86 protein-coding genes (1 of these 86 running past the window's edge) are annotated in these 83,932 nt (G+C 64.6%); 19 read left to right on the forward strand and 67 right to left on the reverse strand.

The window, feature by feature from the left end:
• On the reverse strand, positions 1-611 hold the 5' portion of the coding sequence (locus HYH08_RS21750) for a Bug family tripartite tricarboxylate transporter substrate binding protein (RefSeq protein WP_220011856.1). 361 nt of this gene lie to the left of the window's left edge; 611 of the gene's 972 nt are visible here — the first part of the coding sequence; the start codon lies at positions 609-611; its stop codon lies off the left edge, out of view.
• 455 nt (positions 612-1,066) lie between these two features.
• Here HYH08_RS21750 and HYH08_RS21755 point away from each other — a divergent pair, with 455 nt between their 5' ends.
• Together HYH08_RS21755 and HYH08_RS21760 are read left to right on the forward strand one after the other, a co-directional pair.
• Positions 1,067-1,285: a hypothetical protein gene (locus HYH08_RS21755; protein WP_220011945.1), complete on the forward strand. Its 219-nt coding sequence runs from the start codon at positions 1,067-1,069 to the stop codon at positions 1,283-1,285.
• Positions 1,282-1,458: a hypothetical protein gene (locus HYH08_RS21760; protein WP_220011857.1), complete on the forward strand. Its 177-nt coding sequence runs from the start codon at positions 1,282-1,284 to the stop codon at positions 1,456-1,458. Before HYH08_RS21755 ends, HYH08_RS21760 begins: the two co-directional genes overlap by 4 nt.
• 289 nt (positions 1,459-1,747) lie before the next feature.
• Here the strand turns inward: HYH08_RS21760 and HYH08_RS21765 are convergent, their stop codons facing one another.
• The 5 genes from HYH08_RS21765 to HYH08_RS21785 form a co-directional block, all read right to left on the reverse strand.
• Entirely contained in the window at positions 1,748-2,854 is a 1,107-nt protein-coding gene (locus HYH08_RS21765; protein WP_220011858.1) for a trypsin-like peptidase domain-containing protein, read from the reverse strand.
• 167 nt (positions 2,855-3,021) lie between these two features.
• Entirely contained in the window at positions 3,022-3,357 is a 336-nt protein-coding gene (locus tag HYH08_RS21770; protein WP_220011859.1) for a hypothetical protein, read from the reverse strand.
• A gap of 84 nt (positions 3,358-3,441) precedes the next feature.
• Positions 3,442-3,933, reverse strand: coding sequence for an Hsp20/alpha crystallin family protein (locus HYH08_RS21775; protein WP_220011860.1), 492 nt, complete (start codon positions 3,931-3,933; stop codon positions 3,442-3,444).
• 77 nt (positions 3,934-4,010) lie between these two features.
• The gene (locus HYH08_RS21780; protein ID WP_220011861.1) at positions 4,011-4,472 is read right to left on the reverse strand and encodes an Hsp20 family protein; all 462 of its coding nucleotides are present in this window, start codon (positions 4,470-4,472) and stop codon (positions 4,011-4,013) included.
• A gap of 228 nt (positions 4,473-4,700) precedes the next feature.
• Positions 4,701-6,002, reverse strand: coding sequence for an MFS transporter (locus HYH08_RS21785; protein WP_220011862.1), 1,302 nt, complete (start codon positions 6,000-6,002; stop codon positions 4,701-4,703).
• A gap of 388 nt (positions 6,003-6,390) precedes the next feature.
• Here HYH08_RS21785 and HYH08_RS21790 point away from each other — a divergent pair, with 388 nt between their 5' ends.
• The 3 genes from HYH08_RS21790 to HYH08_RS21800 are packed head-to-tail and all read left to right on the forward strand — an operon-like array spanning position 6,391 to position 10,162.
• Positions 6,391-7,605, forward strand: a complete 1,215-nt coding sequence (locus HYH08_RS21790) for an ABC transporter substrate-binding protein (RefSeq protein ID WP_220011863.1) — start codon at positions 6,391-6,393, stop codon at positions 7,603-7,605.
• Between the two features lie 8 nt (positions 7,606-7,613).
• Complete coding sequence (locus HYH08_RS21795; RefSeq protein WP_220011864.1) at positions 7,614-9,347, forward strand: FAD-dependent oxidoreductase; 1,734 nt, start codon at positions 7,614-7,616, stop codon at positions 9,345-9,347.
• A 20-nt stretch (positions 9,348-9,367) separates the two neighbouring features.
• Positions 9,368-10,162, forward strand: coding sequence for an IclR family transcriptional regulator (locus HYH08_RS21800; protein ID WP_220011865.1), 795 nt, complete (start codon positions 9,368-9,370; stop codon positions 10,160-10,162).
• A gap of 46 nt (positions 10,163-10,208) precedes the next feature.
• Here the strand turns inward: HYH08_RS21800 and HYH08_RS21805 are convergent, their stop codons facing one another.
• From HYH08_RS21805 to HYH08_RS21830, 6 genes are all read right to left on the reverse strand, one after another.
• Entirely contained in the window at positions 10,209-10,910 is a 702-nt protein-coding gene (locus tag HYH08_RS21805) for a GntR family transcriptional regulator (protein WP_220011866.1), read from the reverse strand.
• 96 nt (positions 10,911-11,006) lie between these two features.
• On the reverse strand, positions 11,007-11,750 hold the full coding sequence (locus HYH08_RS21810; protein WP_220011867.1) for an aspartate/glutamate racemase family protein: 744 nt from the start codon (positions 11,748-11,750) through the stop codon (positions 11,007-11,009).
• 9 nt (positions 11,751-11,759) lie between these two features.
• Positions 11,760-13,025: an NAD(P)/FAD-dependent oxidoreductase gene (locus HYH08_RS21815; protein WP_220011868.1), complete on the reverse strand. Its 1,266-nt coding sequence runs from the start codon at positions 13,023-13,025 to the stop codon at positions 11,760-11,762.
• A gap of 3 nt (positions 13,026-13,028) precedes the next feature.
• The gene (locus HYH08_RS21820) at positions 13,029-14,690 is read right to left on the reverse strand and encodes a thiamine pyrophosphate-binding protein (protein ID WP_220011869.1); all 1,662 of its coding nucleotides are present in this window, start codon (positions 14,688-14,690) and stop codon (positions 13,029-13,031) included.
• A 111-nt stretch (positions 14,691-14,801) separates the two neighbouring features.
• The gene (locus tag HYH08_RS21825; RefSeq protein WP_220011870.1) at positions 14,802-15,155 is read right to left on the reverse strand and encodes a RidA family protein; all 354 of its coding nucleotides are present in this window, start codon (positions 15,153-15,155) and stop codon (positions 14,802-14,804) included.
• 221 nt (positions 15,156-15,376) lie between these two features.
• Complete coding sequence (locus HYH08_RS21830) at positions 15,377-16,297, reverse strand: NAD(P)-dependent oxidoreductase (protein ID WP_220011871.1); 921 nt, start codon at positions 16,295-16,297, stop codon at positions 15,377-15,379.
• A gap of 216 nt (positions 16,298-16,513) precedes the next feature.
• On the opposite strand from HYH08_RS21830, the gene HYH08_RS21835 reads away from it, so the two are divergent.
• Entirely contained in the window at positions 16,514-17,350 is an 837-nt protein-coding gene (locus HYH08_RS21835; RefSeq protein WP_220011872.1) for a transporter substrate-binding domain-containing protein, read from the forward strand.
• A gap of 12 nt (positions 17,351-17,362) precedes the next feature.
• Here HYH08_RS21835 and HYH08_RS21840 read toward each other — a convergent pair whose 3' ends face one another.
• From HYH08_RS21840 to HYH08_RS21850, 3 genes are all read right to left on the reverse strand, one after another.
• Positions 17,363-18,109, reverse strand: coding sequence for a metallophosphoesterase family protein (locus tag HYH08_RS21840; RefSeq protein ID WP_220011873.1), 747 nt, complete (start codon positions 18,107-18,109; stop codon positions 17,363-17,365).
• Between the two features lie 150 nt (positions 18,110-18,259).
• Positions 18,260-19,753, reverse strand: a complete 1,494-nt coding sequence (locus HYH08_RS21845; RefSeq protein ID WP_220011874.1) for a carboxylesterase/lipase family protein — start codon at positions 19,751-19,753, stop codon at positions 18,260-18,262.
• 22 nt (positions 19,754-19,775) lie between these two features.
• The gene (locus tag HYH08_RS21850; protein ID WP_220011875.1) at positions 19,776-21,113 is read right to left on the reverse strand and encodes an MFS transporter; all 1,338 of its coding nucleotides are present in this window, start codon (positions 21,111-21,113) and stop codon (positions 19,776-19,778) included.
• Between the two features lie 205 nt (positions 21,114-21,318).
• Here HYH08_RS21850 and HYH08_RS21855 point away from each other — a divergent pair, with 205 nt between their 5' ends.
• Together HYH08_RS21855 and HYH08_RS21860 are read left to right on the forward strand one after the other, a co-directional pair.
• Positions 21,319-21,969, forward strand: a complete 651-nt coding sequence (locus tag HYH08_RS21855) for a TetR/AcrR family transcriptional regulator (RefSeq protein ID WP_220011876.1) — start codon at positions 21,319-21,321, stop codon at positions 21,967-21,969.
• 114 nt (positions 21,970-22,083) lie between these two features.
• A complete protein-coding gene (locus tag HYH08_RS21860) occupies positions 22,084-24,375 on the forward strand; it encodes a pentapeptide repeat-containing protein (RefSeq protein WP_220011877.1) in 2,292 nt (763 codons plus the stop codon).
• A gap of 67 nt (positions 24,376-24,442) precedes the next feature.
• Here the strand turns inward: HYH08_RS21860 and HYH08_RS21865 are convergent, their stop codons facing one another.
• From HYH08_RS21865 to HYH08_RS21890, 6 genes are all read right to left on the reverse strand, one after another.
• A complete protein-coding gene (locus HYH08_RS21865) occupies positions 24,443-25,228 on the reverse strand; it encodes an ABC transporter permease (protein ID WP_220011878.1) in 786 nt (261 codons plus the stop codon).
• Complete coding sequence (locus HYH08_RS21870) at positions 25,225-26,037, reverse strand: ABC transporter permease (RefSeq protein ID WP_220011946.1); 813 nt, start codon at positions 26,035-26,037, stop codon at positions 25,225-25,227. The genes HYH08_RS21865 and HYH08_RS21870 overlap by 4 nt, the downstream gene beginning before the upstream one ends.
• A gap of 64 nt (positions 26,038-26,101) precedes the next feature.
• The gene (locus HYH08_RS21875; RefSeq protein ID WP_220011879.1) at positions 26,102-27,139 is read right to left on the reverse strand and encodes an ABC transporter substrate-binding protein; all 1,038 of its coding nucleotides are present in this window, start codon (positions 27,137-27,139) and stop codon (positions 26,102-26,104) included.
• A 20-nt stretch (positions 27,140-27,159) separates the two neighbouring features.
• Positions 27,160-28,467: an NAD(P)/FAD-dependent oxidoreductase gene (locus HYH08_RS21880; protein WP_220011880.1), complete on the reverse strand. Its 1,308-nt coding sequence runs from the start codon at positions 28,465-28,467 to the stop codon at positions 27,160-27,162.
• A gap of 13 nt (positions 28,468-28,480) precedes the next feature.
• Complete coding sequence (locus tag HYH08_RS21885; protein ID WP_220011881.1) at positions 28,481-29,197, reverse strand: HAD family hydrolase; 717 nt, start codon at positions 29,195-29,197, stop codon at positions 28,481-28,483.
• 33 nt (positions 29,198-29,230) lie between these two features.
• Positions 29,231-30,310, reverse strand: a complete 1,080-nt coding sequence (locus HYH08_RS21890) for an ABC transporter ATP-binding protein (protein ID WP_220011882.1) — start codon at positions 30,308-30,310, stop codon at positions 29,231-29,233.
• Positions 30,311-30,515: 205 nt separating this feature from the next.
• Here HYH08_RS21890 and HYH08_RS21895 point away from each other — a divergent pair, with 205 nt between their 5' ends.
• A complete protein-coding gene (locus HYH08_RS21895) occupies positions 30,516-31,454 on the forward strand; it encodes a LysR family transcriptional regulator (protein ID WP_220011883.1) in 939 nt (312 codons plus the stop codon).
• 171 nt (positions 31,455-31,625) lie between these two features.
• Here HYH08_RS21895 and uxuA read toward each other — a convergent pair whose 3' ends face one another.
• The 6 genes from uxuA to HYH08_RS21925 all read right to left on the reverse strand — a co-directional run bounded on the left by uxuA (position 31,626) and on the right by HYH08_RS21925 (position 37,837).
• The gene (gene uxuA, locus HYH08_RS21900; RefSeq protein WP_220011884.1) at positions 31,626-32,816 is read right to left on the reverse strand and encodes a mannonate dehydratase; all 1,191 of its coding nucleotides are present in this window, start codon (positions 32,814-32,816) and stop codon (positions 31,626-31,628) included.
• Between the two features lie 11 nt (positions 32,817-32,827).
• Positions 32,828-33,877 (reverse strand): L-idonate 5-dehydrogenase, encoded by a 1,050-nt coding sequence (locus tag HYH08_RS21905; RefSeq protein ID WP_220011885.1) that lies wholly within the window; start codon positions 33,875-33,877, stop codon positions 32,828-32,830.
• Positions 33,874-35,280 (reverse strand): TRAP transporter large permease, encoded by a 1,407-nt coding sequence (locus tag HYH08_RS21910; RefSeq protein WP_220011886.1) that lies wholly within the window; start codon positions 35,278-35,280, stop codon positions 33,874-33,876. The genes HYH08_RS21905 and HYH08_RS21910 overlap by 4 nt, the downstream gene beginning before the upstream one ends.
• A 4-nt stretch (positions 35,281-35,284) precedes the next feature.
• A complete protein-coding gene (locus HYH08_RS21915) occupies positions 35,285-35,863 on the reverse strand; it encodes a TRAP transporter small permease (RefSeq protein ID WP_220011887.1) in 579 nt (192 codons plus the stop codon).
• Positions 35,864-35,978: 115 nt separating this feature from the next.
• The gene (locus HYH08_RS21920; protein WP_220011947.1) at positions 35,979-36,944 is read right to left on the reverse strand and encodes a sialic acid TRAP transporter substrate-binding protein SiaP; all 966 of its coding nucleotides are present in this window, start codon (positions 36,942-36,944) and stop codon (positions 35,979-35,981) included.
• Between the two features lie 83 nt (positions 36,945-37,027).
• The gene (locus HYH08_RS21925) at positions 37,028-37,837 is read right to left on the reverse strand and encodes a FadR/GntR family transcriptional regulator (protein ID WP_220011888.1); all 810 of its coding nucleotides are present in this window, start codon (positions 37,835-37,837) and stop codon (positions 37,028-37,030) included.
• Positions 37,838-37,978: 141 nt separating this feature from the next.
• Between HYH08_RS21925 and HYH08_RS21930 the strand changes: the two genes are divergently transcribed.
• The 4 genes from HYH08_RS21930 (at position 37,979) to HYH08_RS21945 (ending at position 42,307) form a co-directional block, all read left to right on the forward strand.
• Complete coding sequence (locus HYH08_RS21930; RefSeq protein WP_220011889.1) at positions 37,979-39,448, forward strand: mannitol dehydrogenase family protein; 1,470 nt, start codon at positions 37,979-37,981, stop codon at positions 39,446-39,448.
• A 98-nt stretch (positions 39,449-39,546) separates the two neighbouring features.
• Positions 39,547-39,954: a nuclear transport factor 2 family protein gene (locus tag HYH08_RS21935; protein ID WP_220011890.1), complete on the forward strand. Its 408-nt coding sequence runs from the start codon at positions 39,547-39,549 to the stop codon at positions 39,952-39,954.
• Positions 39,955-40,078: 124 nt separating this feature from the next.
• Positions 40,079-40,927 (forward strand): SDR family oxidoreductase, encoded by an 849-nt coding sequence (locus HYH08_RS21940; protein ID WP_220011891.1) that lies wholly within the window; start codon positions 40,079-40,081, stop codon positions 40,925-40,927.
• A 114-nt stretch (positions 40,928-41,041) separates the two neighbouring features.
• The gene (locus tag HYH08_RS21945) at positions 41,042-42,307 is read left to right on the forward strand and encodes a serine hydrolase domain-containing protein (RefSeq protein WP_220011892.1); all 1,266 of its coding nucleotides are present in this window, start codon (positions 41,042-41,044) and stop codon (positions 42,305-42,307) included.
• A gap of 54 nt (positions 42,308-42,361) precedes the next feature.
• On the opposite strand, the gene HYH08_RS21950 is transcribed toward HYH08_RS21945, so the two are convergent.
• Entirely contained in the window at positions 42,362-43,249 is an 888-nt protein-coding gene (locus tag HYH08_RS21950; protein ID WP_220011893.1) for a dienelactone hydrolase family protein, read from the reverse strand.
• 617 nt (positions 43,250-43,866) lie between these two features.
• Between HYH08_RS21950 and HYH08_RS21955 the strand changes: the two genes are divergently transcribed.
• A complete protein-coding gene (locus HYH08_RS21955; protein ID WP_220011894.1) occupies positions 43,867-44,445 on the forward strand; it encodes a MarR family winged helix-turn-helix transcriptional regulator in 579 nt (192 codons plus the stop codon).
• A 13-nt stretch (positions 44,446-44,458) separates the two neighbouring features.
• Here HYH08_RS21955 and HYH08_RS21960 read toward each other — a convergent pair whose 3' ends face one another.
• Positions 44,459-45,397 (reverse strand): hypothetical protein, encoded by a 939-nt coding sequence (locus tag HYH08_RS21960; RefSeq protein ID WP_220011895.1) that lies wholly within the window; start codon positions 45,395-45,397, stop codon positions 44,459-44,461.
• 818 nt (positions 45,398-46,215) lie between these two features.
• On the opposite strand from HYH08_RS21960, the gene HYH08_RS21965 reads away from it, so the two are divergent.
• On the forward strand, positions 46,216-46,986 hold the full coding sequence (locus HYH08_RS21965; protein WP_220011948.1) for a winged helix-turn-helix transcriptional regulator: 771 nt from the start codon (positions 46,216-46,218) through the stop codon (positions 46,984-46,986).
• 209 nt (positions 46,987-47,195) lie between these two features.
• On the opposite strand, the gene HYH08_RS21970 is transcribed toward HYH08_RS21965, so the two are convergent.
• The 38 genes from HYH08_RS21970 to motA form a co-directional block, all read right to left on the reverse strand.
• Positions 47,196-47,654, reverse strand: a complete 459-nt coding sequence (locus tag HYH08_RS21970) for a hypothetical protein (RefSeq protein ID WP_220011896.1) — start codon at positions 47,652-47,654, stop codon at positions 47,196-47,198.
• Entirely contained in the window at positions 47,651-48,163 is a 513-nt protein-coding gene (locus tag HYH08_RS21975) for a flagellar biosynthesis protein FlgN (protein ID WP_220011897.1), read from the reverse strand. The genes HYH08_RS21970 and HYH08_RS21975 overlap by 4 nt, the downstream gene beginning before the upstream one ends.
• 39 nt (positions 48,164-48,202) lie before the next feature.
• Positions 48,203-48,682: a rod-binding protein gene (locus tag HYH08_RS21980; protein ID WP_220011898.1), complete on the reverse strand. Its 480-nt coding sequence runs from the start codon at positions 48,680-48,682 to the stop codon at positions 48,203-48,205.
• Entirely contained in the window at positions 48,679-49,098 is a 420-nt protein-coding gene (locus HYH08_RS21985) for a hypothetical protein (RefSeq protein WP_220011899.1), read from the reverse strand. The genes HYH08_RS21980 and HYH08_RS21985 overlap by 4 nt, the downstream gene beginning before the upstream one ends.
• A gap of 6 nt (positions 49,099-49,104) precedes the next feature.
• Entirely contained in the window at positions 49,105-49,857 is a 753-nt protein-coding gene (fliR, locus tag HYH08_RS21990; protein ID WP_220011900.1) for a flagellar biosynthesis protein FliR, read from the reverse strand.
• Complete coding sequence (gene flhA, locus HYH08_RS21995) at positions 49,854-51,935, reverse strand: flagellar biosynthesis protein FlhA (protein ID WP_220011901.1); 2,082 nt, start codon at positions 51,933-51,935, stop codon at positions 49,854-49,856. The genes fliR and flhA overlap by 4 nt, the downstream gene beginning before the upstream one ends.
• 77 nt (positions 51,936-52,012) lie before the next feature.
• A complete protein-coding gene (fliQ, locus tag HYH08_RS22000) occupies positions 52,013-52,279 on the reverse strand; it encodes a flagellar biosynthesis protein FliQ (RefSeq protein WP_220011902.1) in 267 nt (88 codons plus the stop codon).
• A complete protein-coding gene (gene flgD / locus HYH08_RS22005) occupies positions 52,276-52,695 on the reverse strand; it encodes a flagellar hook assembly protein FlgD (RefSeq protein WP_220011903.1) in 420 nt (139 codons plus the stop codon). The genes fliQ and flgD overlap by 4 nt, the downstream gene beginning before the upstream one ends.
• A 14-nt stretch (positions 52,696-52,709) precedes the next feature.
• Positions 52,710-53,132, reverse strand: coding sequence for a flagellar biosynthesis repressor FlbT (flbT, locus tag HYH08_RS22010; protein WP_220011904.1), 423 nt, complete (start codon positions 53,130-53,132; stop codon positions 52,710-52,712).
• Complete coding sequence (gene flaF, locus HYH08_RS22015; RefSeq protein WP_220011905.1) at positions 53,132-53,476, reverse strand: flagellar biosynthesis regulator FlaF; 345 nt, start codon at positions 53,474-53,476, stop codon at positions 53,132-53,134. Before flaF ends, flbT begins: the two co-directional genes overlap by 1 nt.
• A gap of 63 nt (positions 53,477-53,539) precedes the next feature.
• Entirely contained in the window at positions 53,540-54,586 is a 1,047-nt protein-coding gene (locus tag HYH08_RS22020) for a flagellar hook-associated family protein (RefSeq protein ID WP_220011906.1), read from the reverse strand.
• A 3-nt stretch (positions 54,587-54,589) separates the two neighbouring features.
• Complete coding sequence (flgK, locus tag HYH08_RS22025) at positions 54,590-56,065, reverse strand: flagellar hook-associated protein FlgK (RefSeq protein ID WP_220011907.1); 1,476 nt, start codon at positions 56,063-56,065, stop codon at positions 54,590-54,592.
• Between the two features lie 34 nt (positions 56,066-56,099).
• Positions 56,100-57,332, reverse strand: coding sequence for a flagellar hook protein FlgE (locus HYH08_RS22030; RefSeq protein ID WP_220011908.1), 1,233 nt, complete (start codon positions 57,330-57,332; stop codon positions 56,100-56,102).
• A gap of 97 nt (positions 57,333-57,429) precedes the next feature.
• A complete protein-coding gene (locus tag HYH08_RS22035; protein ID WP_220011909.1) occupies positions 57,430-58,023 on the reverse strand; it encodes a transglycosylase SLT domain-containing protein in 594 nt (197 codons plus the stop codon).
• Complete coding sequence (gene fliK, locus HYH08_RS22040; protein WP_220011910.1) at positions 57,974-59,356, reverse strand: flagellar hook-length control protein FliK; 1,383 nt, start codon at positions 59,354-59,356, stop codon at positions 57,974-57,976. Before fliK ends, HYH08_RS22035 begins: the two co-directional genes overlap by 50 nt.
• Entirely contained in the window at positions 59,353-60,576 is a 1,224-nt protein-coding gene (locus tag HYH08_RS22045) for a chemotaxis protein (protein ID WP_220011911.1), read from the reverse strand. The genes fliK and HYH08_RS22045 overlap by 4 nt, the downstream gene beginning before the upstream one ends.
• Positions 60,573-61,889 carry a MotB family protein gene (locus HYH08_RS22050; RefSeq protein ID WP_220011912.1) on the reverse strand — a complete coding sequence of 439 codons (1,317 nt, stop codon included), beginning with the start codon at positions 61,887-61,889 and terminating at the stop codon, positions 60,573-60,575. The genes HYH08_RS22045 and HYH08_RS22050 overlap by 4 nt, the downstream gene beginning before the upstream one ends.
• 5 nt (positions 61,890-61,894) lie before the next feature.
• Positions 61,895-62,593, reverse strand: coding sequence for a hypothetical protein (locus tag HYH08_RS22055; protein ID WP_220011913.1), 699 nt, complete (start codon positions 62,591-62,593; stop codon positions 61,895-61,897).
• A complete protein-coding gene (gene fliF, locus HYH08_RS22060; protein ID WP_220011914.1) occupies positions 62,590-64,218 on the reverse strand; it encodes a flagellar basal-body MS-ring/collar protein FliF in 1,629 nt (542 codons plus the stop codon). The genes HYH08_RS22055 and fliF overlap by 4 nt, the downstream gene beginning before the upstream one ends.
• A 299-nt stretch (positions 64,219-64,517) precedes the next feature.
• On the reverse strand, positions 64,518-65,426 hold the full coding sequence (locus HYH08_RS22065; RefSeq protein ID WP_220011915.1) for a flagellin N-terminal helical domain-containing protein: 909 nt from the start codon (positions 65,424-65,426) through the stop codon (positions 64,518-64,520).
• A 271-nt stretch (positions 65,427-65,697) separates the two neighbouring features.
• On the reverse strand, positions 65,698-66,606 hold the full coding sequence (locus tag HYH08_RS22070) for a flagellin N-terminal helical domain-containing protein (protein WP_220011916.1): 909 nt from the start codon (positions 66,604-66,606) through the stop codon (positions 65,698-65,700).
• Between the two features lie 267 nt (positions 66,607-66,873).
• Complete coding sequence (locus tag HYH08_RS22075) at positions 66,874-67,779, reverse strand: flagellin N-terminal helical domain-containing protein (protein ID WP_220011917.1); 906 nt, start codon at positions 67,777-67,779, stop codon at positions 66,874-66,876.
• 285 nt (positions 67,780-68,064) lie between these two features.
• The gene (fliP, locus tag HYH08_RS22080) at positions 68,065-68,805 is read right to left on the reverse strand and encodes a flagellar type III secretion system pore protein FliP (RefSeq protein WP_220011918.1); all 741 of its coding nucleotides are present in this window, start codon (positions 68,803-68,805) and stop codon (positions 68,065-68,067) included.
• A complete protein-coding gene (locus HYH08_RS22085; protein ID WP_220011919.1) occupies positions 68,802-69,245 on the reverse strand; it encodes a flagellar basal body-associated FliL family protein in 444 nt (147 codons plus the stop codon). Before HYH08_RS22085 ends, fliP begins: the two co-directional genes overlap by 4 nt.
• A 42-nt stretch (positions 69,246-69,287) precedes the next feature.
• Positions 69,288-69,995 carry a flagellar basal body L-ring protein FlgH gene (gene flgH / locus HYH08_RS22090; protein WP_220011920.1) on the reverse strand — a complete coding sequence of 236 codons (708 nt, stop codon included), beginning with the start codon at positions 69,993-69,995 and terminating at the stop codon, positions 69,288-69,290.
• On the reverse strand, positions 69,995-70,780 hold the full coding sequence (locus HYH08_RS22095; protein ID WP_220011921.1) for a MotE family protein: 786 nt from the start codon (positions 70,778-70,780) through the stop codon (positions 69,995-69,997). The genes flgH and HYH08_RS22095 overlap by 1 nt, the downstream gene beginning before the upstream one ends.
• A gap of 67 nt (positions 70,781-70,847) precedes the next feature.
• On the reverse strand, positions 70,848-71,978 hold the full coding sequence (gene flgI / locus HYH08_RS22100) for a flagellar basal body P-ring protein FlgI (RefSeq protein ID WP_220011922.1): 1,131 nt from the start codon (positions 71,976-71,978) through the stop codon (positions 70,848-70,850).
• Positions 71,975-72,451, reverse strand: coding sequence for a flagellar basal body P-ring formation chaperone FlgA (gene flgA / locus HYH08_RS22105; RefSeq protein WP_220011923.1), 477 nt, complete (start codon positions 72,449-72,451; stop codon positions 71,975-71,977). The genes flgI and flgA overlap by 4 nt, the downstream gene beginning before the upstream one ends.
• Positions 72,452-72,464: 13 nt before the next feature.
• Entirely contained in the window at positions 72,465-73,253 is a 789-nt protein-coding gene (gene flgG, locus HYH08_RS22110; protein ID WP_220011924.1) for a flagellar basal-body rod protein FlgG, read from the reverse strand.
• An 18-nt stretch (positions 73,254-73,271) separates the two neighbouring features.
• Positions 73,272-73,601 (reverse strand): flagellar hook-basal body complex protein FliE, encoded by a 330-nt coding sequence (gene fliE / locus HYH08_RS22115; protein WP_220011925.1) that lies wholly within the window; start codon positions 73,599-73,601, stop codon positions 73,272-73,274.
• A 2-nt stretch (positions 73,602-73,603) separates the two neighbouring features.
• Positions 73,604-74,020, reverse strand: coding sequence for a flagellar basal body rod protein FlgC (gene flgC / locus HYH08_RS22120; protein ID WP_220011926.1), 417 nt, complete (start codon positions 74,018-74,020; stop codon positions 73,604-73,606).
• A gap of 11 nt (positions 74,021-74,031) precedes the next feature.
• On the reverse strand, positions 74,032-74,409 hold the full coding sequence (gene flgB / locus HYH08_RS22125) for a flagellar basal body rod protein FlgB (RefSeq protein WP_220011927.1): 378 nt from the start codon (positions 74,407-74,409) through the stop codon (positions 74,032-74,034).
• 85 nt (positions 74,410-74,494) lie between these two features.
• Complete coding sequence (gene flhB, locus HYH08_RS22130) at positions 74,495-75,580, reverse strand: flagellar biosynthesis protein FlhB (RefSeq protein WP_220011928.1); 1,086 nt, start codon at positions 75,578-75,580, stop codon at positions 74,495-74,497.
• Between the two features lie 13 nt (positions 75,581-75,593).
• Positions 75,594-76,634 (reverse strand): flagellar motor switch protein FliG, encoded by a 1,041-nt coding sequence (locus HYH08_RS22135; protein ID WP_220011929.1) that lies wholly within the window; start codon positions 76,632-76,634, stop codon positions 75,594-75,596.
• A 2-nt stretch (positions 76,635-76,636) separates the two neighbouring features.
• Positions 76,637-77,011: a flagellar motor switch protein FliN gene (gene fliN / locus HYH08_RS22140; protein ID WP_220011930.1), complete on the reverse strand. Its 375-nt coding sequence runs from the start codon at positions 77,009-77,011 to the stop codon at positions 76,637-76,639.
• 76 nt (positions 77,012-77,087) lie between these two features.
• The gene (locus tag HYH08_RS22145) at positions 77,088-77,402 is read right to left on the reverse strand and encodes a hypothetical protein (protein ID WP_220011931.1); all 315 of its coding nucleotides are present in this window, start codon (positions 77,400-77,402) and stop codon (positions 77,088-77,090) included.
• Positions 77,383-78,321: a flagellar motor switch protein FliM gene (locus HYH08_RS22150; protein ID WP_502788544.1), complete on the reverse strand. Its 939-nt coding sequence runs from the start codon at positions 78,319-78,321 to the stop codon at positions 77,383-77,385. Before HYH08_RS22150 ends, HYH08_RS22145 begins: the two co-directional genes overlap by 20 nt.
• A 2-nt stretch (positions 78,322-78,323) precedes the next feature.
• Entirely contained in the window at positions 78,324-79,220 is an 897-nt protein-coding gene (motA, locus tag HYH08_RS22155) for a flagellar motor stator protein MotA (protein ID WP_220011933.1), read from the reverse strand.
• Positions 79,221-79,362: 142 nt separating this feature from the next.
• Here motA and HYH08_RS22160 point away from each other — a divergent pair, with 142 nt between their 5' ends.
• From HYH08_RS22160 to HYH08_RS22175, 4 genes are all read left to right on the forward strand, one after another.
• A complete protein-coding gene (locus tag HYH08_RS22160) occupies positions 79,363-80,154 on the forward strand; it encodes a DUF1217 domain-containing protein (protein WP_220011934.1) in 792 nt (263 codons plus the stop codon).
• A gap of 3 nt (positions 80,155-80,157) precedes the next feature.
• Positions 80,158-80,886: a flagellar basal-body rod protein FlgF gene (flgF, locus tag HYH08_RS22165; RefSeq protein ID WP_220011935.1), complete on the forward strand. Its 729-nt coding sequence runs from the start codon at positions 80,158-80,160 to the stop codon at positions 80,884-80,886.
• A 36-nt stretch (positions 80,887-80,922) separates the two neighbouring features.
• The gene (fliI, locus tag HYH08_RS22170; protein ID WP_220011936.1) at positions 80,923-82,248 is read left to right on the forward strand and encodes a flagellar protein export ATPase FliI; all 1,326 of its coding nucleotides are present in this window, start codon (positions 80,923-80,925) and stop codon (positions 82,246-82,248) included.
• An 846-nt stretch (positions 82,249-83,094) separates the two neighbouring features.
• Entirely contained in the window at positions 83,095-83,742 is a 648-nt protein-coding gene (locus tag HYH08_RS22175) for a MarR family winged helix-turn-helix transcriptional regulator (protein WP_220011937.1), read from the forward strand.
• The last annotated feature ends 190 nt before the right edge of the window (positions 83,743-83,932 follow it).

An 83,932-nucleotide genomic window follows, 5' to 3' on the forward strand; every position in this document is an offset into this window, starting at 1 on the left:
AACATGAACGGGATTTGCCCGGCGAGCAGATCGTTCATCGCGGGCGCGGCGCCGCGATAGGGCACGTGGACGATGTCGATGCCGGCCATGCTCTTCAGCAGCTCGCCGGCCAGATGATTGGTCGAGCCGATGCCGGACGAGCCGAAATTCAACGTGCCCGGCTTGGCCTTGGCAAGCGCAATCAGCTCGCCGACGTTCTTCGCCTGTACCGTGGGATTGACGACCAGCACGATCGGCACTGAGGCAATCAAGGCGATCGGCGCAAAGGCCTTGGCAGGATCGAACGGCAGCTTCTTGTAGAGCGAGCCATTGATGGTCAGCGGCGGCGGCGCGGTCAGCAGCAGGGTGTAGCCGTCGGCCTCTGCGCTTGCCACGGCTTCCGCACCGAGATTGCCGCCGGCGCCGCCGCGGTTTTCGACGAGGAAAGTCTGGCCGTTCCGCTCGGTCAGCTTCTGCGCGACGATGCGGGCGATGATGTCGTTGGAGCCGCCGGCCGGGAACGGCACGATGATCTTGACCGGACGGGAAGGATAATCCTGCGCTAGAGCCACGCCGGAAAACAGAACGGCCGCACAGGCGGCCAGAAAGGTGCGTCGCATAACCCCGCGCATGGGCACTTCCTTGATGTTTGTCTTGTTGTTGTTCGATTCATCACACCGCCAGCAATGGCCTCAACTTCCCGATGCCGTCAAGCCGGGTGAGATTGCAGGATTTGCAATGGCCTGCACCATTACGGCCGGGTCTCGCATTGTCACGAGCATGCTTCGTTCTCAGTTAGTTTCCCGGGAACGCAGGCCGGCGAAATCGCGAAAAATTGCCGAAGCCCGGTTATTCCTTCGGCAATCCGCGTCCGCCGCCGCCAACATGAAACTTATATGAATTCCGGGCGGCATGAACGCCGCCGGCCAGCCGCTCGAGCTGTCGCAGCTCCTGCGATACGGGTGACGCTCGCCGGCGCCTCGCAGTCTCTTGACACGCAATTCCGGCTGCATATTTTTGCGGCGAGAAGACTCTTTCTCACCCTCAAAAATCAAAGGATCTAACGCGACCGTCTGGAGAGACGATGATGCTCGATGAGAACTTGGCCCGCATTCGTGCACACCGTAACAACATCCACCGCTATCGGCGCCTTCTGAAGACCAGGCTGTCCGAGCTCGAACGCCGGTTCATTGAGAGACGCCTTACAGAAGAAAGATCGGCGCTCGAGGGCCTGACCGCAGCGACCTTCCCGGTCGCTTTCGCTGCCACCCATGCTCCGATCGACGCGAGGGGAGCAATGCAATGATCAGCCAGCGAGAACTGCTCATTCGCGGCAGCGAAAAGGTGATCGGCCATTACGAACTGCTTCTGGCAAACGCAAAGACCGAGCAAGAGCGCGAACTCTATCTGCAGCGGATCGAACGCGAGCGACGGCTGATCCGCGACTTGCAAGGCGGGCAGGATCACCGCGCAGCCTGAGCCGCGAGTCATGCGGCACGCATCCTCTCAGGCAGCGCTATCGCATGCGGTTGCATGATGCAGCGGCATCGGCACTTGGCTCCCTCTCCCGCTTGCGGGAGAGGGTTGGGGAGAGGGTGTCTCCGCAATGGGAGAATCCCCCAGAAGAAAGAACCCTCACGCGCCGCGCGCGGGACGATGCTTCGCATCGCCCCGGGCGTCGGCCTCTCCCGCATCCGCCTTCGCCCGAAGGCGGGCTTCGGCGGACAAGAGCGGGAGAGGCGGTGCAAGCCCGCAAGCTGCGACCGGTTCAACGAAGGAGGCGATTGGGCGCTGCGAGAGCACTGCTGGATTCAGTTGCGGGCGCGACCCTCACGTTGACCGTGAGCGGAGCGCCGTTGCGCAGGACCGAGAGCCTCACATCCTGGCCGACGCGGGCAAGGCCAATCGTGTTGCGGAGCTGGGCAGCGGTGCGGATCGGGCGGTCGTCCGCTCCGGTGACCACATCCCCCTTGCGCAAGCCCGCCCTTTCCGCGGGCGAATCCGCGGCCACCTCGGCGATGACGGCGCCTTGGCTCACTCCCTTGTTGACGGATGGATGGGTGTCTTTCAGCGAGATGCCGATACGGCCGCGCTCGACGCGGCCATTGGCGATGATCTGCTCCATCACCTTGCGTGCCATGTTGACCGGAATGGCAAAGCCGATCCCGACATTGCCACCGGCAGGCGAGATGATCGCCGAGTTGATGCCGACGAGCTCGCCGCGCAAGCTGACCAGCGCGCCGCCGGAATTGCCCGGATTGATCGCGGCGTCGGTCTGGATGAAATCCTCATAGCCCTGCTTGCCAAGGCCGGTCCGGCCCAGCGCACTGACGAGTCCCGACGTCACGGTCTGGCCGAGGCCGAAGGGATTTCCGATCGCGAGCACGAAGTCGCCGACTTCGAGCGCGTCGCTGTCGCCGAAGGTGAGCGCCTTGAGCCCGGTCGGGGTCTGGATCTGGAGCACAGCGACATCGGTGGGCGGATCCCGCCCGACGACCTTCGCGGAAAACTGCCGGCCGTCCTTGGTCGTGATCTGTACGGCGGACGTCCCTTCGACCACGTGATTGTTGGTCAGGACGTAACCGCGCTCGGCATCGACAATGACCCCGGAGCCGGTCGCGCTGACCTCCTTTTCGATCTGCCGGGGGACATCGAAGAATTCGCGAAATAGCGGGTCGCGGTAGAGCGGATTGTCCTCCCGCACCCGCCCGTGGACGGAGATGTTGACCACGGCCGGCGTCACCTGCCGCACCAGCGGCGCCAGGGTCGGCAGCGAGCCGCCTGTCTTCAGGTCGGGAATTTGGCCGGCAGCAGGCTGCGACGCCGAGAGCGTCAGCACCAGCATCGCCAGCAAGAGCAAACGCACAGCACGCATCTTCAGTACCTGCCACCTTGCCTGAATGAGGATTGGAACGTGAAAACTCCGGCCTCAGAGCTCGTCACGCGACTTCGTCATGAGGCCCTGCAGAGCCAGAAACGGAACGGTCCAGACCGCGGAAGCCTGGCTGAGCAGCACGAGGCCCAGAACGGTTTGCGTGAGCATCATGCACTCCGCCCCTCCACGGCGGCCCATGGCCGCCGCAGCCGCATCGGGACGCCGCCGCCGCGCGGCGGGTCGTCATTGTCGTTGTCCCCGTCGAGCTTGCGCAGAGCGGCCAGGATGTCGGCGAGCCGGACCGTATGGCCCATGCCGGGAATCTCGCGCAGCGCAGGACAGGATTCGACCGTGTACATGTCGGATGCCCAGGACGACAGGATGATCCGCTTCTCCGGCGTGGAGAGTTCCTTCGCGTTCAGAACCTCGGCAGGCGAGTCGTAATGGGCGGCGGGATGAAACAGCAAATTGAGATTGCTGGAATTGGTATTCACGTTGGTCATCGTCGATACCTCCCTCATACTCCTTTCAAAGGGACGGGTTTGTTGACGTGGACGGCGGCGCCATGGCCGCCGTCCGGCTCGACGCTAACGCGTATTGATTGCGATGCGCTTGACGCCTTCGCGCGCCTTCTCGGACTTCGGCAGCGACACGGTCAGGACGCCGTTCCTGAACGACGCCTCGGCCTTGTCCTCCTCGACGCCCTCCAGCGGGATCTGCCGCTCGAATGCGCCGTAGTAGCGCTCGGTGAAGTACCGGCCTTCGCCGTTGCGCTCCGCCTTCTTCTCGCCGCGCACGGTCAAGACGCCGTTGGCGATCTCGACCTGGACGTCCTTCTCGGTCAGGCCTGGAAGCTCGGCCGAGACGGTCAGCGTCTTGTCGGTCTCGCTGAGCTCGACCTTGGGCCAGCCGAAACGACCTTCCATCAGCGGCGACACGCTGGTCCCACCGAAGCCGCGGAAGACGTCGTCGAACAGGCGATTCATCTCGCGGTGAAGCGTCAGGAACGGATCGAAATTCTCGCGCGCAGGCGCAAGCTCCTGGTTTCTGGACCAGGGAATCAGATCACGAATAGCCATGGATCTCTCCTTCATGCATCAGGGAGCGCGGCTCGCGCACCCGCGCGCCGCGTTCCTCCATTGGACCAATCGAGCGCTCAGGCTGCTTTCTTCTGCTCGATCTGCGATGCGGGAGGGGTGACGCCCGCGATCGGGATCCGACGCGGCTTCATGGCTTCCGGAACCTCGCGCACGAGATCGATGATCAGCAACCCGTCCTGGAACGAGGCCTGCTTCACCTGAACATAATCGGCGAGGTTGAACACGCGCCGGAACGGACGCGCGGCGATGCCCTGGTACAGATATTCGCGCGCGGCGGTCTCGGGCTTCTTGCCCTCGATGGTGAGGGCGTTCTGCTCGGCCGTCACGGTGATATCGCTGGCGCCGAAACCCGCCACGGCAAGGCTGATCCGGTAATGGTCTTCGCCGGAACGCTCGATGTTGTAGGGGGGATAGTTGTCCTCGGTCGCCTGGCGCAGCGTGCTGTCGACGAGGTCGGCCAGGTGATCGAAGCCGATGGTGGAGCGCCACAGCGGCGCGAAGTCGAAATTGGTCCTCATAACCAAGTCCTCCTGAGAGCAAGATGGATACGAAGGAGCGCAGGACAGCGGATCAGACGGGTCCGACGACCGGTCCGGCGCCCGCACCGGGCCCGATCTGGCACCCGGCACACCGCTCTCGCGGCGAAAAACGACTTAGAAGGACGGAAAGCGGTTTCAAGGGCGCCCAAGAAAAAAATTTAGCGGCGGGCCGCCGGCGGTTCCCGCAAGACCCCCGGGGCGGTGGTCTCAGGATTTCAGCGAATCCCGCGCCGTCTCAGGCGCCATCAGCGTCGCGATGATCGTGATGAGCGACAGCGCGATGATGTAGACCGACACCGGCCAGTACGAGCCGGCCCAGGCCAGCAGCGCGGTCGCGATCAACGGCGAGAAGCCGCCGCTGAGTGCGGCCGCGACGTTGGCCCCCAGCGAGGCGCCGCTGTAGCGCACCTGGGTGCGGAACAGTTCCGGCATGAACGCGGCCTTCGGCCCGAATAACAGCGCATGCGTCAGTGTCATCGTGACGACGAGCGCGAGGGTGATCAGCGCCGGCTCCCTGGTGTCGAGGAACCAGAACAGCGGAAAGGCCAGCGCCACCGTGAACACGCCGCCGGCGAGATACAGTGCCTTGCGGCCGAAGATGTCGGAGAGCCACCCAGCAAGCGGCAGCGTCGCGAACTCGACGATCGCGGCATAGACCACCGCATTCAGGATCACCTGGCGCGGCAGGCCGAGCTTGGTCGTGGCATAGAGCACGGTGAAGACGGTGAGGAGATAGGCAAGCCCGACCTCCGAGACCGTGATGCCGATCGCCAGCAGAAAGCTGCGCCAGTCGCGGCGAAGCACTTCCCAGACCGGCTGCGCCAGCACTTCCTTGCGCTCGACCACCTCCTTGAAATGCGGCGTCTCGGCGAGCCTCAAGCGCACGATGAAGCCGACCCCGACCAGCAGGATGCTGATCCAGAACGGCACGCGCCAGCCCCAGCTCAAAAAGTCCGCCTCGGGCAGCTGCGTCATCAGGCCGAAGATGCCGGTGGAAGCGGCAACGCCGACGGGAAAGCCGATCTGCACCAGGCTGCCGTAGAGGCCGCGACGGTTGCCGGCGTGCTCGATAACCATCACGACGGCGCCGCTCCATTCGCCGCCGAGCCCGATGCCCTGTACGAAGCGCAGGAGAATGAGCAGGATCGGCGCCCACATGCCGATCTGACTGTAGGTCGGCAGGCAGCCGATCAGGAATGTGCCGAGCCCCATCGCGATCATGGTCGCGACCAGCATCTTCTTGCGGCCGAGCCGGTCGCCGTAATGCCCGATGATGGCGCCGCCGATCGGCCGCGCCACGAATCCGACCGCGTAGGTCGAGAACGCCGCAAGCGTGCCGACAAAGGGATCGAAGCTCGGGAAGAACAGCTTGTTGAGCACGAGGGCGGCGGCCGTGCCGTAGATCAGGAAGTCGTACCACTCGATCGCCGTGCCGAGCGCGCTCGCCCACACCACATGCGCCGTCGTCGATCGCTCCGTGTCGCCGGAGACCCCCGTTGCTACAGTCATTGCCATCCGCCCCATGAATTCCGAGCGGCATCATGGCTAAGCGCGACCGCGGTTGCAACCGGTCAGAGCATCGACGCTCGCTTGTACGATACAAGTGTGAGCGCAAGACTCAATCCATCACCGTCACCCTGAGGCGCTCGCCTCTTCGGCGAGCCTCGAAGGGCGACGGCCCGGCAGCATCGCGGCCGTTCATCCTTCGAGGCTCCGCTTGCGCGGCATTCGCATCGCAAGCCTCGCACCTCAGGATGACGGTGCAGAGCCGATTGTCATTGCACCACCAGCTTTCGAACCCTCCCTGTTCGCTATTGACAAAATAATTCGTCATTATCTAATTTACCGTCAGAATAACCGGCCGCACCAAGCGGCCCATAAAACAGAGGAAACACCGATGAGAGGGCTTTCGGCCTGCGCCATGCTCGCGGCCATGATGTCGGCTGCCATGACCACGGTCTCAGTTGCGCAAGTCTCCGACGATGCGGTGCGGATCGGCGTGCTGACGGACCTGTCGAGCTGGGGCCGCGACAATTCCGGGCCGGGCTCGGTCGAGGCCGCCAAGATGGCGGTGGAGGAATTCGGCCCCACCGTGCTCGGCAAGCCGATCGAGATCATCAGCGCCGACCATCAGATGAAGACCGATGTCGGCGTGCAGATCGTGCGCGGCTGGTTCGACAACGGCAAGGTCGACGCCGTCGTCGACATCCCCAATTCCGGCATCGCGATCGCCGTCCACAATATGGTGCGCGAGCGTAACAAGATCGCCCTGCTCTCCGGCCCCGGCGCGAGCTCACTGACCGACGAGCTGTGTAGCCCGAACACCGTGCACTTCACCTACGACACCTATGCGCTGTCCAAGGTGACGGCCTCCGCCGTGATCAAGGAAGGCGGCAAATCCTGGTACTTCATCACCGCGGATTACGCGTTCGGGCAGCAACTCGAGAAGGACGCGACCCGATTCATCAAAGAGATGGGCGGCAAGGTGCTCGGCGGGATCAAGCATCCGACCAACACCGCGGATTTCTCCTCCTTCGCGCTTCAGGCGCAGAGCTCCAAGTCCGACGTCGTCGCCTTCGCCAATGCCGGCCAGGACACCGACAACGCCATCAAGCAGTCCGGCGAGTTCGGCCTCGTGCAGGGCGGCCAGAAGCTCGTGGGCTTGCTCATGTTCGACACCGACGTGCACGCGATCGGCCTCAAGGCCGCGCAAGGCACCTATATGACCACGGCGTCCTACTGGAACATGGACGAGGCGACGCGGGCCTGGTCGAAAAAATTCTACGAGCGGACCAAGGTGATGCCGACCATGATCCAGACCGGCGTCTACGGCTCGGTGCTGCATTATCTCAAGGCCATCAAAGCCGCCGGCACCGACGACCCCGCCAAGGTGATGGCCAAGATGCGCGAGCTGCCGATCGAGGACGTCTTCGTTCATGGCGGCAAGTTGCGCGAGGACGGCCGCGTCATCCGCGACATGTACCTCGCCAAGGTGAAGACGCCCGAGCAGTCCAAGGAGCCCTGGGATTATCTGGAGATCGTCAAGACCGTGAAGGGCGAGGACGCCTTCCGCCCGGTCTCCGAATCCAAATGTCCGCTGCTGAAGAAGTGAGGCGAGAGATGACCGGCAACGGGCATGGCGCAAGCGAAACCTACGAGTGCGATGTGCTCGTGGCCGGATCGGGCTGCTCCGGCATGTCGGCCGCGATCACCGCGCGTTATCGCGGGCTCGACGTCCTGATCGTCGAGAAGGAGCCGCGCTTCGGCGGCACCACCGCCCGCTCCGGCGGCTGGCTGTGGATTCCCGGCACATCGCTTGCCAAGGCTTATGGCATCGAGGAGGCACCGGAGCAGGCGCGCAATTATCTGCGCCACGAGGCCGGCAACAATTTTGACGCGGCACGTGTCGATGCGTTCCTCAGCGCCGGCCCGGAGGCCGTCGATTTCTTCACCAGCAAGACGGCATTGCAGTTCGACATGCCGCTGGTGTTTCCTGACTACGACGCCGAAGCGCCGGGCGGCGCGCAGGGCGGCCGCTCCATGGTGACGCGCCCGTTCGACGGCCGCGAGCTCGGCGACCAGATCAAGACGCTGGGCATGCCCCTGCCGGAGCTCACCGTGTTCGGCATGATGCTGGGAAGCGGCAAGGAGATCATCCACTTCATGCGCGTGACGAAGTCGCTGACATCGGCCGTCTATGTCGCAAAGCGGCTGTCGCGGCACTTGATGGACGTGCTGCGTTATGGCCGCGGCATGACGCTGACCAACGGCAACGCGCTCGCCGGACGTCTCGCGAAATCCGCGCAGGATCTGAAGATTCCGATGTGGCTGTCCTCACCGGTGCGCGAGCTGACGGTCGAGAACGGCGCGGTGACAGGCGCGATCGTTTCGCGGGAGGGACGCGATGTCCGGATCCGTGTGCGGCAAGGCGTCGTGCTGGCCTGCGGCGGCTTCCCGCACGATGTCGAGCGGCGCAAAAAGATGTTTCCGCATGCGCCGACCGGCGTTGAGCATTATTCGCCAGGCCCGACCGGCAACACCGGCGACGGCCTGCGCCTCGCGGAGAGCGCCGGAGGGCACGTCGAGGATCGCCTGCCGAATGCGGCAGCCTGGGTGCCGGTGTCGCTGACCACGCGCAAGGACGGCTCGACGGGCGTGATGCCGCACTTCATCGACCGCGCCAAGCCCGGCGTGATCGCGGTGATGCGCGACGGCAAGCGCTTTGCCAATGAAGGCAATTCCTATCACCATTTCGTCCAGGCGATGGTCAAGGCCGCCAAGCCCGGCGAGGAGATCGCCGCGTTTCTCGTCTGCGATCACCAGGCGCTGCGCAAATACGGCCTCGGCTGCGTGCCGCCGTTCCCGATGCCGCTCGGCCATCACCTTAAGACCGGCTACCTCATGCGCGGCGACACGCTGGAGGCGCTGGCGGCGACGGCCGGCATCGACGCGAAGGCCTTCGTGGAGACCGTCAAGCAGTTCAACGCGACCGCGCCGCAGGGCCAGGACCCTGCCTTCGGCAAGGGGTCACGCGCCTATAACCGCTACCAGGGCGACGCACTGCACGGCCCCAATCCTTGCGTCGCGCCGATCGAGCACGGCCCGTTCTACGCCATCAAGATGGTGATCGGCGATCTCGGCACCTATTCCGGCATCGTCACCGACGAGAATGCGCGGGCGCTCGATGCCGAGGGCCGGGTGATTCCCGGGCTCTATGCGGCCGGCAACGACATGGCGAGCATCATGGGCGGCAATTATCCCGGCGCCGGCATCACGCTTGGGCCGGCGCTGACCTTCGGCTACATTGCCGGCCGTCATCTCGCCGACAGCGCCTCAAGGCGCGACGCGGCGTAACTCAAGCGCATCGGGGGCGCATGAAGAGGGAAAGTCGCGGCATCCAGTCGATCGAGGTCGGCGGCGAATTGCTGCGCGCGCTCGCCCGCAGCGGCGAGCCGATGATGCTGCGCGATCTCGCGCGCGAGGCGGGCATGACGCCGGCCAAGGCGCATCCGTATCTCGCCAGTTTCTCCCGCATCGGCCTGATCGAGCAGGACGAGACCACCGGCCGCTACGAGATCGGCGCGCTCGCGCTTGAGCTCGGCCTGATCAGCCTGCGCCGTCTCTCGGGCACGCGGATCGCCGGACCGAAGATCGCCGCACTCGCCAGCCAGATCGGCCACGCCGTCTCGCTCGCGGTCTGGGGCACCCACGGCCCGACCGTGGTGCAGCTGGAGGAGCCCGGCCAGCCCGTGCACATCGTGATGCGCGCAGGCTCCGTGATGGCGCTGCTGGAGACCGCCACGGGCCGTGCCTTCGCCGCGTTCCTGCCGGAGAAAACGATCAACGCCGCGCTCGAAAGCGGCCTCGACCGTCACGGCGTCGGTTACAATCCGAAGCGCGCGGTGAAAGGCGCCAAGGTCGCGGAGATGCTCAACGAGGTGCGCAAGCACGGACTCGCCCGCGCGCTCGGCGATCCCCTGCCCGGCGTCAATGCGTTCTCGGCGCCGGTGTTCGACCATGCCGGCCATGTCGCCCTGGTCATCACCGCAATGGGCCCGGAAGGCACGTTCGACGCGCGCTGGGACAGCCCGATCGCCCACGCGCTGCGCGATTGCGCGGGGGGCATCTCGAAGCGGCTGGGCTACGGGATGACGGTCGCGGCGGAGTGAGGCTTCGCGGCCCGACACAAGCACCGCTGTCGAGGTGAAGAGAACCTCAATTCGTCGCAGCTCTTGCCACCGCCGGCATATAGATCTGCGCGTAGCCTTCCTTGATCGCGGAGGTGATGCGATCCAGGCGGCGGTCGATGTGCTTCTCCAGCACCGAGACGCACACCTCTTCGTTGCGCGCCTTCAGCCCCTCGATGACAGCGCGGTGCTCGGCCTGGGTATTGTTGCGGTTGATGCTGTCCATGTCGATCCAGCGGACGAAGCGGATGCGGGCGTTGACGTTGCGCAGGACGCGCAGCATCTCGGCATTGTTCGACATCGCCATCAGCCGCTCGTGGAAGGTCTCGTCCAGCTCGACCAGCTCGACCGAGGTGCGCTCGCCGGGATCGGGGCCGGTGGCTTCGAGGAACTTGAGCAGCGCATCGATGTCCTCGTCCTTCGCGCGCTTGATGGCGAGGCGGACGGAAGCAGCCTCGATCGACTTGCGCAGCTCATAGAGGTCGAAGATCTCGTGGGCGTCGAGCTCGCGGCAGAAGAAGCCCTTGCCCGGCGTGAAGCGCAGGAAGCCTTCGGTGTTGAGGCGGTTCAGCGCCTCGCGCAGCGGCGTGCGGCTGACGCCGAGGCGTTTTGCCAGCTCGCCCTCGTTGAGCCGCTCGCCCGGCTTGAATTCATAGCTCACGGCCATCGCCTTGAGCTGCTCATAAACGCGATCGACAATACTGTCGGAAGCCAGTTCCACGTTGCTCATATCAACCGCATTCATGCCCGAACGCCCAATATACCGGGGCTGCGGGGACGTTTGCAATGCAGACGAACGAGCCTGTGCAGAGCTTTGCAACCGGAATCAGGCGAAGGCGCGCGGGCGCAGTCCGGCATAAAACCAAGTGATCATGGAATAGATGTCGTAGACCGGCAAGCCCACCTCGGCCTGCAAGGCTGCCGCATAAGGCGGCATGTTGGTGCATTCGAGCACGATGGCGCCGACATCAGGGTTTTGGGCGACAAGCTGCTTGCCCGCCTCGACCACGTCACGCTCGGCCTGGGCCACATCCATGTCGTCCTTCTCGGCCTTGATCAGGACACGGAAAAATTCCTTGCCGTGTTCGGTGCCGACCAGCGGCGTATCGAGCGGCACGCCGGCGCCTTCCAGATGCGCCGGCGTCAGGGTCGAGCCCGACACCGTGACGAGGCCGACGCGCTTGCCGGGCGGCAAGGTCGCCTGCACCCACGGCACCTGCATCAGCGACGACGTCGCGACGGGAACGCCGACCGCTGCGGCGATCTCCTTCTGGAACAGCGAGAGGAAGCCGCAATTGGTGGTGATGGCTTCGGCACCCAGCCGCACCAGATCCTTCGCCGCATCGATGAAGTCGGGCAGCAGGCCGGCCGCGCCCTTCAGCACCACCTTCTCGGGCGAGGCCCCGCTCACCACGCGATAAAGCACGGGGAACGGCCAGGTCGTGCCATTGCCCATGTCGCCGGGAATGCGGGGAAAGCGCGCTTCCAGCATCAGGATGCCGAGCGGCGCGCCATAGATCGCCTTGCCGCCACGGGCGATGCGGGAGGATGAGCCGGCTGCATAAGTCATGGTGCGATCTCAGAGAAAGCGAGTGGGCGAAAACGGCGCGAGCGGAATTTCCGGCGGCTTGCCGCTCAGAAGCTGCGCGACGAGACGGCCGGTACGGGCCGATCCGACGAGGCCAACATGGCCGTGGCCGAAGGCGTAGACGATATCGCGCGAGGCGCGTGCGTGTCCGATGCAGGGCAGCCCGTCCGGCATGCTCGGCCGATGCCCGAACCAGGTTTTGATGCGCGAGGCCGGAATGTCCTTCGGCAGCTTTGGGAACATGCTGAACAGATGGTCGCGCAGAATCTCGGCACGCTTCCAGTTCGGCGCCGCCTCGAGGCCGGCGATCTCGACGGTGCCGGCAGCGCGCAGGCCCTTGTTGGTCCAATTCACCACCATCTTGGCGTCGGACGCCATGATCGAGCTGCGCGGACCTGATTCCGGATTCTCGATCATGACGTGATAGCCGCGCTCGGTTTCGAGCGGCAGGGGATCGCCGACCGATGCGGTGAGCCGCTTTGAATGCGCACCGGCCGCGACCACTGCGGCATCGCAGGGAATCTCGCCGGTCTCGGTAACAACCGCGACGAGCTTGTTACCGGAAAGCTTGAGCCCGGTCGCCTTGGCATGCACGAGTTTCGCACCGCTCGCGAGCGCGTGCCGGGCGAGCGCGGCCACGTAAGCGCCGGGATCGCGGCAGCGGCCGGCCTCTTCCACCACCACGCCAAAGGTGTAACGCGGATGCAGATCCGGCTCGCGCTGACGCATCTCGTCGGCATTGAGCTCCATCCACTGGACGCCGACCTTCTTGCGCAGGCGCCAGCCGAGATCGTTGTCGAAATTGCCGCGCTCCGGAAACGCGTGCATCACGCCGTTGCGCTCGACCAGCTCGGGGACACCCGCCTCTTCCGCGAGCTTCCGGTGCAGCAGCGGCGCGTCCTTCAGCAGATCGCGCAAAGCGAACGCCGTCTTCTCGACCCGCGCTGGCGTCCAGCCCGAGAGCAGATATTTGATCAGCCAGGGCAGCGCCTTCGGCAAGTAAGACCAGCGGATCGCGAGCGGGCCGAGCGGATCCATCAGATAACCCGGCACCTTCTTCCAGACGCCCGGCTCGGCCGGCGGGATCACCGAATGCGAGGAGAGCCAGCCGGCATTGCCGTAGCTCGCCGCCTGTTCGCCGCCGGGCTCGCCCGCGTCGATCAGCGTGACGCGATGCCCCTCGCGCAGCGCCTCGATGGCGCTGATCACGCCGACCGCGCCGGCTCCGATGATGGCGACGTGGCGGGCTTCTAGCATCGCTTACGCCTTCACCGCAGGCGTGAAGTCCTTGCCGACCGAGATCGCGCTGGGATCGATGATGCAATGGAGGATCGACGGCTTGCCGGATGCGAGCGCGCGCTCGAACGCCGGTGCGAACTCCTCGGTGCGCTCGACCCGCTCGCCATGGCCGCCGAACGCCTTGGCGTACATCGCAAAGTCTGGGTTCTTGAGCTGGGTGCCGACGACGCGGCCGGGATAGTCGCGCTCCTGATGCATGCGGATGGTGCCGTATTGCGAATTGTCGACCACGATGACGATCAGCGGCGCGTCGTACTGCACGGCCGTCGCGAACTCCTGCCCGTTCATCAGGAAGCAGCCGTCGCCCGCAAACGCGACGACGACACGATCCGGATATTGCCGCTTGGCCAGCACGCCTGCCGGCACGCCATAGCCCATCGAGCCCGAGGTCGGTGCGAGCTGCGAGGCAAAGCTGTGGAAGCGGTGATGGCGGTGGATCCAGCCGGCATAATTGCCGGCGCCGTTGCAGACGATCGCGTCCTTCGGCAGCCGGTCGCGCAGCCAGGTCATGACCTGGCCGTACTGGAACGTGCCCGGCAGCTCGCGCGCCTTCTCGGTCCAGGCGAGATAATCGGCATGCGCCTTGGCGGCCTCGCCCTTCCAGGCAACGGCGCCCGCTGGCTTCAGGGTCTCGACGGCGGCGGCGAACGCGGCGGGCGTCGCCTGGATCGCGAGCTCCGGCTGATAGACGCGGCCGAGCTCTTCCGAGCCCGGATGCACGTGGATCAGCTTCTGCTTCGGCGTCGGAATATCGAGCAGCGTGTAGGACGAGGACGGCATCTCCGACATGCGGCCGCCGATCAGCAGAATGACGTCGGCGTTGTCGATGCGCGCCTTCAGGCCCGGGCTCGGCCCGATGCCGAGATCGCCGGCATAGTGCGAATGATCGGCATCGATCAGCGAGGCCCGGCGGAACGAGGTCGCGACCGGCAGGTCGAAGCGCTCGGCAAACCGCGCGATGCTCTTGGTGGCCTCGTCGGTCCAGCGCGAGCCGCCGAGAATGACCAGCGGCGCCTTGGCGCTTGCGAGCATTGCACCGACGCGCTCGACGTCGGCGGGAGCCGGCCAGCTCACCGCGGGTTCGATGCGCATCGCATCGGCGACGGCGGCGGTCTCGGTCAGCATGTTCTCCGGCAGCGCGATCACGACGGGACCGGGGCGGCCCTGCATGGCGACACGGAAGGCGCGCGCGACCAGCTCGGGAATGCGGTCGGGCCGATCGATCTCGACCGCCCATTTCGCCATGCTGCCGAACACCGCCTTGTAGTCGAGCTCCTGGAACGCTTCGCGTTCGAGCATGCCGGTGTCGACCTGGCCGACGAACAGGATCATCGGCGTGGAGTCCTGCATCGCGATGTGCACGCCGTGGCTGGCATTGGTGGCGCCGGGGCCGCGGGTGACGAAGCAGACGCCCGGGCGGCCCGTCAACTTGCCATAGGCTTCGGCCATCATCGCCGCGCCGCCTTCGGCGCGGCAGATCACGACGTCGATCGGGCTGTCATGCAGCGCATCGAGCGCCGCCAGATAGCTCTCGCCCGGCACGCAGGTGACGCGGTCGACACCTTGAGCGACCAGCTGGTCGATCAGGATCTGGCCCCCGGTGCGGCTGTTGCGAATGGTCATGACGGCTCCCTAACGGCTTTGGCGAATGCGTTTTGTTCCGGGGTTGCGTAGGACAGGCGGACATGAGGTGCAAGGCCGATGCCGACAGTCCAGCCGGCATCGGCGCGCATGTCAGCGCCGCGCGGCGATTGCGATCACCTCGATGCGGTAGGCGGGATCGGCGAGCTCGACCTTGCGGCAGGCACGGGTCGGCGCGTTGCCCGGCACCACCCAGGCATCATAGACCGCGTTCATGGCGTCGAAATCCTCCATGGTCTTGAGCCAGACCTGGACGCTGAGCAGGCGCGACTTGTCGGTGCCGGCGCGCGCCAGCATGTCGTCCACCTTCGCCAGCGCCTCCTTGGTCTGCTGGGTGATGTCGGCGGTCTTGGTGTCCGCCACTTGCCCTGCGAGAAAGACGAGATCGCCGAACACGGAGGCGCGGCTGCGGCGGGCGTTCTGGTCGATGCGGGTGATGTCAGACATGGGATGGTCCTTCAAGGCTAGGTCGGCGTTTCCGTTTACCTCTCCCGTAGGGAGAGGTCGGATCGCATCGCAGGATGCGATCCGGGTGAGGGGTTACAGTCTCACTGATCGCTGCGGCCCCTCACCCGAATTACTCAGGCGCGCAATTGCGCGCCATAGCAATTCGACCTCTCCCCGCTGGGGAGAGGTGAAGCTCGCCCGGAGCTGGCGCATCAGCCTCATCATGACTTACCGCTGGCGATGATACGGCGGCAGTGATCGAGCGCGGCGCCGATGAGGTTGTCGCTCGCCTCGGGCGTGCGGAACGCCGAATGCGCCGACAACGTCACGTTCGGCAGCTTTGTCAGTGCGTGGCCAGCGGGCAGCGGCTCGACGGTGAAGACGTCGAGGCCGGCATGCGCGATGTGGCCCGAGCGCAGCGCCTCCAGCATCGCGTCTTCGTCCACGATGGCGCCGCGCGCGGTGTTGATCAGGATGCTGCCCCTGCGCATCTGCGCGATCCGCTCGCGCGACAGAAAGCCCTTGGTCTCGTCGTTGAGCAAGAGATGCAGCGAGACGACGTGGCTCTCCGCGAGCAGCTTCTCCAGCGACACGAACTCGACGCCGGGATGGGTCTTCGGCGTCCTGTTCCAGGCGATCACCTTCATGCCGCAGCCGGCCGCCATGCGGGCGGCTTCCGCCGCGATGCCGCCGAAGCCGATCAGGCCGAGCGTCTTGCCGGTGAGCTGCATCGCGTCGCGGCGCAGCCAGTTGCCCTCGCGCATGCCGCGGTCCATCTCGCCGAAATTGCGCGCGGAGGCCCACATCAGCGCGATCGCGCATTCGGCGACGGCGGTGTCGCCATAACCCTTGATGGTGTGAACGGCGATGCCCCGCTCAGCGAGCTCCTCCGGATTCATGTAGCTGCGCGCGCCGGTGCCGAGGAAGACGACATGCTTGAGCGCCTTGCACTTCTCGGCGGTCGCCGTCGGCACCGCGGTGTGGTCGACGATCATGATCTCGGCGTCACCGAGCAGGCCGGGCAGATCGTCGGGCTTGATGGACGGATTGCGGTTGATGCTGACGGGCAGCTGCGTAGCGCCCAGAAGCTTCTCGGTGACCGCGGCCAGCGTGTCATTGGCATCGACGAAAACAGCACGCACAGACTTCATCTCCTCTCGATCCCGGATCGCAGACCGGGCCGTGATCCGGCTGGGGATCACACAATTTAGTTCGCTTGGCCAAAGGACTAGGCTCCGGCCTGCCTGCTCGCTCAAATCGCTGGCAGAGCTGCAATACCATATTGCATTACACTCTGAATACAGAAATAGTCCGCAAGCCGGAGCTGATGATCCCCATTCCGCAAGGAGCAACTGTTCATGAACCGCAGGGACGCACTCACCACCGTGGCACTGGCGGGCGCCGCAATGGCCGCGACCACATCGGTCAGGGCCGACACCGCCCCGACCTCCACGCTCGATCGGATCAAGAAGAGCGGTGTGCTGCGGATCGCGGTCATCGCCGGCCAGGACCCCTATTTCCACAAGGACCTCGCGACCAACCAATGGTCGGGCGCCTGCATCGACATGGCGAACGACATCGCGGCCAAGTTAGGGGCCAAGGTCGAACCGCTGGAATCGACCTGGGGCAACCAGATCCTGGATCTGCAGGCCGACAAGATCGACCTCGCCTTCGCCGTGAACCCGACGCCGGAGCGTTCGCTCGTCATCGACTTCTCGACCCCGATCCTGGTGCACTCCTTCACCGTCATCACCAAGAAGGGCTTTGCCAAGCCCCAGACCTGGTCCGAGCTCAACAAGCCCGAGGTCAAGATCGCCGTCGACATCGGCTCGACCCACGAGACCATCGCGCGCCGCTATTGTCCGAAGGCGAACATCCTCGGCTTCAAGACGCGCGACGAGGCGATCCTCGCGGTGTCGACCGGCCGCGCCGACTGCAACGTCTCGCTGGCCGTGCTGTCGATCTTCACGCTGAAGAAGAATCCGACGCTCGGCGAACTCGCAATCCCGCGGCCGATCCTGACACTGCCGACCAATCTCGGCATCCGCGCCGAAACCGACCGCCGCTACAAGGACTTCCTCAGCGCCTGGGCCGACTACAACCGTTCGCTGGGCCAGACCCGCGAATGGCTGCTGAAGGCCTATGAAACGGTCGGCCTCAGCGCCGACGACATTCCCGGCGAAGTGCAGTTCTAGACCGGGCGCGGTCTATCCGCACTCCCGTTCGACCCAACCCGTTGCGATCGCGCTGGCCCAGGTGAGCATGCCCTTGCTGCGCGCCAGCGCCGCCATCGCGGCGGTGTCGTAGGGCACATAACGGATCGTTGCGGACCAGCCTCCGCCTGCATGCTCCAGAATGGCGTAGCACGCCTGGGGCGTGCCGACCTCGACCACGTAAGGGACGGGCGCCTTGCCGTCGTAGCCAGGCAATCCGACGCTCCCGGGATTGACCACGAGGCGTCCGTCTCGGAGGCGCACCACTCGCGGAATGTGGGTGTGCCCACACAGGATGATCTGGGCATCGATGCCCGCGGCGCCGGCCTCAATGGCCTCGATCGCGCTCGGGCGAACGCTGCCATCGGCCGTGACCCGGTCGAGCCAGAAAGCAGCGTCGTCCGTCGGCGAGGCGTGACACAGGAACACCTGCTCCCGGTAGATCAGCGTGGATGGCATGCTGGCCATCCATTCGAAATGCTTGCGCTCGAGCTGCTGGAAATCGCTGCGCGCCGAGGCGCCTGCGCGCCAGAGCTCGACGAGAATGCGATCCTGATCGCCCCGCACCGACGGAAAGCCGCGCTCGATCAACAGGTCCGCGGTTCTTGCCGCTTCGAGCGGTCCGCTGACGTGATCACCGAGGTTCACGATCTCGTCGACACCGAGCGAGGCAATGTCCGCAAGCACGGCTTCGAGCGCCGGACGATTCCCGTGAACATCCGCGATGGCAGCAAATCTCATGTGGCCCTCCCCGTTCGAGATGGCCGACGATTCACGCGATGCGGGATGATGCAGGGATAGCGGTTCTCTTTAGCTGCATTTTTAGAAGCGCCCGCAAGCTGAGGATCAAATCGGCGCTGCAAGAATGCTTATAGGAGCAGGCTCCGGCGATCAAGCGATCGCCGCGTCCTGCGGCGCATTGGACTGAACCAGCAGCTCCGCCCAAACCCTGGAACGCACGCCTTCATTGAAGGGCACGATATGGAACGGCTGGCCGAAGATCGCGAGCGGCTCGTTGTCCGGCTCGAACCGCGGCCAGGCTTCCACGACGTCAGGCGCGCCTGACGTGACGAAGCGCAGCAAGCTTGTCTGAAACCGCGTGGCGACTTCGATGTCGGCGGGCGTCATCGGCCCGCCCTTGCGCTTCAGGATCGGACGATCGACGAAATCCGGCAGATGCGCCCAGAGGCAGGCATTGTCGGCGCCGTGGGTCGGCCCTTGCGACAGGAACGGCTCCAGCGCCGGACGATGATCGAACCGGCTCAGCCACACCGCGCCGCCGGCCGCCGCATGAAGCCGCGCGAGATCGGCCGTCGGACGGTGCCAGAACGCATCCGACAGCAGCGCCTCGTATGCGTCTTCGTCGGCGCGCGCCGTGTTGCGGTAGGACGCCAGCAGACGATCCCAGCCGGCATCGCCGAACCTTGCGCGCACCTGCCGCTCCGTGGTGCGGATCATCGCGGCCGGCGGCGTGCTCTTCAAGAACATCACCATCTCGTCGCGGCAGGAGCCGAGCCAGAGCGGAATGTCGCGCAAGGTTCCGTCGGCGAAGACATCACGCGGCTCGCGCGGGACGACGGTGCCGTCGAGCACCGGGCCGAACACGGTGCCTGATACCGTCTCATCCGCGAGCCTGCGACCGACGCGCTCGACGGCCGCAAACAGCTTTGGCAATGGCATAGACGCGATCGCGCCGGGATCGCGCGCGAGCCCGAGCTCGTCGAGCACGCGGCGCGCGACCTCGTCGGCGTGGCCGGCGCTCATGATGTTGCGCCCCGGCGCACTGAGCGCGAGGGCGCGGATGAACTTGTCTTTGGCCTGCGGGAGGGTTGCGAGTGCGATCACCATCGACGCGCCGGCCGACTGGCCCGAGAGCGTCACCTGGTCCGGATCGCCGCCGAAATTGGCGATGTTGCCGTGCACCCAGTCGAGCGCGGCAAGCGTATCCTGGAGCGCAAGGTTATTGGCTTCGCCCAAGCCGTGGCGATGCAGTTGCAGAAAGCCGAGCGGCCCGAGACGGTAGTTGATGGTGACGATGACGGCCGGGCCGTGCGCGGCGAGGAATGCGCCGTCATAGTCGGCGCCGCCGCCGGTGACGAAAGCGCCGCCATGGATGAAGAACAACACCGGCAGCGGGCGATCGGCCCCGACCGGCGACCAGATGTTGAGACTGAGGCACGCCTCCTCCGGCTGATCGAGATGCCCAGGCTGCGGCGCATAAGCGCCGTACTCCATGCAGCGGCGCGGTTCGGCCCACGCCGCCGGCGGCGTCGCTTTGGCAAAGCGCCGCGCGGTCGCGAACGGCACGCCCTTGAAGGCACGGACGTGGCCTTGCTCGGCCCCGATGACGGGCCCGAGCGTGGTGGGAACAGCGTTGGTCAGCATGCGATTACGTCCCGTCCTTCAATCATGCGCGCCGCTTGCCGAGATCGGCGATGTCGACCTTGTGGGTTTCGCGCGCGGTCATGGCTGCCAGGGCCGAGGCGACACAGCAACACGCGACGAAGATCGCAACCGGGATCCAGCCGTTCGGTCCTGCACCGACGAGGCTCGCGCTCACCAGCGGCGTGAAGCCGGCGGCGAGGAAGCCGAGCTGGGTGCCGATCGCGGTGCCCGAATAGCGCACGCGTGCTTCGAACATCTCGGCATAGAACGACGGCCAGATCGCGTTCGGCGCAGAGTAGATGATGTAGAGGCCGATCGCGGCCGCGAAGATCGCGGGCGTACTGCCCGATGTCACCAGCATGAAGTATGGGAACAGCAGGACCGCGCAGCCGAGCACGCCGCCGATGAACACCGGCTTGCGGCCGATCCTGTCGGCGAGCAAGGCCCAGAGCGGCTGCACGAACAGCGCGGTGATATTGCCGAGCACGCCGGCCCAGAGCATGGTCGGACGCGCGACGCCGAACTTGCTGGTGGCATAGCCGAGCGCGAACACCGCGGTCAGGGTGCTGACGGTCGCGATCAGGGCGCAGACGATGACGCGCAGCACGTCCGGCCAGTAGTCGCGCAGCAGCGCGACGACGGGGAAACGCGCGACCTGCGCCTTGTCCTTGATGTCCTCGAAAACGGGCGTTTCCGGCATGGTCCGCCGCACCAGATAGGCGACCAGCAGCACCAGCGCCGACAGCAGGAACGGAATGCGCCAGCCCCAGCTCAGCAGCTGATCTTCCGGCATGCTAGCCACCGGAATGAACACCAGCGTCGCCAGGATCGCGCCCGCCTGGGTGCCGCTCAGCGTCCAGCTGGTGAAGAAGGCGCGGTTGGAATTGGCGGAATGCTCCAGCGTCAGCGAGTTGGCCCCGCTCTGCTCGCCGGCGGCCGACAGGCCCTGCAACAGGCGCAGCAGCGTCAGGATGATGGGGGCGGCATTGCCGATCGTCCCCGCGTCCGGCAGCAGGCCGATCGCGAGCGTCGAGACGCCCATGATCACCAGCGTGAACAGCAGCACCGTCTTGCGGCCGATGCGGTCGCCGAAATGGCCGAGGATGACGGCGCCGACGGGCCGGGCGATATAGCCGATGCCGAAGCTCAGCAGCGCAAGCAGCGTTCCGGTCGCGGGATCGACATTGGCGAAGAACACTTTTGGAAAGATCAGCGCCGCAGCGGTGCCGTAGATGAAGAAGTCGTAGTATTCGAGCATGCTGCCGACGAAGCTGACGAGTGCGGCGCGCTTCGGCAGCTTGTTTGCCGTGGCTTCCGCGGCCGATGGCGCATGCAGCGGTGCGGTTGACGTCAAGGTCATTGAATTCTCCTCCCTGTGTGTCCCGTGCGGTTCGCGTCAGGCGGTCGCCTCGCGCCTTTTCTGGTTGTTGTTGCCGCAACCTTCGTTTGCGTGCATAATGTACGAACTAGTACGTTTATGCAATACGCTTTGGATCGAGGCCCTCGGGGGTGGAATTTGCCTTCACCTTCAAGGCGATCCATGGAAACTGGCGGGAGAAACAGCGATGCTCGAGCGCATGCCGCCCCCATCGAAGCGCACCAACGACCCCGAGCGCACCAAGCGCGACATCCTCGAAGTGGCGATGGCCGAATTCGCCTCGGAGGGCTATTCCGGCGCCCGCGTCGACGCGATCGCGGCACGCACGCGCACGTCGAAGCGCATGATCTATTACTATTTCGGCGGCAAGGAGCAGCTCTACCTCGCCGTGCTGGAGGAAGCCTATCGCAGCATCCGCGCGCTGGAGGACCAGCTCGACATCGCAAGCTGCGACGCGCGCGAGGGCCTGCGTCGGCTGATCGAGGCGACCTTCGACCATGACGAGCGCAACCCGAACTTCATCCGCCTCGTCTCGATCGAGAACATCCACCACGGCAAGCATCTCAAACAGAACCAGCAACTGCGCCAGCTCAACGCCAGCGTGATCGCAACCCTCGACGGCATCCTGAAGCGCGGCCGCAGCGAAGGCGTGTTCCGCGACGACGTCGACGCCATCGATCTGCACCTCGCCATCTCCTCCTACTGCTTCTTCCGCGTCGCCAACCGGCATACGTTCGGCGCGCTGTTCGATCGGGACTTGAGCGAGCCGAAGGTCCTGGCGAGGAGCAGGACGCAGATCGTGGAGATGATCTTGGCGTGGTTGGGGGGAAAGGCTTAGGGAGCGACGGAACCGACGGAGGTGCGGCAATACTGCAATGCACGCACCGATTGATTCATCGCGGCGACAGGGATAAGGTCGCGCATATTTTATCGCTTGTCCGGTGGCGTCGATATGGGCCCCGATACGCTATTCAGCTCACTCGATCCCTATCACGCGACGATGGCCGTACCGGCCGCGTCCGATGAGGCCAGGATTGCCAAGCTCAGGGAGAAATCCGAGAACCTCGATGCCATCAAAAAGGCCGTCGAGGATGCCGCGGCCGTCGGAACCCCGCTCTGGGTGTCCTATCTGTTCCTGCTGCTCTACATCGCGATCGCATCCGCGGCGGTCACCCACACCGATCTGCTGCTCGAACGTCCCGTCGATCTGCCCTTCCTGAACATCAAGCTTCCGCTCAAGGCCTTCTTCATCCTTGCTCCACTGCTGTTCCTGATCAGCCATACCTACACGATGGCGCACTTCGCGCTGTTGTCGGACAAGGCAAAGCACTTCCATTTGCAACTGAGGAAGGAAGTCCCCGATCCCAGCGGACATGGCTTGCGAGAAGGGCTGCGTCGCCAGCTGCCGATCAACATCTTCGTGCAGTTTCTTGCAGGCCCGGAGGAGATCCGGGAGGGACCGTTCAGTGTCGTCCTGTGGGCAACGGCATGGACGACGCTTGTCGCCGCGCCAGTCTGCCTGCTGCTGTTGCTCCAACTCCAGTTCCTTCCCTATCACGACAGTGTCGTGACCTGGTGGCACCGGTTTGCCGTGCTGTTCGATCTCGCCATCATCCAGTGGCTCTGGATGCACATTCTTTCCGGGCGCAGCCAGGAAGACGGGCAAGGTTTGTCGCCCTCTCAAGGACATCCGACAAGTCTGGTAAGCAAAATCAGGGACTTCCTCCGCTGGCGAAACTTCAAGACGTCTTTCCTGTCGTTTTCGAGCATGATCGCATGGCCTATCATAGTTGCTATCGCTCTTTTCTCTTGCTGGATTGCGACTTTTCCGAGCGAATGGGAGCGCTTTCCCTACTACCGCCTTGCATCACTTCGGTGGCAGTCAGCGAATGAAGCGGTATTTGGAACGCCCGACGTAACGCACGAGGGAAAGATCGAATGGCCCGGTTCGCTGGACGCTATCGCGCCAGAGATCAGGCCAGCGAGATGGCCCTTCAACACACTCCATCTCAGACAGCTCGACTTATTCGAGGCACTCAAGATCGACGATCCGGCCAAGGTCCAATCGAAAAAATACCTAGTTGACCTTCGGAAGCGTCGTCTTGAGCAAGCGGACCTAGCCGGAGCAAAACTTCCGAGAGTCAATCTCGACGGCGCTTCTATGCACGGCGCCAATCTATCGGCTGTAGACATGGCTGGCTCGTCCTTTGAGCAGGCGGTTCTCGACGATGCTTCGCTGCGCGGTGGAAATTTCCCCGGCGCATCCTTTGTCGGCGCGAGCCTGCGAGGCGCAAACATGGATTATGGTCGATTCCCTGCCACTTCATTTGCTAGAGCCAAGCTGCAGGGCGTCTCAGCATATCAAAGCAAACTCGTGGGATCTCGACTCACCTATGCTCATCTTGAGGGTGCCAGATTCGTCAGAGCGAGCTTGACCACCGCAAATCTAGCGAGCGCGCACCTTCATGCTGCAAATTTTGACGAAGCCCAACTTTACGCAGCAAGTCTCGCTAGAGCCCATCTGGACGGCACTTCATTCCGCGGCTCAAACCTTGCAGGCGCTCGCTTAATCTTGACCGATGGGAAGTCGCCAGACTTTACAGGTGCGCGGCTGTGGAGAAGCAATTGGGATGCCTCCAAAATCCAATTACCGGAATTCAAGGAATCGACTTTCCAGTCACGCCTTTGGAAGACGGAGGGCACCTGGGCGGACGAATCCTACACGGCGGCACTTGCCTCCGTTAAGCTCGGTCTAACCGACCTGCAGCAACGAGAGGACGCGATAAAGTCAATCGCCCTTCTTGTTTGCGAGCACCCGGTCGCAGACGACTACGCGTTCCCCTATCAGCTGTGCCAGGACGACCCGCGTGTTGCAGAACATCTGGCGCGTTGGCAATCGTGGATGGAAGAGGTGCAGGCAAAGGACACCGCGAGCTACCGAGGTGCCCTCGTCACGGTCATATCGGACCTGGTTTGCCCTCGAAGCACGAAGGGCGCTGTTTATATTGTGAGAGGTATGATTAACCAGGGTTGGCCGGCTCGAAATACAGTACCACCCGCACCAAAAGACGAGGATGACCCGCCCAATCGCGTCGAACGTAGACCCTTGAGTCGCCTCTCGGCCCTTGAGGACGGCACGAAGGGATTTGTCGAGCGCATCACACAATCGGACTGCGCAGTCTCGCATTCCCTGACTGCCGATGACATGACGGCGCTTAACGAAGCAATCAACGGCGTCAGATAGTCGGTGTGCCAGGGATACGCCATCATCGTGGCTTCGCTCCTATCAGATTACGGCGCGCTAACCCACCTCACCCACTCTTTTTATGCCGCGCGCTCGCTGCGAGCACCAGTATGAACGAGGCCGCCGTCATCAGCGTCGAGATCGCGGCGATGGTCGGGTCGATCTCGTCGCGCAACGCGGTGAACATCCGTTTGGTCAGCGGCTGATACTGCCCGCCGGAGATGAACAGCGCGACGATGGTCTCGTCCATCGCCGAGATGAAGGCGAAGATGCCGCCCGCAATCACGCTCGACTTGATCTGCGGCAGTGTCACCGCGAAGAAGCTGCGCAGGCGATTCATGCCGAGGCTGCGCGCCACCATCTCCTGCGCGGGGTCGAAGCTCTGCAAGCCCGCGAGCACCGAGATGACGACATAGGGTAAGCCCAGCATCACGTTCGCCAGCACGAGGCCGGGCATGGTCGCGACCAGGCCGACTTTAGCGTACACGAAGAAGATGCCGACCGCGGTGATGATGATCGGCACCACCAGCGGCAGCAGCAGCGCCATATGAATCACCCGCATGATGCGCAGCTTCGACTGGCTGATGGCATAGGCGGCGGCGACGCCGAACGGGGTCGCGATGACGACGGTGAGGAACGCGACTGTCAGCGTCACTCGTGTCGCCTGCATCCAGGCCGGATTCGAAAAATACTGCTGATACCAGCGCGTGGAGAACGACGGCGGCGGGAAGGTCAGGAAGCGCGCGCTGGAGAACGAGATCGGCGCGATGATCAGGACGGGGAGGATCAGATAGACCAGCACCAGCGCGCTGATGACGTAAAGGGCGAGCCGTGCGGGCGAGAGGCGCGTCATTTCTGCCCCAACACGCGATCGAGCGAGATGAAACGGCTGACGGCGACAAAGATCGCGAGCACACTGGCGAGCAGCACCACCGCGACCGCACTCGCCGCACCGAACTGGTTGTAGAGCTCGACGTTGCGGCTCACCAGCATCGACACCATCACGGTACGTCCGCCGCCGAGCAGCTCCGGCGTGATGTAGAAGCCGAGGCAGAGCACGAACACCATGGTGCAGCCGGCGAGCACGCCCGGCAGCGACAGCGGCAGGAACACGCGGAAGAACGTCAGCGACGGGCTCGCCCCGAGGCTGGCGCCGGCCTGCATCAGATCGCCCGGGATCTTCTGCATGCTGGCATAGAGCGGCAGCACCATGAAGGGCAGCAGGATGTGCACGGTCGCAACCACGGTCCCAAATGTGTTGTGCACCAGCGCGAGCGGCTCGGAGATCACATCGAGATAGCGCAAAAACTGGTTGATCACGCCGGTGCGCTGAAGCAGCGCCAGCCAGGCATAGGCACGCACCAGCACGCTGGTCCAAAACGGCAGCACGACCAGCGACAGGATCAGGATGCTCCAGCCCTTCGGCAACGCGTTGGCGAGATAAGCCACGGGATAGCCGAGCAGCAGCGCGATGACCGTGACCGCGAGGCTGATCTCGAAGGTCAGCGCAAAGCTGCGCCAGTAGATGTCCTCGGTGAAGACGCGGCGGTAATTCTCCAGCGTGAAGCCGTCGTGGTAGATCGACTGCCAGGCGAGCCAGCCGACCGGCAGCACGATCAGGGCAAGGATCACCAGCAGCGCCGGCGACACCAGCGCCAGCATCAGCGCATGCTCGCGGCGCTGATGCTTTTGCGATGGATCCGGCACAGTTATCGTCAACGCCGCCTCACTTCTGCATGAACGACGCCCAGCGCTTCTCGGCGGCCTCTCCGGCCGGCGACGACCACCAGGCGTAGGACATCAGCGCCTGCTTCGAGGCATTCGCCGGCTCGCTCGGCAATTGCGCGGCACGCTCGGGCTTGATCACGCCCGTCTCGAACGCCTTGGGGTTGCCCGGGCCGTAATCGATGTGCAGCGGCAGATTGGCCTGGTGCACGGGATCGACCGCCTCGTTGAGGAATTTCACGGCGGTGTCGAGATTCGGCGCGCCCTTGAGGATGCACAGCGAGGTGCTCTGCAGGATGCCCTGGTTGTAGGTAAAGGCGACCTTGGCGCCTTCCTTGGCCACCGCGCTGACGCGGCCGTTCCACGCCATCTCCATGTCGACCTCGCCGTCATTGAGCAGCTGCGCCGACTGCGCGCCCGAGGTCCACCACACCGTGATATGCGGCTTGATCTCTTCCAGCTTCCTGAAGGCGCGGTCGACGTCGAGCGGGTAGAGCTTGTCCGGCGCGACGCCGTCGGCCATCAGCGCCGCCTCGAGGGTTGCGAACGGATGGTTGCGCAGCGCGCGGCGGCCGGGGAATTTCTTGACGTCCCAGAAATCGGCCCAGCTGTTCGGCGCGTCCTTCGGGAACGTCTTCTGGCTGTAGGACAGCACGCTGGAATAGAACTCGTAGGACACCGAATAAGGGCTGCGATAAACCTCCGGCATCGCTGCGCCGTTCGGGATCTTCGAGAAGTCGAGCTTCTCGATCAGCCCCTGCTCGCCGCCGCGCAGGCAGTTGCCGGTCGGGGTATCCACGACGTCCCAGATCGGCTTGCCGCTGCCGACCTGGGTCTTGATCGCGGGCCAGGCGTCGGGAATGGAATCCTGGTTGATGGTGATGCCGAGCTTTTTCGCGGAGGGATCGAGGATCGCCACCGTCTGCGCCTGCTGATAGGCGCCGCCCTGCGAGACGAAGGTGATCTGCTCGGCGGCGCCGGCCGCGGTAGCACTGAGCGCGACAGCGCCCAACAAAGCGTAACCCAATTTCGTCGTCATCCTCGCCTCCTCCAAATAGCTCACTGACCGATCGCATCGAGAAACTGGTACCAGCCGGCGACCATGCGCACGGCGGGCTCGCGCAGCGGATAGAACGGGATCGCCTTCATGCGGCTGACATCGAGCAGCCCGACATCGGGGCTCTCGCCGCGGACGAAGGCGGCGAGATAGCGGCCCATCAGGCTCGACATCGCAACGCCCGCGCCGTTGTAGCCCATCGACACCAGCGTGCGGTCGTCGATCCGCCCGATATGCGGCACCGAGTCCAGCGTCATGGCGACGAGGCCCGACCATTTGTAGGCGATCGGGACATCCGCCAGATCCGGAAAGATGCCGACCATCGCCTTGCGCAGCGCGTCGAACGCTGCTTGGGAGTCCTGCTTGCCGAAGGCGCCGCGGCCGCCGAAGATCACGCGGTTATCGACCATGCGGAACCAGCGCATCATCCGCTTGGTCTCGGTATAGGTTCGGCCCGTCGGCATCAGCCTGCCGGCGAGATTGCGCGGCAGCTGCCCGGTCGCGACGATGGCGCTGCGGAACGGGATCAGCGTGCGCTGCATCCGCGCGGTGGCATCCGTGAGATCGGAATAGCTGTTGGTGGCGATGATCGCCTGTTTCGCCCGCACCGCGCCGCGCGGCGTCTCGGCGACGATGCCGTCGCCCTCGCGCCGCAGCCTGATTACCGGCGATTCCTGGAGGATCGGCACGCCGCGGCGCGCCACGCCGTCGGCGAGACCGCGCAAGTAGTTCAACGGATGGATGCCGCCCGAGCCGGGATTGAGCACGCCGCCGACGAAGATGTCGGAGCCGGTCTCCTCGCGCACTTGCCCCTTGTCGAGGATGCGGACTTCGGCCGAGCCCATCTCGCGCGTCATCCAGTTGGCTTCGTCGATCGCGGCCTTCAGCGTCGTCTCGTTATGGGCGGCCTTGACCTGGCCGACGCGCGTCAGCGCCGCGCTGGCGATGCCGAATTCGGAGACGAGCTCCTCGACGATATCCGTGGACTCGTGCGCGATCTCGTACATGCGCCGCGCCATCGCGCGGCCGTGCACAGCGTCGATCTCGCGGAACGACAGCCGAAACTTCGCGGTGATCACCCCGCCATTGCGCCCGCTCGCGCCCCAGCCGGGACGGTTGGCCTCGAGCACGATGGGCGCGAGGCCGCTTCTGGCGATGTGGTGCGCGGCGGAGAGGCCCGTATAGCCCGCGCCGATGATCACCACATCCGCCTGTTGCTCGCCCGACAGCACGGGGAAGTCGCGCGCCGGCTCCGCCGTGGCTTCCCACAGCGAATGGGCCGATGGCAGCGCGCGCCAGTCCCGTGTCATGCCCGCGCTCACCTTACGCTGCGGGTCCGACGGCCGCGTCGGCAAGCGCCTTCAGGGTCGGATAATGGAAGTCCGGTTTTGTCAGTGTCTCGACCGCCGGCGTGCCGCCGAAACCGGCGATGCCCTGGCGGCGCTCGATCCAGCACACTTTATACCCGAGCTTCCGCGCGATTCCGATGTCGTGATACTGGCTCTGCGCGACGTGCAATATATCCGACTGCTTGTAGCCGAACGCGGACTGGCGGCCCTTGTTGTAGGCGAAGAATTCCGGATTCGGTTTTGCCACGCCCGTGTCGTCGGCGCAGACGGTGTCGTCGAAGGGATTGCCGAGCGCATGCGCGTAGCACGAGAGCGCGACGCGGTCCGCGTTGGTCATCGCGACCAGGCGAAATTTTGTGCGCAGCCGCTTCAGCGCCTCAACGGAGTCCGGGAACGGGCCCCAGCGCAGCACGGCGAGCTGGAACACGTCGCACGAGGCGTCATCCGCCGGCAGTCCGAGCTCCTGCGCAAGATAGCGATAAACGTCAAACATCACCTCGCTGGAGCGTTCATAATGCTTGTCGCGGCCGCGCTTGTAGGATTCGAAGATCTTGTCGTCGCTGAGCTCGGCCGGCGTCTTGCCCGAGATCTTGCGCACCGCGGAGAGCACGCCGGTCTCGAAATCGATCAAGGTGCCGACGACGTCGAAAGTCAAAACCTTGAAATTGCTGAAGGCGGCTTGGGTCGACATGTGGTTTCTTCTCTCGGTTGACGGGGCTTGAGTTCAATCCACCCTGGGCACGACGATGGTGTCCTCGGGGTGAAGGGCGACGGTGAGGCTGCCGCCGAGCGGCGGAATGCGGTGATAGGCCTGGTGGTAAGCCGGCTGGCGCAGGCTGAGCCCGATGCCCCCTTGCAGCGACAGGAAAATGCGCAGGCTCTCGCCCTGATAGACGATGTCGGTGACCGTCCCGCTCAGCCGGTTGCAGGCGGCATCCTGCGCGCCGTCGTCGATCAGCAGTTTCTCGCTGTGCACGGCGAGCATCAGGGCATCGCCGCCGGGAATGGTGCGGGCGCTGCGCAGCAGGACATTGCCGAGCGCGACGCTGGACGCATCGACGCGGCGGACCGGCAGCATCGTCGCCTCGCCGATGAAGCTCGCCACGAAGGAATCGGCGGGATGATCGTACAGGCGCACCGGCTCGTCGATCTGGAGCAGGCGGCCGTCCTTCATCACCGCGACACGGTCGCTCATGGTCAGCGCCTCGCGCTGGTCGTGGGTGACGTAGATGATGGTCGCACCGATGCGCTTGTGCAGCGCGCGCAGCTCGATCTGCATGGATTCGCGCAGCTGCTTGTCGAGCGCGGAGAGCGGCTCGTCCATCAGGATCAGGCGCGGCTCGTAGATCATGGCGCGCGCCAGCGCGACGCGCTGACGCTGGCCGCCGGAGAGCTGCGCGATGCCGCGCTCTTCATAGCCGGCGAGCCCGACCATGCTGAGCGCCGCGCGCACCTTCTCCGGCCAGCTCGCTTTCGGCAGACGACGGGCGCGCAGGGGAAAGGCGACGTTCTCGCCAACGCTCATATGCGGGAACAGCGCGTAGTTCTGGAACACGACGCCGATGTCGCGCTTGTGCGGAGGCATGTAGGTGACGTCACGGCCGCCGAACAGAATTGTCCCGGAGGTCGGCAGGATGAAGCCGCCCAGAATGCCGAGCAGCGTGGTCTTGCCGGAGCCGGAGGGGCCGAGCAGCGAGACGAACTCGCCGGCACCGACATCGAGCGACACGTCGTCGAGAGCGCGAACGGCACCATACGCCTTGCTCGCAGACCTGATCTCGACGCTCTCCGCTCGTTTGTCCAACGATCGACCTCGCCCTATGCCGGCGTGCCTCACTGCGCGCCATAAGCCTGCTTTATAGACAGGGCTTTGAAGCATTCAGAGGCGCAGCGTGCGCTGCACCCATTCTTCGCCAAAGCGCCCTGTGTTTAGGCTGTCATGGCAATGACACCAGACTTGGCAAAATCCGGCAATTGCCAAATTCTCACCGCGCTCATAACATGACGTTATGCCCGAGCTACGCCGCATGCTGCCCTCCAGCAACGCCCTGTTTGTCTTCGACGCAGCGGCGCGCAACGGCAGCTTCACCGCAGCGGCCGCCGAGCTGAACGTGACGCAGCCCGCTGTGAGCCGCATGCTCGGTCAGTTCGAGGAGCATCTCGGCGTCCGCCTGTTCGATCGCAAGGCCGGCCGCGCGGTGCTCACCGAGGAGGGCGAACTGCTCTATCGCCGCGTGCTCGAAGGCTTTCGCAGCATCGAGAGCGGGCTCGTCGAGATCGAGCGGCGGCGCAAGGGCACCGAGACCGTGACGCTGTCGGTCTCCTCCGCCTTCACCACGCATTGGCTGATGCCGCGCATCGACAAGCTGCAGAAGCAGTTCCCGCAGGTCGATCTGCGTTTCCAGCTGATCTCAGGCGCGCTGCGCGGGCCGGTCGAGAATGTCGACCTCGGCATGCGCTTTCGCGATCGCGACGAGCCGTCGTCCGGCGGCACGCTGGTGATGAAGGAAGTGATGCTGCCGATGTGCAGCCCCACCTATCTCGGCGAGACCGATCCAAGCGAAGGCAACACCATCATCCGCCTCGCCGAGACGCCCGGCGACTGGGCCGCAGATTATGCGTCACTGCTTACGGGACGCCGCGGCGCGGCCAAGGGCCTCAGCTTCACCGACTATGCCGTCGTGGTGCAGGCCGCACTGCTCGGCCAGGGCATCGCGCTCGGCTGGCTGACGGTCGCCTCGCACTGGCTGCTGACTGGCGCACTGGTGCCGGCCTCCGACAGGCTCACCACCACGCGCCGCATCTGCGAATTCCTGCCGCCGCGCAACCGGGCGATGCGCCCGATCGCCACCGAGATCCGCGACTGGATCATCGCGCAGATGCACAGCGAGATCGCGGCGATCGACAGGCTCTATCCGAAGCTCGGCGCGATGGACGCGTGTTATTGATCTTCTTCCCCCTCTCCCCGTTCTTACGGGGAGAGGGTCGGGGTGAGGGGCTGCTTCCGCAATCACGGTGAGAGATGGACCCGCGGAGAGTCCCCCTCACCCGGAATTTGCTTCGCAAATTCCGGCCTCTCCCCGCACGCGGGGAGAGGCGAAGAACCCGCAGCACCGCTCTCACCGGTGCTCGATCGCCCGGATCGCGCCGCGCAGCTCGGCGAGGCCGCGGAGGCGGCCGATGGCGGTGTAGCCGGGGTTGGTGCGCTTGGTCGCCGCGAGATCGTCCAGCATGCGGTGGCCGTGATCGGGGCGGAACACGATTTGCTTGTCGGGCGCGCGCCGGGCATTCTCCTTCAGCAGCGCCTTGAGCACCGCGACCATGTCGACGTCGCCGTCGAGATGATCGGACTCGTAGAACGACAGCCCATCCGCCTCACGCTTGGTCGCGCGCAGATGGGCAAACGCAATGCGCGGCCCGAAACGTTCGGCCATTTCCGGCAGATTGTTCTCCGCGCGGACGCCGAGCGAGCCCGTGCACAGGCAGATGCCGTTCGCCTTCGACGGCACCGCGTCGAACAGCGCCTGGTAGTCGTCGGCGCTGGAGGCAATGCGCGGCAGGCCGAACAGCGGCCGCGGCGGATCGTCCGGATGCAAGGTCAGCGACACCCCGAGCTGCTCGGCGACCGGCGTCACGCGCGCCAGGAACTCGGCGAGATGCTGCCGCAAAATCTTTGGCGTGATGTCGCGATAGGCCTCCAGCCGGTCCCGGAATTGCGGGATCGTCATCGGTTCGGTGGTCGAGCCCGGCAGCGCGCTGGCGATCACCATGACGAGATAGTCGATATCGGCCTGGCTCATCGTCTCGAACAGCGCTTTCGCGCGGGCCTGCTGCTCGGGCGAATAGTCCTGCATGGCGGCCGGCCGCTTCAAAATATGCAGCTCGAATGCGGCAAAGCGGTCCTGGTCGAAGCGCATGGCGCGCGCACCGTTCGGCAGCTCCCATTCCAGGTCGGTCCGGCACCAGTCCACGACAGGCATGAAGTTGTAGCAGATGATCTTGATGCCGGCGCTGGCAACCGCCTCCAGGCTCGCGATCCACGCCTCGATCGACCTGGTCGCCTGAGCCCCGAGACGCTTGACGTCGTCGGGGATCGGAATCGATTCGACCACCGACCAGGTCAGCGGCGAGCGGCCGGGCTGGCCGTTCTCGATGAAGTTCTTGCGCTGCTCGACCGCCTTGCGCGTCCAGGCCTCGCCGATCGGCACCTGATGCAGCGCCGAGACGATATCGCTTGCGCCTGCCTGCCTGACATCGTCGAGCGAGACCGGATCATCCGGCCCGTACCAGCGCCATCCCTCCAGCATCATGCGCGTTCTCCTCAATTCGCGGTCAGCACGACCTTGACGCTCTGCGAGCGGTCGAGCGCCAGCCGCAGGGCGTCGGGCGCGGTCGACAGCGGCCGCTCGGCGGTGACCAGCGACAGCACGTCGACGCTGCCGTTGCCGATCAGCTCCACCGCGTTCATGAACTCGAAGCCGAAGCGGAACGAGCCGCGCAAGTCGATCTCTTTCGCCATCACGGCATTCGACGGCGTCGGGATCTGGCCGCCCGGCAGATTGCCGATCTGCACCACCACGCCGCCGCGCCTGACGATGCCGATCGCGCTGGCGAGCCCCGCCGCCGTGCCGGACACCTCGAATGCGACGTCATAAGGACGCGACGCGGCCTGCGCCTTCAGCCCTTCCTCACCGGCCGAGACGTTCTCGACATGGGAGGCGCCGAGCTTCGTCGCAAAAGCCAGCGGCGCCGGCGCGATGTCGGCCACCGTGATGTCGGCCATGCCGGCGCGGTGCGCGGCAAGCATGGTCAGAAGGCCGATCGGGCCGGCGCCAAAGATGATGCCGCGCTTGCCCTCGATCTTGCCGGCGCGCGCGACCGCGTGCAGGCAGACCGCGAGCGGCTCGGCCAGCGCCGCCGCCTGATAGGACACGTGGTCCGGGATCTTCACGCATTGCGCGGGGATCGCGTCGAAATAATTGGCAAAGCCGCCCTGCATGTGCGGCGTCTTCGAGGCCGAGCCCATGAAGTAGATGTTCTCGCAGAGGTTCGGCCGGCCCTCGCGGCAGGCGACGCAATGGCCGCACCAGCGCGAGGGATTGACCGCGACGCGGTCGCCGACCTTCAGATTGGCCGCGGAGCCTGCGATCTCCACCACCTCGCCCGAGATCTCATGTCCCAGCACCAGCGGCGACTTCACCACGAAATCGCCGGTCCGGGCGTGGCGGAAGTAATGCATGTCAGAGCCGCAGATGCCGCCGGCGCCGAAGCGGATGCGCACCATTCCCTCAGCGAGCTTGTCGAGCGGATGCTCGATCATGCGCAGATCTTCGGGGCCGAACAGGGTTGCGGCGAGAGCTGAAGAGGTCATTTGGAAAGTCCCATGTATTTGGGGAGCCAGAGGGTGAGATCGGGAATGTAGGTGATCGCGATCAGCGCGAGCAGCAGCGGCACCAGCCAGGGCAGGATCGCAACCGTCGTGCGCTCGACCGAGAGCTTTGCCACGCGCGCGAGCACGAACAGCACCATGCCGAGCGGCGGATGCAACAGACCGATCATCAAATTCAGCGTCATGATCAGGCCGAAATGAATAGGATCGATGCCGAGCTTGAGCACGATCGGCAGCAGGATCGGCACCAGGATGGTGATCGCCGCCGTGGTGTCGATGAAGCAGCCGACGAACAGGATCAGCACGTTGGCGAGCGCCAGAAACACCCATTTGTTGTGGGTGATGCTGAGCATCCAGTCCGAGAGCAGTTGGGCAGCCTGCGACACCGTCAGCAGCCAGGCAAAGATCGAAGCCGCGGTGACGATGAACAGCACCGAGGCCGTGGTCTCGATGGTGTCGAAGGTCGCCTTCGCCACCGTCTTTAGCGTCATGGTGCGATAACGGACGAGGCCGAGGAACAGCGACCAGATCACGGCCGCGACCGCGGCTTCCGTCGGCGTGAACCAGCCGAGCGTCATGCCGCCGATCAGGATCACAGGCGCCATCAGCGCCATCACCGCCGAGAAGTCGAAATACCAGTCGATCGCCAGCAGCGCACCAAGCCCGATCACGACGGCCAGGTTGGTCGATAGGCCCGCCATCACCATCAGCCAGATCGCCATCGGGAACGCCAGCACGATGGCGATCTCCAGGCCAGCCGAGCCGAGCTGCGGCCAGGAGAACGGCGTGTCGCTGCCCCATTTGTTCCGGTGCGCAAAATAGGTGACGGTCGCCATCATCAGCAGCGTCATGACGATGCCGGGAATGACGCCGCCGAGGAACAGCGCGCCGATCGAGACATTGGCCATCATGCCGTAGATCACGAAGGGCAGCGACGGCGGAATGATCGGCCCGAGCGTCGCCGAGGCCGCGGTGACGCCGACCGAGAATTCGGTGGAGTAGCCGTGGTCCTTCATCGCCTTGATCTCGATGGTGCCAAGACCGGCGGCATCCGCGATCGCGGTGCCGGACATGCCAGAGAAGATCACCGAGCCGATGATGTTGACGTGGCCGAGGCCGCCGCGCATCCACCCGACCAGCGCCACCGCGAATTTGTAGATGCGCCCGGTGACGCCGGCGATGTTCATGAGATTGCCGGCCAGGATGAAGAAGGGCACGGCAAGCAAAGGAAAGCTCTCCACGCCGGCGATCATGCGCTGCGCCAGCGTAACGTCGGGCGTCACGCCGCTGACCAGGATGTAGAGCAGCGACGACGCGGCCATGGCGATTGCCACGGGAACGCCGAGCAGCATCAGGACGAGAAAGCCTCCGAGCAGCAGTAGCATGAGATTATCCTTCAAAACCGTCGTAGGCGCCGGGACGTTCGAGGATCGAATAACCCTGCCGCAAATGTTGGATCGCCACCTGCACCGAACGGCCGAACATCAGCACGAAGCCGGCCAGCACGGCGTAGTAGACGTAGTCCTTGGGAAGATTGATCGTGGTCATCGATTCATCGCCGATGATCTGGATGTAGACCCAGACCAGCTTGATGGCGTAGCCGAAGAAGGCGATCCGGATCAGGTCGATGATCGTCGAGAGCCCGCGCGCCACGGGACGCGGCAGATAGCGATAGATCAGGTCGACCTGGATGTGCCGCGACAGCCGCACGCACATGGAGGAGCCGATGAAGACCACGCCGATCAGGCAATAGGTCGCGATCTCCTCGGTCCAGGCGTAACTGTCGTTGAGCACGTAGCGGGTGAAGAACTGGAGGAAGACGGCAAGCGCCATCACCCAGAAAATCGCCAGCGCGACCCAGTCCTCGAAAGCGTAGACGCCAAGATCGACCTTGGGCGCCGCCTCCTCCTCGAAAGTGTGGGCGATCTCGTCCGCGGTGATCTGCCGGTGGATTTCGGCGGTGGACATGGGGTACTCCCTCAAAAACTCGCTCGCGTCGTTCCGGGGCTCGCGAAGCGAGATCCCGGAACCTTGAGATCCCGGGCTCGGCTCTTCGAGCCGCCCCGGGATGACGATTACGTCGTCACTTGACCGCCTGTATCCGCTCCCAGTCGGCCTTGCGATAGCCGAAGGTCTCGAACGGAACGTTCTTCAGCACGATGTCGCGGAACTCGTTCTTGTCGACTTCGGTCACGGTCAGGCCCTTCTCCTTGAAGAAGGCGACCAGCTTGGCCTCGTTCTGCTTGATCTCCGCGGTCGCCTTTGCAGCGGCTTCCTGCGCGACCTCGGTGAAGATCTTCTTGTCCTCGTCGGAGAGCTTCTTCCAGAGCGCACCGGCCACCACCGTATTGAGGTGGTCGACGATGTGGCCCGTCAGCACGATGTGCTTCTGCACCTCGTAGAACTTCTTGGCCTCGATCGTGGTCAGCGGATTCTCCTGCGCCTCGACGGTGCCGTTCTGGAGCGCGAGATAGACCTCGGCAAACGCGATCGGCGCGGTGTTGGCGCCGCAGGCGCGCGGCATCGCGAGGTAGGCGGGCACATCAGGCACGCGCATCTTCAGACCCTTGAGGTCCGCGCAGCTCTTGATCGGCTTGTTCGACGAGGTCTGGCGCACGCCGTAATAGGTGACAGCGACGATGTGGTGGCCGCTCTTGTCCTCATAGCCCTTGGCGAGCTCCCTGAAGATGTCGCTCTTGGTGTAGGCCAGCAGATGATCGGCATCGCGGAAGGTGTAGGGATAATAGGTCACCCCGATCGGCGGAAAGCTCTTGGCCGCGAAGCTCGAGCCGGAGATGATGATGTCGACCGAGCCAAGCGAAAGGCCCTGATTGATGTCGGCTTCCTTTCCGAGCTGCGAGGCCGGATAGACGTCGACCGTATAGCGCCCGTTGGTGCGCTTGCCGATCTCCTGCGCGGCCCACACCGAGGCGGTATGGAACGGCTCCGACGTCTCGTAGACATGGGCCCATTTCAGCTTGGTCTGCGCCAGGCCGGCCTGGGTGGTCGCAAACATCGCTGCGGCCGAGACCGCGAGCACTGTCGTCATCTTCTTCAACACTGATTTGTCCTCCACTGACTAAGGTCTGTTTCTTGTTTCCCCGCCCCGTAACCGGGACGGACCGCCCAATTTCATTTCCTCCGCGTGCCACCGCTTTTGGCCTGTTTCTTCGAAGGTCGTCTTGATGTCGCGGGCTGAACCCCGGACGGCGCCGCCCGCTTCCCCTCAGCCGGCGCGGCTGCTGACGTCTCCGCACCAAAATTCTGCGCAAAGCGTTCCTGCGAGTGCGCGAGGTGGTCGCGCATGGCATCGTGGGCCGCCAGCGGCCGGCGCGCCGCAATCGCGTCGCGCACGGCCCGGTGCTCATCGAGCGCGGTTCGCCACGTGCCGGGGTTCTCGAAATAATGCGCCAGCTGCGCGAAATAGGGATTGAGGCGCTGGTCGAACAGTTCGCCGACAACCCGCACCAGCACGGCGTTGCCGAGGCATCCTGCGATGGCGATATGGAAGGCGCGGTCATGAACCATCGAGGCTTCGCCGGGATGGTCGACATTCTCCATCGCGACGAGGGCGGCATCGATGCGGTCGATGTCATCCTTGGTCGCCACGCGCGCGGCTTGCTCTGCGATGGCGCTTTCGAGGAATTCGCGGGCGCGCAGCAGCTCGAACGGGCCTTCGATGACCGCTGACGGCACCGGCGCGGCGTCGGCGGGCTCGGTCACATAGATGCCGGAGCCGACGCGGATGCGGACGCGCCCCTCGACTTCGAGCGCGATCAGGGCTTCGCGCACGGTCGGGCGCGAGATCTTGAGCTGCTCGGCGAGTTCGCGCTCAGTCGGCAAGCGGCTGCCGACCGCGTACTCGCCGCTGTCGATCAGGCTTCGCAATTGATCGGCGACCTGGCGATAAAGCCGTCTCGCCTCCACAGCTTCCAGCGGCACGCTGGTCCTCCCGAAAGGGTCGCGCGGGGTGGTCCCGACCCGCGGCCCGCCAATTTGGATAATTGGCCTTACCAATTGACCGGAGCATTGACCCGATACGGTCGCCATGTCAAGCAACGGCCAAGCAAAGGGGAGACGTCCATGCGTATTGGCCAGGCCAATCTCGACCGGCTGGCACCTCGAATCCGCCGCCCGGCCTATGACCGTTCGCGCGTCACGCCCGGCATCGTCCATCTCGGACTCGGGGCCTTTCATCGCGCCCACCAAGCCGTCGTCGTCGACGATTGCCTCGCGGCCGGCGCCACATCGTGGGGCATCATCGGCGCGAGCCTGCGCAGCCCCGATACGCGCGACGCCCTCGCCCCGCAGGATCATCTCTACACCGTCGCCGTGCGCGCCGCTGAGGGCACCGAGCACCGCGTGATCGGCGCGCTGCTCGACAGCGTCGTCGCGCGCGAGAAGCCGGCCGCGCTGGTCGAGCGGATGGCCGATCCCGCCATCCGCATCGTCTCGCTGACGGTGACGGAAAAAGGCTATTGCCACACGGCGCAGACCGGCGATCTCGACGAGCGGCATGGCGATGTCGTGCACGACCTCAACAATGTCGATGCGCCGCGCTCGGCGCCCGGCTTCATCGTGGCTGCGCTGGCGCGCCGCCGCGCGCAGGGCCTTGCACCTTTCACCGTGCTCTGCTGCGACAATCTCGCCGCCAACGGCCATACCGTGCAGCGGATCGTGACGCAGTTCGCCGCGCTGCGCTCCAAGGATCTCGGCAAGTGGATCGCGGATAACGTCGCCTTCCCCTCGACCATGGTCGACCGCATCGTGCCGGAAACGACGGATGCGGATCGGGATGCGGTCGAGAATGCGCTCGGCCTGCGCGACGCCTGGCCGGTGATGACCGAACCGTTCACGCAATGGGTGGTGGAGGATCGCTTTGTCGCAGGCCGGCCCGATCTTGCCGCCGCCGGCGTCGAGCTCGTCACCGACGTCAAGCCGTTCGAGCTGATGAAGCTGCGCCTGCTCAACGCCAGCCATTCGGCGCTGGCCTATCTCGGCTATCTCGCCGGCTACGAGACCATCGCGGACACCATGCAGAATCCGCATTTTGCGCGTCTCGCCGCGCAGGTGATGGAAGAGGCCGCGGTCACGCTGACGATGCCTGTTGGCACCGACCTCGCCGCCTATCAGGCCTCGCTGCTGAAGCGCTTTGCCAATCCGGCGCTGCATCACCGCACCTGGCAGATCGCGATGGACGGCTCGCAGAAGCTGCCGCAACGCCTGCTCGGTGCGATGCAGGATCGCCTCGCCAAGGGCCTGCCGATCGCGACGCATGCGCTCGCGGTGGCCGGCTGGATGCGCTACGTCACCGCGCAGGACGAGCAGGGCCGCATCATCGACGTGCGCGATCCGCTCGCGGCCGAGTTCGCCGCGCTGGCGCGCGAGGCGGGTCCCGTGGCTGAAAAGCTCGCGCCTGCCTTGCTGGGCGTCGCAAAAGTGTTCGGGCCGCTGGGCACCGAGCCGCGCCTGCGCGAGGCCGTGACCGCCGCGCTCGGCCGTCTTTATCAGGATGGCGCGCGGCGGGCGGTGGAGACACTTGTCTCGGCGTGATCACAAAGCAGGCAATGCTGCACTGCGGTCGGAATCGACGGCAAATTCGAACGGAAGTCGCGCTTGATTTTTGCTGGCTATTGCCGCACCCGAGAGGCATGGCAAAGGACAGCAAGATCATTGCCGCCAACGCGGCCTTCTACGACGCCTTCTCTACCGGCGATTTCGACGGCATGGAGCGGATGTGGGCGGACGACGACGCCATTTCCTGCATCCATCCCGGCTGGCCGGCAATCATCGGCCGCGCCACGGTGATCGGAAGCTGGCGCGACATCCTTCAGAACCCGGAGCGTCCGCAGATCACCTGCGCCGAACCGCAGGCCATCGTCGATGGCGACAGCGCCCGCGTGCTCTGCATCGAAATCGTCGACGGCACCGCGCTTGCCGCCGCCAACCATTTCCGCCGCGTCGGCGACGGCTGGCGCCTGGTGCATCACCAGTCGAGCCCGATCGCGCAGATTGTCGAGCAGGCCGAGGACGATAGGGCCAGCCACCGGGTGCACTGACGGCGATGGTCACGCCGGCGTGACCTACTGTGCATGGGGTTGTTTTAAAGCTTTTTGTTTTGGCGCCTTCGAGTTCCGACAAATCCTCCGCTGGCGCGAACGGGAAACCCTGCACGGGAAACGCATGCGGCTCTTCATCCTCGGCCTCGGCTACAGCGCCCGGCACTTCGTCCGCCGGTTCGGCGACAGCTTCTCCCACATCGCCGCCACCGTCCGCGATCCCGGACAGCGCGACGACCTCGCCGGCATCGAGGTGCATGCCTTTGCCGGCGGCAGCCCGACGCGCGAAACGGTCGAACGGATCCGTGACGCCGATGTCCTACTCATCTCGATCCCGCCCGGCAACGGTGGCGATCCCGCGCTCAATGCGTTCGCCGACGTGCTGGCAGCGGGCCACCGCAAGGTCGTCTACCTCTCCACCATCGGCGTGTACGGCGATCACGCAGGCGCCTGGGTCGATGAGAGCACGCCGCCGCAAGCCATGTTCGATCGCACGCGGATGCGGCTGGCGGCGGAACAGGCCTGGACGGACGGGACGCGCGGCGATGCCGCGATCCTCAGGCTTGCCGGCATCTACGGTCCGGGCCGCAATGCGCTGGTGACGCTGCGTGCGGGCACGGCGCGGCGCATCATCAAGCCCGGACAGGTGTTCAACCGCATCCATGCCGACGACATCGCCAGCGCGATCATGGCCGCGGTTCGTCGCGAGGCGAGCGGCATCTTCAACGTCTGCGACGACGAGCCCACGCCGCCGCAGGACGTGATCGCCTATGCCGCGCAGCTGATGGGCGTAGCACCGCCGCCCGAAGAAGCATTCGAGACCGCCGAGATGTCGCCGATGGCGCGGAGCTTCTACGCCAGCAGCGCCCGCGTCTCCAACGCGAAGCTGAAGCGGCAGCTCGGCGTCACGCTGGCCTATCCGACCTACCGCCACGCGCTGGATGCATTGTGGCGCGCGGGCGAAGGGCGATAGGATTCCCGCGCCTTCCAGACATGCCCGGCGCGCGCTTGACTTCGCATCAGCGCGGTCGTGATCTAGGCAGCAGCGAGCCACTCGCAGAACGAGCTCGCTCCTTGGGAGGATGCCATGAAGACGATCGCCATGATCGCGGCGGCGGCAGCCGTCATCACGTTCGGTGCAGCACGCGCCGCACCGCTGCCCGAAGTCAACCCTGACGACGCGGGTTTCTCGAAGCAGGGCCTTGCGCGGCTCGACAGCTTCTTCGCCCGCGAGATTGCGGCCAAGCGCGTCCCGGGCGCCGTGGTCGCCATCGCACGTGACGGCAAGCTCGTGCACTACAAGGCCTATGGCATGCTCGATCCGGACAAGGGCACCCCGATGCCGGTCGATGCCATCTTCGCGCTGGCCTCGATGACCAAGCCGATGGCAGCCGTGGCCGGCCTGACGCTGATGGAGAAAGGCCAGCTGCCGCTGCAGGCAAAACTGTCCGACTACTATCCCGGCTTCGCCGACATGAAGGTCGGCGTGACCGGAGCCGACGGCTCGCTCAAACTCGAGCCGCAGGCCTTGCCGATCTTCATCCACGATCTCTACCGCCATACGTCCGGATTGATGTATGGCGGCCGACCGGACTCATCGAGCCCGGTGGCGCGGCTCTATCCTGACGGGGTTGCGCCGGCGATCGAAGGCGACACCCAGGCTTTCATCGACCGCATGACGAAACTGCCGCTGGCGCATCAGCCCTCGACCGAGTTCGAGTACGGATTTTCGATCGACGTGCTCGGCGCCGTCGTCGAGAAGGTCAGCGAGCAGAAGCTCGGCGATTATCTCGCCGCCAATGTCTGGCAGCCGCTCGGCATGAAGGACGCGACCTTCCACCCAACCGATGCGCAACGCCCTCGCCTCGCCCGGCCGTTCGCCAACGATCCGCTGACGGGGAAGCCGCAGGCCATCAAGCTCTTGGACACGGCGACCCAGTTCGATTGCGGCGGCGCCTGCTCGTTCGCGACGGTGGGCGACTACATTCGCTTCGGGCAGATGCTGCTCAACGGCGGCGAGCTCGACGGCCAGCGCATCCTGTCGCCAAAGACCGTGCACCACATGACGACCAATCACCTGGGCCCCGAGATCAAGAACAACGTGGCCAATATCGAGCCGCATCGTGCCGGCTTCGGCTTTGGCCTCGCGGTCGCGGTCCGCACCAGCGAGGGACTGTCGTCGGTGCCCGGCAATCCCGGCGAGTTCACCTGGAACGGCGCCTTCGGGACGCAGTTCTTCTGCGATCCCAGCGAGCGCCTCGTCGTGGTGGTGGGAACGGCCGCGCCGGGCGAACTGCGCAAATACTATCGCGAGCAGGTGCAGGACATCGTCTACGGCGCGATGACCAAGTGAGGCCGCATTGAAAAAGAAAGGGCGACCGATCGGCCGCCCTTTCAAGACGAGGCGTCAGCTCAACACGCCATATTTCCTGAACCAGGCCTCCGCCTGCTTCCAGGCATCCTCCGCCGCGTCCTTGCGGTAGCTGCCGCGGTAATCGGCATGGAAGCCGTGCGGCGCCTCCGGATAGATCTTGAATTCGGCCGTCTTCTTGTTCTCCGCGAGTGCCGCCTTCATCTGCTCGACCTGGGTGACGGGAATGCCGGTATCGGCGCCGCCATAGAGGCCGAGCACCGGCGCCTTCATCTCAGGGGCGAGCTGCATCGGGCTCTTCGGCCACAGCGGATTGGCGGGGTCGACCACCGTGCCGTAGAACGCGACACCCGCCTTGAGCGCGCCGCTATGGGCGGCATATTCCCACACCGTGCGGCCGCCACGGCAGAAGCCGATGATGCCGAGCTTGGCGGTGTCGCCGCCCTGCGCGCCCGCCCAGGCCACCACCGCGTCGAGGTCCGAGAGCAGCTCGGCATCCGGTTTGGAATTGACGATCGGCAGCAGGTCCTTGATGTCGGTGATCTTGGTGAGGTCAGTGCCCTTGCGGAAATAATAGTCGGGCGCGATGGCGAAGGCGCCGAGCTTGGCGAGACGCCGCGTCACATCCTTGATGTATTCGTGCAGGCCGAAGATCTCCATCGCCACGATGATGACAGGCGCCTTGGTATTGCCGGCGGGGCGAGCGAAATAGGCGGGCATCTCCTCCGCGCCGACCTTGATCCTGGCCTCGCCGGCCTGGAGGCCGCTGGTGTCGGTTGTAATGGCCTCGGCACGGACCGGACCTGCCGCGAGCGTGTAGCCGGCGGCGACCGCCGCGGTGGCGCTCATGAATCCGCGGCGCGAGACCGGGGCGACCTTGGTCAGCCCGACGACATCGGATGTCATGGTGGTTTCGAAGCTCATCGGTAGGTCCCTTCCTGCTGCCTGCCATGGTCTCCCGGGGGCGACGCATTCGCCAATAGTTGCCCGGGAAAGGCAAATCACCAGCCTGCGAGCATGTTGCTCGCCGGCCTCATCCCTTCGTCGGCAAAAACCGATCGGGGCGCGCCGGCCGGGCAGATCCGATCGTGTGCGGGATTTAACCGCGTAGCTGCGCTGCGACGCAACATCCATTAACTGAAAATTGCGGTTCTCCCCCCGCACCTCACCCGGTCGCGAGTTGCAGAGATGCCGCCTCTTCGCAGAATTGAAACGCGTCGGCGCAACAAATGGGCTGCACAGTGACTGCCACGACACATCATGTTGCACGGATGCTGCGCGCTGTCGGGATCCTGCAAGCGAAGCGCGGACATTTGACTGAAATTTTCAGAAGAGTTGAGCGGCTCGATTTACTCGAACTTTCTTTGTGACGCTCTAGTTGCACGGCCGGAAGTTCCCTCCGGGAAACCAGGAAGCAGCTTCTCACACGCGGTCCACCGTCCGGCCACGGATGAAGGATCGCGCGAGAGCTTCATTGTCGTCCACCAGATTGCGCTGCCCAAGGCTCAATTGAATAAAGCTTTATACGACCTGGAACCGAAATGAATTTGGCTCGCGAATCGATTGAACTGTTGGAGCAGGTCGCGCGGATCCTGTGGTTCGAAGGCACCAAGCACGGCTTGCGCGACCGCGAATGGATGGCGCTGCGTTTTCTCTCGCGCGCCAACCGGTTTTCCCGCACGCCCTCGGCGCTCGCGAGTTATGTCGGCACGACGCGCGGCACCGCCTCGTTCATCATCGGCGAGCTCGAGCGGCTCGGCTATATCGAGCGGAAGCGTTCGGCCAAGGACAAGCGATCGGTGATGCTCAGCGTCACGCAGCAGGGCAAGAAGTTCCTGGCGCGCGACCCCGTCAACGTTCTGGTCGAAGCGATCGCCGTCCTCGATGACGAGGCTAAAATCCGCTTCCGCGACGCGCTCCGGCACGTGCTCGACCAATCGGACGCCGCCGAGCAACGGCACCATACCGACGTCTGCAAGCGCTGCATCTTCCTTCGCGAAGATCGCACCATCGCGGACGGCAAGACCGCGGTCGAGTTCAGCTGCCGCCTGTTCCGCGCCCCGATCGCGGAGCCGGAGATCGAACTGCTATGCACCAGCTTCGAGCATCACCGCCAATAGACGACTTCGCCGATCAGGGCGTCGCCTTGCGCGACGAATAGATGACACCGCCGCTGGACTCCACCACCAGCCGCCCGTTCTCGTTCCTGATCTCCTCAATGCGGCCGAGACCAGGCACCTGCTGTCCCAGCACCACCTCGATGACGCCGTTCGGGCTCTGCAGGATCGCGATCCCCTCATAAGCCTGGCGGACCGACCAGCCCTTGACCGGTTTTCGCGGCGCCGACGGAGGCACCGACCCGGTGATCTCGGGGGAAGCGAGCTGTGCCATCATCGGCGGAGCCGGGGATGGCTGCGATTGCACCGCTGCCGGCGCCGGCGTCTGGGCCTGCGCCAGGGCGAGCTTGTCGAGCTTCGCGGTCGAGGACGAGCTGGCCCGTTCGATACGGTCGAGATTCTCTCCGAACCTGCCGAACCGGTCGTTGGTCGCCTTGCTCGATTGATCGACCGCGGTGCGCAAGCCGTCGAGATTTTCGGACACGCCCGCGACCTGCTTGCGCAACTGCGCCACGGTCTCGCGCAGATTCCTGATCTCCATATTGGCCGCAACACTGCTCTGGCCGGGCTGCGTGGTGGTGAGATAGGCGATCACGCCGGTGCAGGCGCACACCACCAGAATCGCGGCGACCGCCAGCGTCGCGAGCGGCGCGACCCATGTCGGACGGGGCGGCGGCGGCTTGGCCACGATCACGGCCGGCTTGATCACGGTCGGCGCAGGCTTGGGTATCGCCATCTTGTCGAGACGCGCCTTGGCGCGGATGCGCTTCAATCCCTCGAGTGCTTCCTTTGCGAGCGTCTCGTCGTTCGACGCAGGCGACATACGCTTTGCGTTGGCTGCGGGCTTCGCCGCTTGCGTCGTGTTGTCCTTGGTCGTGCGTTGCTCCGGAGCCGGCTTCGCCGCCGCGGAAACATCGGCGGTCGCACCGGGACGAGCTTGTCCATCGGACAACATGTGAAATGCTCCGTTCGCTTCGATCTCTTGAGTGACGAATTTATTTGTCGAAGCTTGCCTGAAACGTGCGCATCAAAAACGTTTCAGCGCGCGCGAAGCGACGTCGCATGAGCGAAACGCGCCACGCACGTGGCAAGAGTGCGACTCGAAAGACACACCCTCGCCAAGATTTCGCCAGGCTGGAGTCTTCTTGCCGTACATGAGTCGAATTGCCGCATGTGGACATCCGGTGGACAAAGTCAATTCGGGGTTGAAAACCCCCGCCTGCGCGTGACTCGCAACACCACCCAAAACAGCTGCAATTATACAGGGATGCGGAACTATAGAACCGTCACGGTGCAAAACTAATTCGAAAACCAAATCAACTGATGCGAACAAATATACAAAGAAACAACTCGAAACAAACAAACAGCATCAAACACACGTAGCAATCGCTTTGTTTCGCACGCTTGATCGGAAATCGGCAATTGTTACGGTCCTACTCAAGTGATTCTCGCCAGTTGGCGAGGAGATCGGCAAGGTTCAGTAGCGTTCGGGCGCGACAAGCAACTTGACGCAACTGTTCTAGGTAGCCGTCTCAACCGCCCCGCGAGGTGATCCGTAAGACACCCGCCGGGCCTCACGCAGTAAGCGTTCAGTATCGAGTCGAAGTAACAGGCCCGCGCAGGTGGGCACTGAATGCGTAGGGCTGCCCGCGAATATCGAAACCATAACAACGGTTCGCGGGATGGGAAATATCGTCAAACAGCATGGTCGCCGAGCCGGGCATCACACCAACCATCCGGCCGCGACAAGTGCGAAACAGGGGCGAAAGACTGATGTATATTATCGTTGATGATCGCGAGAGCGTCACGAACAGCTACGTTGGAGGGCTCGTTCGCGAAGGTGTCTCGTCGATCGGATTCTCCTCCGGAGAATTCTGGGACTGGCTGCAGTCTGCGAGTGAATCGGACCTGGCGGCGGTCGACGCTTTCCTCCTCGGGGATTGCGACGCTCGCGGAACCCTGCCACGCGCGATGCGCAAGCGCTCTGCGGCGCCGATCATCGCCATGAGCGGCCAGAAGATGCTCAAGAACACGCTGGAGCTGTTCGAATCGGGCGTCGATGACGTCGTCCACGTGCCTGTCCATTTGCGTGAGATCCTTGCCCGGACGGCCGCGATCGCGCGTCGCCGGGTGGGCGAACTGCCGAGGCCCTGCGAGACCAGGATCCAGGTCTTCTTCAACGGGCGTGACCCCGAGATCGCGGGCCACGCCCTCACCCTGCCCCGCCGCGAGCTGCGCATTCTCGAATATATGGTCAGCAACCACGGCAAGTGGGTCACCAAGACGCAGATCTTCAACGCGGTCTACGGCATCTTCGAGTCCACCTTCGACGAGAGCGTGATCGAAAGCCACGTCAGCAAGCTGCGCAAGAAACTTCGCGACCGCCTCGGCTTCGATGCGATCGTGGCGAGGCGTTACGTCGGATACCGCCTCAACATCCCTGCAGGCGAGACCCTCGACGTGCCGATGCAGGATCTCGACGAGGTCGGCATCCTCCTCAACAATGCGCACGTCGCACCGGCCGCCTATCCGGCCGGAAACTGACGGCAAAAGCCCTCACAAACGGACAACGGCCTCTGCGAAGCACCTTCGCGGAGGCCGTTGCACATCAGGGGGCGGGATCGCGGCACGCAGCTTGCAGCGGCGCCAAGGGGCAGCAGCGCGAAGGCGCGACGCAACGCGCATCGCACCTCAAGTCTTCGTGCGGGCATGAGCGGTCCGGAAGGCCGGGGGCTCGCCTGTCCGGCGGAGCTTTACGGCTTCGACTGGAATTCTTCCTTCGAGACGTAATTGAAGTCCTCGACCAGGACGTCCTGGACGACGTCGGCCTGCATCCGCTCGTTAACACGCTGCTTGATGGCCGTGGTGAGGATGGAGAGGTCGTAACGGGCGAGCTTCCTGAAATCGAGCCGGTCGTCTGCATAGATCCTGCGGAAGGCCTCGTCGACCACGAACGGCTCCGGCGGCACGTTGAGCTGGTGCATCACCTTGGCTTCTACGGTGTAGACGAAGCGCGCGACGATGTAGCCCTGCACGCTGCCGTTCTCGACCATGGGCACGCTCAGCGCCCGCGTCTTCTGGTATTGCAGCCCGTCGAGATACGCGTCCTTGGCCGGCAGCAGGCTGCCGTTTTCCTTCCAATAGGCCACGGCATAGCTCGTGCCTGCCGTGAGGATGCAGACCCAGAGCCCGGCCAGAACGAGTCTGATCATTTTCCGTCCTGCGCTGTGCGACCGGTATAGGTGCCGTCCGACTCGGCGTCCTTGATCGCCTTGACGATGATGGAGGCGACCTCGCGCACCGCATCGTAGTGCATCTCGAGGAGCGAACGATTGCGCTCGAGCTTCTCACGCAAGCGCTGGATCTCCTCGGTGACCTCGGCCTCGGCGCCAAGATGCATCCGCGCCCGCATCAGGCGGACGAATTCGAGCATGCTCCGGCTCTTGCGGGCGCTGAAATCGTCGAAATCGATCTTCTTGCCCGTCGCGAGCGCCGCCGTCTCCTCCTCGACGATGCCCGCGAGCCGGCGGATTGACGCCAGCAGGCCGCGCACCTCGTCGGACCGCTCCGCCTCCGTGCCGTTGATCACCGCCTCGCTGCCGACATTCGGCACCAGAACGGGCAACAGCGCATCGCTCGATGCAGCTTCCGTCGTCATCGCCTCGGTGTCCACGACCGGCTGCTCCATCACCAGGGCCACCGCGCCTTCTTGTGCCTGCATAGGAAATTCACCCCTCAACTTCTGTCACCCATTCCCTGATCATGATCCGACCTTCGCCGTCACGGCCGGTTCCGTCGGATGCGCGGCGAGCTGCTTGGCAATGCCAATGCCCTTGCCCTTCGCCAGCTGGTTACCAAGCTGCTCGGCCAGCATCGACTTCCACACGCCGCCGGCAGTCCCCTTGCCGAACACCTCCTCGGACTCCTTCGGCAGCATCGTCTCGACGAAGGTCTGGAGGATGAAGGCTTCGAACTTGCGATAGACCTCGTCCGGGCCGGGCTTCTTGATCACCTGCACCGGCGGCCCGTTCACAGCCGTCGACTGCGTCTCGGCAAGCTGGGCCGGGGATTGATCGGCGGCCGCCGCTCTGGCCTTGCTCGCTTCGGCGTCCATCGTGGTGGCGAAATCGGTGTCCGACGATTTCAGCGCATCGAGCTTCGCGGTCGCGGCGCGCTGCGCGACGGGGTCGGCCGCCTCGAGGACGTCGAGAACGAGGTCGGAGGTCGCTGTCACGATCATGTCTTGTTCCGGCTGGCTGGCCGTGGCGTCCACTCGCGCACGGCAGGGCTTATTCCCGTCATCTCTTCGAGCGCGCGCTTTTCCGCATCGCGAAGCTTGTCCGCAAGCGCCGCATTGGCGACTACCTGGAGCTGCTTGACGCGGCGCGTCTCGGTGCGAACCTGGTCGAGCTGCCGCGAAGCCTGCTCCTTCACCGCGCGCACCCCGACGCTCGTCCTGTTGAGACGCCGCGCGATCGAGTCGCTCGACGACCCCGCCGGCGGCTTGCCCCCGTTGAGGGCTCCGACCAGCCATTCCTGCTCGTCCTGCAAGCTTTGCTCCTGCTGCCGCAGGTGGACGAGCTGCCATTCGGCCAGCCGAAGCTGGAGCTTCACCAGCGAGACCATCCGACCGAGCTTGTCCGCGCGCGACTTCATGGCAGGTCATTCCGCCAGCGACGAGGCGACGCCGAGCGTGAACTGCGTCAGGAGCTCGTCGCTGATGAGGTAGAGCAGCAGGAAGCCCCCGAACAGCACGAAGGGCACCGAGACGAAGTAGACCGGAATCGATGGCGTCAGCTTGTTGATCAGGCCGACCGCGAGGTTGACGATGATGGAATAGACGATGAAGGGGCTCGCGATCCGCACCGTCAGCACGAACGCTTCCGAGAGGTGGCCGACGAGCTGGTCCAGCGGCATGCTGCCGCTGAGCCTGCTGCCGGGCTGCCAGACGTCGTAGGAATTCATCAACCCGCGCAGCACTTGCCAGTGCTGGTCGGTCATGAAGAACAGCGTGGTGACCGACGCCATGATCAGCGGCACCAGGGCCGGCGCAGGATCGGTGTCGGCAACCGGCGTGCCGGGGATGCTGCTCAGTCCGATCGCACTCGCCATCACGGTCGCCATGGTCTGGAGTGCCAGGAAGAACACGCGCCCGCCGAGGCCGATGACGCTGCCAACCACGATCTCGGAGCCGATCAGCAAGGCCAGCGCCAGCGGCGCCACGTTCTCGGTCAGGGGTTTCAGGACCGCAATCAGGATCGGCGTCAGCGCAAACGTCGTGACGAGCGCGATGAACAGGCGGATCTGCACCGGGACGTTGAGGCTGGAATAGCCGGGCACGAACATCAGGCAGGCGCCAATGCGGCAGAACACGATGAACGTGACCAGCACGCTGTCGGCGAGGCCGCTGATCACGAGATGGCTCCGAGCGCCCTGATCTCGGCGCTGCGCGCGACCTCGACATGGGACAGGATCGGCAATGTCGGGAACACCCGCTCCAGGATCATCCGGACATAGGGACGGGCTTCGGGGGTCACCGCCAGCACCACGCTGGTGCCGTTGTCGGTGAACTTGCGGATCGCGGTGCTGGCTTCCGTCGCGAACTGCTCGATCAGGCGCGGATCGGCGTCGAACTCGACGACGTCGCCCTTGGCGTCGCGCTTCAGGCTCTGGTGGAACGCGAGGTCCCAGCGATTGCCGAGGCGGACCACGTTGAGCACGCCGTTGTCGGAGAGGTCGCCGCAGATCTGCTGGGCAAGACGCGTGCGCACGTGCTCGGCGACCTGCTCGGAGCGCCGCACATGGGGCGCGATCTCGGCGACCGCCTCGAGGATCAGATGGAGGTTGCGGATCGAGACGCGCTCGGCGAGCAGGATCTTCAGGATCGCCAGCAGGCCCGAATAGGAGATCTGCGACGGGCAGAGATCCTCGACCAGGCGCTTGTACTCGGGATCGAGGCGGTCGAGCAGACCGCGCATGTCCTTGTAGGACAGCAGCTGGGCCAGGTTGGCCCGGATCACTTCGCTCAGATGCGTGAGCAGAACCGACAGATTGTCGACCGGCTTGCAACCCTGCCGTTTGACCTCGTCGGTGAAGGCTTCCGTCACCCACAGCGCCTTCATGCCGAAGGCGGGCTCGATCACCTCTTCGCCGGGCACATCGGGCTTGCCGTCCTTGTCGACCAGCACCAGCACCTCGCCGAGCCGGAGCTCGCCATGGGCGACACGCGTGTCGTGAATCCGGATCTGGTATCCCTTCGGATCGATCGACAGATTGTCGGTCAGCTTGATCTCGGGAATGACGAAGCCGTACTGCTTGGCGAACTTCTTGCGGATCTTGGCCACGCGGTGGGCGAGTTCGGTGCGCGAGCCCAGCATATGGACCGACAGGTGGCTGCCGAGCGAGAGCTCGATCTCGGCGGTCCTCAGCGATTCCTTGACGGAGTCCTTGGCCTCGGCCTGGGCGCGCTCGTCGGCCTTGCGGGCCTCTTCCTTCTGCTTCAGGGCCGCCTGCCGCTTCGGCAGCGAGTAGCCGACAAAGGCCATGACGCCGCCGAGCAGCACGAAGGGCGCCATCGGCAACCCCGGCATCAAGGCAAGCACGAACATCATCAGCGCGGCGGCCGACACGGCGCGCGGATAGCCGCCGAGCTGGCGCAGAACGGCCTGCTCCGCCGACCCCCTGGTGCCGCCCTTCGAGACCAGCAGGCCCGCCGACAGCGAGACGATGAGGGCCGGCATCTGCGACACCAGACCGTCGCCGACCGAGAGCTTGGTGTAGACGTCGGCGGCGCGCGACAGCGTCAGGCCGTGATGGGTGACACCGATGACGATGCCGCCGAAAATGTTGATCGCGGTAATGATCAGGCCGGCAATGGCGTCGCCGCGGACGAATTTGGAGGCACCGTCCATGGCGCCGAAGAAGGCGCTTTCCTCCTCGAGCTCGCGACGGCGGCGCTGGGCTTCCTTGTCGTCGATCAGGCCCGCCGACAGATCGGCGTCGATCGCCATCTGCTTGCCGGGGATGGCATCCAGGGTGAAGCGCGCACCGACTTCGGCGATACGCGTCGCACCCTTGGTGATCACGACGAAATTCACCGTGACCAGGATCGCGAAGATGATCAGACCGATGACGAAGTCGCCGCCCATCACGAACTTCGAGAAGCCGGCGACGACGTGGCCGGCGGCCTGCTCGCCCTCCCCGCCACGCGACAGGATCAGGCGGGTGGTGGCGATGTTGAGCGCCAGGCGCAGGATGGTCGCGATCAGCAGTACGGTCGGGAAGGCCGAGAAATCCAGCGGCCGCTGGATCCACAGCGCGACCATCAGGATCAGCGCCGACAACGCGATCGAGAAGGCAAGGCCGAGGTCGATCAGGATCGGCGGGATCGGCAGGAACAGGATCGTGAGCATGGCCACGATACCGCCTGCGAAGAAGGCGTCCGCCCCGAGACGGCGGGGGCTGGGCAGGCTAGCAGCTAACGTATCGGCCATGGGTCACCGGCAGGGGGTCCGCCCGGTAATCTGCCCCGCAAAGCTTACGCGAGGGTGGTGGCCGCCGGAGCCGCGGCTCAGAAGCCGCGCTCGATATGCGAATAGACCATCTCGGTGAAGGTGGAGAGATGGGCACCGATAAAGGAACCGGAGATGGCCACGACCACGAGAATGACGATGATCTTCGGGACGAAGGTCAGCGTCATTTCCTGGATCTGCGTCAGCGCCTGCATCAGTGCGATGAGCGTGCCGACCAGCATCGCCGAACCGACCGCGGGCCCGCAGGCAACGATGATGGTCCAGATCGCCGCCTGGACGATGTCGAGGGCGTCCCGCTCGTTCATGACTGGCTGATCGTGAGGCCGGGTCCGACGGCGACCTTGGTGCCGTCCGCGAGGGTCGCGATCGAACCGTCGCTGTTGATGGCGATCGATGTCACCTTGCCGCTGAAGGTCGCGCCGGTCGAGTCGGTGAAGCTGACCGTCTTTCCGATCAACGCATCGGCCTGCGACAGCGACTGCGAGGACAGCAGCGAATCCAGCTTGTTGTTGGTCTGCATCGCCTGCTCGACCGACGACAGCTGCGCGAACTGGCTCATATATTGCGAGGTGTCCATCGGGTTGGTCGGATCCTGGTTCTTCATCTCGGCGATGAGGAGCTGAAGAAACGTGTTGTAGTCGACACCGGTGCTCGACGTGGAGTTCGACGTATTGGTCGAATTGGACTTGCTCGTGCTGTCGGTCGCGCTGGAAACGTTCATGTGCCTCTCCGCTGTCACGCAGCTTCGGATGGGGTATTGGTCTCGACGTCGGTCTTGGCGCCGGCCAGGATGGCCTCCTCGACCGGAAACAGCGCCCGGATCCGCTTGAGCGCCTCGAAGTAACGCGTCGTACCGACCAGCTCGTTGACCGCGGCGAGCCCCTCGAGCATCTCGCGGTTCTCGCATACTGCGACCAGGGCCGCGTGATGCTGCGCGTACAGCGTCGAGGCATCGCGGACATCGGTCGGGTTCATCAGCATGAGCTGGACGATGAAATAGAGCTGCCGCAACGCCGTGGTGGCATCGGAGGCCTGCATGACCTGCCCTTCGAGCAGGAACATCACGTCGTTGACGAGTTCGACGGAGACCTTGCGATCGACGCGCAGCACCGCGCCGTTGATGTAGATCCGTTCGCCCGCCCGCAAGGAGATCTTCATTACAGGGCGTCTCGGATCATGCGATTGATTTCGATCAGCTGCACCACGTCGTTCGACTTCTCCTCGCGAAGGCGATCGGCCTCCTTGACCACCCATAGGCCGATCGAGATGATGTCGGCGCGCAGCTTCTCGGGAAGCCCGTTTTCCGGATGCGCGAGATCCTCGATGAAGATGGTCCACAACCGCCGGACGTAGAGCAGGCTCTGAACCTGGTCCTCGAAGCTATAGCGTCCACTCTGGAGCCGCTCGAGCCGGTCGATGCCGAGGCTGAGCGCCTGGCGCTCGCGGCCCCGCGCCTCGTAGCCGCTGTCTTCAACGACGGTTTCGTAGGCTTCAAAAGTCATCCGGACAACTCTGCGCAGGAAATCGAAAACAGGACAAGGTTACGAGGCCGGGCGGGCCGCGGCTTAGAGATAGTTGATCAGGCTGATCTTCTGGAGCTGCGAGGTCAGCGCGAGCGCCGTCTGGATCTGGGTCTGCAGCGTATTGACGCGCACCGACGCTTCGGCCGGGTCGACCTTCTCCAGACCGACGATCTGGTTGTTGAGGATATCCTGCTGCGTCTTGAGCTTGTCGGTGGCGGAGGTGATCCGCTGCTGAACCGTGCCGAGATCCCCGCCGAGTGTCGCAAGATCCGTGATGGCGTTGCCGACGAGGCCAATGGCCTTGTCGACGACGACCTGGAAGGTCGACTGGTCGAGGTTGGCATTCCCCAGATCAGCCATCATCGTATAGGCCTCGGCGAGCTTGCGGAAGGCGGGCCCGTTGGCGCTGGCGGACGTATCGGCGATCTCGGTCGTCGAGATACGGCTCTGCATCACCTGGTCGGTGGCCGACGACCAATTGGTGTTCCAGGCCGGGCTCGCGAACTCGGCATCGAAAGTGGTGTCGAGGAACGTCTTCATCTGGGCCGGCGTAATGTTCTTCACGTTGGGCGAGGACTGCGAGAAGCCGAAAGTCGCGAGGAAATCGGCATCGACCTGGTTCTTGCTGGCCGAACCTGGGGCATAGGCCGTGACCGGCGCATTCTGCGTGTTGATGCCGGCGAACAGGTACGAGCCGTTATAGGAGACGTTCAGCGCGCCGATCAGATCCTGGAGGTTGGAGGTCGCTGGCGGCAGGATGATCCGGCCGCCGCCGTCGGTGCTGCGGGCGGCAATCAGGTCCTTGAGGAAGTCCGTTGCGGTCGTGCCGAGCTGGGTGATCCGGCTCTGCGTGATGTCCAGACGTCCCGCGACGAGCCCGTTGGTATCGACGAGCTGATCGGCGAAGCTGAGGTCCGCCCGCAGGGTGAGGTCGCTTCCCGTGGTGGCACCGAGCTCGAGGCCGACGTCGGCGAAGCGGCCGGTGGTCGCCTCCGTCGAGGCCTTGCTCAGCAAGGCCTGGTTGTTCGTGATCGAGGACCTCAACGACGAAGACAACATCAAGGTCGAGATGTAGTTCGCGCTCATCATGGCTTAATTCCCCACGGCAGCCAGCAGGCTCTGCAGCATTTGGTCGACGGTCGAGATGATCTTCGACGAGGCCGAATAAGTGCGCTCGACCTGGAGCATCAGGGACATCTCGTCGTCCATGTTGACGCCGCTGACGTTCGACAGCGCCGCCGTGCTGCGGTCGAGCAGCGTTTTCTGGTAGGTGACGTTGGAGTCCGCGGTCTTGCGCTGGTTTTCGATCCAGCTCGACGACGACGACGCGTAGTCGATCAGGCTGCCGCTCGGCTTGCCTTGTGTGGCTGGATCGAACGGCTGCGCCGCGTCCATACCGCCGATGAGCTGTTGCAGCCGCGCGGAGTAGCCGCCGTTGCCGGCGGTGTTGTATTGGTATGCTGCGTTGCCGCTGATCGCACCGTCGCGCAACAGATTGGGGTTGCCGCCCTGCGCCGGATCGACCGACGCCGCGACGCTAATCAGCCCGGCAAGGCCGACCGAGACGGTGGCGCTCGCGGGCATCGCCGGCGCGCCCGGATAGGTGAAGAGACCGGGAACGTCGGGCAGCGCCGCGGCGGTCTGATCGCTTTCCCTGAAGGTGTTGATCAGGCCGCGCGCGATTTCGTCGAGTTGGCTCTGATAGGTGACGGTGTCCTGGTCGCGCAGCTGGGCAAGGCCAGCAAGCTTGCCGGACTTCAGCGGCATCACCGAATTGGCGCCGGTCACCGGTATGCCGTCGACATAGACCGCATTGCCGGTGGTGCCGGCCGAATAGATGTTGATGGGCGCGAAGCTCACCGTACGCGCCGTCTTGTCGAACAGGACGGCGCCACTGTCGGTGTAGAGCGCCGCGTCGCCGTTGGGACGGAGCGACATCGAGACGCCGAGCTCCTGCGACAGCTGCGAGACGATGTTATCGCGCTGGTCGAGGTAGTCGGTGACGTCGTCGCCGGAGACCGTGCCCTTCACGATCTCGGTGTTCACGGTCTGGAACTGGGAGAGCAGCTGATTGATGTTCTGAACCGACACCTTCATGTCGGCATCGGCGTTCTCACGGACCGACTGCACGGTCTGGGTCGCCTGGTTGAGCGCGGTCGCCATGTCCTTGGCGGATGTGACCGCCGCCTGTGCCAGCGTGGTATTGTCCGGCGCGTTGGCATATTGCTGCAGCGCCTTCTTCAGCGCATTGAGCTGCGCCGTCGGCGACTGGTCGAGCTCCGTATCGTCCACCGTGGCGGATGCGATCTGCTGGAGACCGTCATAGATCGCGCTCTGCTTGGCCGACGACGAGGTCGCGACCAGGACGTTGTTGTAGAGACCCGAGCTGGCGGCGCGCTGGATCGCCGCGACATAGACGCCGGCCCCCGGCAGGTTGTCCAGCACGGCGATCTTGCGCGAATAGCCGGTTGCGCTGGCACCGGCGATGTTGCGCGAGATCGTCGATGACTGGATGCCCGACGCCATGAGCGAGGCGCGAGCGGAGTCGAGAGCAGCGGTAAGGGACATGATCTACTCTTGCCCGGGATGAGCGCCGAAGGATTCAGCGTTTCAAGTTGACGACGACGTCGAGCAAGTCGGCGCCGGTCTGGAACGATTTCGAGTTTGCGGTGAAGCCGCGCTGCGCCTCGATCATTCCGGTGAGCTCGTCCGCGAGATCGACGTTGGACTCTTCCAGGGCGCCGGACTGAACCGTGCCGAGCCCGCCAGTGCCGGCATTCGCGGCCTGCGCATTGCCGGAATTCATGTTGGTCGAATAGACGTTGCCAGGCTCGGGCGTGAGATTGTCCGGGCTCGCGACGTCGGCAAGCATGACCGTGTAGAGCGTCAGTTGCTGTCCGTTCTTGAGGGTCGCCGTCACGTGGCCCGCATCGTCGACGTCGACCTTGTCGATGGCCGAAGGAACACTGCCATTGACGGTGGCCTTGAAGCTGAAGTCGGTTCCGACCTGCGTCATGTTCGAAAGGTTCATGGTCATCGCCGCACCGCCGGGGACGGTGAAGGAGAGACTGGTCGGGCTCGCCGCGGCCAGCGCGCCCTTGCCGGTTGCCGTCGTATCGAAGGTGAAAGTGGTGGCAGGGGCGAGCGACGCACCTGTCGCGGAGTCATAGACCTGAACCTGCCAGGTGTCCGAACCGGCGGCGGTCGCCGTGTGGGACATGTAGACGTCGAGCGTAACGGCCTGACCGATATTGTTGTAGGCGACGATGGAGCTCTTCGATGAATATGACGCCGGTCCGGGCGGACCGGCGATGACAGCCGCCTTGGGGTCCAGATTGCCGGTCGTGAGCGTCCCCGCCGTCGACGGCACGGGCACCTGCGAAACCTGGGCGACGTTGACGATCTGCATGCCGGATAGGCTGTTCTGCGAAAAATTGGAGACGTTACCCGGCTGACCCAGGAGGTAGTAGCCGGCCGCGTTGACCAGATTGCCCTGGCTGTCCGGCACGAACGAGCCGGCGCGCGTCAGATATTGCTGCGTGTTGTTGGCGTTCGAGACCACGAAGAACCCGTTGCCCTGGACACGGAGATCCGTGGTCGACGTGGTGAACTGCGTACCGCCGGAGTCGCTGATGGCATAGCGGACGGTCGTCTCGACGGCGCCCGAGTCGTAATTGCCGGAGCCGCTCTTCAGGATCAGCGACGAGAACTCCGTCGATGCCCGCTTGTAGCCGGTCGTGTTGACGTTCGCGATGTTGTCCGAAACCGTCGACAGCTTGTTGGACTGCGAGTTCATTCCGGAAACACCGGTGCGCATAACACCATACAGGCTCATGGATTAGGCTCCTTTGACAGGTTCAAGCTACAATGCGGGTTCTTGCTTGCGCGGGGCTGATGATTGGGAACCGTGCACAACTTTCAGGTTGTAGCGGTCATGTCGTCTTGTCAGTCGTCCTGGGTTGACACAGCGAGCGCGCCTTGTCGGTCCACGCGCCGAAGCCGCTGGAGACGAGATGAGCGACGATGTGGCAGACGTAGCGTTTCTGAGCGGGCTGATTGTTGGGTCCGGCGTTGTAGCGCGCAACCGCCATGGTCCAGCTGCCCTCGCGCTGCTTCAGCTCCTTGAGGAAGCGCGCGGCATATTCGACGTTCTTGGCGGGATCGAACATCGCGCGCACCGAGTCGAACTTGTCGCCGTGGTAATAGTGATTGATCTGCATGCAGCCGAGATCGATCAGCTTGATGCCTTTGGCGCGCATCGCCTCGAAATTCGCGATCGCATCGTTCATGTCCCTGGCGAACACGGTCTGTCCGTCCGCGCCAAGCGCGTAAGGGTAAAGAGCGCCGCGCCGGCCGGTCTCGGTGAGGCCGACCGCATAGAGGATGCCGAGCGGAATCCCGTGCTGCCGGGACGCACGCGCCATCTCGCGCTCGCAGGGGCGCGCATTTTCGGTCGCAGCTGCCGCGGCGCCCGCGTTACAGATAAACAGGACCGCGACGAGTCTGCGGGCCCACGTCCTGGTCATGACGCGTCTCCTGGTTGGACTGGCGCTCCTGGCGGGTCTGCTTCGCGCCGCCGTCCGATTGTCCCGACGAATTGCCGGCACCGTCGAAGGTGCCTTGCGACTGGGACTGGGGTTGTTGTTGCTGGCCGGCGAACTGCGGCTGCGATTGCGACTGGCTGGAACTATTCTGGAATCCATCCAGCGAACCGTGCTGGACCGGCGCGACGTCGGCGACGTAGCCCGCCGACTGCATCAGATCGCGGATTTGGTCACGCTGCTGATCCAGCATCGTGCTGGTGTCCTTGCGTTCGGCGGCAAGCTGGACGGAGACCTCGGCGCCAACGAGACGAAGGCGAACGGTGACATTACCGAGCTGCGGCGGCTCGAGATTGATGGTCAGAATCTTGAGCGGCTCTTGCGCGTTGGTCTGTGACGTCGTGAGGTCGGTGACTGCGGCCGCCGTCGGCGCGGCGGACTCCTTCAATTCGGTGACGACAGCGTTGGCGACCTGTTGAGGGGCATTGAATTGCGCCGGCGGCAGATGGGTTTCCTGCTGCACCACGGTGACCTTGGTCGCCTCGGGCAACGCCTCTCGCGCCGAGGCCTTGACTGCGCGTTCGACATTGGCGGTGACGGCCTCAAAACCAGATGTCGCGGGCATTGCGTTTGGCGCATTCTCGCCGCCTTGCGTCGAAGCGGCCTGCGCCGTCGCTACGGCTTGCGAAGCCGGACCTTGCGCGCGCGTATTGGCGGGAGCAGCGCCGGTTGGCGCGGAATCGGCTGTGCCCGCCTTCGCCGCGCTGACACCTTGAACGTCGCGCCTCGTGGCGGACGAACGATCGTCCCGCGTGGGCGCGTCCTTCCTCTCGCCGGCCGACGATTGCGTCTGCGGCTGAACCTGCGGCTTCATGGCGGGCGCCGCCGCGACCTCCTGCCCGACGATCGCAGCAATGCCCGGTCGGCTCTGCACGTCCGCCTTCATCGCCTGATCGACCGGAGCTTGCTTGTCCGACGACGCGTCAGCCGATTTTTCGGAGGCCTTGTCAGATTTGTCAGATTTATCGGCCGATTTGGGTTCCCCAATTACGTCGGCGCCATCCTGCGCCGTCGCGTCCGTCTTGTCCGGATGGGCCAGGCGCGCGCGCAACGTTCCGGCTTTCACGGTCGTATCGCCGCTCTCGTCGTTCAGCGCCCGCTTCGCCATGTTCGAAACGGTGTGGAGCAGATCGTTGAATGACGAATCCGCCTGCGATTTGGTTGCGGTGCCCTTGGCCGAACGCGACGTCCCGCGCATGTTGAGGCTCTCGGCGAGACCGGAGAAGAGCTGCCCGGAGGTTCCGCTGAGCTTGGTCATGGACGACGATCCCTGGTGAGGAGTTCGAGCTCGCCGAGCTGCTTCTGGGCGCGTGCGAGAGTTGCGGTCGACGATGCGAGATCGACACGCGCCGGCGTTACCGGAGGTTTTTCGGCCGCGGCGGCGGGGTCGCCCGCGAACGGTTTGCGGACATCGAGCGCGAGCTGAACCGTTGCATTGAGGAGCGGAACGTCACGCTCGAGCAGCTTCGACCGGTCGAGCGCCTTCAGCTCGGCGAGACCGCCGTCATATTCGTCGGTGAGCACTCGCGAAACACCCCGGAAGAAATGGGCTCGCTCGCGCTCGGCCGAGGCATCGGCGCTGAGCGTCAGCGCCCGCTCGCCGGCAAGCCGGGTCACGGCCATCCGTCCGCTCACCATCGCAGTGCGCGCGATGACGAGATAGAGCTTGAGACGGCTGGCGCGATCGATCTGCTCGAGCAGGTTGACGATCCGTGCGAACCGCTTCTCGTCCAGCGCGAGGCTCGATTGCGTCAGGCCGGAGGAGAAGCGCTGCCAGAAATCGCCGGCATAGATCGAGTTGCGGTAGTGGCGGATATAGGCCAGCGTCAGGAACTCGAACTTGTCGAACTCCTCGGCCTGTCCGACCAGTAGGATCTCGCGCCGCAGGGCCGCCTCCTCGACGAGCGTGCCGGGCAGCAGCAGGCGCGCGTCGTCCAGGCGCTCAATCGCGAACGATGCCTCGTTACGCGCGAACAGCGCGCCCTGGACCAGCGCGACCTGCCCGCCCAAGCCCGACGGAAGCGTCCGCGGCTTGACGTCCCTGAGTAGCTCGCGCGCCTCGTCCTGTCGGCCCTCGACATAGGCCAGCGCTCCGTCGAACAGCCGTCCGTCGACATTGATCTTGTCCCGCGGAAGCTTGCGGACCACCTGTGGCGCGCCGCCGCTGAGCAGGTAGATAACGACGGCCTGGCCGTTCTGCGCATTGTTCCACGTGCTCGCATCGGCGGCGAGGAACTTCTCGCCGATCTGCCGGATCAGCGCGATGTGGCTGCCATGCGCCGCGGTGTCGCCACTGGCGATGCCGTCCTGCACCGCCTGCAATCCGCGCACGAGCTCATAGGGCTCGTTCGCTGTCGAGGCTGGCGCCGGGGCCGCCACAGGTGCTGGCGTTGGCGCCGGTGCGGTCTCGGCCCATACGCGTGTGGCCGTCAGCGGCAACGACGTCAGCAGCACTGCGCAGAAGAGCGGCCTGATCAAGGGCGCTTCTCCCGGATCAGGATCTCGATCCGGCGGTTCTGCGCGGCCGCCGGATCGTTCTGAATCTTTGGCCGGCGATCGGCGTAACCCTCGACGTGCTCGATCCGCTGCGCATCCACGCCGGAGCGGACCAGCATGTAATAGGCCATCTGCGCACGGGCCGTCGACAGCCGCCAATTGTCGTAGGTCTCGGATTTGTACGGCCGATTGTCGGTGTGGCCGCGGACGATGATCGTGCCGGGACGCTTTGCCAGCAACGGCCCGATCTTGTCGATCACGCGGATCAGCTCGGGCCGCGGCTCGGCCGAGCCGACCGCGAACATGCCGAAGCTCGCATCGTCGGTCAGGCTGACCAGGAGACCTTCCTCGACCTGGCGTACCTCGGCCACCGGACCCGCGCCGGCCTTGATGTCCGACAGCGCATCCGCGATCGCGGATTGAAGCTGCTTGACGGTGGGCTGCTGGGCCTGCGCCGCATCGGAATTCCTGGCTTGATCACCGGAGCGCGGCTGCGCCGCAGCATTGGCTTGAGCGCCCGTCTGCGTATTGGCCTGGGCCGCGCCGTCGCGTTGGGCCGGCGACGGGGCTGGGCCAGGCGGCAGCAGGGGCGACAGGTTTGCGGACGAGGCATCCGTATTCGGAGCGATGCTTCCGCCGGCATCATCCTGCGCGGCACGGCGCGGTTGCGGATCGCCCGGCCCTGCTCCGGACGCATTGTCGCGCGAGGACGCGTTCGGCTTCGGCTCACTGTCGACAAAGCGATCCGAATCCTTGGACGATTGCGGCGTCAGCTTCCAATAGCCGGGATCGAAGGGATCGCGGTAGGCATCGCCACCCTTGAGGCCATCCTCTTCGGCGGAGGTCAGCGCGCCGGCGCGGCGCTGGCCCGTTGCCTGGTTCGCGCTGTTGGCGATCTCGGAGAGAGTCGCGTAGGGATCGCGGAACAGAACCTTCTCTTCAAAGGACGCCGGCTTCTCCGCCGTTGGCGAGTCGCCGCGCCGCTCTTCGTTGGGGCCAGCCGGCTGCCGCCTGCCGTCTTGCCCCTCGAATGTCGTGGGCTCCTTCTTGGAGAGATCCTTGAGCCCCTTCGGGGCGGGCGCGTTCTCCGCGAGCTTGATCGGGTTGAAATAGCTCGCAACGACCTGCTTCTGATCCTGGTTGAGCGCGTTGAGCAGCCACATGACCAGGAAGAACGCCATCATCGCGGTCATGAAATCCGCGTAGGCAATCTTCCATACGCCGCCGTGATGCGCCTCCTCTGCGAAGGCGCTGCGCCGGCGGACGATCACGAGTTCCTGCTTGACCTCTTCCATGGCTGTTACCGGCGCGCGTCCTTCAGGCGCTCGCCCCAGGCCGCGATCTGCGTTTCAATCACCGTTTGGTCTGCGACGACGCGGACTTCGACAGTCTCGGCGGCCTCGTACTCGATGCCCGTGCGCCTGGACGCCTCGAGCTGTGTCCTGACGAGGTCGAGCAGTTCGCTCGGCCCGGTGACCTTGAACACAGGCATCGGCGAATTGCCGGTCAGCGCCGCGATCTGCTCGACCAGCGATCCGATCGCCTTGTCGCGCACCGCGTCGGCGAGGAACGGCAGCAGGATGCGCGCGACCGAGCTTGCGATGTTGGTCTCGATCTCGCGGCAGGCCGTCTCGAAGCCGCTCACGATCGCGGCCGCCTGCTGGTCGGACCATTTGGACCGCTCCTCGCCGAGCCGGATCGCGCTGCGCACGCGCTCCTCGGCAACCCTGGCATCGCCTTCCGCAACACCGGCGGCATGGCCGCGACGATAGGCGTCGTCGAGCGGATTGACCTGCGGCGCTTCCGGCTCCGGCGCCGGCGCGGGCGACTGAATTTGGGGCTGCGGTTGGGGCTGACGCTGAGGCTGGGCCTGCGGCTCGCGCCGGGCCTCCTTCGGCCGCGTCAGCACGTCCTGGATCTTGGGCGGCGGAGGCGGCGGCGACTTGACCCGGCCATTCGCGTCGAACTGCGTCAGGAGTTTTCCGATAGCCGCGTTCATGCCGCCTCCTCGCGTCGCATCCAATCTTTAAGGATCGCTGCTGCCTGCATCTGATCGAGCCGGACAATCTGCTCGAGCCGCTTCTGCGGCGTTCGCTGCATCTTGCCTTCGAGGTCTTCAACGAGGTTGAGTTCGGGATCCTGGCCCTCGGCCAATGCAAGAGCCGACGCAGCTTCGAGTTCGGCGGCCTCGGCCGCTTCGCTTTGCTCCTGCGCCGCGCGATGGGTCAGAATGCCGTTGACCGCGGGCCGAAGACCGAACCAGACCAGCATCGAAGCAACGGCCAGGATCGTCACCGCATTGATGACGCTGCCGAGCTGCTTGTTGATCATCTCGACGAAGCTGATCGGCGGCACCGGCGCGAGCTCGCGCGAACCTTCGATGAAGTCGACGGCCGTGACCTGGATCTGGTCGCCGCGCGCCTTGTCGAGGCCACCGGCCGTCGCCGCGAGCTGGCTGATCTCGGCGAGCTTGCTGTCGACGATGGCCTGGTTGCTCTTGTCGCCGAGATCGGCAACGAGCCGCGCGCGGTTGACCAGCACGGCGATGAAGAGCTTCTTGACCGAGTAGCCGTCGCTCACCGTCGTCGTGGTCTTCGACGAGACCTCGAAATTGGTGACGTCCTCGCGGCGGGTCTTGTCCTCGCTGGAGTTCTTGGTGCCGCCGGCATTGACCTGCTGGTCGGGAAGGTTCTGCTGCACCGTGGTCGGCGTCGACCGGTCCGCGTTCTGCGACTTCTCGTTTTCACGCACGTTTCGTACCGAACGCTCGGCGCGAGCCTCCGGATCGTAGACGGTCTCGTTGATCTGGCGCTTGTCGGTCGAGAGCTGCGGGGCGACGCTCACCTCGAAATTGTCGAGGCCCAGATACGGCGTCAGCGCCTTGCGGATGTTCTCCTGCACCATGCCACCGACCGTCTTCTGAAGGCTTGCCATCTTGGTCGGCGCGGCGCTCGCCTCGTCCTCTTCGGCGAGCAGCATCGAGCCGTCGGCATCCAGCACGGTGACCTTGTCCTTGCTCATGCCCGGGATGGCTGCTGCGACGAGATGGCGGATCGACTGCGCCGTGCGCGCCTCGATCGCGCCGTCGGTGCGGAGCACGACCGATGCCGAGGGCGGCTGCTGCGTCGCGCGGAACGAGCCGCGCACCGGCAGCACGATATGCACCCGCGCCGCTTTCACGCCTTTCATCAGCTGAACCGTGCGCGCGATCTCGCCCTCGAGCGCCCGCAGCTTGGTCACTTCCTGCATGAACGAGGTCAGGCCGAGCGAACCGATCTTGTCGAACAGCTCGTAGCCGGAATTGGCGCTGGTCGGCAGCCCCTTCTCCGCGAGCAGCATCCGCGCCTGCATGGTCTGGCTCGGACGCACCGAGATCGCGTCACCGGCGGTATTGACGTCGAACGTAACGTTCTGCTCGCGCAGGGCCGCTCCCATGCGGGTCACGTCTTCGCGGGTCAGGCCGGTATAGAGCGTCTCGAATTCGGGCCGGCTCAGATAGTACGCGCCGCCGACCACGGTGACGAGCACGGCAAAGCCGATCAATCCCAAGGCCATCAGGCGTCGCGGACCAAGCTCCAGCAGATTATTGAGCAGTTGCTGTATCTGCGCACGACTGAACAGCATATGACCTCGTACCAATGCGAACGTAGAGGACACTCCGCTGCCAACCTTGTCTGAAGGTTGCGCGAGGACACGAATGTGTCAGTTCGCAGGCGAGACGTTGCAATCTTGCAAGAATCCGGCGCGAAATGATGGTTCGGCAGCAACAAATGGACGCGCGCGTGCGTGGCAGCACAATCGGCTGCTTCGTTGCAGGCGCATGGCGTCAGGGGGCATTGCGGGCACGTCATGTGCCGCCAAATCCGCCGCTCATGGCGGGGGCCGTGCTCCCGTGGGAGCACGGCCAGGTCCGAAGCCGAAGCTTACTTGAACAGCGAAAGGATGCTCTGGCTGTTCTGGTTGGCGATCGAGAGCGCCTGAACGCCGAGCTGCTGCTGGGTCTGCAGCGCCTGGAGGCGGGTCGATTCCGCGTTCATGTCGGCGTCGACGAGCTGGCCGATACCGCGATCCACCGAGTCCATCAGGGTCTTGACGAAATCCGTATTGGTCTGGATGCGGTTCTTGACGGCACCAAGGTTGGCGGCGGCCGAGGCCACCGAGTTGATCACGGCGGTGACCTGCGCGATGTAGGTATCGAGCGTGGTCTGGTCGGACGCCGCGTCGGTCAGCGAGGTGATGTCGATGTTATCGACCGAGACACCGCTGGTCTGGGTGTCCAGAATGCCGCCGGAGGTCGCGGTGTAGAGCGAAAAGTCGGAGATCGTCAGGGTGATGGTGCCGATGGTGGGCGTGCCGCTGACGCGGGAGAACGACGACACCAGGTCGAAGGTCGCCGGCGTCGAAGCGGTCGCGCTCAGCCAGTTCACGCCGTTGAAGGTCGCCGCGTCGGCGGTACCCTTCATCTGCTGCTGGATCTGGGTGATGTCCGACTGGATCTTGGCACGGTCGATACCGGCTGTCTTGGCTTCGACCAGCAGCGCCTGGAGTTTGGTCAGGCCGCCGGTCTTGTCGCCGACGACGGCGGTCAGAGCGGTGTATTCGGTGTCGACGGTCGCGGCCGACAGGCCGAGCGAGTCGGAGACGGCGGAGAGCGCGGCGTTGTCGGCGCGCATTGAAGTCGCGATCGACCAGTAGGCCGCGTTGTCCGAAGCAGTCGCGACGCGTTGGCCCGTCGAAATGCGGCTTTGCGTGGTCGCAAGCTGCGAGCTGACGTTGCGGAGAGTCTGCAGCGCGGTCATTGCAGACGAGTTGGTGAGCAGACTAGAACTCATTTTTTGACGTCCCCGTGGAAATGATTGAGTATTTTTTGGGACATACCGGGCTTGCACCGGTACGACGGGGCGGCATCATGCCTTTGAGTTGCAGAAAACTGCATTCAATCCATCGTAACGATGGCGATAGCACGCGAAGTTTGTGCGAGGCTTGCGGCTCCGCGACCGGACCGCAAGGAGCAGCCGAAACGGCGGCGCGCGGAACGTCATGCAAAAAATGAAAGAGCCGCGCTTCCTGCGAAGCGCGGCCCCCCTCAGATGGTTGTCAGACTTAGCGGAACAGCGAGAGGATGCTCTGGCTGTTCTGGTTGGCGATCGAGAGCGCCTGGACGCCGAGCTGCTGCTGGGTCTGCAGCGCCTGGAGGCGGGTCGATTCCGCGTTCATGTCGGCGTCGACGAGCTGGCCGACACCGCGATCAACCGAGTCCATCAGGGTCTTGACGAATTCGGTGTTGGTCGAGATGCGGTTCTTGACGGCGCCGAGGTTGGCAGCGGCCGAAGCGACCGAGTTGATCGCCGCGGTGACCTGCGCGATGTAGCCGTCGAGCGTGGTCTGGTCGGACGCCGCGTCGGTCAGCGAGGTGATGTCGATGTTGTCGACCGACACACCGCTGGTCTGCGTGTCCAGAATGCCGCCCGACGACGAGGTGTAGAGCGAGTAGTCGGAGATCGTCAGCGTGATGGTGCCGATGGTGGGCGTGCCGCCGACGCGGGAGAACGACGACACCAGGTCGAAGTTCGCCGGGGTTGAAGCCGTCGCGCTCAGCCAGTTGACGCCGTTGAAGGTCGCCGCATCGGCGGTGCCCTTCATCTGCTGCTGGATCTGGGTGATGTCCGACTGGATCTTGGCGCGGTCGATACCGGCGGTCTTGGCTTCGACCAGCAGCGCCTGGAGCTTGGTCAGGCCGCCGGTCTTGTCGCCGACGACGGCGGTCAGAGCGGTATATTCGGTGTCGACGGTCGCAGCCGACAGACCGAGCGAGTCGGAGACGGCGGAGAGCGCGGCGTTGTCGGCGCGCATCGACGTCGCGATCGACCAGTAGGCCGCATTGTCCGAAGCAGTCGCAACGCGCTGGCCCGTCGAAATGCGGGTCTGCGTGGTCGCGAGCTGCGAGCTGACATTGCGGAGAGTCTGCAGCGCGGTCATTGCAGACGAGTTGGTGAGAAGGCTCGAACCCATTTTGATGTCCCTTTGAGATTGATTGAGTGGGGACATACCGGACTTGCACCGGTACGGCAGGGCGGCGTCATGCCTTTGGGCTGCGGAAAACCGGTTAGGGCCCAACCTGCCGTAGCGACGACCCTAACCCGCGAAGCTTGTGTGGGGCTTGTGGCTCTGTGTCCTGACTGCAACAGGACGGCCCGAATTACGGCGCGCGCAGCGTCACGCCAAACGAAAGGGCCGCGCTTCGTGAGAAGCGCGGCCCTCCCTGCATTGTCGTCAGGCTTAGCGGAACAGCGACAGGATGCTCTGGCTGCTGTTGTTGGCGATCGAGAGCGCCTGCACGCCGAGCTGCTGCTGGACCTGGAGGGCCGCCAGGCGGGTGGACTCCTGGTTCATGTCGGCGTCGACAAGCTGGCCGATACCGCGATCGACCGAGTCCATCAGCGATTTGACGAATTCGGTGTTGGTCGAGATACGGTTCTTGACGGCGCCGAGGTTGGCGGCGGCCGAAGCAGCCGAGTTGATCGCAGCGGTGACCTGCGCGATGTAGCCGTCGAGCGTGGTCTGGTCGGACGCCGCGTCGGTCAGCGAGGTGATGTCGATGTTGGCAACCGAGACACCGCTGGTCTGCGTGTCCAGAATGCCGCTGGAGGTCGCCGTGTAGAGCGAGTAGTTCGAGACCGACAGGGTGATCGAGCCGGTGGTCGGGGTGCTTCCGACGCGGGAATAGGACGACACCAGGTCGAACGTCGCCGGCGTCGAAGCCGTCGTGCTCAGCCAGTTGACGCCGTTGAAGGTCGCCGCATCGGCGGTGCTCTTCAGCTGCTGCTGGATCTGGGTGACGTCGGCCTGGATCTTGCTGCGGTCGATACCGGCGGTCTTGGCTTGGACCAGCAGCGACTGCAGCTTGGTCAGACCGGAGTCCTTGTCGCCGATGGCCGTGCTCAGAGCGGTGTATTCGGTGTCGACAGTCGCGGCCGACAGACCGAGCGAGTCGGAGACCGCGGAGAGCGCCGCGTTGTCGGCGCGCATCGAGGTGGCGATCGACCAGTAGGCGGCGTTGTCCGATGCGGTCGAGACGCGCTGGCCGGTAGAGATGCGGGTCTGCGTGGCGGAGAGCTGCGAACTCACAGACCGCAAGGTCTGGAGTGCGGTCATGGCAGTCGAGTTCGTAAGCAGGCTTGACATTGCGAATGTCCCTTTGATGTACGCGTTACATTTTCACGAGGGGACATACCGGGCTTTCACCGGTACGGAGGGGCGGCATCATGCCTTTGGACTGATGTGGGTGGGGTCCAACCCGCCGTGCCGCATTGCTAACACGTCGAATCTTGCGCCGAGATTAAGATCGGCTTGAATTTCATAGCAATATCATATGGTTACTATTACCCTCCGGTAACCATAGAAGGGTACTTCGCGCTAACCAAGAAGCGGCACGACTCGCTAACCATGATCGGCGGGCAATCGCCTCGCTTACGAGAACGACCGCACGAGGCCAGATGCGAGCAGATTCCAGCCGTCGATCAGCACGAAGAACAGCATCTTGAACGGCAGGGCGAGGATCGTCGGCGGCATCATCATCATGCCCATCGACATCGTCAGCGTCGCCACGATCATGTCGATGACGAGGAACGGCAGCATGATCAGGAATCCGATCTCGAACGAGCGCCTGAGCTCGGAGATCATGAAGGCCGGGATGATGACGCGCAGGTCGATGCGCTTGTCATCGAACTTCTTGCGGAAGCTCTCGGCGGCCAGCGACTCGAAGGTTTGCAGATCCTTGTCGCGGACATGCGCCAGCATGAACTCGCGGAACGGATCGGTGATCTTCAGATAGGCCTCTTCCTCCGAGATCTCGTTCTTCATCAGCGGCTGGACGCCGGTGTCCCAGGCGCGGTCGAAGGTCGGCGCCATCACGTAGAACGTCATGAACAGCGCAAGGCTGACCAGCACCAGATTGGCCGGCGTGGTCTGGAGGCCGAGACCGGAGCGCAGGAACGACAGCGCCACCGCAAATCGCGTGAAGCTCGTCACCATGATGAGCAGGCCCGGCGCCACCGACAGCACCGTGATCAGCGCCATCAATTGGATGATGCGGCCGCTGGTGGAGCCGTTGCCCGGCGGCAGCAGCGAGTTGAGATCCGGAATCTGGGCCAGCGCCACCTCGGGCAGCACGACCAGAACCAACGCGAGCAGCAGGACTTTCACTCTCACTGGATCACCAGCGTCTCAATGATCAATTCGCGGATCTTGCCCGACGAGCGGATGTTGGCGCGCTCGGTCAGGTCGTCGCGCAGATGCTGGAGCCCGCGCGATCCCTCGAACTGCGTCACCGAGGCGGACCGCAAGTAAGTGACGATGTCCTCGCTGATATGGGCGGCCAGGATGCCGGCATCCTCGTCGCTCATGCTCTCGGTCACCATCGAGGCCTCGACGCGGGCCCAGTTGTTGGCGGGCGCGGCGAGATTCGTCACGATCGGGGACAGTTTGCGCAGTCGCGCGCTGCCGGCGTAGCTCGACGCGATCGGCGGCGGCGTGGCGCTCTTCTTCGCATCGGCGACGCGCTCGGCGGCCGCAAACAGATGCAGGCCGGCAAGTGCGCCCGCGCCGATCGCGACGAGGGTCAGCACCAGGATGGCCGCGATCAGGCGCATCACGTCCCCTGCCCTCGCGAAGCCGCCCGAAGGCTGCGCATCTCAGAACGGTGCCACGGCGTCATAGATCCGATGTCCCCATCCAGGCTGCTGCACGTCAGACAGATTTCCGCGACCACCGTAAGACACCCGCGCTTCCGCGATCTTCTCGTAGGAGATCGTGTTGGTTCGCGAGATATCGCGCGGGCGCACGATGCCGCCGACATTGAGCACGCGCATCTCGGTGTTGACGCGGAACTCCTGCGAGCCGCTGATCATCATATTTCCGTTCGGCAACACGTCGGTGACGATGGCGGCGATCGACAGCTTGATGTCCTCGGTGCGATCGATCTGACCGTTGCCCTTGATCTGGGTGTTGGTGCTGAGATTGGCGTTGGCGGAGCCCTTGTCGTTCCATCCCGCGACGTCCATCAGCCAGTCCAGCCCGAACTTGATCTGAGAATCGCGCGAGCGATCGGTCTTGTTGTCGAGCTTGGCCTTGTCCTGCATCGAGATGATGACGGTCACGACGTCGCCGGCGCGCCGGGCGCGGGGGTCGCGATAGAGATCGGTGCCGTCGTCCCAGGTCGAGCGATAGCTGACCGGCGTGCGCACGCGCGGCGTGACCGGAATTGGGTCAGCCTGCGTCCTGAGGCCGCTGCCGACCGGCGACAGTCGCGGGCCGGTCAGGACCTCGGCCGGATCGTTCAAGCATCCGGTCAGAAGCACCGACGACAGCAGCAGCGCCAGGATGAGGATCGGCTTTTTCATTATTTGGTCTTTCCGTCGTCGACGCGACGCATTCCGCCGAGCAAATCGGCAAGGTGCGCGGCGCGCGCCGTATCCATCTCGTTGAAGATCGCGCTCGAGCTCCTCGGGCTGAGCTTGGCGAGCACGGCAGCGGCGGTCTCGTCCGCCATGCCGGCGATCTGGGTGGCCGCGGCGTCTGGCTTCATGCGCGAATAGATCTCGACGACCTGTGCTTCGGCCTTCTTCAGGAAATCGTCGCGCAGCGCCATCCACTTCTCGTATTCGGCGCGCTTGGCCTCGACCTCGGCGATCCGCTCGCGGAGCAGGCTCTCGGCCTTCTCCAGCTCCTTGAGCTGCCAGGCGAGCCTGGCATCGACGGCGGGATCAGACACGTTGCTGCAGAACAGGGCGACCTCGTTATCCCCGGACGCGGCAGCCTGCGGCGGCGCGGGCTTCGGCGGCGCCGTCACGCTGCCGGGTTTGGCGGGACGAACTGGCGCCGCGGCGGGCGCCTGTGCTTGAGTACGTGCCGGTGCAGGTGCGGGCGTCTCGGGCGCAGGCACTGCGCCCGTCGTTGCGGGCCCGGAATCTTCGGCCGCCCAGGCTGTCGCCCGGATCGATGCGTTATCGGCAGGAATCGACGAGATAGGCTTCTGCTGCCCAGGCGCGCGGGCCCGAGCAAAGGACAGCAGGTTGAGCGGCTTCGACGATTTGGCTTCGTCCAGCGCAAGCACGGGCGAGGCGCTCATGAGCGCGGCGACCGCGATCAGGAGGAGGTGCTTGGCTTTGTGTTCCGGTTTCAGCATCGGGCCGCGCGCGATTCTCGGTCGAGACCTGAGCATTGAGCGACCAAGCTTGCACGACGCTTATGCATCATTGCACGATGACGTCGGCCTGGAGCGCGCCGGCCGTCTTGATCGCCTGCAGGATCGCGATGATGCCCGACGGCTTGAGGCCGATCTGGTTCAATCCGCGCACCAGGCGCTGGAGATCGACCCCGCTCAGGATCGCCACCTGCGATCCTGCTTCGTTGGCCTCGACAACGGTCTGGGGAACGACCACGGTCTGGCCTTGCGAGAACGGCGCCGGCTGCGACACCACCGGAAGCTCGGTGACGCGGACCGTCAGATTGCCGTGCGTTACAGCGACGGTCGATATCCGCACGTCCCGCCCGATCACCACCGTGCCGGTGCGCTCGTTGATCACCACCCGCGCCGGCGTGTCCGGCTCGACGGTCAGCTCGCCGATTTCGGCCAGGAACCGGACCGGCCCGATGTAGCGCGGCTTCGACAGCACGATCGTCCGGAAGTCGCGCTCGAAGGCGATCTGCGCCCGGTAGCGTCCGCCGGCGTAGCGGTTGATGGCATCGAGAATGCGGGTTGCGGTGACGAAATCGGGATTCTTGAGCTCGAGCACCAGGAATTCCATCTCATGAAGACTGCCCCTCACCTCGCGCTCGACCAGTGCACCATTCGGAATGCGCCCGGCGGTCGGCGTGCCCTGGCTGACGCTCTGCGCCTGGCCGCCCACGCTGTAACCGGCAACCGTGACCGCGCCCTGCGCCACCGCATAGACCGCGCCGTCCGCCCCGCGCAGCGACGTCATCACCAGCGTGCCGCCGAGCAGCGAAGTCGCATCGCCGAGCGAGGACACCGTGACGTCCATGCGCTCGCCCGCCCCGATCGAGGGCACGAGATCCGCGGTCACCATCACAGCCGCGACGTTGCGCGTGCGCAGCGTGGTCGGACGTGTGGGGTTGGTCGTGCTCGTGGTCTCGTTCCTGACGTTGATGCCCATGTTCTCGAGCATCGATTGCAGGGACTGCTCCGTGAACGGCGCGTTGCGAAGCGTGTCGCCAGTGCCGTTCAGGCCGATGACGAGGCCGTAACCGACGATCTGGTTTTCACGCAGGCCCTTGATGTCCGCGATGTCCTTGATGCGGACGGCGGCCTGGGCACTGGCGGCGAAGACGAGCAGGACGAGCGCGAGCAGGAATCTGGTCATGACCCGTCCGCGACCTTGACGGTGCCGTCCGGCTGAACGATCGCCCTGATGATCACGCCCGTGTCGGTGTTTCGCACCGGAATGAGCGCGCCGGGCGCGCCGGACTGCATGGCCGAACCGTAGGTGACGATCGACAGGCCGCTGTCCTCGACCACGACCTTCACCATGGCGCCGCGAGCGATGGTGAAGGGATCCTCCACCGAATTGGTCGGGATCGGCTGGCCCGGCAGCAGCGCGCGCCGCGCCATCCGGCCGACCAGCGCCTGCCGGCCCTCGATGAACATGGCGACGCCGAGCACGTTCGGCGCGAAGATGCGCTCCGTGATCATGTCGTCCCGGATCAGCTCGCCGGCGCGAATCGAGACGGCCGGCACGGGAAGCCGCTTCTCCTCGGCCACGGCGATGCGCGCCGAGACGAGAACCAGCAGCACGGCGGCCAACCCGCGCACGATCAGGCCCACCCTGTTCAACATGGACACACCGGAACTAGCGAAGGCCCTTCGATACGGTCGAGGCCATTTCATCCGAGGCCTGGATGACCTTGGCATTCATTTCGTAGGCGCGCTGCGCCGAGATCAACTCGGTGATTTCCTTGACCGGATCGACGTTCGAGGCTTCGAGATATTGCTGATTGATCTTGCCGTAGCCGGCATCCCCCGGCAGTCCGACGACCGGCGTGCCGGACGCGGTGGTTTCGCGATAGAGGTTGCTGCCCAGCGGCTCGAGGCCGGCTTCATTGGCGAAGTTGGCGAGATTGAGCTGGCCGATCTGCTGCGGGTTTATCGCAGTATCCAGCTTGGCGAACACCTGTCCGGTCGCGTTGACCGTGACCTGGACCGTTCCCTGCGGGATCGTGATCGCGGGGTCCAGCAGATAGCCGTCGGTGGTGACGAGCTGACCGTTGGGGTTGGGGCTGAACGAGCCGGCACGGGTGTATTGCACTTCGTTGTTGGGGCCAAGCACCTGGAACCAGCCGCGGCCGTTGATCGCGAGGTCGTAGGGATTGCCGGTCTGCGTGAGCGCGCCCTGGATGTGCAGCTTGCGGATCGCCGTCGCTTTGACGCCGAGGCCGAGATTGGAGCCCTCGGGGACCGGCGAAGAACCGTTGACGTTGGCGACGCCCTGCATCCGGTCCATCTGGTAGAACAGATCGGTGAATTCCGCGCGCGCACGCTTGTACGAAGTCGAGTTGATGTTGGCGATGTTGTTCGCGATGACTTCGATGTTGGTCTGCTGGGCATTCATGCCCGTGGCCGCGATGGCAAGCGATTTCACTTAACCCACTCCCTCAGATCAAATCGACATCCGGACGACTTCCTGGTAGGCCTGCACGACCTTGTCGCGAACCGCGACCGCCGTCTGCAGGGCCTGCTCGGCCGACATCAGCGCCTCGACGACCTTGCGAGTCGATTCCTTGCCCTGCATCGCCGAGATCGACGCCGCCTCGCCCGCCTTCAACGTGCCGATGGCGTCGGTCGTCACCTGCTTCATCACTGAATCGAAGCCGAACTCGTCACCGGACTGGATGGGGGACGTCGCGGCAGGCGAGATGGCCTGCGTCTCGGTGGCGCGGGACGCCGCCTGACCTGCGTTAATCGCGGTGGATGAAATCGCCTCAAGCATTGTCAGCTCCTCAGAAGGTCGATGGTCATGCCGAGCATCGACCTCACCTGTTTCACGACCTGGAGATTGGCTTCATAGGACCGGTTGACTTCCCGCATGTCCGCCATCTCGATCATCATGTTGACGTTCGGCATCTTAACATAGCCGGCCTTGTCGGCGGCGGGATGTCCCGGGTCGTATTCGACACGGTACGGCGTGGTATCGACCCCGATCTCCTTGACTTTCGCGAGCTGCGCGCCCGAGGCGCGGTCCATCGCGGCATCGAAGGTGATGGTCTTGCGCTGATACGGATCGGCACCGGCGGTGCGGCCCGTCGACGTCGCGTTGGCGAGATTTTCCGAGACGATGCGCATGCGCGTCGACTGCGCCTCGAGCCCGGAGCTTGCAACCGTCAGGGATGAACTCAGTGCGTCCAGCATGTCAAATCACCTCACTTCGCGCTCGCCAGCAGCATGCGGTGGAACGACCGCACGACCGCCGAGTTCATCGAGTAGTCGCGACTGACGTCGCTGCCCTTGATCATCTCCTGCTCGAGGCTCACGGAGTTTCCGGAGTGCACCACGTCCCAGCTGTCCTTCTTGGACGTCGTTCGCGTGTCGGCCTCGGCTGCGGACAGCTGCATGTGCGACGGCGATGTCGTCGCAAGCCTGACCGGAAGCGTGTCGAGCACCTTGTTGAATGGTTCGACATCGCGCGCCTTGAAGCCCGGCGTATTCGCATTGGCGACGTTGGTCGCGATGGTCTGCTGACGGAATTCCAGATACCGCGCCTGCGACGATGCGAGTTCGAAGAGATAAAGCGGTCCCACGACAGCCCCATTATGATCCGTTGATCAAACCCTAGGGCGTTAAGCTTTCGTCAAGCTGTTGCGCGACGTCACCATCCTCGGAAATCTACTGGACCTTCTCGGGTCGTGGCGCCTGCTTCGACTGCAGGAAGTAGATGATCTCGGCGACCGGCCGGAAGAACTCCGCCGGAATCACCTGATCGACCTGAACGGCCTCGTAGAGCGCGCGCGCCAGCGCCTTGTTCTCGATGACAGGGATTCTGTTCTGCTCGGCGACTTCGCGGATCTTCAGCGCGATCACGTCCATGCCCTTGGCGACGACGAGCGGCGCCGGATTCTCTTCGCGATTGTAACGCAGCGCGATCGCGAAGTGCGTCGGGTTCGCGATCACCAACGTCGCGCGCGCAGCCGAGCTGATCATCCGCTGCCGCGAGCGGTCGCGTGCCAGCGAGCGCAGGCGGGCCTTGATCAGCGGATCGCCCTCGGACTGCTTGTGCTCGTCCTTGATCTCCTGCTTGGTCATGCGCAGCTCGCGCCGCCAATGGAAACGCGCCCAGGCGAGGTCGATCGCGACCAGGACGATGGTGGCGATGCAGATCGCCGAGACGATGCGCATCGCGATATTGAGGATCATCTCGGGCAGCGCGACCGGATCGGTATACATCGCCTCGAACGCCTTTGCTTCCGACGAGCGCAGCACGACAACCACGACGGAAGTCACAGCGGCGAGCTTGAACATCGACTTGCCGAACTCGACGAGGCCCTGCGATCCGAACAGCCGGCTCCAGCCGCCAAGAGGGGAGATTCGCGAAAGTTCCGGCATGATACGGTCCAGCACCAGGCGCGGCGCGTTCTGCAGCAGCGATGCGGCAAGGCCGAACACCGTAATGATGACGACCGGCGGCACCAGGAATTGTACCGCCTGGAGGCCGACCACATTGAGCAGGTTTTGCACGTCCGCGCCGTTGCTGAGGGGGAAACCACCGGGGTCGTCGAGCAGGTTCTTCAGCGTCGGCGTCAATTTCATCACGCCCGGGCCGATCAGGAACGACAGGATCACCATCAGCGCGGACATCGAAGCAAAATTGGAAGCCTCCCGAGAGACCGGGATTTTGCCCTGATCGAGCGCATCGCGGACTTTCTTCTCGGTCGGCTCTTCTGTTTTGCTCTCCTGGTCGGATGATTCTGCCATGCCGGTTCAGCGGTCAGCGGAAGACCTGCTCATCCTCCTGGTCGGGGTTGAGCTCGATTTCACCCTTCTCGGCGAGGTCGAGCGCGAGGTCGGTGATGACGCGGCGCGCCTCCAGCACGTCGCGCTGATTCGACGGCTCGCCCATCGCCAGCTCGCTTTCGACGACGCGGCGGACGCGCGAGGCGACGGAGGAGAGGATCAGTTCGCGGAAGTGCTTGTCGGTGCCCTTCAACGCCACGACGATGCGATCGGTCGGCACCTGGTCGAAGATCATGGTGCGCGCCTTCGGCGCCAGGTTGATCACGTCGTCGAAGGTGAACAGCAGCTCCTTCAGCACCTCGGCCGACTTCGGCCGCTTCTCCGACAGGCTCTTCAGCATGTCCTCGATGTGGCCGCGTTCCATCTTGTTGATGATGTCGGCGACGCGGGCATAGGTGTCGGCGCCGAGGTTGCGGGCGAAGTTCAGCGTCAAATCCTCGTGCAGCGTCTTCTCGAGGACCTTCATCGCGTCGTCGACGATCGGCTTGAGGCTGAGCACGCGCCGCATCAATTCGTTGCGCAGGCTCGACGGCAGCTGGCTCATCACCTTGGCGGCACAGGACGGCTTGACCTTGGACAGAATCAGCGCCGCGGTCTGCGGATGCTCCTTGGACAGGTAGGTCGCCAGCGAGTTTTCCGACACCGACGAGACGCGATCCCAGACCGACCGGCTCGAATTGCCGAGCAGGTCCGACATGATCGCGTTGACCTGATCGGCGGGCAGCACGTCGCCGAGCACGGCTTCCAGACCGCCGATGGTGCCGAGGATGTTGGCGCCCATCGAGAACTGCTGGGCAAACTCCTCGACGATCGCCTCGAGCTCCTGCGCGGTAATGGGGCGCAGCTCAGCCGCGGCCTTGGTGACGATACGGATATCCTGCGGCTCGAATTGCGCGAGCACGCTCGCCGCCGCCTGCCGGCCCATGGCCAGCAGGAGCGCGGCGACCTTTTCCGTTCCACCCAGCGCGGCAACGCCTCGCTGCTTGATGGGAGCGATGCCGACCTGTGCCGCCATTGTCAGGTATCACCCTGCCCCAGCGGACCGACGATCTCCGTCAGCGAGACGCCGAAACGGGAATTGTCCTCTTCGACGACGACCACCTCGCCGCGCGCGACGATGCGACCGTTGACGACGACGTCGACGGGCTCGCCGACCCGGTGGTCGAGCGGCACCACGGCGCCGCGGCCGAGCTTCATCAGGTTCGCCACCGGAATGGTCGCCGACCCCAGCACCACCTGCATGGTGACGGGAATGCGCAGGATTGCATCCACATTGGCGAACTTGCCGGTCTCCTCCGCCGTGCGCGCGGCGATCTCCGCCAGCCGCTCCAGCGGAGATGCCTCGGCCTCTCCGGATGCAGGTGCAGACTCATATTCGAAGGATTGCGCCATTTGGTATCGCCTCTTGGTATTTCCACTCCCGGAGCGCCGTTACGCTCCGGTCGTCGTTGGCCTGCCGGTTTGGGCTTCAATGCTTGTTCACGTCGGCGCCGATCGCGGTCGCAGCGGATCCGAGTCCGCTTCTGGCATCCAGCGCCGCGATCGCCTCGTGGGCCTGATCGATCTTGGCGCTGAGCACGTTGGCGAGCCGTCCGAGATTGGCCGTGGAGTCGTGCGCCGCGGTGATGACCGTGTCGAAGGCGCCGGCTGTCTCGTGCACGATGGTCGAGAACTCACCCTGGTAGCTGCGCAGGCGCGCCAGCTCACGGTGCATCTTGGTCACCCGCATGCTGGTGAAGGCCAGCGCAATCAGCAGCACAGCATCAACGAGATAGGATATCATCGACGAACTCCCGTTTCTGATCGACGGGATCGGCCACCTGCATGGCGTAGTAGCCATCAAGCTGACCGATCTGACACCAGAACAGCACCTGATTATTGCTTTCGAGACGCGCCAGCGTGCGCGGCGTGGCCTCGAGCTCCAGGACCTGCCCCACCTTGAATTTCACGACATCGTCGAGGGTAATCATCTTCTCGTCGAGCACCGCGCTCAACGTCACCTCGGTGCGCTGGACTTCGCTCTCCATCTGCTCGCGCCAACGCGGATCGGTCGTGCGGCCGTCGCTGGCGGTGACGGTCGCAAGCTTCTGCCTGAGCGGGTTGAGCGCGGAGTGCGGAATGATCAGGAACATCTGGCCGCCGCGATAGAGCGCCTGCACCATCATGTTCGCGCAGATCGACATGTTGCTTGCGCGGCCGATCGCGAGCGAAGCCATCGCCGTCTCGACACGCTCGACGCGGAAGGTGACGTTCGAGGTGCCGGCGAAGGCGCCTTGCAGCGCCTTGGCGAACCGCTCGAACAGCGCCTGGACCAGCCGGATCTCGATGTTCGAGAAGGTGCGCTCGACGTCGAGCGGCGGCTCGGCGCCGTCGGAGCCGAACATCGCCTCGACCATCGTGAACACGAAGTCGCGATCCAGCATGATGATGACGCGCGAGTCCCACTGCTCGGCATAGAGCACGGCGGCGACCGCGTTGCCCTCGTAATCCTTGATGATGTCGCCGAGCGGGTCATTGGTGATGCCGTTGACCGAGAAATAGCAGGGCGTGCCGGCCATCGGCTGCAGGCTGTCGGTGCACGATGCCGCCATGCGATCGAAGATCACATTGAGCATCGGCATGCGTTCGATCGAGATACCCGCCGCATCGAGCAGGTAGTTCGGCAGCTGCTTGCGCTGATCGACTCCGACGTCTTCCATCATCGTCATGCCCGGGCCGCTTTCGGTTCAGCTTCAGTCGGAACGGCCTTGGGACCCGCGATGGTCTCGTTCTCGACGACGTCGATCGAGGGACGCTCGCTGCTCGATATCATCTTGCGGCCGTGCTCGACCGCGATCTGCGGCATGGCGCCGTTCATGAAGGCCAGCAACGTCTGTTTGACGATGATATAGGGCCGGCACTTCTTCTCGCGCGTCATCTTGATCTTGATCGCGAAGGGCGAAAGCACGCCGTAGGAGATGAAGATACCGGCGAAGGTGCCGACCAGGGCCGCCCCGATGAAGCCGCCCAGCAGCTTCGGCGATTGGTCGAGCGCACCCATCGCCTTGATGACGCCGAGCACTGCGGCGACGATACCGAGCGCCGGCATCGCCTCCGACACCGTCACCAGCGCATGGTAAGGTGCCAGCTTGCCCTTCACGATGGTGTGGATCTCCTCGTCCATCAACGCCTCGATCTCGTGCGTGCGCGCGTTGCCCATGATGATGAGACGGACATAGTCGCAGATGAACTGGAGCAATGATGGGTCACCGAGCACGCTCGGGAACGCCTTGAAGATCTCGGACGACGAAGGATCGTCGATATGTGCCTCGACCTCGTTGCGGCCCTTGCCCCTGAGCTCGCGCATCAGGGCATGCAAGGCTCCGAGCAGGTCGAGGTAATAGCGCTGTCCCGGCACCGCGTTGGTGACGGCCTGCATGCAGGCCACCCCGGTGTCGACGACCGTCTTCCACGGATTGGCCAGGATGAAGGTGCCGATCGCCGTGCCTATGATGATGACGAATTCCCACGGCTGCATGAGCACGGCGAGGTGCCCGCCCATGGCGGCAAATCCGCCGAGCAACGCCGCCACCGTGATGAAAATCCCCACGAAACTGAGCAACGCGCCACTCCATCGCCGATCCCATCGGGAATACCTAGTCGGCGAGCCTTGCGTGAAGCTGGCTTCCTGGTGGCCAGCCCCGCGCAAGCAATCGGCGGCAGCTTGAGGCGAAGTCGCAAGAGCGGCGACAGGGGCGCGTGCCATGCTATCGACCATCGCGGACTACACCAGACTGACCAAGGACATGAGCAAGTCGATGACGCAGGTCGCGACGGAGCCCGATGTCAGCCGCGAGACCGATTACTTCCTCAGCCACATCGGCAATGTGAAGACGATCGATGACTTTCTCGGGGACTATCGCCTCTACTCCTATGCGATGAAGGCCTATGGCCTCAGCGACATGACCTACGCCAAGGCGTTCATGCGCAAGGTGCTGACCGAGGGGGTCTCGGACTCCAATTCCTTCGCCAACAAGCTCTCCGACACCCGCTACAGGCAGTTCGCCACCGCCTTCAATTTCGCCGCGCTCGGCGACCAGGCCACGTCCACAACCGCAGCCACGACCGGCACGGCGACCCAATACGTCACGCAGACGATGGAGGAGCAGGCCGGCGACCAGAACGAGGGCCTGCGGCTGGCGCTCTATTTCACCCGCAAGGCCTCGTCGATCACGACCGGCTACCAGATCCTCGCCGACAAGGCGCTGACCCAGGTGGTCCAGACCGCGATGGGCTGGTCGTCGACCATCAGTTCGTCCGACATCGATGCCCAGGCCAAGCTGATCACGGACAAGATCGACCTCACCGACTTCCAGGACCCGGCCAAGGTCACCAAGTTCGTGCAGCGCTTCGCGGCGATGTGGGATGCGACCCAGGCCCAGAGCGACACCTCGACCAATCCGGCGCTGGTGCTGATCGCCGGCGCCTCGTCGACGTCGGTGACCCTGGACACCGACATGCTCACGACGCTTCAGAACATCCGGTTCAACAGGTAAATCATGCAATCGGCACTCTATGTCGGCTTGTCGGCGCAGGTCGCGCTCGAGAAGCGCCTCCAGACGATCGCCAACAACGTCGCCAACGTCAACACGTCCGGCTTCCGCACCGACGTCGTGAAGTTCGAGACCGTGCTGTCGAAGGCCGGCGCGAACCCGGTCGCGTTCTCCTCGCCGGGCGAGAACATCATCTCGCGCGAGCAGGGCAGCATCACCGAGAGCGGCAATCCGCTCGACGTCGCCGTGGTCGGCCAGGGCTTCATCGCTTTCGCAGGCCCCAACGGCACGGTCTATACCCGCGACGGCCGGCTCCAGATCGCCCCGAATGGCGACCTTCAAACCGTGTCCGGCTTCCCTGTCATCGATGCCGGCGGTGCGCAGATCACGCTCGACCCGAACGGCGGCCCGATCGCGATCTCGCGCAGCGGTGCGATCACCCAGGACAACAACGAGATCGGCACCATCGGCCTGTTCAGCATTCCCGCCGACGCCAATCTCGATCGTTACGGCAATTCGGGCGTCACGCCCGACCGGCCCGCGACCGCCATCGCCGACTTCTCCCGCGACGGCTTCAAGCAGGGCTATGTCGAGGGCTCCGGCGCCAATCCGATGATGGAATTGACCAAGCTGATCGCGGCCTCGCGCGCCTTCGACGGCACCAATTCGATGATCGAGGGCACCGAGAGCTCGCTCCAGAACGCAATCCGGACGCTGGGCGATCCGAGCAAGTAGACTGCGCGTGGCGCGTAATTTGGGTGGACGGTTTCCTTGAACGCTCTTCGGCAACTCGAGTGGGCGCTGCTGGAGCTTCAGCAGAGCACTCCCCTGGTCAGCGTCAGCGGCGCGATCTCCGAGATCGCGCCGACGCATTTCCGTGTCTCCGGCCTGTCGCGTTTCGTCAGGCTTGGTGAGCTCATCGGCGTCAATTCCGGCGGCAAGCCCCAGATCGGCGAGGTGGTGCGGATCGACAGCGAGGGCATCGTCGCAAAACCGTTCGACCGGGTGTTCTCGGCCGGCCTTGGTTCCGTCGCCTACCGGATGCCGCCGCTGTCCTTCGCGCCCGATCCGAGCTGGAAGGGCCGCGTCATCAACGCACTCGGCGCGCCGCTGGACGGACAAGGCCCGCTCACGCCGGGATCGCGCGCGGTCTCGGCCGAAGCCGAGGCGCCCTCGGCGATGAAGCGCGCGCGCGTTCACAAGCCGCTGCGCACCGGCGTGCGCGTCATCGACCTGTTCGCCCCGATCTGCGCCGGCCAGCGCGTTGGCATTTTTGCCGGCTCCGGCGTCGGCAAGTCGACGCTGCTCGCCATGCTCGCCCGCAGCCAGGGCTTTGACACAGTCGTGCTGGCCCTGGTCGGCGAGCGCGGCCGCGAGGTGCGCGAATTCATCGAGGACGTGCTCGGCACCGACCGTCATCGTGCCGTCACCATCGTCTCGACCGGCGACGAAAGCCCGATGATGCGGCGGCTGGCGCCGAAGACGGCCATGGCGGTCGCCGAATATTTCCGCGACCGGGGCGAATCGGTCCTGCTCGTGGTCGATTCGATCACCCGCTTCGCCCACGCTGCCCGCGAGGTCGCACTCGCCGCCGGCGAGCCCGCGGTCGCGCGCGGCTATGCCCCCACGGTTTTCACCGACCTGCCGCGCCTCCTGGAGCGCGCCGGCCCCGGCGAGGAGGGATCCGGTTCGATCACCGGCATTTTCTCCGTGCTGGTCGACGGCGACGATCACAACGAGCCGATCGCCGACACCATCCGCGGCACGCTCGATGGGCACATCGTGCTCTCCAGGCATATCGCCGACCAGGCGCGCTATCCGGCGGTGGACGTTCTGGCCTCGGTCTCCCGGCTCGCCCATAACGTCTGGGACCCCGAGGAGCGCGAACTGGTGAGCAAGCTGCGCGCCATGATCGCCAAATACGAGGACACGAGGGACCTTCGCCTGATGGGCGGATACCAGTCGGGGCGCGATTCGGGCCTCGACCAGGCGATCGACATGGTGCCGAGGATTTACTCCGCGATGCGGCAAGACGCCTCAGCCCGGCCAAGTGCCGACCCGTTCCGCGAGTTGAGGGACATGCTGAAGGGCGAGTAGCCGTGGTACGACGCGCCCTCGCTCCCGCTCTGCTCATCGTTTCGACTGCCGATCGTGCATGCCGCTGCGCGTCCAGCGCATGCACGGGCACCGCTTCCACCGCATTTCCGGCGCGCCGCTTCAACTGATTGAATGAGACGCCTGAGGCGGCCGCGATGAAGCCGCCTTACGGATGACTTGGTGGGCCGCGCCCGCAACAACTGCCGCGTGTATTCCTTGCGAGTTCCCTTGGCGATTCTCCGACAGATCGCACAAGTTGTGGATGACTCCGCGCGGATCATCTTTGTCGTGCACAAGCTTCGATCAACTTGCATCAACGACAGACAGCAGCGTGCTGTGCAATCAAACCGTCGCAGAGTTGCGTGCATGTTGCCTGCAGCACAGCGTATTGTGTTCACCATCATGTGTCCCAAACAGCGAGATTGTCTTGAACGTTACATTCGCCTGCGACGACATCCGATCAGCGGGAGCGTCTTGACTTGATTTTGTTGAGAAGCTCATTCATCGTTTCGACGGAATATAAGAAACGTCTGCGTGTGACTTGAACTTCAGGGGCTTCGGTTGAACATCTCCGATCCATCGTCCGCCAGTGACGGCAACTCGGACTTTCGTTCGACCACGTCACGATTGGCGTACCATCAGCACCACAGCTTCTTGCGCCGTGCCTTGCGGCTCCCATGTGTCCAGATCGGACGCCGGGCAGTCCGCGCCTGCGCGCGAGCGCAGCGCACGATGCACGTGTCGCTTGTTGCGGAAAATACGGGCGCTTGCGAAGGACTCACGCACAACGGCGGAAGGCGGCTCCGGGGCGCCGCAGACGACATTCCCGGGGCAAGGTAGGAATTTATGCCGTTGGCACGCGAGGCAGTCGAGCTGCTGGTTCAGGCGGCGCGAGCTTGGTATTTCGAAGGCAATCAGCATGGATTGCGTGATCGCGAATGGATGGCGCTGCGCTTTCTCGGCCGCGCCAACCGGTTTTCGCGCACGCCGTCGGCGCTCGCCGGCTTCATCGGCGCGACACGGGCGACCGCATCGCAGATCGTGAAGACGCTGGAGAGCAAGTCGTTTCTGGTGCGCAAGCCGTCGCATGAGGACAAGCGCTCGGTCGTGCTGCACGTCACCCCGCAGGGCGAAAAGTGCTTGAACCAGTACGATCCGATCAACCACGTGGTGAATGCGGTCACCTCGCTCGGCACCGAGGAGTGCGTCCGCTTGCGCGACTCGCTGCGGGAAATCCTCAATCATCTCGACGCAGCCCATCAGCGGCTCGACGCCAGCATCTGCCGCGATTGCATGTTTCTGGCCGAGCGCAGCCCCGGCCCCGGCCCGGCTGCCGCGAAGGGACGTGCCAGCGCAGAATTCATGTGCCGGCTGTATCGCGCCCCGATTTCCCTCGAGGAGACCGAACTGCTGTGCACGAGCTTCGAGCGCACCCGCGACCGTCCGAAGATCGAGGAGCATCTCGACCGCGCCCGTGTGGCGAGCCAGGGATGAGGCCGCGCAGGTAATTTCCGCGCGGATGCGGTGGCCAAGGCTTGCGTAAAGTTTCGCGGCTCGCGTTGCAGACACGCTTGTGCATTCTCGCGGCTGATTCACCCGAGCTTTGCTTCGTCACTTCGCCCTCTGATCCAAGAGGGCGCAGGGAAGACCGGGTGCCGACTGGCACCCGCGGTCCGCTGCGCAA

It is taken from the genome of Bradyrhizobium sp. BR 10289 (assembly GCF_019455385.1).
In the GTDB taxonomy this organism is placed as follows: domain Bacteria; phylum Pseudomonadota; class Alphaproteobacteria; order Rhizobiales; family Xanthobacteraceae; genus Bradyrhizobium.

What these genes read in the sequence shown, in the direction of transcription:
- HYH08_RS21755 (WP_220011945.1), top strand. Translation starts at nt 1,067, where the DNA reads ATGCTCGATGAGAACTTGGCCCGCATTCGTGCACACCGTAACAACATC.
- HYH08_RS21760 (WP_220011857.1), top strand. Translation starts at nt 1,282, where the DNA reads ATGATCAGCCAGCGAGAACTGCTCATTCGCGGCAGCGAAAAGGTGATC.
- HYH08_RS21765 (WP_220011858.1), bottom strand. Translation starts at nt 2,854, where the DNA reads ATGCGTGCTGTGCGTTTGCTCTTGCTGGCGATGCTGGTGCTGACGCTC.
- HYH08_RS21770 (WP_220011859.1), bottom strand. Translation starts at nt 3,357, where the DNA reads ATGACCAACGTGAATACCAATTCCAGCAATCTCAATTTGCTGTTTCAT.
- HYH08_RS21775 (WP_220011860.1), bottom strand. Translation starts at nt 3,933, where the DNA reads ATGGCTATTCGTGATCTGATTCCCTGGTCCAGAAACCAGGAGCTTGCG.
- HYH08_RS21780 (WP_220011861.1), bottom strand. Translation starts at nt 4,472, where the DNA reads ATGAGGACCAATTTCGACTTCGCGCCGCTGTGGCGCTCCACCATCGGC.
- HYH08_RS21785 (WP_220011862.1), bottom strand. Translation starts at nt 6,002, where the DNA reads ATGACTGTAGCAACGGGGGTCTCCGGCGACACGGAGCGATCGACGACG.
- HYH08_RS21790 (WP_220011863.1), top strand. Translation starts at nt 6,391, where the DNA reads ATGAGAGGGCTTTCGGCCTGCGCCATGCTCGCGGCCATGATGTCGGCT.
- HYH08_RS21795 (WP_220011864.1), top strand. Translation starts at nt 7,614, where the DNA reads ATGACCGGCAACGGGCATGGCGCAAGCGAAACCTACGAGTGCGATGTG.
- HYH08_RS21800 (WP_220011865.1), top strand. Translation starts at nt 9,368, where the DNA reads ATGAAGAGGGAAAGTCGCGGCATCCAGTCGATCGAGGTCGGCGGCGAA.
- HYH08_RS21805 (WP_220011866.1), bottom strand. Translation starts at nt 10,910, where the DNA reads ATGAGCAACGTGGAACTGGCTTCCGACAGTATTGTCGATCGCGTTTAT.
- HYH08_RS21810 (WP_220011867.1), bottom strand. Translation starts at nt 11,750, where the DNA reads ATGACTTATGCAGCCGGCTCATCCTCCCGCATCGCCCGTGGCGGCAAG.
- HYH08_RS21815 (WP_220011868.1), bottom strand. Translation starts at nt 13,025, where the DNA reads ATGCTAGAAGCCCGCCACGTCGCCATCATCGGAGCCGGCGCGGTCGGC.
- HYH08_RS21820 (WP_220011869.1), bottom strand. Translation starts at nt 14,690, where the DNA reads ATGACCATTCGCAACAGCCGCACCGGGGGCCAGATCCTGATCGACCAG.
- HYH08_RS21825 (WP_220011870.1), bottom strand. Translation starts at nt 15,155, where the DNA reads ATGTCTGACATCACCCGCATCGACCAGAACGCCCGCCGCAGCCGCGCC.
- HYH08_RS21835 (WP_220011872.1), top strand. Translation starts at nt 16,514, where the DNA reads ATGAACCGCAGGGACGCACTCACCACCGTGGCACTGGCGGGCGCCGCA.
- HYH08_RS21840 (WP_220011873.1), bottom strand. Translation starts at nt 18,109, where the DNA reads ATGAGATTTGCTGCCATCGCGGATGTTCACGGGAATCGTCCGGCGCTC.
- HYH08_RS21845 (WP_220011874.1), bottom strand. Translation starts at nt 19,753, where the DNA reads ATGCTGACCAACGCTGTTCCCACCACGCTCGGGCCCGTCATCGGGGCC.
- HYH08_RS21850 (WP_220011875.1), bottom strand. Translation starts at nt 21,113, where the DNA reads ATGACCTTGACGTCAACCGCACCGCTGCATGCGCCATCGGCCGCGGAA.
- HYH08_RS21855 (WP_220011876.1), top strand. Translation starts at nt 21,319, where the DNA reads ATGCTCGAGCGCATGCCGCCCCCATCGAAGCGCACCAACGACCCCGAG.
- HYH08_RS21860 (WP_220011877.1), top strand. Translation starts at nt 22,084, where the DNA reads ATGGGCCCCGATACGCTATTCAGCTCACTCGATCCCTATCACGCGACG.
- HYH08_RS21865 (WP_220011878.1), bottom strand. Translation starts at nt 25,228, where the DNA reads ATGACGCGCCTCTCGCCCGCACGGCTCGCCCTTTACGTCATCAGCGCG.
- HYH08_RS21870 (WP_220011946.1), bottom strand. Translation starts at nt 26,037, where the DNA reads ATGCTGGCGCTGGTGTCGCCGGCGCTGCTGGTGATCCTTGCCCTGATC.
- HYH08_RS21875 (WP_220011879.1), bottom strand. Translation starts at nt 27,139, where the DNA reads ATGACGACGAAATTGGGTTACGCTTTGTTGGGCGCTGTCGCGCTCAGT.
- HYH08_RS21880 (WP_220011880.1), bottom strand. Translation starts at nt 28,467, where the DNA reads ATGACACGGGACTGGCGCGCGCTGCCATCGGCCCATTCGCTGTGGGAA.
- HYH08_RS21885 (WP_220011881.1), bottom strand. Translation starts at nt 29,197, where the DNA reads ATGTCGACCCAAGCCGCCTTCAGCAATTTCAAGGTTTTGACTTTCGAC.
- HYH08_RS21895 (WP_220011883.1), top strand. Translation starts at nt 30,516, where the DNA reads ATGCCCGAGCTACGCCGCATGCTGCCCTCCAGCAACGCCCTGTTTGTC.
- uxuA (WP_220011884.1), bottom strand. Translation starts at nt 32,816, where the DNA reads ATGATGCTGGAGGGATGGCGCTGGTACGGGCCGGATGATCCGGTCTCG.
- HYH08_RS21905 (WP_220011885.1), bottom strand. Translation starts at nt 33,877, where the DNA reads ATGACCTCTTCAGCTCTCGCCGCAACCCTGTTCGGCCCCGAAGATCTG.
- HYH08_RS21910 (WP_220011886.1), bottom strand. Translation starts at nt 35,280, where the DNA reads ATGCTACTGCTGCTCGGAGGCTTTCTCGTCCTGATGCTGCTCGGCGTT.
- HYH08_RS21915 (WP_220011887.1), bottom strand. Translation starts at nt 35,863, where the DNA reads ATGTCCACCGCCGAAATCCACCGGCAGATCACCGCGGACGAGATCGCC.
- HYH08_RS21920 (WP_220011947.1), bottom strand. Translation starts at nt 36,944, where the DNA reads ATGACGACAGTGCTCGCGGTCTCGGCCGCAGCGATGTTTGCGACCACC.
- HYH08_RS21930 (WP_220011889.1), top strand. Translation starts at nt 37,979, where the DNA reads ATGCGTATTGGCCAGGCCAATCTCGACCGGCTGGCACCTCGAATCCGC.
- HYH08_RS21935 (WP_220011890.1), top strand. Translation starts at nt 39,547, where the DNA reads ATGGCAAAGGACAGCAAGATCATTGCCGCCAACGCGGCCTTCTACGAC.
- HYH08_RS21940 (WP_220011891.1), top strand. Translation starts at nt 40,079, where the DNA reads ATGCGGCTCTTCATCCTCGGCCTCGGCTACAGCGCCCGGCACTTCGTC.
- HYH08_RS21945 (WP_220011892.1), top strand. Translation starts at nt 41,042, where the DNA reads ATGAAGACGATCGCCATGATCGCGGCGGCGGCAGCCGTCATCACGTTC.
- HYH08_RS21950 (WP_220011893.1), bottom strand. Translation starts at nt 43,249, where the DNA reads ATGAGCTTCGAAACCACCATGACATCCGATGTCGTCGGGCTGACCAAG.
- HYH08_RS21955 (WP_220011894.1), top strand. Translation starts at nt 43,867, where the DNA reads ATGAATTTGGCTCGCGAATCGATTGAACTGTTGGAGCAGGTCGCGCGG.
- HYH08_RS21960 (WP_220011895.1), bottom strand. Translation starts at nt 45,397, where the DNA reads ATGTTGTCCGATGGACAAGCTCGTCCCGGTGCGACCGCCGATGTTTCC.
- HYH08_RS21965 (WP_220011948.1), top strand. Translation starts at nt 46,216, where the DNA reads ATGTATATTATCGTTGATGATCGCGAGAGCGTCACGAACAGCTACGTT.
- HYH08_RS21970 (WP_220011896.1), bottom strand. Translation starts at nt 47,654, where the DNA reads ATGATCAGACTCGTTCTGGCCGGGCTCTGGGTCTGCATCCTCACGGCA.
- HYH08_RS21975 (WP_220011897.1), bottom strand. Translation starts at nt 48,163, where the DNA reads ATGCAGGCACAAGAAGGCGCGGTGGCCCTGGTGATGGAGCAGCCGGTC.
- HYH08_RS21980 (WP_220011898.1), bottom strand. Translation starts at nt 48,682, where the DNA reads ATGATCGTGACAGCGACCTCCGACCTCGTTCTCGACGTCCTCGAGGCG.
- HYH08_RS21985 (WP_220011899.1), bottom strand. Translation starts at nt 49,098, where the DNA reads ATGAAGTCGCGCGCGGACAAGCTCGGTCGGATGGTCTCGCTGGTGAAG.
- flhA (WP_220011901.1), bottom strand. Translation starts at nt 51,935, where the DNA reads ATGGCCGATACGTTAGCTGCTAGCCTGCCCAGCCCCCGCCGTCTCGGG.
- fliQ (WP_220011902.1), bottom strand. Translation starts at nt 52,279, where the DNA reads ATGAACGAGCGGGACGCCCTCGACATCGTCCAGGCGGCGATCTGGACC.
- flgD (WP_220011903.1), bottom strand. Translation starts at nt 52,695, where the DNA reads ATGAACGTTTCCAGCGCGACCGACAGCACGAGCAAGTCCAATTCGACC.
- flbT (WP_220011904.1), bottom strand. Translation starts at nt 53,132, where the DNA reads ATGAAGATCTCCTTGCGGGCGGGCGAACGGATCTACATCAACGGCGCG.
- flaF (WP_220011905.1), bottom strand. Translation starts at nt 53,476, where the DNA reads ATGACTTTTGAAGCCTACGAAACCGTCGTTGAAGACAGCGGCTACGAG.
- HYH08_RS22020 (WP_220011906.1), bottom strand. Translation starts at nt 54,586, where the DNA reads ATGATGAGCGCGAACTACATCTCGACCTTGATGTTGTCTTCGTCGTTG.
- flgK (WP_220011907.1), bottom strand. Translation starts at nt 56,065, where the DNA reads ATGTCCCTTACCGCTGCTCTCGACTCCGCTCGCGCCTCGCTCATGGCG.
- HYH08_RS22030 (WP_220011908.1), bottom strand. Translation starts at nt 57,332, where the DNA reads ATGAGCCTGTATGGTGTTATGCGCACCGGTGTTTCCGGAATGAACTCG.
- HYH08_RS22035 (WP_220011909.1), bottom strand. Translation starts at nt 58,023, where the DNA reads ATGACCAGGACGTGGGCCCGCAGACTCGTCGCGGTCCTGTTTATCTGT.
- fliK (WP_220011910.1), bottom strand. Translation starts at nt 59,356, where the DNA reads ATGACCAAGCTCAGCGGAACCTCCGGGCAGCTCTTCTCCGGTCTCGCC.
- HYH08_RS22050 (WP_220011912.1), bottom strand. Translation starts at nt 61,889, where the DNA reads ATGGAAGAGGTCAAGCAGGAACTCGTGATCGTCCGCCGGCGCAGCGCC.
- HYH08_RS22055 (WP_220011913.1), bottom strand. Translation starts at nt 62,593, where the DNA reads ATGAACGCGGCTATCGGAAAACTCCTGACGCAGTTCGACGCGAATGGC.
- fliF (WP_220011914.1), bottom strand. Translation starts at nt 64,218, where the DNA reads ATGCTGTTCAGTCGTGCGCAGATACAGCAACTGCTCAATAATCTGCTG.
- HYH08_RS22065 (WP_220011915.1), bottom strand. Translation starts at nt 65,426, where the DNA reads ATGAGTTCTAGTCTGCTCACCAACTCGTCTGCAATGACCGCGCTGCAG.
- HYH08_RS22070 (WP_220011916.1), bottom strand. Translation starts at nt 66,606, where the DNA reads ATGGGTTCGAGCCTTCTCACCAACTCGTCTGCAATGACCGCGCTGCAG.
- HYH08_RS22075 (WP_220011917.1), bottom strand. Translation starts at nt 67,779, where the DNA reads ATGTCAAGCCTGCTTACGAACTCGACTGCCATGACCGCACTCCAGACC.
- HYH08_RS22085 (WP_220011919.1), bottom strand. Translation starts at nt 69,245, where the DNA reads ATGCGCCTGATCGCGGCCATCCTGGTGCTGACCCTCGTCGCGATCGGC.
- flgH (WP_220011920.1), bottom strand. Translation starts at nt 69,995, where the DNA reads ATGAAAAAGCCGATCCTCATCCTGGCGCTGCTGCTGTCGTCGGTGCTT.
- HYH08_RS22095 (WP_220011921.1), bottom strand. Translation starts at nt 70,780, where the DNA reads ATGCTGAAACCGGAACACAAAGCCAAGCACCTCCTCCTGATCGCGGTC.
- flgI (WP_220011922.1), bottom strand. Translation starts at nt 71,978, where the DNA reads ATGACCAGATTCCTGCTCGCGCTCGTCCTGCTCGTCTTCGCCGCCAGT.
- flgA (WP_220011923.1), bottom strand. Translation starts at nt 72,451, where the DNA reads ATGTTGAACAGGGTGGGCCTGATCGTGCGCGGGTTGGCCGCCGTGCTG.
- fliE (WP_220011925.1), bottom strand. Translation starts at nt 73,601, where the DNA reads ATGCTTGAGGCGATTTCATCCACCGCGATTAACGCAGGTCAGGCGGCG.
- flgC (WP_220011926.1), bottom strand. Translation starts at nt 74,020, where the DNA reads ATGCTGGACGCACTGAGTTCATCCCTGACGGTTGCAAGCTCCGGGCTC.
- flhB (WP_220011928.1), bottom strand. Translation starts at nt 75,580, where the DNA reads ATGGCAGAATCATCCGACCAGGAGAGCAAAACAGAAGAGCCGACCGAG.
- HYH08_RS22135 (WP_220011929.1), bottom strand. Translation starts at nt 76,634, where the DNA reads ATGGCGGCACAGGTCGGCATCGCTCCCATCAAGCAGCGAGGCGTTGCC.
- fliN (WP_220011930.1), bottom strand. Translation starts at nt 77,011, where the DNA reads ATGGCGCAATCCTTCGAATATGAGTCTGCACCTGCATCCGGAGAGGCC.
- HYH08_RS22145 (WP_220011931.1), bottom strand. Translation starts at nt 77,402, where the DNA reads ATGATATCCTATCTCGTTGATGCTGTGCTGCTGATTGCGCTGGCCTTC.
- HYH08_RS22150 (WP_502788544.1), bottom strand. Translation starts at nt 78,321, where the DNA reads ATGATGGAAGACGTCGGAGTCGATCAGCGCAAGCAGCTGCCGAACTAC.
- HYH08_RS22160 (WP_220011934.1), top strand. Translation starts at nt 79,363, where the DNA reads ATGCTATCGACCATCGCGGACTACACCAGACTGACCAAGGACATGAGC.
- flgF (WP_220011935.1), top strand. Translation starts at nt 80,158, where the DNA reads ATGCAATCGGCACTCTATGTCGGCTTGTCGGCGCAGGTCGCGCTCGAG.
- HYH08_RS22175 (WP_220011937.1), top strand. Translation starts at nt 83,095, where the DNA reads ATGCCGTTGGCACGCGAGGCAGTCGAGCTGCTGGTTCAGGCGGCGCGA.